Origin of the sequence: Sphingopyxis sp. BE259 (assembly GCF_031457495.1) — a bacterium.
In the GTDB taxonomy this organism is placed as follows: domain Bacteria; phylum Pseudomonadota; class Alphaproteobacteria; order Sphingomonadales; family Sphingomonadaceae; genus Sphingopyxis.
Window position 1 is genome coordinate 3,455,672 of the sequence record NZ_JAVDWM010000001.1, and the last position, 112,097, is coordinate 3,567,768.

General features: G+C 64.6%; 108 protein-coding genes, 1 tRNA gene and 1 pseudogene (2 of these 110 running past the window's edge). 58 read left to right on the forward strand and 52 right to left on the reverse strand.

The genetic code is table 11. The features are described 5' to 3' along the window. Together J2X44_RS16540 and J2X44_RS16545 are read right to left on the reverse strand one after the other, a co-directional pair. A protein-coding gene (locus tag J2X44_RS16540; protein ID WP_310086501.1) for a sodium:solute symporter crosses the window boundary here: on the reverse strand, positions 1–1,223 show its 5' portion. The gene continues 340 nt to the left of window position 1, outside the view; only the first 1,223 of its 1,563 coding nucleotides appear in the window; it begins with the start codon at positions 1,221–1,223; its stop codon lies off the left edge, out of view. 121 nt (positions 1,224–1,344) lie between these two features. Next, positions 1,345–4,071, reverse strand: a complete 2,727-nt coding sequence (locus J2X44_RS16545; RefSeq protein WP_310086503.1) for a TonB-dependent receptor plug domain-containing protein — start codon at positions 4,069–4,071, stop codon at positions 1,345–1,347. Between the two features lie 319 nt (positions 4,072–4,390). On the opposite strand from J2X44_RS16545, the gene J2X44_RS16550 reads away from it, so the two are divergent. The 4 genes from J2X44_RS16550 (at position 4,391) to J2X44_RS16565 (ending at position 10,872) form a co-directional block, all read left to right on the forward strand. Continuing rightward, a complete protein-coding gene (locus J2X44_RS16550; RefSeq protein ID WP_310086505.1) occupies positions 4,391–5,041 on the forward strand; it encodes an ATP-dependent Clp protease proteolytic subunit in 651 nt (216 codons plus the stop codon). 256 nt (positions 5,042–5,297) lie between these two features. Beyond that, the gene (gene clpX, locus J2X44_RS16555) at positions 5,298–6,569 is read left to right on the forward strand and encodes an ATP-dependent Clp protease ATP-binding subunit ClpX (RefSeq protein ID WP_310086508.1); all 1,272 of its coding nucleotides are present in this window, start codon (positions 5,298–5,300) and stop codon (positions 6,567–6,569) included. Beyond that, positions 6,569–7,165 (forward strand): hypothetical protein, encoded by a 597-nt coding sequence (locus tag J2X44_RS16560; RefSeq protein ID WP_310086510.1) that lies wholly within the window; start codon positions 6,569–6,571, stop codon positions 7,163–7,165. Before clpX ends, J2X44_RS16560 begins: the two co-directional genes overlap by 1 nt. Positions 7,166–7,446: 281 nt before the next feature. Further along, positions 7,447–10,872 (forward strand): TonB-dependent receptor, encoded by a 3,426-nt coding sequence (locus J2X44_RS16565; protein ID WP_310086513.1) that lies wholly within the window; start codon positions 7,447–7,449, stop codon positions 10,870–10,872. A 102-nt stretch (positions 10,873–10,974) separates the two neighbouring features. Here J2X44_RS16565 and J2X44_RS16570 read toward each other — a convergent pair whose 3' ends face one another. The 10 genes from J2X44_RS16570 to J2X44_RS16615 all read right to left on the reverse strand — a co-directional run bounded on the left by J2X44_RS16570 (position 10,975) and on the right by J2X44_RS16615 (position 14,663). After that, positions 10,975–11,385: a SufE family protein gene (locus J2X44_RS16570; RefSeq protein WP_310086516.1), complete on the reverse strand. Its 411-nt coding sequence runs from the start codon at positions 11,383–11,385 to the stop codon at positions 10,975–10,977. Between the two features lie 140 nt (positions 11,386–11,525). Next, positions 11,526–11,780 carry a hypothetical protein gene (locus J2X44_RS16575; RefSeq protein ID WP_405053381.1) on the reverse strand — a complete coding sequence of 85 codons (255 nt, stop codon included), beginning with the start codon at positions 11,778–11,780 and terminating at the stop codon, positions 11,526–11,528. 28 nt (positions 11,781–11,808) lie between these two features. After that, complete coding sequence (locus J2X44_RS16580) at positions 11,809–12,075, reverse strand: hypothetical protein (RefSeq protein ID WP_310086519.1); 267 nt, start codon at positions 12,073–12,075, stop codon at positions 11,809–11,811. Positions 12,076–12,108: 33 nt separating this feature from the next. Beyond that, positions 12,109–12,357 (reverse strand): hypothetical protein, encoded by a 249-nt coding sequence (locus J2X44_RS16585; RefSeq protein WP_310086521.1) that lies wholly within the window; start codon positions 12,355–12,357, stop codon positions 12,109–12,111. A gap of 11 nt (positions 12,358–12,368) precedes the next feature. Continuing rightward, positions 12,369–12,692 (reverse strand): hypothetical protein, encoded by a 324-nt coding sequence (locus J2X44_RS16590; protein ID WP_405053382.1) that lies wholly within the window; start codon positions 12,690–12,692, stop codon positions 12,369–12,371. A gap of 5 nt (positions 12,693–12,697) precedes the next feature. Further along, positions 12,698–12,997 carry a hypothetical protein gene (locus tag J2X44_RS16595; RefSeq protein WP_310086526.1) on the reverse strand — a complete coding sequence of 100 codons (300 nt, stop codon included), beginning with the start codon at positions 12,995–12,997 and terminating at the stop codon, positions 12,698–12,700. 67 nt (positions 12,998–13,064) lie between these two features. Beyond that, positions 13,065–13,445 (reverse strand): envelope stress response membrane protein PspC, encoded by a 381-nt coding sequence (gene pspC, locus J2X44_RS16600; protein ID WP_310086527.1) that lies wholly within the window; start codon positions 13,443–13,445, stop codon positions 13,065–13,067. Position 13,446: 1 nt separating this feature from the next. Then, complete coding sequence (pspB, locus tag J2X44_RS16605) at positions 13,447–13,722, reverse strand: envelope stress response membrane protein PspB (protein ID WP_310086529.1); 276 nt, start codon at positions 13,720–13,722, stop codon at positions 13,447–13,449. Between the two features lie 12 nt (positions 13,723–13,734). Next, on the reverse strand, positions 13,735–14,400 hold the full coding sequence (gene pspA / locus J2X44_RS16610) for a phage shock protein PspA (RefSeq protein ID WP_310086531.1): 666 nt from the start codon (positions 14,398–14,400) through the stop codon (positions 13,735–13,737). A 92-nt stretch (positions 14,401–14,492) separates the two neighbouring features. Then, positions 14,493–14,663, reverse strand: a complete 171-nt coding sequence (locus J2X44_RS16615) for a hypothetical protein (protein ID WP_310086533.1) — start codon at positions 14,661–14,663, stop codon at positions 14,493–14,495. Between the two features lie 177 nt (positions 14,664–14,840). Here J2X44_RS16615 and pspF point away from each other — a divergent pair, with 177 nt between their 5' ends. Then, a complete protein-coding gene (gene pspF / locus J2X44_RS16620) occupies positions 14,841–15,875 on the forward strand; it encodes a phage shock protein operon transcriptional activator (RefSeq protein WP_310086536.1) in 1,035 nt (344 codons plus the stop codon). Between the two features lie 124 nt (positions 15,876–15,999). Here pspF and J2X44_RS16625 read toward each other — a convergent pair whose 3' ends face one another. Beyond that, a complete protein-coding gene (locus tag J2X44_RS16625; RefSeq protein ID WP_310086538.1) occupies positions 16,000–16,521 on the reverse strand; it encodes a hypothetical protein in 522 nt (173 codons plus the stop codon). A 230-nt stretch (positions 16,522–16,751) separates the two neighbouring features. Here J2X44_RS16625 and rplU point away from each other — a divergent pair, with 230 nt between their 5' ends. The 3 genes from rplU (at position 16,752) to J2X44_RS16640 (ending at position 18,416) form a co-directional block, all read left to right on the forward strand. Then, complete coding sequence (rplU, locus tag J2X44_RS16630) at positions 16,752–17,261, forward strand: 50S ribosomal protein L21 (protein WP_310086541.1); 510 nt, start codon at positions 16,752–16,754, stop codon at positions 17,259–17,261. 49 nt (positions 17,262–17,310) lie between these two features. Then, a complete protein-coding gene (gene rpmA, locus J2X44_RS16635) occupies positions 17,311–17,580 on the forward strand; it encodes a 50S ribosomal protein L27 (RefSeq protein ID WP_039577112.1) in 270 nt (89 codons plus the stop codon). 239 nt (positions 17,581–17,819) lie between these two features. Next, positions 17,820–18,416, forward strand: coding sequence for a GNAT family N-acetyltransferase (locus tag J2X44_RS16640; protein ID WP_310086548.1), 597 nt, complete (start codon positions 17,820–17,822; stop codon positions 18,414–18,416). 202 nt (positions 18,417–18,618) lie between these two features. On the opposite strand, the gene J2X44_RS16645 is transcribed toward J2X44_RS16640, so the two are convergent. After that, the gene (locus tag J2X44_RS16645; RefSeq protein WP_310086553.1) at positions 18,619–19,212 is read right to left on the reverse strand and encodes a DUF937 domain-containing protein; all 594 of its coding nucleotides are present in this window, start codon (positions 19,210–19,212) and stop codon (positions 18,619–18,621) included. Between the two features lie 175 nt (positions 19,213–19,387). On the opposite strand from J2X44_RS16645, the gene J2X44_RS16650 reads away from it, so the two are divergent. Both J2X44_RS16650 and J2X44_RS16655 read left to right on the forward strand, forming a co-directional pair. Next, on the forward strand, positions 19,388–19,789 hold the full coding sequence (locus J2X44_RS16650; protein WP_310086556.1) for a DUF3597 domain-containing protein: 402 nt from the start codon (positions 19,388–19,390) through the stop codon (positions 19,787–19,789). Between the two features lie 218 nt (positions 19,790–20,007). After that, on the forward strand, positions 20,008–21,882 hold the full coding sequence (locus tag J2X44_RS16655; protein ID WP_310086559.1) for a DUF885 domain-containing protein: 1,875 nt from the start codon (positions 20,008–20,010) through the stop codon (positions 21,880–21,882). Positions 21,883–21,939: 57 nt separating this feature from the next. Here the strand turns inward: J2X44_RS16655 and J2X44_RS16660 are convergent, their stop codons facing one another. Beyond that, positions 21,940–22,386, reverse strand: coding sequence for a hypothetical protein (locus J2X44_RS16660; protein ID WP_310086561.1), 447 nt, complete (start codon positions 22,384–22,386; stop codon positions 21,940–21,942). Positions 22,387–22,435: 49 nt separating this feature from the next. Continuing rightward, on the reverse strand, positions 22,436–24,037 hold the full coding sequence (locus J2X44_RS16665; protein ID WP_310086564.1) for a phosphoenolpyruvate carboxykinase: 1,602 nt from the start codon (positions 24,035–24,037) through the stop codon (positions 22,436–22,438). Between the two features lie 245 nt (positions 24,038–24,282). Between J2X44_RS16665 and J2X44_RS16670 the strand changes: the two genes are divergently transcribed. From J2X44_RS16670 to J2X44_RS16705, 8 genes are all read left to right on the forward strand, one after another. Next, positions 24,283–24,993 (forward strand): response regulator transcription factor, encoded by a 711-nt coding sequence (locus J2X44_RS16670; RefSeq protein ID WP_310086566.1) that lies wholly within the window; start codon positions 24,283–24,285, stop codon positions 24,991–24,993. After that, positions 24,986–26,590 (forward strand): ATP-binding protein, encoded by a 1,605-nt coding sequence (locus J2X44_RS16675; protein WP_310086569.1) that lies wholly within the window; start codon positions 24,986–24,988, stop codon positions 26,588–26,590. Before J2X44_RS16670 ends, J2X44_RS16675 begins: the two co-directional genes overlap by 8 nt. A 53-nt stretch (positions 26,591–26,643) precedes the next feature. Beyond that, positions 26,644–27,090: an HPr kinase/phosphatase C-terminal domain-containing protein gene (locus J2X44_RS16680; RefSeq protein WP_310086571.1), complete on the forward strand. Its 447-nt coding sequence runs from the start codon at positions 26,644–26,646 to the stop codon at positions 27,088–27,090. 10 nt (positions 27,091–27,100) lie between these two features. Continuing rightward, entirely contained in the window at positions 27,101–28,042 is a 942-nt protein-coding gene (gene rapZ, locus J2X44_RS16685) for an RNase adapter RapZ (protein ID WP_310086573.1), read from the forward strand. A 38-nt stretch (positions 28,043–28,080) separates the two neighbouring features. Next, positions 28,081–28,485: a PTS sugar transporter subunit IIA gene (locus J2X44_RS16690; RefSeq protein ID WP_310087104.1), complete on the forward strand. Its 405-nt coding sequence runs from the start codon at positions 28,081–28,083 to the stop codon at positions 28,483–28,485. Next, positions 28,482–28,760 carry an HPr family phosphocarrier protein gene (locus J2X44_RS16695; protein WP_310086576.1) on the forward strand — a complete coding sequence of 93 codons (279 nt, stop codon included), beginning with the start codon at positions 28,482–28,484 and terminating at the stop codon, positions 28,758–28,760. The genes J2X44_RS16690 and J2X44_RS16695 overlap by 4 nt, the downstream gene beginning before the upstream one ends. A gap of 147 nt (positions 28,761–28,907) precedes the next feature. Beyond that, positions 28,908–29,720, forward strand: a complete 813-nt coding sequence (locus J2X44_RS16700) for an RNA methyltransferase (RefSeq protein ID WP_310086578.1) — start codon at positions 28,908–28,910, stop codon at positions 29,718–29,720. Between the two features lie 161 nt (positions 29,721–29,881). Beyond that, complete coding sequence (locus J2X44_RS16705) at positions 29,882–30,589, forward strand: META domain-containing protein (RefSeq protein WP_310086580.1); 708 nt, start codon at positions 29,882–29,884, stop codon at positions 30,587–30,589. 111 nt (positions 30,590–30,700) lie between these two features. Here J2X44_RS16705 and J2X44_RS16710 read toward each other — a convergent pair whose 3' ends face one another. The 4 genes from J2X44_RS16710 to J2X44_RS16725 are packed head-to-tail and all read right to left on the reverse strand — an operon-like array spanning position 30,701 to position 33,695. Then, the gene (locus tag J2X44_RS16710) at positions 30,701–32,059 is read right to left on the reverse strand and encodes a DNA recombination protein RmuC (protein WP_310086582.1); all 1,359 of its coding nucleotides are present in this window, start codon (positions 32,057–32,059) and stop codon (positions 30,701–30,703) included. A 50-nt stretch (positions 32,060–32,109) separates the two neighbouring features. Continuing rightward, positions 32,110–32,682, reverse strand: coding sequence for a hypothetical protein (locus tag J2X44_RS16715; RefSeq protein WP_310086583.1), 573 nt, complete (start codon positions 32,680–32,682; stop codon positions 32,110–32,112). After that, on the reverse strand, positions 32,679–33,155 hold the full coding sequence (locus J2X44_RS16720; protein ID WP_310086585.1) for a vgr related protein: 477 nt from the start codon (positions 33,153–33,155) through the stop codon (positions 32,679–32,681). The genes J2X44_RS16715 and J2X44_RS16720 overlap by 4 nt, the downstream gene beginning before the upstream one ends. A gap of 6 nt (positions 33,156–33,161) precedes the next feature. After that, positions 33,162–33,695, reverse strand: coding sequence for a copper chaperone PCu(A)C (locus tag J2X44_RS16725; RefSeq protein ID WP_310086588.1), 534 nt, complete (start codon positions 33,693–33,695; stop codon positions 33,162–33,164). A 154-nt stretch (positions 33,696–33,849) separates the two neighbouring features. Between J2X44_RS16725 and dnaK the strand changes: the two genes are divergently transcribed. The 3 genes from dnaK to J2X44_RS16740 all read left to right on the forward strand — a co-directional run bounded on the left by dnaK (position 33,850) and on the right by J2X44_RS16740 (position 37,478). Further along, the gene (dnaK, locus tag J2X44_RS16730; protein ID WP_310086590.1) at positions 33,850–35,757 is read left to right on the forward strand and encodes a molecular chaperone DnaK; all 1,908 of its coding nucleotides are present in this window, start codon (positions 33,850–33,852) and stop codon (positions 35,755–35,757) included. A 153-nt stretch (positions 35,758–35,910) separates the two neighbouring features. Beyond that, positions 35,911–37,029, forward strand: a complete 1,119-nt coding sequence (gene dnaJ / locus J2X44_RS16735; RefSeq protein ID WP_310086592.1) for a molecular chaperone DnaJ — start codon at positions 35,911–35,913, stop codon at positions 37,027–37,029. 77 nt (positions 37,030–37,106) lie between these two features. After that, positions 37,107–37,478, forward strand: coding sequence for a VOC family protein (locus tag J2X44_RS16740; RefSeq protein WP_310086594.1), 372 nt, complete (start codon positions 37,107–37,109; stop codon positions 37,476–37,478). Here J2X44_RS16740 and J2X44_RS16745 read toward each other — a convergent pair. Continuing rightward, complete coding sequence (locus J2X44_RS16745) at positions 37,475–39,787, reverse strand: patatin-like protein (RefSeq protein ID WP_310086596.1); 2,313 nt, start codon at positions 39,785–39,787, stop codon at positions 37,475–37,477. The genes J2X44_RS16740 and J2X44_RS16745 overlap by 4 nt on opposite strands. Positions 39,788–40,055: 268 nt before the next feature. On the opposite strand from J2X44_RS16745, the gene J2X44_RS16750 reads away from it, so the two are divergent. The 3 genes from J2X44_RS16750 (at position 40,056) to J2X44_RS16760 (ending at position 45,719) form a co-directional block, all read left to right on the forward strand. Then, positions 40,056–42,245, forward strand: a complete 2,190-nt coding sequence (locus tag J2X44_RS16750; RefSeq protein WP_310086600.1) for a TonB-dependent receptor — start codon at positions 40,056–40,058, stop codon at positions 42,243–42,245. Between the two features lie 2 nt (positions 42,246–42,247). Next, the gene (locus tag J2X44_RS16755; protein WP_310087105.1) at positions 42,248–43,336 is read left to right on the forward strand and encodes a PepSY-associated TM helix domain-containing protein; all 1,089 of its coding nucleotides are present in this window, start codon (positions 42,248–42,250) and stop codon (positions 43,334–43,336) included. Positions 43,337–43,550: 214 nt separating this feature from the next. Then, on the forward strand, positions 43,551–45,719 hold the full coding sequence (locus J2X44_RS16760; protein WP_310086602.1) for a primosomal protein N': 2,169 nt from the start codon (positions 43,551–43,553) through the stop codon (positions 45,717–45,719). Between the two features lie 5 nt (positions 45,720–45,724). On the opposite strand, the gene J2X44_RS16765 is transcribed toward J2X44_RS16760, so the two are convergent. Beyond that, the gene (locus tag J2X44_RS16765; RefSeq protein ID WP_310086604.1) at positions 45,725–46,483 is read right to left on the reverse strand and encodes an isocitrate lyase/phosphoenolpyruvate mutase family protein; all 759 of its coding nucleotides are present in this window, start codon (positions 46,481–46,483) and stop codon (positions 45,725–45,727) included. A gap of 121 nt (positions 46,484–46,604) precedes the next feature. Between J2X44_RS16765 and J2X44_RS16770 the strand changes: the two genes are divergently transcribed. Beyond that, positions 46,605–48,203 carry a tetratricopeptide repeat protein gene (locus J2X44_RS16770; RefSeq protein ID WP_310086606.1) on the forward strand — a complete coding sequence of 533 codons (1,599 nt, stop codon included), beginning with the start codon at positions 46,605–46,607 and terminating at the stop codon, positions 48,201–48,203. A 21-nt stretch (positions 48,204–48,224) separates the two neighbouring features. On the opposite strand, the gene ada is transcribed toward J2X44_RS16770, so the two are convergent. Further along, positions 48,225–49,262 carry a bifunctional DNA-binding transcriptional regulator/O6-methylguanine-DNA methyltransferase Ada gene (ada, locus tag J2X44_RS16775; protein ID WP_310086608.1) on the reverse strand — a complete coding sequence of 346 codons (1,038 nt, stop codon included), beginning with the start codon at positions 49,260–49,262 and terminating at the stop codon, positions 48,225–48,227. Continuing rightward, complete coding sequence (locus J2X44_RS16780) at positions 49,259–49,729, reverse strand: DUF1203 domain-containing protein (protein WP_310086610.1); 471 nt, start codon at positions 49,727–49,729, stop codon at positions 49,259–49,261. Before J2X44_RS16780 ends, ada begins: the two co-directional genes overlap by 4 nt. Before the next feature lie 103 nt (positions 49,730–49,832). Here J2X44_RS16780 and J2X44_RS16785 point away from each other — a divergent pair, with 103 nt between their 5' ends. After that, entirely contained in the window at positions 49,833–51,359 is a 1,527-nt protein-coding gene (locus J2X44_RS16785; protein WP_310086612.1) for a serine protease, read from the forward strand. On the opposite strand, the gene J2X44_RS16790 is transcribed toward J2X44_RS16785, so the two are convergent. Continuing rightward, complete coding sequence (locus J2X44_RS16790; protein WP_310086614.1) at positions 51,356–52,165, reverse strand: alpha/beta hydrolase; 810 nt, start codon at positions 52,163–52,165, stop codon at positions 51,356–51,358. The genes J2X44_RS16785 and J2X44_RS16790 overlap by 4 nt on opposite strands. Next, on the reverse strand, positions 52,162–52,842 hold the full coding sequence (locus tag J2X44_RS16795) for a dienelactone hydrolase family protein (protein WP_310087107.1): 681 nt from the start codon (positions 52,840–52,842) through the stop codon (positions 52,162–52,164). Before J2X44_RS16795 ends, J2X44_RS16790 begins: the two co-directional genes overlap by 4 nt. Before the next feature lie 288 nt (positions 52,843–53,130). On the opposite strand from J2X44_RS16795, the gene J2X44_RS16800 reads away from it, so the two are divergent. From J2X44_RS16800 to J2X44_RS16825, 6 genes are all read left to right on the forward strand, one after another. Further along, positions 53,131–53,697, forward strand: coding sequence for a F0F1 ATP synthase subunit delta (locus tag J2X44_RS16800; protein WP_310086616.1), 567 nt, complete (start codon positions 53,131–53,133; stop codon positions 53,695–53,697). Between the two features lie 39 nt (positions 53,698–53,736). Continuing rightward, positions 53,737–55,266 carry a F0F1 ATP synthase subunit alpha gene (gene atpA / locus J2X44_RS16805; RefSeq protein WP_310086618.1) on the forward strand — a complete coding sequence of 510 codons (1,530 nt, stop codon included), beginning with the start codon at positions 53,737–53,739 and terminating at the stop codon, positions 55,264–55,266. A gap of 70 nt (positions 55,267–55,336) precedes the next feature. Further along, positions 55,337–56,212 carry a F0F1 ATP synthase subunit gamma gene (locus tag J2X44_RS16810; RefSeq protein ID WP_310086620.1) on the forward strand — a complete coding sequence of 292 codons (876 nt, stop codon included), beginning with the start codon at positions 55,337–55,339 and terminating at the stop codon, positions 56,210–56,212. A gap of 24 nt (positions 56,213–56,236) precedes the next feature. Beyond that, positions 56,237–57,772, forward strand: a complete 1,536-nt coding sequence (gene atpD / locus J2X44_RS16815) for a F0F1 ATP synthase subunit beta (protein ID WP_310086622.1) — start codon at positions 56,237–56,239, stop codon at positions 57,770–57,772. 45 nt (positions 57,773–57,817) lie between these two features. Next, positions 57,818–58,075, forward strand: a complete 258-nt coding sequence (locus J2X44_RS16820; RefSeq protein WP_310086624.1) for an ATP synthase F1 subunit epsilon — start codon at positions 57,818–57,820, stop codon at positions 58,073–58,075. Positions 58,076–58,261: 186 nt separating this feature from the next. Then, positions 58,262–59,758, forward strand: a complete 1,497-nt coding sequence (locus J2X44_RS16825; RefSeq protein WP_310086627.1) for a CpaF family protein — start codon at positions 58,262–58,264, stop codon at positions 59,756–59,758. Between the two features lie 213 nt (positions 59,759–59,971). On the opposite strand, the gene J2X44_RS16830 is transcribed toward J2X44_RS16825, so the two are convergent. Continuing rightward, positions 59,972–60,145 carry a hypothetical protein gene (locus tag J2X44_RS16830; RefSeq protein ID WP_310086629.1) on the reverse strand — a complete coding sequence of 58 codons (174 nt, stop codon included), beginning with the start codon at positions 60,143–60,145 and terminating at the stop codon, positions 59,972–59,974. 68 nt (positions 60,146–60,213) lie between these two features. On the opposite strand from J2X44_RS16830, the gene J2X44_RS16835 reads away from it, so the two are divergent. Both J2X44_RS16835 and aat read left to right on the forward strand, forming a co-directional pair. Continuing rightward, complete coding sequence (locus tag J2X44_RS16835) at positions 60,214–61,041, forward strand: methyltransferase domain-containing protein (protein ID WP_310086632.1); 828 nt, start codon at positions 60,214–60,216, stop codon at positions 61,039–61,041. Further along, complete coding sequence (gene aat / locus J2X44_RS16840; protein ID WP_310087110.1) at positions 61,038–61,823, forward strand: leucyl/phenylalanyl-tRNA--protein transferase; 786 nt, start codon at positions 61,038–61,040, stop codon at positions 61,821–61,823. Before J2X44_RS16835 ends, aat begins: the two co-directional genes overlap by 4 nt. Positions 61,824–61,858: 35 nt before the next feature. Here the strand turns inward: aat and J2X44_RS16845 are convergent. From J2X44_RS16845 to J2X44_RS16860, 4 genes and pseudogenes are all read right to left on the reverse strand, one after another. Beyond that, positions 61,859–62,260 (reverse strand): annotated as a pseudogene (locus J2X44_RS16845) (DUF2155 domain-containing protein); the annotation flags it as partial. Beyond that, complete coding sequence (locus J2X44_RS16850; protein WP_310086635.1) at positions 62,260–62,643, reverse strand: NADH:ubiquinone oxidoreductase subunit NDUFA12; 384 nt, start codon at positions 62,641–62,643, stop codon at positions 62,260–62,262. The pseudogene J2X44_RS16845 and the gene J2X44_RS16850, both read right to left, overlap by 1 nt. A gap of 152 nt (positions 62,644–62,795) precedes the next feature. Beyond that, positions 62,796–63,284 carry a DUF192 domain-containing protein gene (locus J2X44_RS16855; RefSeq protein ID WP_310086638.1) on the reverse strand — a complete coding sequence of 163 codons (489 nt, stop codon included), beginning with the start codon at positions 63,282–63,284 and terminating at the stop codon, positions 62,796–62,798. Between the two features lie 34 nt (positions 63,285–63,318). Further along, positions 63,319–63,729, reverse strand: a complete 411-nt coding sequence (locus J2X44_RS16860; protein WP_310249351.1) for a RecX family transcriptional regulator — start codon at positions 63,727–63,729, stop codon at positions 63,319–63,321. Positions 63,730–64,071: 342 nt separating this feature from the next. Between J2X44_RS16860 and J2X44_RS16865 the strand changes: the two genes are divergently transcribed. The 3 genes from J2X44_RS16865 (at position 64,072) to J2X44_RS16875 (ending at position 69,035) form a co-directional block, all read left to right on the forward strand. Next, positions 64,072–65,823, forward strand: a complete 1,752-nt coding sequence (locus J2X44_RS16865) for a fatty acyl-AMP ligase (protein ID WP_310086644.1) — start codon at positions 64,072–64,074, stop codon at positions 65,821–65,823. A 120-nt stretch (positions 65,824–65,943) separates the two neighbouring features. Further along, on the forward strand, positions 65,944–68,295 hold the full coding sequence (locus J2X44_RS16870; RefSeq protein WP_310086647.1) for an EAL domain-containing protein: 2,352 nt from the start codon (positions 65,944–65,946) through the stop codon (positions 68,293–68,295). 164 nt (positions 68,296–68,459) lie between these two features. Then, positions 68,460–69,035 (forward strand): CHAP domain-containing protein, encoded by a 576-nt coding sequence (locus tag J2X44_RS16875; protein ID WP_310086650.1) that lies wholly within the window; start codon positions 68,460–68,462, stop codon positions 69,033–69,035. A 109-nt stretch (positions 69,036–69,144) separates the two neighbouring features. Here J2X44_RS16875 and J2X44_RS16880 read toward each other — a convergent pair whose 3' ends face one another. The 4 genes from J2X44_RS16880 to J2X44_RS16895 form a co-directional block, all read right to left on the reverse strand. Continuing rightward, positions 69,145–69,429, reverse strand: a complete 285-nt coding sequence (locus J2X44_RS16880; protein ID WP_310086653.1) for a DUF3297 family protein — start codon at positions 69,427–69,429, stop codon at positions 69,145–69,147. 73 nt (positions 69,430–69,502) lie between these two features. Beyond that, positions 69,503–71,830 carry a TonB-dependent receptor domain-containing protein gene (locus tag J2X44_RS16885; RefSeq protein WP_310086656.1) on the reverse strand — a complete coding sequence of 776 codons (2,328 nt, stop codon included), beginning with the start codon at positions 71,828–71,830 and terminating at the stop codon, positions 69,503–69,505. A 123-nt stretch (positions 71,831–71,953) separates the two neighbouring features. Then, positions 71,954–72,382, reverse strand: coding sequence for a hemerythrin domain-containing protein (locus tag J2X44_RS16890; protein WP_310086659.1), 429 nt, complete (start codon positions 72,380–72,382; stop codon positions 71,954–71,956). 172 nt (positions 72,383–72,554) lie between these two features. Further along, complete coding sequence (locus J2X44_RS16895; RefSeq protein ID WP_310086662.1) at positions 72,555–73,712, reverse strand: hypothetical protein; 1,158 nt, start codon at positions 73,710–73,712, stop codon at positions 72,555–72,557. A 244-nt stretch (positions 73,713–73,956) separates the two neighbouring features. On the opposite strand from J2X44_RS16895, the gene J2X44_RS16900 reads away from it, so the two are divergent. Further along, complete coding sequence (locus J2X44_RS16900) at positions 73,957–75,816, forward strand: AAA family ATPase (RefSeq protein ID WP_310086665.1); 1,860 nt, start codon at positions 73,957–73,959, stop codon at positions 75,814–75,816. 425 nt (positions 75,817–76,241) lie between these two features. After that, positions 76,242–76,556: a hypothetical protein gene (locus tag J2X44_RS16905; protein WP_310086668.1), complete on the forward strand. Its 315-nt coding sequence runs from the start codon at positions 76,242–76,244 to the stop codon at positions 76,554–76,556. Positions 76,557–76,778: 222 nt separating this feature from the next. Here the strand turns inward: J2X44_RS16905 and typA are convergent, their stop codons facing one another. After that, on the reverse strand, positions 76,779–78,611 hold the full coding sequence (gene typA / locus J2X44_RS16910; RefSeq protein WP_310086671.1) for a translational GTPase TypA: 1,833 nt from the start codon (positions 78,609–78,611) through the stop codon (positions 76,779–76,781). A 184-nt stretch (positions 78,612–78,795) separates the two neighbouring features. On the opposite strand from typA, the gene J2X44_RS16915 reads away from it, so the two are divergent. From J2X44_RS16915 to J2X44_RS16925, 3 genes are read left to right on the forward strand one after another with little or no spacing between them, the layout of a single operon-like run. After that, positions 78,796–79,443 carry a GbsR/MarR family transcriptional regulator gene (locus J2X44_RS16915; protein ID WP_310086674.1) on the forward strand — a complete coding sequence of 216 codons (648 nt, stop codon included), beginning with the start codon at positions 78,796–78,798 and terminating at the stop codon, positions 79,441–79,443. Continuing rightward, a complete protein-coding gene (locus tag J2X44_RS16920; RefSeq protein WP_310086675.1) occupies positions 79,430–80,818 on the forward strand; it encodes a cytochrome ubiquinol oxidase subunit I in 1,389 nt (462 codons plus the stop codon). The genes J2X44_RS16915 and J2X44_RS16920 overlap by 14 nt, the downstream gene beginning before the upstream one ends. Next, positions 80,815–81,822 carry a cytochrome d ubiquinol oxidase subunit II gene (locus tag J2X44_RS16925; RefSeq protein WP_310086678.1) on the forward strand — a complete coding sequence of 336 codons (1,008 nt, stop codon included), beginning with the start codon at positions 80,815–80,817 and terminating at the stop codon, positions 81,820–81,822. Before J2X44_RS16920 ends, J2X44_RS16925 begins: the two co-directional genes overlap by 4 nt. A 168-nt stretch (positions 81,823–81,990) precedes the next feature. On the opposite strand, the gene J2X44_RS16930 is transcribed toward J2X44_RS16925, so the two are convergent. Beyond that, positions 81,991–82,641 (reverse strand): 5'-methylthioadenosine/S-adenosylhomocysteine nucleosidase, encoded by a 651-nt coding sequence (locus tag J2X44_RS16930; RefSeq protein WP_310086681.1) that lies wholly within the window; start codon positions 82,639–82,641, stop codon positions 81,991–81,993. 267 nt (positions 82,642–82,908) lie between these two features. Here J2X44_RS16930 and J2X44_RS16935 point away from each other — a divergent pair, with 267 nt between their 5' ends. The 3 genes from J2X44_RS16935 (at position 82,909) to J2X44_RS16945 (ending at position 85,873) form a co-directional block, all read left to right on the forward strand. Next, positions 82,909–83,868: a bile acid:sodium symporter family protein gene (locus J2X44_RS16935; protein ID WP_310086684.1), complete on the forward strand. Its 960-nt coding sequence runs from the start codon at positions 82,909–82,911 to the stop codon at positions 83,866–83,868. A gap of 64 nt (positions 83,869–83,932) precedes the next feature. Continuing rightward, positions 83,933–85,144: a toxic anion resistance protein gene (locus tag J2X44_RS16940; protein ID WP_310086686.1), complete on the forward strand. Its 1,212-nt coding sequence runs from the start codon at positions 83,933–83,935 to the stop codon at positions 85,142–85,144. 9 nt (positions 85,145–85,153) lie between these two features. Further along, positions 85,154–85,873, forward strand: coding sequence for a hypothetical protein (locus J2X44_RS16945; RefSeq protein ID WP_310086689.1), 720 nt, complete (start codon positions 85,154–85,156; stop codon positions 85,871–85,873). Between the two features lie 27 nt (positions 85,874–85,900). Here the strand turns inward: J2X44_RS16945 and J2X44_RS16950 are convergent, their stop codons facing one another. From J2X44_RS16950 to J2X44_RS16980, 7 genes are all read right to left on the reverse strand, one after another. Beyond that, positions 85,901–86,737 (reverse strand): hypothetical protein, encoded by an 837-nt coding sequence (locus J2X44_RS16950; RefSeq protein WP_310249355.1) that lies wholly within the window; start codon positions 86,735–86,737, stop codon positions 85,901–85,903. Positions 86,738–86,750: 13 nt separating this feature from the next. Continuing rightward, positions 86,751–87,224, reverse strand: coding sequence for a hypothetical protein (locus J2X44_RS16955; RefSeq protein ID WP_310086698.1), 474 nt, complete (start codon positions 87,222–87,224; stop codon positions 86,751–86,753). 173 nt (positions 87,225–87,397) lie between these two features. Continuing rightward, positions 87,398–87,721, reverse strand: coding sequence for a hypothetical protein (locus J2X44_RS16960; protein ID WP_310086702.1), 324 nt, complete (start codon positions 87,719–87,721; stop codon positions 87,398–87,400). Then, positions 87,718–88,359 carry an RNA polymerase sigma factor gene (locus tag J2X44_RS16965; protein WP_310086705.1) on the reverse strand — a complete coding sequence of 214 codons (642 nt, stop codon included), beginning with the start codon at positions 88,357–88,359 and terminating at the stop codon, positions 87,718–87,720. The genes J2X44_RS16960 and J2X44_RS16965 overlap by 4 nt, the downstream gene beginning before the upstream one ends. Further along, complete coding sequence (locus J2X44_RS16970; protein WP_310086706.1) at positions 88,253–88,843, reverse strand: hypothetical protein; 591 nt, start codon at positions 88,841–88,843, stop codon at positions 88,253–88,255. The genes J2X44_RS16965 and J2X44_RS16970 overlap by 107 nt, the downstream gene beginning before the upstream one ends. Before the next feature lie 232 nt (positions 88,844–89,075). Continuing rightward, positions 89,076–89,798: a histidine utilization repressor gene (hutC, locus tag J2X44_RS16975; RefSeq protein ID WP_310086709.1), complete on the reverse strand. Its 723-nt coding sequence runs from the start codon at positions 89,796–89,798 to the stop codon at positions 89,076–89,078. Continuing rightward, positions 89,795–91,171, reverse strand: a complete 1,377-nt coding sequence (locus J2X44_RS16980; protein ID WP_310086711.1) for a formimidoylglutamate deiminase — start codon at positions 91,169–91,171, stop codon at positions 89,795–89,797. Before J2X44_RS16980 ends, hutC begins: the two co-directional genes overlap by 4 nt. An 84-nt stretch (positions 91,172–91,255) precedes the next feature. Here J2X44_RS16980 and hutI point away from each other — a divergent pair, with 84 nt between their 5' ends. The 5 genes from hutI to J2X44_RS17005 are packed head-to-tail and all read left to right on the forward strand — an operon-like array spanning position 91,256 to position 97,029. Continuing rightward, positions 91,256–92,455 carry an imidazolonepropionase gene (hutI, locus tag J2X44_RS16985; RefSeq protein WP_310086713.1) on the forward strand — a complete coding sequence of 400 codons (1,200 nt, stop codon included), beginning with the start codon at positions 91,256–91,258 and terminating at the stop codon, positions 92,453–92,455. After that, the gene (gene hutH, locus J2X44_RS16990; RefSeq protein ID WP_310086716.1) at positions 92,452–93,981 is read left to right on the forward strand and encodes a histidine ammonia-lyase; all 1,530 of its coding nucleotides are present in this window, start codon (positions 92,452–92,454) and stop codon (positions 93,979–93,981) included. The genes hutI and hutH overlap by 4 nt, the downstream gene beginning before the upstream one ends. Then, positions 93,978–94,784, forward strand: coding sequence for an N-formylglutamate deformylase (gene hutG, locus J2X44_RS16995; RefSeq protein WP_310086719.1), 807 nt, complete (start codon positions 93,978–93,980; stop codon positions 94,782–94,784). The genes hutH and hutG overlap by 4 nt, the downstream gene beginning before the upstream one ends. Then, positions 94,781–96,463 carry a urocanate hydratase gene (gene hutU / locus J2X44_RS17000; protein ID WP_310086723.1) on the forward strand — a complete coding sequence of 561 codons (1,683 nt, stop codon included), beginning with the start codon at positions 94,781–94,783 and terminating at the stop codon, positions 96,461–96,463. Before hutG ends, hutU begins: the two co-directional genes overlap by 4 nt. Next, positions 96,460–97,029 (forward strand): HutD family protein, encoded by a 570-nt coding sequence (locus J2X44_RS17005; protein WP_310086726.1) that lies wholly within the window; start codon positions 96,460–96,462, stop codon positions 97,027–97,029. Before hutU ends, J2X44_RS17005 begins: the two co-directional genes overlap by 4 nt. Positions 97,030–97,101: 72 nt before the next feature. On the opposite strand, the gene J2X44_RS17010 is transcribed toward J2X44_RS17005, so the two are convergent. The 3 genes from J2X44_RS17010 to J2X44_RS17020 all read right to left on the reverse strand — a co-directional run bounded on the left by J2X44_RS17010 (position 97,102) and on the right by J2X44_RS17020 (position 100,343). Next, positions 97,102–98,259, reverse strand: coding sequence for a copper resistance protein B (locus tag J2X44_RS17010; RefSeq protein WP_310086729.1), 1,158 nt, complete (start codon positions 98,257–98,259; stop codon positions 97,102–97,104). After that, the gene (locus tag J2X44_RS17015; RefSeq protein WP_310087113.1) at positions 98,256–100,049 is read right to left on the reverse strand and encodes a copper resistance system multicopper oxidase; all 1,794 of its coding nucleotides are present in this window, start codon (positions 100,047–100,049) and stop codon (positions 98,256–98,258) included. The genes J2X44_RS17010 and J2X44_RS17015 overlap by 4 nt, the downstream gene beginning before the upstream one ends. A gap of 220 nt (positions 100,050–100,269) precedes the next feature. Then, positions 100,270–100,343, reverse strand: a tRNA-Gln gene (locus J2X44_RS17020). Between the two features lie 179 nt (positions 100,344–100,522). Here J2X44_RS17020 and J2X44_RS17025 point away from each other — a divergent pair. Both J2X44_RS17025 and J2X44_RS17030 read left to right on the forward strand, forming a co-directional pair. Further along, positions 100,523–101,815: an FAD-dependent oxidoreductase gene (locus J2X44_RS17025; protein WP_310086732.1), complete on the forward strand. Its 1,293-nt coding sequence runs from the start codon at positions 100,523–100,525 to the stop codon at positions 101,813–101,815. Then, a complete protein-coding gene (locus tag J2X44_RS17030) occupies positions 101,812–102,219 on the forward strand; it encodes a DoxX family protein (protein ID WP_310086735.1) in 408 nt (135 codons plus the stop codon). Before J2X44_RS17025 ends, J2X44_RS17030 begins: the two co-directional genes overlap by 4 nt. 102 nt (positions 102,220–102,321) lie before the next feature. Here the strand turns inward: J2X44_RS17030 and J2X44_RS17035 are convergent, their stop codons facing one another. Next, a complete protein-coding gene (locus J2X44_RS17035; protein WP_310086738.1) occupies positions 102,322–103,593 on the reverse strand; it encodes a dipeptidase in 1,272 nt (423 codons plus the stop codon). 104 nt (positions 103,594–103,697) lie between these two features. Here J2X44_RS17035 and J2X44_RS17040 point away from each other — a divergent pair, with 104 nt between their 5' ends. Continuing rightward, positions 103,698–104,873 carry an acyl-CoA dehydrogenase family protein gene (locus J2X44_RS17040; protein WP_310086741.1) on the forward strand — a complete coding sequence of 392 codons (1,176 nt, stop codon included), beginning with the start codon at positions 103,698–103,700 and terminating at the stop codon, positions 104,871–104,873. 121 nt (positions 104,874–104,994) lie between these two features. Here J2X44_RS17040 and J2X44_RS17045 read toward each other — a convergent pair whose 3' ends face one another. After that, positions 104,995–105,591, reverse strand: coding sequence for an HAAS signaling domain-containing protein (locus J2X44_RS17045; RefSeq protein WP_310086744.1), 597 nt, complete (start codon positions 105,589–105,591; stop codon positions 104,995–104,997). Next, positions 105,588–105,914 carry a helix-turn-helix transcriptional regulator gene (locus J2X44_RS17050; RefSeq protein ID WP_310086748.1) on the reverse strand — a complete coding sequence of 109 codons (327 nt, stop codon included), beginning with the start codon at positions 105,912–105,914 and terminating at the stop codon, positions 105,588–105,590. The genes J2X44_RS17045 and J2X44_RS17050 overlap by 4 nt, the downstream gene beginning before the upstream one ends. 75 nt (positions 105,915–105,989) lie before the next feature. Here J2X44_RS17050 and J2X44_RS17055 point away from each other — a divergent pair, with 75 nt between their 5' ends. From J2X44_RS17055 to J2X44_RS17070, 4 genes are read left to right on the forward strand one after another with little or no spacing between them, the layout of a single operon-like run. Further along, complete coding sequence (locus J2X44_RS17055) at positions 105,990–106,616, forward strand: hypothetical protein (RefSeq protein WP_310086750.1); 627 nt, start codon at positions 105,990–105,992, stop codon at positions 106,614–106,616. A 52-nt stretch (positions 106,617–106,668) separates the two neighbouring features. Beyond that, positions 106,669–107,871, forward strand: coding sequence for a M20 family metallopeptidase (locus J2X44_RS17060; protein ID WP_310086752.1), 1,203 nt, complete (start codon positions 106,669–106,671; stop codon positions 107,869–107,871). Next, positions 107,868–108,116: a GlsB/YeaQ/YmgE family stress response membrane protein gene (locus J2X44_RS17065; protein ID WP_310086755.1), complete on the forward strand. Its 249-nt coding sequence runs from the start codon at positions 107,868–107,870 to the stop codon at positions 108,114–108,116. Before J2X44_RS17060 ends, J2X44_RS17065 begins: the two co-directional genes overlap by 4 nt. Before the next feature lie 27 nt (positions 108,117–108,143). Then, positions 108,144–109,010, forward strand: a complete 867-nt coding sequence (locus J2X44_RS17070; protein WP_310086758.1) for an FkbM family methyltransferase — start codon at positions 108,144–108,146, stop codon at positions 109,008–109,010. On the opposite strand, the gene nadB is transcribed toward J2X44_RS17070, so the two are convergent. Beyond that, positions 109,007–110,584 carry an L-aspartate oxidase gene (gene nadB / locus J2X44_RS17075; RefSeq protein WP_310086761.1) on the reverse strand — a complete coding sequence of 526 codons (1,578 nt, stop codon included), beginning with the start codon at positions 110,582–110,584 and terminating at the stop codon, positions 109,007–109,009. The two genes, J2X44_RS17070 and nadB, sit on opposite strands and share 4 nt — an antisense overlap. A 74-nt stretch (positions 110,585–110,658) precedes the next feature. On the opposite strand from nadB, the gene J2X44_RS17080 reads away from it, so the two are divergent. Further along, positions 110,659–111,480 carry an endonuclease/exonuclease/phosphatase family protein gene (locus J2X44_RS17080; RefSeq protein WP_310086764.1) on the forward strand — a complete coding sequence of 274 codons (822 nt, stop codon included), beginning with the start codon at positions 110,659–110,661 and terminating at the stop codon, positions 111,478–111,480. Positions 111,481–111,484: 4 nt separating this feature from the next. On the opposite strand, the gene J2X44_RS17085 is transcribed toward J2X44_RS17080, so the two are convergent. Continuing rightward, positions 111,485–112,097, reverse strand: the 3' portion of a protein-coding gene (locus J2X44_RS17085; RefSeq protein WP_310086767.1) for an ABC transporter ATP-binding protein. The gene runs 308 nt beyond the window's last position; the window shows 613 of its 921 coding nt (coding positions 309–921); its start codon lies off the right edge, out of view — the gene reads right to left on this strand; it ends in the stop codon at positions 111,485–111,487.

Sequence of the window (112,097 nt, forward strand, 5' to 3'; positions counted from 1 at the left end):
ATCGCGAAGAGCGCCAGCCCCAGTAACACGGTGGTCACGCGCCCCGCCAGAATGAAGTGCTTTTCACTGGCCGCGCCGCGCCGTTCTTTCCACGGCCGGTAGAAGTCGTTGATCAGCACGGCCGCCATCGAGATCAAGCCCGAATTTATCGCCGCCGCCGCAATGACGCCCACCGTCACGAGGCCCCGGAGCCCCGGCGGGATCTCGCTGAGTATGAAATGCATGAAGACCGTGATCTTCTCGCCCTGAAATGTCTGCACCACCGCTTTCCCATCGGAGCCCATCAGGTCGGGTCGTTCGTAAAATATGTGCAGCAGCGAGCCGATTACCAGAAACAACAGGATGACCGGAATGGACGCCCACACCGACGCATAAAGCGCGCGGCTGCCATGTTTGGCGTTGTCGCACGCGAGCAGGCGCTGCGTGGTGTCCTGGTCGAGGCCAGAATTGCCGATATTCAGCAGCACGAGCCCGGTCACAGCGGCAAGTATCGAGAAAGGTGCCGTCAAGTTGAATGACCAGTCGATGATCTGCGTTTTGTCTCCCGATGGCGACAGGGTCAGACTGTCCAGTATTTCCGGTAGCGGGACCGGTATTTTCACCAGCAGAAAGACCAGCACCATGATGGCCGCTCCGACATAGAGGACCACCTGCACCAGATCGCTCCAGATCACCGAATTCAGTCCGCCCATGAAGGTGAAGGCGAGGCCGAATATGAGCAGCGTGAATGACGCGATCACGATATGCTGTGGCTCAACATCGAGAAACATGATCATCGAGACAGCGATGGCCGCCAGATAAAGCCTGGCTCCGCTCGCGAAAATGCGTCCCACCAGATACATGGCCCCCGCCGCCCTGCGGGCCGTCACATCGAAACGCTGTTCGAGCAGTTCATAAACGGTTGTGGCGCCGATCGCATAAAATTTGGGAATGAGCACCTTGGCAACGAACCAGGCGGCCAGCAAAGCGCCGATCGTGCTGGTGAGATAGGTGTAGTTGCCCCGAAAACTATTGTCAGGCACGCCAAGAAACGTGGCGGCCGACTGGACGGTCGACAATACCGACACCGCCACCAGCCACGTCGGCGCGTGATGGCTGGCAAGGAAATAATCGTCCGCATTTTGCATGTTGCGCTGGGTGGAAAAATAACCGGCGGCCGCAAGTATGCCGACGTAACCCGCCAATATGCCCCAATCCAGCGCCGTGAACTGCAGTGGCGTCATTCGCCAAATCTCCCCATTCTCGGCAGCCTAAATGCCAGCAAGGCGAATGTCATGATGAATGAAGGTTTCGGCGGCGGACCGGCGGAGGAGCGAAGCGATCATTCGCTCCTCCGCCGACAGCTTATCTGCGGATGGTCAGCGAAAAGCCGAAAGTCCTGCCAAGCACGTCATAGGTATCGGGGAAGGTATTGAATGCACCCGGATTGACCGCAATCGGCGGCTTCTTGGCAAAAATATTGTCGATACCGAATGTGAGCGAAAGACCTTCGACGGGCGGACGAAGCGCGATGTTCAGATCGAAATAATCGAACGCAGCGATCCTGCCCACGCTGCCCGCCGTGCTGTCTTTGACCGATCCGATCCGCTTCCAGCCGAATTGCACGGTCAACGGCTCGCTGTCCCAGGTGAAGGTGGCCCGGTGACGGTAATCGGGCACCACCAGCGTGACGAGATCGGACGAGCATGGCGCACCATAGCGGGCCTTGCAATCGACCGGCGTGAGCACCGCGTTACGCTGGATCGTATAGTCGGTGACGAAGCTGCCCTGATAGCCAAGGCTCCATTTGTCGCCCGGCAAGCCGAACGGGACGTCGAAATCGTATTTGAAATCGACATCGACACCTTCCTGCTTGATCGAGGCAAGATTTCGGTCGTCGACGAAAGCGTCCTTGATGAAGCCGGTCACCGGATCGCGCGTGACCGCGGCGCATAACGGGTTGTCGGCGCGGGGATCTGTAACATAACAACTGGTGATCGCATCGATCGGCTGGATCTGGCCTACCGCATCACGGATATTGATCTTGTACCAATCGACCGACAGGCTGAGGCCGGGGATGAAACGCGGCGTGAATATACCCCCGACGGTATAGGTTTTGCCGCGCTCCGCCGCGATATTCGCATTGCCGCCAAAGAAATATCCGCCGGTAAGATTGGCCGGATTGTTCGCGTCATAGGCCGCACGATATCCTTGCGCCGTGCATTGGGTCACCGTCGCGGCATTCGTCGCGCCGACGCATGGATCACCCGCATAACGCGGGAACAACCGGGGGACCGTCCGCAGATTTGCGAAGGGAATCGAAAATACCGGGTTCGCAAATTCACCGATATTGGCATCGCGGATGACCGTTTGGCGGGTTGCCCGCAAACGCAGATCATCGCTTACCGTCCAGTTGATGCCCAGCTTGTTGGTGTCATAGCTGCGATCAGGACCGACTGATTTTGCATACCAGGATTTCCGATAGGCACCTTCGACGTTCAACTGCTGGATCAGCGGAACGTTGGACAGCAACGGGACGACCAACTCGCCGAACAGTTCGTTGACCTTGACGAACGGCGGGATCGGCGGAGCGGATTCAGCGCCCTGGTTGAACGATGTCCCCAGATCGGTGCCATAGGCGAAGCGCCCGGTTTCCTTGCGGAATTCATAGCCGACCGTAAAGCCGACCGGCCCCGCCCAACCGCTGAAAAAATCGCTCGTATCGCCCGCGATATAGGCCGACGCGACTTGCTGGGTGCGCGTGCGATCGCCGAAATCGAAATCCCGCAGCACACTGGTGAAATCGCCGCCCGGGCCGAAAATATCGGTGGTGTTCACCAGGCCGGCGAAGCTCGCCTTCAGACCGTCCCCTTTGACCGTGATGGATTCCTTGGATCTGCCATATTGATAATAGGCATCCCAGCTGATGGCAGGCGTGATCTCGCCGCGCAAACCGATCTGGGCCTGAATATTGTCCCGCTCGTTCTCGGCAAAGGTCGGTCCCAGCTCGCCAAGCGAGCGGCGGACATTGACGTTGGCAAAGCCGTTCACGAACGTCAGTTGCGCCCGCGCTTGCGGATCGAGGAAGGGATTGGTCTCGGATATCTGGACATTGACGCCTGCGGTGCCGGTTGTCGGTGGATTCTGCCCCGACCGCGTGCCGCCTTGCGTTTCCACCTTGGAATACATGATCCGGCCGTAGGTTTCGACACCGTCAAACAGCTCATATTTGAAAAACGCATCGGCGTTGAAACGGCGGAGCGGCTGCGCAAGCAGAAACAGCGGCGTATAGTCCGTGGATTGCGGTGTCAGCGTGAAGACGCCATTCGCGTCATAAGAAAATGTACGCCCGCTCGCGACATCGGTAAAATTGCCGCCGATCGGCAACGTGGCTGCGCCGTTTCGCGCAAAGCGGCGGTTGCCGGCTAGCAGCGGGTCGCGATCGGTATATTCGACATAACCGACGATGCTGCCCCGATCCCCCAGCTTCATGCCGCCCATCAAATGGCCGCTCTTCTGCGATCCGCCACCGGCGACGGCGCGGTAGTTGATGTTTGCTTGCAGCCCTTCGAAATCGTCGTTGATGATGAAATTGACCACGCCGGCGACCGCATCGGCGCCGTACACCGCGGCGGCACCGCCGGTCAGGACATCGACGCGCTTCAGAAGCGGTGCCGGGATGGAATTGACGTCGACGGCGTTGCGAAAGCTGAACGGCAATGCCCGTGTCCCGTTGATCAGAACCAGCGTTCGGTTTTGCCCGAGATTGCGCAAATCCAGGGTCTGCGCACCAAAGGCGTCGCTGCCGACCGATGTCGAATTTACACCGCCGGCAAGTTGCGGAATCTTGACCGAAATGTCTTCGATGGTGACCGCGCGCTGCAGCTGGATCTGTTCACCCTCCAGCGTACTGATCGGGCTGGTGGAAGAGAGACCCACGCTTTTGATCCGGGATCCGGTAACGATGATCGCATCGCCATCCTCTGCCACGACTGGCGCATCCTGGGCCGACGCACGAGCGGATGTGGTGGCCGCAACCAGCGCAAGAACCGCGCAGCCACCATAGAGTATCTTCGAACGTGTCCCTCTCATGCCCAAACCCCTTCCCATTACGGCTCTCGATCGCGTTGGCCGCCTGTAATGCAGTTGCAGGAAACCTGCAATACCATTTTAATACCAATATCAGTCCATACCCACTTTTCGGCGTCGGCAACAGGGGCCGAAACGTCGACATCTTGTTGCGCATAGCCTCCTCGCGGATCGCGGCGTTTGCCGGGATGACGAGCACGGATGCGGGTCTTGGCGTTTCCCCTCTTGAATCCGTTTCGCCGCGCGCCGATGTAGGGCGATGGAGGGGCCAGCCCGCCAGATTCTCTGGCGCGGCATCCCGAAACATAAGGACGCATTCCCAATGATCGACCCGCTCGCTGCCCTGGTTCCAGTCGTCGTCGAACAGACGAGCCGCGGCGAACGCAGCTTTGACATTTTCTCCCGCCTGCTGCGCGAACGGATCATCTTTGTCACCGGCGAGGTCGAGGACAATATGGCGTCGCTGATCACCGCACAGCTGCTGTTCCTCGAATCAGAAAATCCGAAGAAAGACATCTATATGTACATCAACTCGCCGGGCGGCGTCGTCACGGCGGGCATGGCGATCCACGACACGATGCAATATATCCGCCCGCGCGTCGGCACCGTATGCATCGGTCAGGCCGCATCGATGGGCAGCTTTCTGCTCGCCGCGGGCGAACCGGGGATGCGCGTTGCGCTGACCAATGCGCGCGTCATGGTCCATCAGCCGTCGGGCGGCGCGCGCGGCATGGCGTCGGACATTGAAATTCAGGCCAAGGAAATTTTGCGCATTCGCAAGCGGATGAACGACCTGTATGTGAAATATACCGGCAAGTCGTTGAAAGACATTGAAAAGGCGATGGACCGCGACACGTTCCTCGAGGCCGATGAAGCCAAGGCGTTCGGGCTGGTCGACCATGTCTATGACCGCCGCCCCGGCGCGCTGGAAGGCGACGCGGCCAAGGATCTTAGCGAAGGTCCGACGCCCTGAGTTGTTGAGGTTGCGGCACCGGCCCGCTCCCCCACCGCTCTTAGACGCCACGCATCGTCTTCGAGCGGTGGGGGAGCGGCCGGTGCCGCGCGGTAGCCAAGAAGAAGGTTTAACCGCGTTTGTTGACGCCCGCTTGGCGGCTTGCTGCTAGGCGGGACATTGCCGCGATGTCACCCAATTGCCATATTGTAATTGGGTGACCGCGGACTAGGATAAGGACGGCACCGCCATTTCGGCGCCTGCCAGAGGAAGTTTTATGACGAAATTGAGCGGCTCGGACAGCAAGAGCACCCTATATTGCTCCTTCTGCGGCAAGTCGCAGCACGAAGTCCGCAAACTGATTGCCGGACCGACCGTGTTCATCTGCGACGAATGTGTCGAGCTGTGCAACGACATCATCCGCGAAGAGATCAAGGGTGGGGTCGCGGCGCGCAAGGATGGCGCGGTGCCGACGCCGCTGGAAATCTGTCAGCATCTCGACGCCTATGTCATCGGCCAGAACACCGCCAAGCGCGTGCTGTCGGTCGCGGTACACAATCATTACAAGCGCCTCGCGAACAGTGGCCGCGGCGACGATGTCGAACTGGCGAAATCGAACATTCTGCTCGTCGGCCCGACCGGCAGCGGCAAGACGCTGCTCGCGCAGACGCTCGCCCGCTTCCTCGACGTGCCCTTCACCATGGCCGACGCGACGACGCTGACCGAAGCGGGTTATGTCGGCGAGGATGTCGAGAATATCATCCTGAAATTGCTCCAGTCGTCCGACTACAACGTCGAAAAGGCGCAGCGCGGCATCGTCTATATCGATGAGATCGACAAGATCAGCCGCAAGGCCGAAAATCCGTCGATCACCCGCGACGTGTCGGGCGAAGGTGTGCAGCAGGCGCTGCTCAAGCTGATGGAAGGCACCACCGCGTCGGTGCCGCCGCAGGGCGGGCGCAAGCATCCGCAGCAGGAATTCCTGCAGGTCGACACGACGAACATCCTGTTCATCGCGGGCGGTGCGTTCAGCGGCCTTGAAAAAATCATCGGCGACCGCCTGCAGGGCAAGTCGATCGGTTTCGGTGCGCATGTCGCCGGGCCTGACGAGCGCCGCATGGGCGAAGTGCTGAAGAATATCGAGCCCGAAGATCTGCTGAAATTTGGCCTGATCCCTGAATTCGTCGGCCGCCTGCCGGTGATCGCGACGCTCGAGGATCTCGACATCGACGCGCTTGTAAAGATCCTGGGTGAGCCCAAGAATGCGCTGGTGAAGCAATATCGCAAGCTGTTCGATCTGGAAGAGGTCGTGCTGACCTTTACCGACGATGCGCTGGTTGCGGTCGCCAAGAAAGCGATCGAACGCAAGACCGGCGCGCGCGGGCTGCGCTCGATCGTCGAGGCGATCCTGCTCGACACCATGTTCGACCTGCCCGACCTGACCGACGTCGTTGAAATCGTCGTCGACAAGGATGTCGTCGAGGGCCGCAAGGACCCGGTGCGCGTCTATGCCGACAAGGCGAAAGAAGCGGCGGGCGACGCCGCCTGATGCGCCGGGCGCTGCCGCTCGCCTTTGCTGCCGGTATCGCCCTGTTCATTGCCGCGCCGGTCCACGCCGAACCGGTGACGACCCTGGTGGCTGATGTCGTCGATTCGGCCGATGTCCAGCGCGACGGCGAACGCTTTCGCCACGTCGGATCGAGCTATGTCTTTCCCAGCAGCCTCGGCGACATGCCGGCGCGCAAGGTGACCGTGTTCGGGCCCGGCGACGTGTCGGTCCAATATACCGTGGACGGCGGCGCCGCGGGCGATGCCTGGGTCGATCTCTATGCCTATCCGGCAAACGGCGAGAGTATCGCACAGACCGCCGCCGACGTTGTGGCGGCGATCACCAACACCTTTGCCGCCACCCCGGCGTTGATGCCCGCGGGCATGGCCGTGCGCGCCGACGGCCTGCACAGCGGCTGGTTCGACGGGCGGCTGGGCGAACGTAGCCTGAAAACCGGATATTATGTGGTCAAGCGCGGCGAATGGCTGATCAAGATTCGCGCCACCATGCCCTCGCCGCCGACGCCCGAGACGCTCGCGCGCACCGCCGCCGCGATCGGCGCGGTCCAGCTTGGCGCCCTGCCCGCGGCGCGCTGAATCGCGACAGGAAAACAGCGACTCGACCGACTGCGCCCATGAAAATTGTTGCATTGCAGCAACAGTAGCCGGGAAAAGCGCAGCCGCGCCTGTGGATAAATCCCGGGATCTTACGCAAATTCGCGATTTTTTGACCTTTCGCGCCAGCTTTCGCCCCGCGCCGCTTGCACTGTCACAATAGCTGTCACAATCGTGCCACATGCGGGCTTCAGGGGCGCTCGCAAGACTTGCGCGCCCCGTTTCGCGCGCCTGCCGAACGACACCACACCAAGGGGACATCCATGAAACTTCGTTATTCGATCGCCGCCAGTCTGATGGCGATCAGCGTCGCGACCGTCGTCGCGGCACCCGCCCAGGCGCAGCAGATCACCACCGGCATCGAAGGCCAGGTCAATGACGACAACGGCGCGCCGATCGGCGGCGCGACGGTCGTCATTACCGACACCCGCACCGGCGCCGAGCGCACGATCACGACCGGCGCCGACGGCCGCTTCAACGCGACCGGACTGACCACCGGCGGTCCCTACAGCGTGTCGGCCAACGCCGGCGCCTATGAAGGCCAGTCGCTCGCCGATGTCTACACGACGCTGCAGGGCAACACCTCGTTGACCTTCTCGCTGTCGTCGGGCGGCGGCGAAATCGTCGTCACCGGCAGCCGCGTTCGCGTCACCCAGCTTGCGGTCGGCCCAGGCACCAGCTTTACCAGCGAAGTCCTGGCCAATGCCCCCAGCTTCAACCGCGACGTGCGCGACATCATCCGCATCGACCCGCGCGTCAGCCTCGACCGTGACGATGGCGGTTCGGGCGTCGATCGCATCTCGTGCCTTGGCGGCAACGACCGCGGCAACGCCTTCACCGTCGACGGCATCAGCCAGGGCGACGTTTACGGCCTGAACGACACCGGCTTTTCGTCGCGCAGCTCGACCCCGCTGCCCTATGACGGGATCCGCGAAACGCAGGTCCAGTTCGCCCCGTTCGACGTCGATTATGGCCAGTTCACCGGCTGCGCGATCAACGTCGTCACCAAGTCGGGCACCAACGATTATCGTTTCGGCGGTTTCTTCGAATATTCGGACGCCGACCTGCGCGGTGACAGCGTCAAGGGACGCCCGGTCGCTCCGATCGAACCGGAAAAGCGTTGGGGCGTGTGGGCCGGCGGCCCGATCATCAAGGATCGCCTGTTCATCTTTGGTGCCTATGAGCATCAGGAAGCCGGCCAGTCGCAGGACGACGGCCCGACCGGCGCTGGCTTTGCCAATCCGCAGACCGGTATCAGCGTCGATCAGTTCAACGCCATCTCCGATGTGCTGAGCAGCGTCTATGGCGTCGAAACCGGACCGCTGGTCACCAATCGTCCGTTCAAGAACGATCGCTATTTTGGCCGTCTCGACTGGCAGATCAACGACGATCATCGCTTTGAAGCCACCTATCAGCGCCTCGAAGAATCGGTGATCCGCGCCGACGATCTGTTCACCGGCAACTCGCCGCAGGCCGTCGGCCTCAACACCTTTTACCTCAGCGGCACCAAGTCGAACTATTATTCGGGTCGTCTGTATTCGCAGTGGAGCGATATCTTCTCGACCGAGCTCCGCTATTCGCGCTCGGAAGTGCAGGATCTGCAGGATCCGGTAGGCGGCGGCGAAGCCCAGTCGGGCGATCCGATCCCGCGCATCATTGTCGGCATCGACAATGCGACCGGTATCGACGGCGCGGTCCTGGCAGGCCCGGGCACGTCACGTTCGGCGAACGACCTGAAGACCGAAATCGATCAATATCGTGCGGTCGGCAAGCTCGATTTCGGCAATCACACGCTGAAGATCGGCGCTGAGCTTAACCGCGCCAACCTGTTCAACCTGTTCGTTCAGAACGCGACCGGCACCCTGGTGTTCCGCAACCTCGCCGACCTGCAGGCCGGCCTGCTGTCGCCGGGCACCGGCAACAACCAGACCAGCACGACCCCGGCCAATGTCATCAGCGGTGCAACCGAAGGCGCGTTCGGCAATGTCACCGCCACCGGCGATATCAACAGCGCTGCAGCCCAGTTCACGCGTAACCTCTATTCGGTGTTCGCGCAGGACGAATGGCAGGTTACCGACGCGCTGAGCGCGGTCGCCGGCGTGCGCGTCGATTGGTATTCGGGCGGCCAGCCCGACTATAACCCGGTGTTCCAGCGTCGTTACGGGATCACCAACACGACGGGGTTCAGCAATCTTGCCCCGATCGTGATGCCCCGCCTCGCGCTGACCTATGACATGAACGATTTTGCGGTGTTCAGCCGCGCGCAGCTGCGCGCCGGGGTCGGCATCTTCTCCGGCGGCGATCCGGTTGTGTGGTTCGGCAACGCCTTCCAGAACGACGGCAGCGCCTTTGCGCTGGGTTCGACCCAGGCGGCGGGCTGCCCGACCGGCCAGATCGACGTTGTCGTGAACGGCCAGTTCACCGGCGTTCCCACCTGCTTCCAGCAGGCGGCGTCGGCGACCGCATCGGCCAGCCAAGGCTTTACCCAGTCGATCGATCCGAACATCAAGATCCCGTCGGTGCTGCGCGCCAACATCGGGTTCTCGTCGGAGCTGAATTTTGCTCCGAGCGGCTTCTTCAGCGGCTGGAACCTCAACCTCGACTATATCTACAGCAAATACCGCGACGCCTACACGATCGTCGACCTGACGCAGGTTCCCGACATTCGCCGCGGTCTCGCTGGCTTTGCGATCGACGGTCGCCCGCTCTACACGACGATCGACCCGCTCAACGCAGGCTGTAGCGCGCAGTTGACGGGCATCACGCCGACCCCGATCTACACCGGCGTGACCGCACCCTGCTTTACCACGGCGCGCGAAGACGAACTGATGCTGACCAACGGCGGCAGCTTCCGCAGCCATTCGGCATCGTTCCTGCTGTCGAAGAATTTCGACGGCGGCATCATCACCGAAGGTGGCTCGGCTTACTTCAGCTTCGGCTATTCCTATTCGGACTCGCAGGACCGCCGGAACATGTACAATTCGACCGCCGGGTCGAACTACGATCTGACGTCGGCATTCGACCGCCAGAATCCGGCGGCATCGCGTGGCTTCTACAACAGCAAGCACAATTTCTCGGTGTCGTCGTCGTTCGAAGAAACCTTCTTCGAAGATCTGGGCACGCGCCTGGGGATCACTTTCGTCGCGCGTTCGGGCCGTCCGTACAGCCTGACCTTCAGCGGCGGTTCGGTGTTCAACGACAATGCGTCGGGGACCGAAAACGCGCTGCTCTATATCCCGACCGGCGCCAACGATCCCAACGTCTCGCCGTCGTCGACCGCCGGGGTTGCCCAGACGGTCGCCGATTTCGCGAGCAGCCTGGGTTGCGCCAAGAAATATCTGGGTCAGACGATCGAGCGCAACACGTGCTCGAACGACTGGTATTTCGACGTCGATCTGTCGCTGTCGCAGGAACTGCCGGGACCGGGCCACCTGTTCGGCCGCAAGGACAAGATCAAGCTGTATGCGACGATGGATAACTTCCTGAACTTCCTGGATCAGGACTGGAACGTCCAGCGCCGCCGTGACTTTGCCGGTCGTCAGGACATTGCCACCGTCAGCGGTGTCGATGCCCAGGGCCGCTACATCTTCACCAACGCCAATGGCCTGGCGAGCTTTGATACCGACAACGGCATCAACGTGTCGTCGTCGGTGTGGCGCCTGAAGGTCGGTGTGTCTTACGAATTCTGATCACCGGTCAGACCGTCAAGAAAAAGGGCGCGGGAGGCAACTCCCGCGCCCTTTTTCGTGTGCGTCGAACCATGCTGCGCGGCGAACGCGGCGCGCGGCGGCTCAGCCCACAGCGAGGCGGCGGGCGGTATCCTGGACCAGCGCGATCATGTTGGGGACGCCCTGGGTGCGGTTCGACGACAGTTGGCGGGTGAGGTCAAAGGGGGCGAGCGCCGCGGCGACATCCATGTCCGCGACGTCCGCGGCGGACTTGTCCTGCACTGCGGCAAGGACGAGCGCGACGATACCCTTGGTGATCGCGGCGTTGCTGTCGGCGAGGAAATGCAGGCGACCGCCGGGCTGGGGCACCGGATAGACCCAGACACTGGCACTGCACCCGCGAACCAGTGTCGCATCGGTCTTCAGCGCGTCGGGCATTGGCTCAAGCTCGCGGCCCAGCTCGATCAGCAGGCGGTAGCGATCGTCGCCGTCGAGAAAGTCATATTCGTCGTGGATGTCGGTCAGGCTGCGCATGGCGGCGGCACTGGCAGATTTGGCGGGGCGTGGAAAGTGCCTTGCCGTCGCCCCAGCGAAAGCTGGGGCGGCAGTCGACCTGTTCCTTCCTCGCCGCGCAAACCGCTGGCGGCCCCAGCTTTCGCTGGGGCGACGAAATCTTACAAATCCACTCCCGCGGCAATCGCTTCCAGCTTGCGCAGCCGTTCTTTCAGGTCGGCAATTTCGATGCGCGATCCGGCGTGCGGGACCGCGGCGTCGTGGCCGATGCTGTGTCCCGCGGCGAGTTCTTCGCGCTTGAGCTGGATCCAGTCGCGCCAGCCGCGCAACGCCGCCAAGCTCATGATCGTCAGCGCGGTGAGCGCGACGGCGCTGACCATCAGGTTGGAGGCAAGATCGGACGTGATGGTGGCCATCGTTCGGCTCCTTTCTTCGTCGGGGTCGTCAGGAGTGCGACCGGTCGCGCAGCTTCTCGATTTCCTCATCGAGTGTTACGGCGCGGTTGTGGTCGGTGGCGATGCGTTCGAGCACCTGGATGCGATCTTTGAGTGCGCGGATTTCGGCGAGCAGCGCCTTGGTCTCACCGGTGTCGGCCGGGGGGGCGAAAAATTCATTGCCCTTGTTGTCGCGGCGCACGCCATATTTGGCGCGGACGACGCTGCCGATGGTGACGATCAGGACAATGCCGATTACCATTTCAAACGGGTTCATGGGGGGATCCTTCCGTATTATTTTATAGTTGCTTCAGTTCAGCGGGGCGTCGCGCAGCTTTTCGATTTCGTCGGCGACGTCGATTCCCTTGTCGGTAACGATCCGCTCAAGAACGCGCACTCGCTGCTCCAGTCGTTCGGTCGCCGCCGCATATTGCGCGGCCTTTTCGGCGGTCATTTCGGACTGCTTCTCGATCATCTTTTGCTGGTGCTTCGACCAGAAGATGAAACCGGCGAGCAGGAAGGGAGCGAGGGGGATCAGTATCCAGATGGCGTCGCCCATGACGGGTCTCCTCAGTTCGCCGGGCGCCGCAGCGCCTCGATCTCGTGGCTCAGCCGGCTGCCTTCGTCGGTGACGATGCGTTCGACCACCGCAAGGCGGTCCTTCACCGAACCCAGTTCGGCGCGCAGCTGGGCGTTTTCCTGGCTGAGCAGCTTGACGCGCTCCATCGCCTCGTCACTGGTCTTGGGATAGACCGCCTGACCCCAGGCACCGTCGAGCGGGTAGCCGTTCTTGACGCGGAGCCAAGTGGTAAAGACCCAGCCAGCGACCGTCAGCACGCCGATGATGGCGGCGGCGGGGGCAATGGCGTTTAGTAATTCAGCGTTCATCGTCATTCCCCTCAGCGCAGGCGGTCGATCTGGTCGGCGAGCTGCGCCGCCTGACCATTGGTTTCTGTCGCGATGCGTTCGAGCACCGAAATCCGCTCTTCCAATCGGCTGACCTGGCCTGCCAGCTTGGCATTGTCATCGGTCAGCAGCGCGATTTTTCGATCAGCGTCGGGGGCGGTTCGATGAACCGTGCCGCCCCACTCATTCTCGATCGGATAGCCGTGCTTGGCGCGGATCCACGTGGTGAACATCCAGCCGCCGATCGACAATGCGATAATGGCGAGGACGAAACCGGTACCACCGAAATTCATCTGTCTTCTCCCTGTTGCTTCCAGCCCGCCCGGCGTCGCTGCATGTCGCCCGGTTCAACGCCCCGGATTACCGGAGGGCGTCGATTTCGTCGGCGAGACGGCGGTTGTGGCTGGTGTAATATTGTTCGATGTCGGCCAGACGGCGGTCGATGTCGCGGAAGCGTGACTTGATGTCGCGGGTCGATGCGGTCGGATTGCTGCGCACCCCCTGCCAGAACTTCGCTTCCTCACGCGAGCCATAGAGCGCGAAAGGCTTGGGCGTGCCCATCCAGGCGATCATCCAGTAAGCGATCAGCGTCCAGGGAAAGCCGCCCATCAAGGTGAGCAGCACCGCGCCAACGCGGACCCAGAGGACGTCGACGCCGCTGTAGTCAGCGATCCCGGCGCACACGCCGCTCCATTTGGCGTTCTGCTTGTCGAGGTAGAATTTCGTGCGGCTGGCAGACATCTCAATTCCTCCGGCTGGTATTTTCGAGTTGCGCCAGTTCTTCATCGCTACGCACCGCGGGGCGGAAGTCGGGATGGTCGGCGCTGATGATGCGTTCGACGGTGTGCAGGCGGCTTTCGAGCCTTCGCGCGGTGTCGTACAATTCGTCGAGCAGTTGCTCGTCCTCTCCGGTCAGCGTCTTGGCCTGTTTCCACTTGGTGATGTAGTGGAGGATCAGCCAGGGCAGACCGAGGAAGAGCGTTCCGATGACGATCGGGATAACGATGATTTCTTCCATCGGTCTGGTTCCTTATTGCTTGCTTGCTTGCGCGGCCTTCAGCGCGGCGAGTTCGTCGGCGACCTTGTCGGCGGCCTGCAACTCGGCAATCTCCTCGTCGAGCGACTTTTTGTAACCCAGGTTCAGCGCATCGGCGCGGCCTTCGGCTTCGTCGACGCGGCGTTCGAGGATGTCGAAACGCGAGAAGGCATCTTCGACGCGGTCGCCGTTGGTCATTTCGCGCAGCTTATACTTGTTCTCGGCGCTTTCGAGGCGGGTCGAGACGTTCGACTGGCGGGCGCGCGCTTCGCTGAGTTTTTTCTGCAGCTTGGCAATGTCGTCCTCATAGCCCTTGAGCGCGTCGTCGAGGACGGCGATCTCGCTCTTCAGACGTTCGGCCATGTCGCCAGCCTTCTGCTTTTCGACCAGCGCGGCGGTGGCCAGGTCTTCGCGGTCCTTCGACAGCGCGAGTTCGGCCTTTTCCTTCCAGCTGTCCTGGAGGCTTTCCAGCTTGGCGATGTGGCGGCGCATTTCCTTTTGGTCGGCGATCGTGCGCGCGGCAGAGGCGCGCACTTCGACCAGCGTCTCGTTCATCTCGAATATGATCTGGCGAATCATCTTTTCCGGATCCTCGGCACGGTCGAGCAGATCGGTGACGTTGGCAGCGATGATGTCGCGGGTTCGTGAAAAAATACCCATTGGACTAAACTCCTAATCGAAATTTTTGAGACTTGAAAAAGGCTGGTGCCGGGGCGGGGCAAGGGGGGAGAGTGCCCCGGCACCAGTGCCGGTCAGGCCAAAGCACTGACCGCCGGGGACATGACAGCGGCAACCAGCGGGCCGGCGGGGGTGCCGGTAACGCTGGCGGCGACCTGCGGCTGGTCGATCACACCGACGAGGATGGCCAACGCTCCGGCCGTGCTCAGCACGAAAGTGGCGGCTTGGGCAAACATCGACTTCATGGGTCAACCTTCCTTGGTTTTCGCTGCACCGGAACAATTCGTCCCGGTTCGTTTCCAACAATGCAGACACCGTGCCAATTACGCCAAGGTTCACAAAACTGCGGTTTTTGGTACGCAAACGACGCCGCGCTGCGATTTGCCTTGCCAACCAGCGGGAAATTTTGCCAATGATTGGGAATGGAGCGCGAGACCCAATTCATCGGCCAGTCGGCGGCGTTTCAGGATGCCGTCGAACGCGCCAGCCTGGCCGCCTCGCTCGATCGCCCGGTGCTGGTGATCGGCGAGCGCGGGACCGGCAAGGAACTGATCGCCGAGCGGCTCCACCGCCTGTCGACGCGCTGGGACCGGCCCTATGTCATCCTGAACTGCGCCGCGATGCCCGAGACGCTGATCGAGAGCGAATTGTTCGGGCACGAGGCCGGCGCGTTTACCGGCGCGACGCGCACCCGCGCGGGGCGGTTCGAGGAAGCCGACGGCGGCACCTTGTTTCTCGACGAACTGGCGACGATGTCGATGGGGGCGCAGGAACGGTTGCTGCGCGCGGTCGAATATGGCGAGGTCACCCGCGTCGGATCGTCGCGCCCGATCCGCGTCGATGTCCGCATCGTCGCGGCGACCAACGAGCATCTGCCGGCGCTGGTCGAAGAAAATCGGTTCCGGGCCGATTTGCTCGACCGGCTGTCGTTCGAGGTCATCACCCTGCCCCCGCTGCGCGCCCGCGAAGGCGATATCGAGGTGCTCGCGACCTATTTTGGCCAGCGTATGGCGGCGGTGCTCGGCTGGGAAGAATGGCCGGGCTTTGGCCCGCGCGCGCTCGCGGCGATGGAGGGGCATGACTGGCCGGGCAATGTCCGCGAACTGCGCAACGTCATCGAACGCGCCATCTATCGCTGGGCCGATCCCGAGAAGCCCGTCGATGCGGTGAATTTCGATCCGTTTGCTAGCCCGTGGCAGCCGGTCGCGCGCCAGGGGCCAGCGCCCGCGGATAGTGCCGGTGCACCCGCGGCGCCCTCCAGCCCCGCGCCTGCGGCAACCGCGATGCCCACCGGCGCGGTCAGCGACATGCGCGCCGCGGTCGATGCCTACGAACGCCAGATCCTATCGGATACGATGGCACGCTGCCGCTTTAACCAGAAGGTCGCCGCCGAAGCATTGGGACTGAGTTATGACCAGATCCGCCATGCGTTGAAGAAGCATGGGCTGAATCAATAGATGCACTTGTCGCTATCCATCGTCATGCCGGACCCTCCGGCAGGCTCAGGACAGGCTTGATCCGGCATCCACTGCGGCGCTGAAGTCATGGACCCCGAACCAAGTCCGGGGTGACGAAAGTGAGTTACTGCCCCGGCAACTGGCTGTTCAGCGCTTCCAGCACCGCGTCCTGCCCCGACACCATGTCCGCCAGCCGCTCGCGCAGCGCGTAGATGTCGGGCAGCCCGTCGATCGCTTCGTCGGCGCTGCGTTCCAGATAGAGCCTGTCGATGTCGGCGAGCGCCCCGGTCAGCGGGGCGCGGGTGGCAACCAGACGCGAGATCGCCTGCTGCGCCACCACCCAGCGTTCGCTGGCGACCGGCGCCCCGGCGGCGGCCGACACCAGCGAAGCAGCGCCGCTCCGTTCGGCGGCAAAGGCTTGCTGCGCCCCGGCGGCATCCGATTCCCAACGTGCGAGCCTGCCGCCCAGATCGGCGGGCAGCGGCCCCGGCGGAGTGACGACCACCGCGGGCGGCGCCACGTCGAATCGGCCCTCGACCGACCGTTTGGCCAGCGAGGGGGCGCCGCTGTTCTGCGCCGCGGCACAGGCCGACAGCGATAGCGAGGTAGCAAGAGCCAGCGGTAAGGTAACAAGGATGCGCTTCATCGCCGACCCTGATATGGGGGCATAGGCGGCGCAGCAAGTGCCGAATCGGCGCGGCACCTGTGCAATCGGCTTCCGACCCGCTTTTCACGCGAAAAGCACGGGATTTGGCGGTTGACAGCGCGGGCCTGGCTCGCTAGTGGCGCTGACTTTCCCGCATGTCGGAAAAATCGCCTGCTTTGGTGGGTGGTCGGTAGCGCGGGTGATTTAGTTTTTTGATTGGATGGAAGACCATGTTCGCAATCGTGCGCACGGGCGGCAAGCAGTATCGCGTCGCCGCCGGAGACAAGATCGCCGTTGAAAAGATCGACGGCGAAGCTGGCGACACCGTGTCGCTCGGCGACGTCCTGCTGGCCGGTGACGGCGGCGAAGTGAAGAGCGCCGATGGCCTCGTCGTTTCGGCCGAAATCATCGCCCAGACGCGCGGCGAAAAGGTCATCGTGTTCAAGAAGCGCCGTCGGCATAACTACCGCCGTCGCAACGGTCACCGCCAGTCGCTGACGCTGCTGCGTATCCTGGCCGTCGGCGAAGCCAAGAAGGCAGCGCCGAAAAAGGAAGCCGCTCCCAAGGCCGAAGCCGCTCCTGCGACCGAAGCCAAGGCTGCCGCACCCGCCAAGGAAGCTGCACCGAAGAAGGAAGCTGCGCCCAAGAAGGCTGCTGCTCCCAAGGCCGAAGCTGCCGAAAAGGCTGCCCCCGCCAAGAAGCCCGCTGCCAAGAAGGCAGCCCCCAAGAAGGACGCCTGAGCGCGGCAACGCGGCTCGGCCCCTCCAAACGAATTAAGGAGCATCAGTCATGGCACATAAGAAAGCAGGCGGTTCATCGCGCAACGGTCGCGACTCAGCCGGCCGCCGCCTTGGCGTGAAGAAGTTCGGTGGTCAGGAAGTGATCGGCGGCAACATCATCGTGCGTCAGCGCGGCACCAAGGTCTATCCGGGTGTCAACGTCGGCATGGGCAAGGACCACACGCTGTTCGCAACCGCGGAAGGCCATGTCCGATTCCACGACGGCAAGCTCGGCCGCAAATATGTATCGGTCGATGCCATGGCGGAAGCCGCCGAATAACGGACGACTTTGTACGGGTCGCCCACCAAGGGATGACCCGGAACGGTCCTTTCCGCTTGCCGCGGAAACAAAGTTCGAAAAGAGGGAGACGGGTCACCCCCGGACTCCCTTTTTTCTTGCCTGTTGTCGGCGACTTGGCCGACAGGCGTGAAAATCGGGCCATCCATCTCCCTCTGCAACGACTGTCGTCAAAGCGTCACCATCGGACGTCAGGGCGGCGGCAATTGGGAGTTAAAAGCATGTTCGCGCGTACCGAAAGATTGTTGCTGCGGCCCGGCTGGCTTGAAGACGCCCCTGCGCTCGCCCGCGCGATCGGCGAAGAGGCCGTGGTCCGTAACCTGGCCACCGCGCCGTGGCCCTACGGCGAAAGCGAAGCGCAGGCGTTTCTGCGCCAGCCGATCGACCCCATGCAGCCGCGATTCCTGATCTTTGCCCGCACCGGCGGCGCTCCGCGGCTGGTCGGCGGCTGCGGCATCAAGCCCGACGAGACCGGCACTCCCGAACTGGGGTATTGGATTGCGCGGCCCTATTGGGGTCTGGGCTTTGCGACCGAAGCCGGGCGCCAATTGATGGGCATTGCCCGCGCAATGCACCTGCCCAAGCTGACCGCAGGGCATTTCCTCGACAATCCGGCGTCGGGCGCGGTGCTGCGCAAGCTGGGCTTTCGTCCGACCGGCAAGGTCGCGCCGCGCTACAGTCTGGCGCGCGGCGGCGAAGCAGCCTGCGCGCTGTTTGAAGAGGGCGAAGCCGATGCCGATGGTCTTGTCACCCCGATGCGAAGCCGCATCGGGGTGGACGAGGATTTCCGTGAGGAATTGCGGCTGATGGCGGCATAGGCCGACTTATCCGACAAGTTGACCCGATCACATTGTGGGTGGGGAGCCGCCCTCAAGTCTTCGTCACCCCGGACTTGATCCGGGCTCCCTGACCGCTTGCACCGCCATAAGCGGCAATGGCAGATGGATCCCGGATCAAGTCCGGGATGACGACGGTTTAGGTGCACAATCGGCCGTTAACCGACGATCCGCTTGACAGGCGTTACCCCCGCATCTTGTTCACCATCCCCATGATGTCGTCGAGCGGGTTGCCGTCGCCGTCCATGTCGAGCATCTTGCCAAGGCCGCCGAAACCGCCAGCGGACGGCGCTGTGCCGCCGCCCATCGCGCCGCCCAGCACATTGCCAAGCATACCGCCCAAACCGCCCGAAAGCCCGCCGCCGCTCTCACCGGGCTGGCCGCCCTGCTTGGCCATATAGCCCGCGACCATCATCGCCAGGATCGGCAGCATTTTCTTGAGCAGTCCCGCATCGAGCCCGGTCTGGCTCGCCGCCTGCCCCGCGACGGTGCGGCTGACATCCTTCGATCCGAAAATCTCGCCCAGCACGTCGTTGCCTTGGCTGACCGGCGTCGGCTGCGACCCCAGCACCGAATCGAGCAGACCGCCGCCGCCGAGCTGGCCAAGCAAGCCGCCCAGTCCTTCGATGCCGCCCGACTGCGCCTGTTTCTTGAACCCGCCCAAGATCGCCGGAAGCAGCGCATCGGCGCCCTGCTTTGCTATCGCGGGCGGCACGCCCAGCTCTTTCGCCATCGATTCGATGCCGCCGGCTTGCGCCAAAATGTCGGTCAGGTTCATCTGTCTTGCTCCCACTCCGGCGCCGATCACATGGCGCCCGCACCGATCACTATAACAGGAGCGGCGCGTGCGACGAGTCGTTCATTTGGCTGTCATTTTCAAATGCATAGTCCTAGCCTGCGGCCAACCGACTCGCCCGTTCCGGGCTGGGCCGCGCTTTAGTGGGAGTGAAATCATGGGCATTTTCAGCAGCATCAAGGACGCGATTTTCGGCAAGAAGGCGGTCGCCGCCGAGCCCGCAGCCCCCGCCGCGCCGAACCCGGTAGGCAGCGCACTCGACGCCGCGACCAGCGCAATGGCCGCCGCCGCCGCGGCCCCACCCGCCGAGGTCGATGTCGATGCGATCCTGACCGCCGAGGCGGCGGGCAAAAACCTCAACTGGCGCACCTCGATCGTCGACCTGATGAAACTGCTCGGCATCGATTCGAGCCTCGCCAACCGCAAGGAACTGGCGACCGAGCTGGGTTACACGGGTGAACTCGACGGCAGCGCCGAAATGAACATCTGGCTGCACAAGGCGGTGATGCGCGAACTCGCGGCGAACGGTGGCAAGGTGCCTGCCGATCTGACCGACTGATCCCGTTTCGCCCCCCCCTTCAGGGGAGGGCAGCGAGACTTGCCAGCTTGCTGGCTTTAGTCGCAGCGGGTGGGGGCCATCGGCCTTGTGCAACCTCGACAGCCCCCACCCCAACCCCTCCCCTGAAGGGGAGGGGCTTTTTATGTCGGCCCATTGACCGCCCCGCCGCGCCGCCTAGACAGGTTTCAGAAGAAACAAAGTCGCAAGGGAGCCGCCGCGTGCACGACAGCCTTTCCACTCCGCTCAGCCGCCGTCAGACGCTTGCCTCGCTTGGCGCGGGCGCCGCCACGCTCGCCCTGTCGGGCTGCGCGGGGCAGAGCGCCAGCGTCGCGGCTCCCGCTAGCCCCGCGCCTCCGACCGTGGGATACCCCGAGGTCAGCTTGCTCGACGATATTGCCGAAAGGCTGCTGGCCCATTCCCCGGAAGGCGCGACCGCGCTGGGCATCGATACCGGCGCGCGCGCCGCAATGCGCGGCAAGTTGAGCGATCGTTCGGCCGCCGGACAGCAAGCGCTTGCCGACACGCTGAAATATGACCTCGAACGCGTTCGCCTGGTCGGACGCTCCGGCCTGGATCACAAGACCCGCACCAGCCTGGCGGTCGTCGAAAGCGCCTATGGCGTCGCGCTCGACGGCTTTGCCCTGCCCTATGGCGACGTCGCGGTCGGTGGCTGGCGCAACACCCCCTATGTCGTGATCCAGAATGTCGGCGCCTATATCGATGTGCCGCGCCTGCTGACCAGCGACCAACCGATCAAGACGAGTGCCGATGCCGAAGCCTATCTCGCCCGCCTCGGCGCTTTTGCTGGCGTTCTTGATGGCGAGACCGAACGGCTGAAGGCGGCGGGCGGACAGGGTATGGTCGCGCCCGCCTTCCTGATCGACAAGGCGCTGCCGCAGATCGAGGCGACGCTGGCCGATGCCAGCCGCGGCGGCAGCCTGTCCGACACGTTGGCGACGAAAGCGCGCGCGGCGGGATTGGCGGGCGACTGGGGCGCTCGCGCGGCGGCCATTGCCCGCGGTCCGGTGCGTGCGGCGCTCGAACGCCAGATCGCCGAACTCAAAGCCCAGCGTCCGCGCGCGACGATGGATGCCGGGATGTGGGCGCGGCCCGGCGGCGACGCCTGGTATGCGTGGGGGCTGCGCGCCAGCACCACGACGCGGATGACCCCCGACGAGGTTCATGCGATGGGCCGCGAGGAGCTTGCCGACCTTCACGGCCAGATGGACCCGATTCTGAAGAAGCTCGGCTATACCAAGGGATCGGTCGGCGAACGGATGAACGCGCTCGCCAGTGATCCGCGCTACAAATTCCCCGACAATGACGCCGGGCGCGCCGAAATTACCGCTTATATCCAGACCTGGCTGGGCAAGATCCGCGCCGAATTGCCGCGCGCCTTTCGCACTTTGGTCAAGGGCAATGTCGAGGTAAAGCGATTGCCGTTGGCCGAGGAACCGGGTGCGCCCGCCGCTTATGGCGGCGCCGGTTCGATCGACGGCAGCATCCCGGGCAAATTCTGGATCAACCTGCGAACCACCGAATTGCACAGCAAATATTCGCTGCCCGACCTCACGATGCACGAGGCAATTCCGGGGCATGTGTGGCAGGGCGAATATGCCAACCAGATGCCGCTGATCCGCACGATGCTGGCGTTCAATGCCTATAGCGAAGGCTGGGCGCTCTATGCCGAGCAGCTCGCCGACGAATTGGGGCTTTATGACGATTTCGAGGTCGGCCGCTTGGGCTATCTCCAGTCGCTGGCGTTCCGCGCTTGCCGCCTCGTCGTCGATACCGGGCTGCATGCCAAGCGCTGGACGCGCGAGCAGGGGGTCGAGTTTTTCGTCCAGGAAAACGGCTCGAACCCCCTCGAAGTCGCAAGCGAGGTCGATCGCTATTGCAGTTGGGCCGGACAGGCCTGCGGTTACAAGGTCGGGCACAGCGAGATCGTCCGCCAACGCGGGCTGGCGCAGGCGACGCTGGGGCCGAAATACGACCTGCGCGACTTCAACAATGTCGTGGTCGAGGGCGGCAATGTGCCGCTCGACGTGCTGGCGCAGAATGTCGACGCTTATGTGGCGGGGGCGAAGGGGTAAGGCTTGCCCCCGTTCATCGTCACCCCGGGGCTGACCCGGGGCCCGCCTTTTTCATCGCTAGGGCAAAGGCGCCAGATCGGGCTCGACAAACCCTCGCCGCGCTTCCACCGAAAACAGCCGTTCGCGGCTGTAGAAGCGCAGCGGCCAGTCGCGGCGGCCGACGTCGGATAGCAGCATCGCATTGACGCGTGCCGCCAGACCCGTTTCCGCCGTCTCCGACAGGAACCATCGCACTCCCGCGACATAGGCGCGGGTGATGCTGTCGTGATAGCCCTGCGTGTCGTCGTTCACCCCGCCGACGCTTTCGTTGAAGCGGCGGATGATCCCCGCGATTTCGGCATCGACATCGATGTCGGGGCGTTCGCTGAGCAGCCACAGGCAGGCGCCCAGATGCGCCTCGTGCGTCCAGGCCTCGCGCGGCAGCGTGCAGGCGAGCAGCCCTTTGCCGATCGCGCGGATGTCGGAATCGCGCTCGAACAGGCGGGGTTTATAGTCGGTAGTCATCGGTCCGGTCCTTCCGGGTGAATGAACACCCGGAAGTTGTCCGGGCTATTTACGCTGCGACGGCGGCCTGCGGCGCTGCTTGACGGACGCCTTCGTCGACATGGCTTTCAAATTGCGCGAAATTGTCGATGAATTGGCCGACCAGCGTTTGCGCGGTGCGGTCGTACGCCGCCTTGTCGGCCCAGGCTTCACGCGGGTCGAGCAGACTGGCATCGACGCCCGGCACCGCCACCGGCACCATGAAACCGAAATTCGGATCCTTGCGGAATTCGGCGTCGTTCAGGCTGCCGTCGAGCGCGGCGTTGAGCAGCGCGCGGGTCGCCTTGATCGGCATCCGCTTGATGCCGTCCATCGTCGCCATGCCGCCGGTCCAGCCGGTGTTGACCAGCCAGCACTGCACGCCGCCCTTGGCGATGCGTTCTTTCAGCAGGTTGCCGTACACCGACGGATGGCGCGGCATGAAGGGCGCGCCGAAGCAGGTCGAAAAGGTCGCCTCGGGCTCAGTCACGCCAATTTCGGTCCCGGCGACGCGCGCGGTGTAACCCGACAGGAAGTGATACATCGCCTGATCGGGGGTCAGCTTCGCGATCGGGGGCAGCACGCCATAGGCGTCGGCGGTGAGCATGATGATATTTTGCGGTACCGGACCCATGTTCTGTTCCGACGTGTTCGGAATGAAATCGATCGGGTACGAACCGCGGCTGTTTTCCGCTAGGCTCGCGTCGTCGAAATCGAGCTCGCGCGTGGCGGGGTCCATCACGACGTTTTCCAGCACGGTGCCGAACCGCTTCGTCGTCGCGAAAATCTCGGGCTCGGCTTCGGGCGACAGGCGGATCATTTTGGCATAGCAGCCGCCCTCAAAATTAAAGACCGCGGTGTCCGACCAGCCATGCTCGTCATCACCGATCAGCGTGCGCGACGCATCGGCCGACAGCGTTGTCTTGCCGGTGCCGCTGAGCCCGAAGAAAACCGCGGTGTCGCCGTTCGGTCCCATGTTCGCCGAGCAGTGCATCGGCATGACACCCTTCACCGGCAGCAGATAGTTCAAAATGCCGAACACCGATTTCTTCATCTCGCCGGCGTACTGTGTGCCGCCGATCAGGATCAGCTTTTCGGCGAAGTTGACCGCGACGACGGTTTCGGTGCGCGTGCCATGTTTCGCGGGATCGGCGCGGAAGCTCGGCAGATCGATGATCGTATATTCGGCCGCGAACGCCGCCAGCTCGGCCGCGGTCGGGCGGCAGAGCAGCGTGCGGATGAACTGGCTGTGCCAGGCGAATTCGGTGACGACCTGCACCGCGACGCGATGCTCCGCCTGCGATCCGCCGAACAGCTGCTGGCGATAGAGGCGCGGGCGATCGGCGAGGTGCGCGAAGAAGTCGGCCTTCAGTGCCGCGAAATGATCGGGCGTCATCGGGACATTGGTCTTGCCCCACCAGATGGTGCCCGCCGTCTCGGCGTCCTGGACGATGAACTTGTCCTTCGCGCTGCGCCCGGTGTGCTTGCCGGTTTCGACGACCAGCGGACCGTCCTTGGCCAGCAACCCTTCGCCGTGGCGGATGGCATCCTCGATCAGCGCCGACGTGCCCCAGTTTTCGGCCACTGTCGCTGCCGTTTTGACGGTCTCGCTGCCGATCGCTACCTTGGTCATCTCTCTCGCCTTTCCTTCGCCCGCGGCCGCCTCGCATAGGTATGCAATGCATGTCATGCGAAAGCGAATGGGCCCGCATGAACATGGGGTGCCGACAGGTCGTCGATTCTGAAATCCCGGTCGCGTTAGCGAGGATGGACGGCGAGGTCAAAAGATTAAAGGGTGAATGACCGGCGAGCGGTGCGCGGTTGTCGCTTGGCGACGGATCGGCTAGTCCGTCGGCGGCCCCGCCCAACGGAAAGAGCATGACGGCAACCATCGCGCTGGTCGACGACGACCGCAACATCCTGCAATCGCTCTCGATCGCGCTCCAGGCAGAGGGGTTTGTGACGCGCGTCTATTCGGATGGCGAGGCGGCGCTGAAACCGCTGATCGACAATCCGCCCGACCTCGCCGTGTTCGACATCAAGATGCCGCGCATGGACGGGCTGGAACTGCTGCGCCGGTTGCGCGAAAAAAGCCAGCTGCCTGTCATTTTCCTGACCAGCAAGGACGACGAGATCGACGAGGCGCTGGGCCTCGCGATGGGCGCCGACGATTATATCGCCAAACCCTTTTCGCAGCGCCTGGTCATCGCGCGCATCCGCGCCATCCTGCGCCGCGTCGAACTCAACCAGAATGCCCCCGCCGCCGATGACGAGCCGGTGGCCGAACCGATCAACCGCGGACGGCTGACCATGGACCCGGCGCGCCACAAGGTCGCATGGGACGGCAAGGACGTGACCCTGACCGTCACCGAATTCCTGATCCTCGAGACGCTCGCGGCGCGCCCCGGCATCGTGCGCAGCCGCAACCAGTTGATGGACGCCGCCTATCAGGACGATGTCTATATCGACGACCGCACGATCGACAGCCATATCAAGCGCCTGCGCCGCAAGTTCCGCGAGGTCGATCCCGAATTTGACGGCATCGCGACGCTGTACGGCGCGGGTTACCGGTTTGCCGACGATGGCTGAGCCGCTGAAACCTGACGCGAGCATCGCCGAACAAGAGGAATCGCCGCTGGTCTGGTCGGCGCGCTGGTCGCTGACGACGCGGATTCTGGCGGTCAATATCCTGGCGGTCGCGCTGCTAGCGGGCGGGTTCTATTATCTCGACACCTATCGTAGCCGCCTGGTCGACACGCGGATCGAGGTGATGAAGGACCAGCTGGCGATGCTCGACCGCGCGCTGGAGGCGGCGCGGCCCGACCAGCGCGCGACGCTGATCGACGAATTTGCCGCAGCGACCGAATCGCGGCTGCGCTTCTACGATGCCGACGGACGACGGATTTCGGATAGCTTTGCCACCGGCCCTGCCACCTACACGCTGCGCGACCCCAATTTGCAGGCGTGGCAGCGCGATGCGGCGCGCGCGATGGACCGCGGCATCGACTGGATCGTCGGCGCGCCTTCCTACCCCGATTTTCAGGAACCGGCGGTCGACCGCGCCGCGGCATGGCCCGAGGTGATCGAGGCGCAGCGCAGCGGGCTGGCCGCCAGCCGCTTCCGCTACGCCCCCGAACGCACGCCCCTGCTCAGCGCCGCGAGCGTCGTCGATCTGGAAGCGCCGCAGACAGTGCTGATGACGCTGAACGCGCGCGACATCACCCGCACCGTGCGCGCCGAACGCTTCCGCCTGGCGGTGGTCGTCGCGGTGGTGCTGATGACCTCGATCCTGCTGTCGCTGTTCCTTGCCCGCACCATCGTCCGTCCGCTCCGGCGGCTGGCGCGCGCCGCGGTTCGCGTCAAGCTGGGCCGGGCGCGCGAGGTGGTGGTGCCGCGCCTGCCCAGCCGCCGCGACGAGATCGGGACGCTGGCGCGCGCCTTGAGCGACATGACCCAGGCGCTGCGCGAGCGCATCGACGCCGGCGAACATTTCGCCGCCGACGTCACCCACGAGCTGAAGAACCCGATCGCATCGGTGCGCTCGGCGATCGAGGGTCTCGGGCGGGTCCAAAACGACGCCCAGCGCGCGCAGCTCTTGAGCATCGCCGACGAGGATGTCCGGCGGCTCGACCGGCTGGTCAACGACATCAGCGAAGCGAGCCGCGTCGACGCGCAATTGTCGCGCACGTTGTTCGAACCGATCGACGTCGGAATGATGATCGAATCGATGCTGGCGGCGCGCGCGGCGCGCATCGACGCCGATGCGCCGCACCCGCGCATCGCCTTTGCCCGCCCGCGCAAGGGCACAACCTTGGTGATGGGCGACGGCCACCGACTCGAACGTGCCATCGACAATGTCATCGACAATGCGATCAGCTTTTCGCCGCCGACCGGCCTCGTCTGCATCGCCGCGACGCGACTGGGCGACGAAGTGCATGTGCGCGTCGATGACGACGGCCCCGGCATCGATCCCGCGCAGCGCGAGGCCATTTTCCGTCGCTTTCACAGCGAACGCCCCGCCGGTGAAGCCTTTGGCCGCCACAGCGGCCTCGGCCTGGCGATTGCGCGGACGATCGTCGAGGGGCATAGCGGGACGATCAATGCCAAGGACCGCGACGACGCCAAATCCGGTGGCAGCCTGCTGATCACCCTGCCCGCATGCGACGGCGGAACCGGCGCGAGCTGAAGTCTTCCGCCTATCGCCTTGCCGCATCGCTTCGTCGCCGGTAAGTCTGCGCCATGTTTCCAACCCGGACCCACACCGAAATCGTCAACATTCATGGCAGCTGCGTCGCGGCGGGCAATGGCGGCGTGCTGATCCTCGGCAACAGCGGCCAGGGCAAATCGGACCTTGCGCTGCGGCTGATCGATCGCGGCGCCAAGCTGGTCGCCGACGATCGCTGCGACATCTGGTTCGAACGTGATCGCCTGTGGTGCCGCCCGCCCGAGGCGCTGGCGGGGAAGCTCGAGGTGCGCGGGATCGGGATCGTCGAACGGGCATGGACCGCGCCGGTGCCGCTGGCGCTCGCGGTGCGGCTGACCGATCGTTACGACCGGATGCCCGCGATGAACCAGACGGAGATGGTTGCGGGCCACCGCTTGCCCGCGCTGCTGCTATCCGCGTTCGAGGCGTCGGCGCCGATCAAGATTCTCCTCGCCCTCGAACGGCTGGCGCCCGCCGCATGACCGGCCCGCGATGAGCCTTGCCGCCGCCGAACCGCGCCTGCTGTTGGTCACCGGGCTGTCGGGCGCGGGCAAATCGACCGTGCTCAAGGTGCTCGAGGATCTGGGCTGGGAGGTGGTGGACAATCTACCGCTGGCGCTGCTCGAAACGCTGATCGATGCGCCGGTCAAGCGCAGCGAGGCGGGACGGCCGCTGGCGGTGGGGATCGACAGCCGCAGCCGCGGGTTTCGCCCTGCGTTGCTCGTGCAGCGGATCAAGGCGCTGCGCGAAGCGGGCGGGCGCGACATCCAGACGCTGTTCCTCGACTGTGCCGGTGCCGAGCTGGAACGCCGCTTTTCCGAAACGCGGCGGCGCCACCCGATGGCCGAGGATCGCCCCGCCGCCGACGGCATCGCGCGCGAGCGCGAAATGATGGAATCGCTGCGCCGCTGGGCCGAGCATGTCGTCGATACGACCAATTACAGCAGCAACGACCTGCAACAAGAGGTTCGCCAGCGGTTCAGCGAGACCGGCCACGACGAACCGGTGCTCAATATCCTGAGCTTCGGCTTTGCCCGAGGGCTGCCGCGCAACGCCGACCTGGTGTTCGACATGCGCTACCTGCGCAACCCGCATTGGGATCCCGCACTGAAGCCGGGAACCGGGCTCGACGCCGATGTCGCCGCATATGTAATGGCCGATCCCGCCTATGCCGACAGCGTGGCGCAGATCGAAAAGCTGATCCTCACGCTGCTGCCGCGTTACCGGGCGGAGGGCAAAAGCTATGTCACTATCGCCTTTGGCTGCACTGGCGGTCGTCACCGTTCGGTCCATGTCGCGGCGCGTGTTGCCGAAACGCTACGCACGTCCGGATATGAGCCAACCCTGACCCACCGCAACCTTGACTCTGCCCCGCAAGATGGGCTTGAGGGCAAGCCCCCGCCCGCATCTGCTGCGGCCGGTGGCAAAACATAAGGGTCTCGCATTTCATGGCCACCGATAAAGCCTTGCCGTTGCTGGGAATGGTCCTGGTCACCCACGGCCGTCTGGCCGAGGAAATGGTACGCGCCATGGAGCACGTCGTCGGGCCGCAGCGCGCGATCGCCACCGTGTGCATTGGCCCCAACGACAATATGGAAATGCGCCGCCGCGAAATCGCCGATGCCATCCGGGCGGTCGATGAAGGGCGCGGCGTCGTCATGCTGACCGATCTGTTCGGCGGCACCCCGTCGAACCTCGCAATCAGCCTGCTCGAAACGGGCCGCACCGAAGTGATCGCCGGGGTCAATCTGCCGATGCTGATCCGCCTGGAAAGCGCGCGCAAGTCGATGGAGCTGCGCGCCGCGGTGATCGCGGCCAAGGAAGCCGGGCAGAAATATATCTCGGTCGCCTCTGAAATGCTGGGGGTGGGACTATGAGCGAAATTTCCGAAACGGTCGAAATCACCAACCAGCGCGGACTCCATGCGCGCGCCAGCGCCAAATTCGTCACTTTCGTTAGCCGCCTGCCCGAAACCGTGTCGGTCGAGGTCGAAAAGGGCGGATCGCGCGTCAACGGCACCTCGATCATGGGATTGATGATGCTCGGCGCCGCGAAGGGCGACACGATCACGATCCACACCAGGGGCGACGGCGCCGACGCGGCGCTGCTGAAACTGGTCGGGCTGGTCAAGGACAGCTTCGGCGAGGATTGACCGGAAGCGCAATTCGCCCTCACCCGCCGCGCCCCTGCGAAGGCAGGGGTCCATCACCCGAGGTCGAGATGGCCAACGGGCGTAGCGGGCAAACGAGAGCTTAGGTGATGGGCCCCTGCCTTCGCAGGGGCGCAGGAACGAGAAGAGATGACCGGTCGCCGCAGCGTTATCGAAAGCCTGTCCAATCCGCTGATCAAGCGGATGCGGCTCTTGCGCGAGAAACGCCACCGGCGCGCCGAGGGTCTGTTCCTGGCCGAAGGACTGCGGATCGCGACCGAGGCGCGCGAGGCCGGGGTGCTGCCCCTGTGGCTGTTCATCGGCCCCGAGGGCGACACGCACCCGCTCGCCGCCGCGCTGGTGGCCGATACGCTCGCGGCGGGCGGCGAGGTGATCGATGCAACCCCCGCGATCCTGTCGAAGCTGTCGGGCAAGGACAACGCCCAAACCGTCGTCGGCATCTACGCCGAACCCCAAACAACGCTCGCCGATCTCGACCGCGATGCCGCGCCGATCTGGCTGGTCGCCGAACGGCTGCGCGATCCGGGCAACCTCGGCACGATGCTGCGCACCGGCGATGCGGTCGGCGCGGGCGGGCTGATCCTGCTCGACGAAAGCACCGACCCCTATGCGGTCGAGGCGGTGCGCGCGAGCATGGGGGCGATCTTCACCCAAAAGCTGGTGCAGGCGCGCTGGGACGAGTTCCTGCCGTGGCTGCGACAGGGGCCGGGGCAGCTCGTCGCGACCTGGCTGGGGGACGATACGCAGGATTATCAGGCAGTGCGCTATGCGGCGCCGACCTTCATCCTGACCGGCAATGAATCGCAGGGGATGCCGCCCGCTTATGCCGACGCCGCCGACGTGAGGGTGAAGATGCCGATGCTGGGCAAGGCCGACAGCCTGAACGCCGCGGTCGCGACGGCGGTGATGGCATATGAGGTGTTGAACCAGCGGCGGGGCTGAACGAGGGGCGGCATTTTGGTTCAGCCGCCCGCCAACATCATGCTACTACCACATCCTCTCTTCCCGTTCGCATCGAGCGAAGTCGAGATGCCTCTCGACCTTGCGCAACGCCGACGGGTGTCTCGACTTCGCTCGACACGAACGGAGTAAAGGAGCTTGTGATGATCCGCTTGTTGCCCCTGCTCACCCTTCCCGCGCTCGCCGCCTGCGCACCCGCGACCGAATCGCCGCCGCAGAGCCGCGGCGATCAGCCCACCACCTATCTGGCGCTCGGCACCGAGCCCGGCTGGACGCTCGAAATTACCCCCGACCGCCTCAACTATGATGGCGACTATGGCGCGACCAAGATCATGGTGCCGAACCCCGGCGCCAAGCCGTCGCTGAACGGCCGGATTTACGCCACCGACCGGCTGTCGGTCGTGATCAAACAGGCGCCGTGCAGCGACGGGATGAGCGACCGCCGCTTTGCCGATACGGTGCGCGTGATCGCCGACGGCAAGACGCTGAACGGCTGCGGCGGCACAATCCTGCCGCCCGACACGCTGGCGGGATCGAGCTGGACCTTTGTGTCGATCGGCGGGGTCGCGGTAGCAAAGGATCGCCCGACCGCGTTGCAATTCGACGGCGCGCGGCTGAGCGGCAGCGCAGGGTGCAACCGCTTTTCGGGCGGCTATACGGCCGCGGACGGAACCCTGACCGCCGGGCCATTGATGGCGACCGAAATGGCGTGTCCGGGTCCGGGCATGACGCAGGAGGCGGCGTTCTTCAAACTGATGGCAGCACCGGTCAGCCTGACCTTTGCCGACGACGGGACGTTGATTTTGACCGGGAGCGGCGGGCAGACGGCGGTGCTGCGGCGGGCGATCTAACGGCCACGTCCTAGTTCCGTTCGTGTGGAGCGAAGTCGAGACACCGGGAAGGCGCGCGCTACCGATGGGTGTCTCGACTTCGCTCGACACGAACGGCTTTATGGGTTTTGCTCATTCCCCCGCATCATTCACCGCCGCCGGGGCCACCGCTGCCAGCTTCGCCAGCGGCCGCGCAGATTGCTCGACCACCGGCAGCGCCGCTATCTCCTTGTCGCCGGTTTCGATGTCGAGCGCCTCGAACCGCTTCGCCTGCGTCAGCACCTGCGATTCGAAACTGCCGACGAACGCGTTATACGCCCCGGTCGCCTGATCGAGATTGCGCCCGACCTTGGCGATATGCGCGCCCATCACCGACATGCGCGCATACAGCTCCTTGCCCAGCGCCGCGATTTCGCGCGCCTGATTGGCGAGCTTTTCCTGCCGCCACACCGCGGCGACGGTGCGCGCGATCGCGATCAAATTGGTCGGGGTCGCGAGCAGCACCTTGCGCTCGAACGCATAGTCCCAGAGGCCCGCATCTTGATCGAGCGCAGCGGCGAGGAAATGTTCGCCGGGGACGAACATCACGACAAAATCGGGGGTATCGTCGAACTGGTTCCAATAGGCCTTGGCCCCCAGCGTGTTGACATGCGCCTTCATCGCCGCGGCGTGCGCGGCCAGATGCAGTGCTTTTTCGCCCTCCTCGACAGCGCCGAACGCATCCTGATACGCGTTGAGCGAGACCTTGGCGTCGATCACCAGACTTTGTCCGCCCGGCACCTTGACGACGACATCGGGGCGCAGCCGTCCGCCGTCGCCGTCGGTCACGCTGACCTCGGTCTGGAAATCGGCATGTTCGGACAGGCCGCAGCTTTCGAGGACGTTCTTGAGCTGCTGCTCGCCCCAGCGCCCGCGCGCCTTGGGGGCATTGCGCAGCGCGTTGACGAGCTTCGCTGCCTCGCTCGACACCCGTTCATTCTGGGTACGCATCGTTTCGATCTGACCCTGCAACATGCCGAACGCGCTCTGCCGCTCCGTCTCGACCTTCTTCACTTCGGTCTCGTATTTCTCCAGCCGCTCATGAACGGGTTGCAGCAGCGCCTTCAAATTCTGCCCCGCGGTCGCTTCGCTTTCCTTGAACCGCGCTTCGGCGCGTTCGAGGAACGCCTTTTGCGCGCCGTCGAGCACCACCTGCCCGACCTCGCGAAATTGCGCCGTCAGCGCCGCCTGCGCGTCCTTCAATTGCGCGATCTGCGCGTCATGCGCGGCGTCGCGCGCGCGCTGTTCGCTGAGCAGCGAGGCGAGCTGGATGTCGGCGGCCTTGCGCGCCTCGGCCTCGGCGGCAAGGTCGGTGACCGCAATTTTGAACCGCTCCGCCAGCCCGTCGCGCTCGGCCTTGAGCGCGCCCGACTGACGACCGGCGAACAGCCAGCCGATCAGACCGCCAATGGCGAGGGCAACAAGGGCGACGAGCAGCGATAGTCCATCCATCAGCGGAACATAGGACGAACGCTGCCTATCTGGCTAGTCGGTATTTCTGATCACAGCAGATAGATGACAACGTAGCGCAGGATCAGCGCCGCGAGGATCGTGATGCTCCAGCGGCGATCCTTGACGATCATTGCCGCGGCCATCAGCGCGACGAGGACGATCGTCATGATCCACGCGATCGGGCGCGCCAGACTGTCCGCGAGGTCGGGCTGCGCCAGGTAAAAGCCGAGCTGGGCGCCGAGCAGCACCAGCAGCAGGCCCAGCACGATGCACCGGACGCGGAAATAATGGACGTCGAGATTGGCGAAGCCCTCGGGATGCGAGGGAAAGACCAGCCGCGCCGCGAGGAAATAAACCGCGGCAAAGCCCGCAACCGCCATCAACACTGTGTTCGACACCGTCAGGCTGCCGCGCGCGGTCCATGCCGCGCTCCAGAAGGACAGGAGGTCGAGCATGACGAAGATCGCGAGCAGCGGGGTGAGCCAGCCGATCGAAAAGTTTTCGCGCTCCGCCTGTGCGGCAAAGCGCACTTCGATCGCGCGGCCGAGCCCGCCAAGCAGCTCGACCATCGAAAGACCGAGCAGAAGACTGTACAGCGCAAAGATAAATTCGAAATCGCTCATGCCGCATTCCATTCGGGCGGCAGGATAGCGCGATAGGCTTCGATCCCCGGCGCGCCGCCGACGACCATGCCTTGGGTCAGCAGCCAGTAATGGCGGACGATCTCGGCCTGTTGTTCCAGCCCGTAACGATCGAGCAGCCAGCCGGGTTTCAGGCTGTAGCTATAGATCGCGAACGGGTGGCGCATCAGCACCAGATACCAGCGCCCGCGCGTCTGCGCCTGCCACACATGGACCATTTCGTGGATGAACAATCCCTGCAATCGTTGCGACGCGGCGCTGAAATCGTCGCAATAGAGATCGCCGTGCGGATTGAAATGCAGGCTGCCCATCGGCGCCATGACGACACCGCGCGGCTGGAAAAATATCCATTTGTGGTTGTTTACGCGCACCCGGTCATAAGCGATCGCGTCGCCGAACACCGTTCGGGCGATCGCAATTTCGCCGCTGGTCAGGGAGCGCGAGGGTCGCGGCACCCGCGCTTATTTCTTCGCCGCGTCCGGTGCCGCCTCGCCGCCGCCATGCCCCATCGCGCTATGGTCCATCGCCGTCTCGCCGCCCGCCGCGGCATCCTCCGCAGGTTTGATCACCATGTCGAACAGGATGCGTTCATTGTTGTTGTTGGTGAACACGAACGCCATCGGCAGTTTTCCGGCGCGCACCGCGGCGCCGTTGATGCCCCAGATCATCAGATGCTTGCCGCCCTGCTTGAACACCAGTTCGCCCTTGGCCGGAACGTCGGCGCGCGCCAGCGGCTTCATCGTCACCATGCCGTTTTCGCGCACGCTTTCGTGCATTTCGACGCGCTGGGCGAGGTCGGCGGTCACCGCGACCAGCTGCACCGGCTGCGGCCCGCCTTCGACCTTGAAATAGCCGACCGCGGGGCGATCATCGGTGACGCCCATCACGATATGGCCGCTGACGACATTGAGCGGCTGCCCCTTGCCCAGATTTTCGCCGCATCCGGACAGGGTGAATGCCGTGGCGGCAAGGGCGGCGAGAGCAAGAGGTTTCATTTTGGGAGGACTCCGTGATGGCGTGTCATTTCCTGTCCCCGATAAGCCCTCAAAGCCCTTGTGCCAAGGATTAGCGCACCTATATCGCGCCCAGAACATCCATATCAGGCGCGCCTTTTCAGGGCGCCGCAGAAGCAACAAGGACGAGTAACAAATGGCAAAAGTGATCGGGATCGACCTCGGCACCACCAACAGCTGTGTCGCGGTGATGGAAGGCGGCAAGCCCAAGGTTATCGAAAATGTCGAAGGCACGCGGACGACCCCGTCGATCGTCGCCTTTGCCAAGGACGGCGAGCGCCTGATCGGCCAGCCGGCCAAGCGCCAGGCGGTGACCAATCCCGAAAACACCGTGTTCGCGGTAAAGCGCCTGATCGGCCGCCGTTTCGACGATCCGATCACCAAGAAGGACACCGAACTGGTCCCCTACACCATCGTCAAGGGCACCAACGGCGACGCATGGGTCAAGGCGGGCGGCGAGGATTATTCGCCGTCGCAGATTTCGGCGTTCATCCTGCAGAAGATGAAGGAAACCGCCGAAGCCTATCTGGGTGAAAAGGTCGAGCAGGCGGTGATCACCGTTCCCGCTTATTTCAACGACGCGCAGCGCCAGGCGACCAAGGACGCCGGCCGCATCGCCGGCTTGGAAGTGCTGCGCATCATCAACGAGCCGACCGCGGCGGCGCTGGCCTATGGCCTCGACAAGACCGAGAACAAGACGATCGCGGTCTATGACCTTGGCGGCGGCACCTTCGACATCTCGATCCTTGAGGTGGGCGACGGCGTGTTCGAAGTGAAATCGACCAACGGCGACACATTCCTGGGCGGCGAAGATTTCGACAGCAAGATTGTCGAATTCCTTGCTGACACCTTCAAGAAGGACGAAGGCATCGACCTGCGCGGTGACAAGCTCGCGCTCCAGCGCCTGAAGGAAGCCGCCGAAAAGGCGAAGATCGAGCTGTCGTCGGCGGCGACGACCGAGGTCAACCTGCCCTTCATCACCGCCGACGCCAACGGGCCGAAGCATCTGGTCAAGACGATCACCCGCTCGGACCTCGAAAAGCTGGTCGAAGAGCTGGTCAAGCGTACCCTCGAACCGTGCAAGAAGGCGATCAAGGACGCCGGCATTTCGGCGAGCGCGATCGACGAAGTCGTGCTGGTCGGCGGCATGACCCGCATGCCGCGGGTGCGCGAAGTCGTGAAGGATTTCTTTGGCAAGGAACCGCACACCGGCGTGAACCCCGACGAAGTCGTCGCGATCGGCGCCGCGATCCAGGCCGGCGTGCTGCAGGGCGACGTCAAGGACGTGCTGCTGCTCGACGTGACCCCGCTGTCTCTGGGTATCGAAACGCTGGGCGGCATCATGACCAAGATGATCGACCGCAACACCACGATCCCGACCAAGAAGTCGCAGGTATATTCGACCGCCGACGACAATCAGTCGGCGGTGACGATCCGCGTGTTTCAGGGCGAGCGCGAAATGGCGCAGGACAACAAGATGCTCGGCCAGTTCGACCTGGTCGGCATTCCCCCTGCGCCGCGCGGCGTGCCGCAGATCGAGGTGACCTTCGACATCGACGCCAACGGCATCGTGTCGGTCCATGCGAAGGACAAGGGCACCGGCAAGGAACAGCAGATCAAGATCCAGGCTTCGGGCGGCCTGTCGGATTCGGACATCGACCAGATGGTCAAGGACGCCGAGCAGTTCGCCGAAGAGGACAAGGTGCGCCGCGAGGCGGCTGAGGCGAAGAACAACGCCGAAAGCCTGATCCACTCGACCGAGCGTCAGCTGGTCGAGCATGGCGACAAGGTTGACGCGGCGCTGAAGGCCGAGATCGAAGCGGCGGTGGCCGAAGCCAAGACCGCGGTCGAAGGCGGCGACAGCGCGGCGATGACCGAAAAGTCGCAGGCGCTGGCACAGGTCGCGATGAAGTTGGGCCAGGCGATCTACGAAAAGGAACAGCAGGCGGCCGCAGCCCCCGGCGGTGACGATGCGGGCGAGGCCAAGGCCGACGAAGATGTCGTCGACGCCGAATTCTCCGAAGTCGAAGACGACAAGAAATAAGCGTTAGGGGCATGTCCTTCGAGACGCCATTTCGACAAGCTCAATGGCTCCTCAGGGCGAACAGCGGTTTTTTCGCCGTTCGCCCTGAGGAGGGACTGAGCGAAGTCGAAGGCCCGTCTCGAAGGGCTGCCCCCTCAGGGGCATAAGCGGACCATGAGTCTCGACATCGATTATTACGAACTGCTCGAATGCGAGCGCACCGCCGACGAGGCGACGCTGAAGTCCAGTTACCGCAAGCTCGCGATGAAATTTCACCCCGACAAAAATCCGGGGTGCAAGGACAGCGAAGCGCGGTTCAAGGCGATCAGCGAGGCCTATGATTGCCTGCGCGATCCGCAAAAACGATCGGCCTATGACCGCTTCGGCAAGGACGGCGTGCGCGGCGGCGGCGCGGGCGCAGGGGCCGATTTCGGCGACATCGGCGATATTTTCGAATCGATCTTTGGTTCGGCGTTCGGCGGCGGACGCCAGCAACGCGGTCCGGCGCGCGGCGCCGACCTGCGTTACGACATGGAAATCCGGTTCGAGGACGCCTTCACCGGTTGCAGCCGCGAGATTCAGGTCGATGTCGCTGCGCGCTGCGACAGCTGCGACGGATCGGGCGCCAAGCCCGGCACCCAGACCAGCCGCTGTTCGACCTGCGCCGGGCATGGCAAGGTGCGCGCGCAGCAGGGCTTTTTCATGGTCGAGCGCACCTGCCCGGCCTGTCAGGGCGCGGGCGAGGTCATCGCCGACCCGTGCAATAGCTGCCATGGCGAGGGCCGCGTCGATCGGCGCAAGACGCTGACCGTCAACATTCCCGCCGGGGTCGACGAAGGCACCCGCATCCGCCTGTCGGGCGAGGGCGAGAGCGGCGCGCGCGGCGCGGCGCCGGGCGACCTCTACATCTTCCTCCACATGGCGCGGCACAAGGTGTTCGAACGCGAAGGAACGACGCTGTTCACCCGCGCCCCGATCAGCTTCACGACCGCGGCGCTCGGCGGCGAGATCAGCATTCCCGGTCTCGACGGCGCCAAGCACGACATCAATATTCCCGCGGGCATCCAGTCGGGCAAACAACTGCGCCAGCGCGGCGCCGGGATGCCGGTGCTCAACGGCCGCGGCCATGGCGATCTGGTGATCCAGGTCGACGTCGAAACCCCGACCAAATTGAGCGCCCGGCAAAAGGAACTGCTCGCCGAATTTCGCGAAACCGAGACCGGCGACGAATGTCCCGCAAGCCAGGGCTTTTTCGGGCGCATCAAGGATATGTGGGACGATCTGACCGATTGACCGGCGGCGGGCGGACTTTCTTTTGACCGCTGTCTTGGTTAGCCTTGGCTGCACGCAGCAGCAGAAGGGGTACACCCATGCAACTCGGCGTTTTCTCGCTCAGCCTCGCGGTGAAGGATCTGGCCGCCTCGCACGCCTTTTATCAAAAGCTCGGTTTCGAGGATCTCGGCGGCAATGCCGAGCATGGCTATCTGATCCTGAAGAACGGCGCGACCGTCATCGGCCTGTTTCAGGGGATGTTCGAAAAGAATATCCTGACCTTCAACCCCGGCTGGGACGAAAAGGCGCAGAATGTCGATCCCTTCACCGACGTCCGCGAACTCCAGAAACGGCTCAAGGCGGCGGGGGTCGAACTGACCTCGGAGGCCGACGAGGACGGCAGCGGCCCGGCGAGCATCACGCTGGTTGACCCCGACGGCAACGCAATCCTCATCGACCAGCACCGCTAGCGGGCAGCCCCGATCTCGCCGCGCAGCTCGGCGATCAACGCCGCGACCTTCGGCAACCGCCCCTCCTCCTCATCCAATATCGCGTGGAATGCCCGGCGCTTCAACGCCTTCAGCTCGTCAGTCGACAGTCCCTTCTCCCCGCCGACGCTGCTCGCCACAATATCGATCAGCCGGTCGGCGCCGTGCAGGCGGCCCCAAAGATAATCATTCTCGCGGTACGCGCGGCTGAAAAAGGCGCCGAAGCTGTTGAACTCGATCCCCTTCAGCATCGCCGCCGCACCCCCGGTGCGGATCGCGGTGGCGTCGGAGGGCGAGATGCGGTCGATCTTGATCGGGTCGAACTCGTCGAACCCCTCCCCTTGCAGCAGCGGCAAGGTCGCGATGTCGTAAAAGGGATAGCCGAGATAGGCGAGCAGCAGCGTCCGCCGGTCGTCCTTGGGCATCGCGCCCAGCGCGGCGGCGATCAGCGCGTCGGCTTCGCCGTCGATGGCGGTCAGATCGCGCCGCACCGCGACCGCGTCGATCCAGTCGCCCGGTCCGGCATCGGTGGGCAGGTCGAGACCCGCGAGCGACGCATCGCCCTGCCGGTCGAGATAGAGGCCGAGCGCGGTAAAGATCGCCGTGCGCATCTCCTCACACACCGGATCGCGGCCGTCGCGCGTCGCCTCGACCGCGGTGTCGAGTTCGCGCGCCAGAAAGCGCAGGCGGCGGATACGAAAGCCCAGGTCGTGGGTGCGGAAAAAGGCGATCGCATCGCCGCTCGCCCCGGCGCCCTTGCGGCCCGAAATCCGGTCGAGCCCGCGCGCCCGCGCTTCATCCCACAGCGCCCGCCGCCGGTTCGTCTGATGCACCTCGCCCTCGGGCGGCAGCAGCCGGTCGATCAGCGACGCCAGTTCCTCGATCACCGCCGACAGCTTGAGATGACCGTAGGGCGCATAGGCAAAGCCAGCGCGCGCCGCGGCCTGATCCTGCGCCTTGGCGCGCCATTTTTCGAGCCGCGCCACCGTCGGCGTATCGAGAAAGAAGGTGCTGCCGAACAGCGCCGCGACCTGTTCCTCGACCTCGACCTTCATCGCGTCGACGATATGCTGCATCCGCCGGATGCGCCGCGACATGCCCTCGATCGCCTCGACATTTTCGCGGATCGGTTGTTCGCGGGGGATTTCGGACAGCGCCCCGAGGATCGTCGGCAGAAAGCCGGGCAGCTGTGCCTCGCCTGCGGCGGCGGGTTTGCCGAAACTGATCGCGCGATAATCCGGCTTGGGGTCGATATAGACGAAGCGTCGGTCGATCTCGCGCCGCGCCGGGCGCTGCTTGAGCGCCGCGATGGCGGGGCGGAACGGCGCGTTGGCGAGCACCGAGCCGTCGATCAGCACGCGGTCGGCGGGATCGAGCTCGGCGGTCGCGGGCAATTGGGTGCGGATGAAGCTGTCGCGGCCCGGCCAGTCAATCCGGCGCTTGTCCAGCACCCGGTCGAGTTCGCGCAAGGTAAAGGGCGGGAACGCGCCCGGAAAGCTGGCGGTCGCGCGCGCCGCGGCGGTCAGTCCCGGCACATCGTCGAGCCGTGCGCCGGTGCGGCTGTCTTCGCGGAAATGCAGCATCAGCCGATGCTCGTCCTCGGTCACCCGCGCCGGGCTGTTGAGCGCCAGCGGGACACTGTGTCCGGCAAAATCGGTGACCGACACGAACAGGTCGACCGGCTGGCCACCGGGAACCAGCACCGGCCCACGCGGCCCCTGCTCCATCGCGTCGAAGGCATCGAGCAGCAGGTTCACGAACGTCTCGCCGCCGAACGGCGGTTCGAACCAGCGCGCGCGCACGAAGCGCGACAGCTTGGCGCGCACCTCGTCCTGTGCGCCATGCCCAACGGTGCGGTCGATGACATTGCCGCGCTTTTTCATCATCCACCCGGCGATCGGCACCGCCCAGAATTTGGTCGCCGCCGACAAAGGCCGCGCGTCGGGGTCGATGAGCCGGTCGACGTCGGCGCTGTCAAGCCACAGGTCGGTCAGCGGGTCGAGCGACTGCCCGGTCGCGAGCGCGCGCGCGAGGAAAATTCCGTTGATCCCGCCCGCGCTGGCACCCGCGACGATGTCGGCAAGGACGCGCAGGCGGACGTTGCTGCGCGCGGCGATCTGCGACAGCAACTCGCCGTAAATCGCGCCCGACCCTTGTTGGGGGGCGCCGTCATGAAAGGCGCGCGACGCCGCGGCGAGGCGCCAGACTTCCTTGGTGATGCCGTGCATATAGACGGCAAGGCTGATGCCGCCGTAGCAAATCAGGGCGAAGCGCAGTTCCTTTTCCCGCATGCGAAAGGGTGTAGCGCGGTTTAGGGTGCGACGTCACCCTCTCCGCCAGAGGTCTGGCTGGAAGTTAAAGCGTCACCCTCAATTTCCGTTCGTGTCGAGCGAAGTCGAGACACCCATCGTTGGCGCGCGCCTTCGACGTGTCTCGACTTCGCTCGACACGAACGGGGCTGGGAAGCTCCCTCAACAGGCATCGCCAGCCAAAAGCCCCTCGAAAGCCCTTGCATCTGCAAATCCTTCGCATTAGCGGCGCTCCGAACAGGAGTTAAGAATGATTCGCAAATTGATCGTCGCCGCGCTGGCCTCCACCGCGCTGTCCGCCCCCGCTTTGGCGCAGGAGACGGACGACACCGCCACCGGCGAAGACACGATCATCGTCACCGCCGCGCGCACCATCCTGCCGCCGAGCGCGCTGCCGCTGACCATCGACGTCATCGGCAAGGACATGCTTGACCAGCAGCTCGCGATGGCAGGCTCGGTCACCGACGCGGTCGCCAATCTGACCCCCAGTTTTTCGCCGACGCGGCAGAAATTGTCGGGCGCGGGCGAAACGCTGCGCGGGCGTTCGCCGCTCTATGCGATCAACGGCATCCCGCAATCGACCCCGCTGCGCGACGGCAGCCGCGACGGCTTCACCATCGACGGCTTTTTCGTCGACCGCGTCGAGCTGATCTATGGCTCGAACGCCTTGCAGGGGATCGGCGGCACCGGCGGCATCGTCAACCAGGTCACCGTCGGCGCGCCGACCGACGACGGCATCAGCGGCCGCACGCTGGTGCAAGGCACCGCCGACAATGATTTTTCCAAGGCCGGGATGGGCGGCAAGCTCGCGGGACTGATCCAGTACAAGGCCGGGGCGTTCGACGCGACCGTCGGCGCCGCCTATGAAATCCGCGGCGTGTTTTCGGACGCCAAGGGCCGTCCGGTCGGGCTCAACCTGACGCAGGGCGAGACGCAGGATTCCAAGACGCTCTCGCTGTTCGGACGCTTTGGCTATGAATTGTCGCCCAGCGCCCGCATCGACCTGATCGCCAGCCGCTTCGAGCTGAAGGGCGACGGCGATTATGTCGCGATCGCGGGCAACCGCACGCTTGGCACCCCGACCAGCGCGGTGCGCGGCAACCCGCCGGGCAAGTCGGCGCAGAACCGCACCGAAAGCATCGCTCTGTCCTTGACTGATACCGACCTTGGCGGCGGCAATCTGGTCAGCCAGATTTTCTTCAACCGCAGCCGCGACACCTTTGGCGGCGAAATCCTGACCCAAGCGGCGTTCCAGGACGTCCGCATCGCGCCGATCGGCACCTTGTTCGACCAGTCGCAGAACCGCAGCCGCAAATTCGGCGGCAAGCTCAGCTACGAACGCGGCGTCCCCGGCTTCGACGACCTGACCCTGACCTTAGGCTTCGACGCCTTGTGGGACACCACCGAACAGCGATTGATCGCCACCGGCCGCACCTGGGTGCCGCCGACCGATTTCCGCAGTCTCGCGCCTTTTGCGCAAGCGAACCTCAAGCTCTTCGACGGGCTGATCCGTGTCGCGGGCGGCGCGCGCTATGAAAATGTGAAGATCACGATCGACGATTATACGACGCTGGCGACGACCACGACGCCGCGCGGCGGGGTGTCGGTCGCGGGCGGCTCGCCGACCTTTGACGATGTGCTGATCAACGGCGGCGTCATCATCGAGCCGATCGACGGCATCCGCGCTTACGCCAGCTATGCCGAGGGCTTCACCGTCCCCGACGTCGGCCGCATCACCCGCGCCATCGGCACCCCCGGGGTCGATATCGATACGTTCCTCGACATCTCGCCGATCGTGTCGAACAACCGCGAGATCGGGTTCGAGGTCAAGCGCGGCCCGCTCGACGCCAGCGCCTCTTACTTCTGGTCGTCGAGCGACAAGGGCCAGTTGCTGATCGCCCGCCCCGACCGCACCTTCGACGTCCAGCGCCTGCGCGTCGAAATTCAGGGGCTCGAACTCAACCTCGGCATCCAGACCCCGATCGACGGGCTGAAGCTCAACGTCGGCTACGCGCATCTGATCGGCCGCTTCGACAGCGACGCGGTGCCCGATGGCAGGGTCGATAGCGACCTCGACGGCACCAACATCTCGCCCGATCGCCTGAACCTGGCGGCGAACTACAACAGCGGGCCGTTCTCGGCGCGCGTCCAGACGCAGGTGTATTTCAAGCGCCGCTTCGACAGTAAGGCGCGCGCCGCCGACGACGCCAACCCGCTGCGCCCGCTGAAACTCGCCGACAATGATTTCGGCGGCTACACGCTGACCGATGCCAATGTCCGCTACCAGACCGCGATCGGCGGGATCAGCCTGTCGGTGCAAAATCTGTTCAACAAACAATATATCGATTATTCGAGCGACACGCGGCTGCCGACCGACCAGCTGTCCTATTTCGCGGGGCGCGGGCGCACCTTCACCTTGGGGTGGGATTACCGCTTCTGATGATGAAGCTGCTCGACACGCTGCACCGGTGGACGGGAGGGCTGATCGGCCTTATCCTCGCGCTGCTCGGCCTGTCGGGCGCGATCCTGGTCCACAAGGAAGAGTGGATCGGCCTGCCGCACGCGGGCGACGCGCAGGTCACCGACCTCGCCACCGTCGCGGCGACGACCGAAAAGCTGATGGCGATGTCCGGCGATCCGCAGGGGATCATCTACGCCAGCCAGCGCCTCGGGCTGCACCAGATGCGGTTTGACGAGGGCGCGGGGCTTTACGCGAACCAGTCGGGCGAGGTTGTCGCGCGCTGGACGAGCCAGTGGGAGCGCCCCGAAATCTGGCTGTTCGATTTCCACCATCATCTGTTCACCGGCGATGCGGGCGAATGGGTGATCGGGATCGCCGGCCTTGCCGGATTGTTTTTCGTCATCTCAGGCGTCATCCTGTGGTGGCGCACCCGCAAGACTTTCAAGCTGCGCCTGTGGCCGAAACGCATGAGCCGCCCCGCGATCGTCACCCAGCACCGCGACCTGGGCGTCGTGGTCGCGCCGCTGTTGCTGCTGTCGGTCGTCACCGGCACTATGATGATCTTCCGCCCCTTTGCCGCGATCGTCGTCGCACCGTTCGGACCTGTTTCCGAAACCGCCAAGGCGCTTGAGCCGCCAAAGTATAAAAGCGGACCGCTCGCCGCCGACCCCGATTGGACCGCGATGCTGACCACCGCGCGGGCGCGTTTCCCCGATGCCGAATTCCGCATCCTGAGCAAACCGCGCCAGCCCGGCGACCCGATCAGCCTGCGGATGAAACAGCCCGGCGAATGGCTGCCCAACGGCCGCTCGACCCTGTGGTTCGATGCGGCGACGGGCGAATTGCTCGGATCGCGCGACGCGCTGGCCATGCCCGCCGGGGCGCAGGCGTTCAACATGGCCTACCCCCTCCACGCGGCCAAGGTCGGCGGGCTGCCCTATCGCCTGCTGATGACCGCATCGGGACTCGTGCTGGCGCTGCTGGGGAGCCTGACGGTGTGGACCTTCTGGTTTCGTCGGCCGAAGCCGACGAAGCGGGCGGTGAAAAAAGTGGCATTGGCCTCGGCGTAGCGACGAATTGGGGTGGGGAGCTGTCGTCCCCCACCCTCGTCATTCCCGCGAAAGCGGGAACCCAGGGCTGGGTCAGTCGACGCGCGCGCTGGGTTCCCGCTTTCGGGGGAATGACGAAGTAAAAAACGCGTGACGTCGTTTATCGGTCGCTAGCGGCCATCGCCAACCTCCGCGCTTTCCTATTTCACCGCGCAACCTATATCCTCCCCCACCCATGACCCGCGCCCGCGTTCTCCTGCTCACTGCCGCCCTCGGCCCGCTCGACTATCGTGTCCCGCAGGGCAGCGAGGCACCGCTCGGCAGCGTCGTCATCGCCCCGCTCGGCCCGCGGCGGATGGGCGGCGTGGTGTGGGAGGATGCGAGTTTTGGCGCGCCCGAGGCGGTCGGCGACAACCGGCTGCGCAGTCTTTACGAAGTCGTCGCCGTCCCGCCGATCGCGGCACCGCTGCGCCGCTTGGTCGAATGGACCAGCGACTATTATCTCGCGCCGCCGGGGTCGGTGCTGCGCATGGTGCTGCCGGGGGTTGCCTTTGCCGACGCCAAGCGCCCGATCGTCGAATATCGCGCCACCGGCGAACTCCCCGCGCGGATGACGCCGCAGCGCATTGTCGCGCTGGAAAAGATCGGCGACCGGCAAGGCATGGTGCGCGAACTCGCCGCGCTCGCCGAGGTCAGCGAGGCGGTGATCCGCGGTCTGGTGAACACCGGCGCGCTCGAACCGGTAACGGTATCGGCTGACCAGCCCTACCCCGAACCCAACCCTGCGTTCGCGCCGCCCGACCTGTCCGCCGAACAGACCGCCGCTGCCGCGCAGCTAACCGACGCGGTTGCCGCCGAGAAGTTCGAAACGCTGCTGCTCGACGGCGTCACCGGTTCGGGCAAGACCGAAGTCTATATGGAAGCGATCGCCGCCGCGATCGACGCGGGCAAGCAGGCGCTCGTCCTGCTCCCAGAAATCGCGCTCACCGAACCGATGCTAACCCGCTTTGCGGCGCGTTTCGGTTGCGAGCCGGTCGCGTGGCACAGCGGTTTGCGCTCGACCGAACGACGCCGCGCCTGGCACGCCATCGCGGCGGGCGAAGCCAAGATCGTCGTCGGCGCACGCTCGGCCTTGTTCCTGCCCTACGCCAGCCTCGGCGTGATCGTCGTCGATGAGGCGCATGAGACGAGCTTCAAGCAGGAGGACGGCGTCCATTATCACGCGCGCGACGTCGCGGTGATGCGCGGGCATTTCGAAGGGTTGCCGGTGGTGCTCGCCAGCGCCACACCGGCGCTCGAAAGCCTCGCGATGGTCGAGGCCGGGCGCTACCGCCATATCCAGCTGCCCGCACGTTTCGGCGGCGCGACGCTGCCTGATCTTGCCGCGATCGACATGCGCAGCGATCCGCCCGACCGCGGCCGCTGGCTCGCGCCGCTGCTGGTCGATGCGCTCGCCGACCGCTTGGCGAAGGGCGAGCAGAGCCTGCTGTTCCTCAACCGCCGTGGTTTTGCGCCGCTGACCCTCTGCCGCACCTGCGGCCACCGCATCCAATGCCCGAACTGCACCGCGTGGATGGTCGAGCACCGCCTCGTCCACCGCCTCGCCTGCCATCATTGCGGCCATGTCATGCCGCCGCCGCGGCTCTGCCCCGAATGCGGCGACGAGGACAGCCTGGTCGCCTGCGGGCCGGGGGTCGAGCGGGTTGCCGACGAGATTGCGCTGCGTTTTCCGGCGGCGCGCGTCGCGATCGTCACCAGTGACACCTTGTGGTCGCCCGCCAAGGCCGCCGAGTTCGTCGACAATGTCGAGGGCGGGCTGGTCGACATCATCATCGGGACGCAACTGGTCACCAAGGGCTATCATTTCCCCAACCTCACCCTCGTCGGGGTCGTCGATGCCGACCTCGGGCTCGACGGCGGCGATCTGCGCGCATCGGAACGCACCTTTCAGCAGATCGCGCAGGTCGCGGGGCGCGCCGGTCGCGGGGTCAAGCCCGGCGAGGTGTTGATCCAGACGCGCGTGCCCGACGCGCCGGTGATGGCGGCGCTCGTCGCCAACGACCGCGACGGTTTTTACGCCGCCGAGGCCGCATCGCGCAAACAGGCGGGCGCCCCGCCCTATGGCCGCTTTGCCGCGCTCGTCATCTCGTCCGAAGACATCGAAGTCGCGCGCAGCGTCGCGCAGCGGCTGGGCGCCAGGGCGCCCGTCGCCGAAGGGCTCGCGGTCTATGGCCCCGCCCCCGCCCCGCTGGCGATGCTGCGCGGCCGCCACCGTTTCCGCCTGCTTCTCCACGCCCCGCGCAGCTTCGACCTGCAAGGGACCATCCGCGACTGGGTCGCCAGCATCGACTGGCCCAGCAAGGCACGGCTGGCGATCGACATCGATCCGTACAGCTTCGTCTGACCCCTTCAATAATCGGGTTCGGCGCCGCCCAGAACCTGCGCCGCCTGCGCCATCAACCACGCCATCGCTGCCGCCCACGGCTGATGCCCGTGGCTGATCCGCGCGACCCCCAACGCGGCAAGTTCCTGGTGCGTCGGCCCGCCCTGGCCGCGCAGGATGTTCACCGGCAGCGGCGAGCCGTTACAGATCGCGCCGATATGTTTCGGATCAAGCAGGAACGGCACGAACAACGATCCGGCACCGGCGTCGGCATAGGCGCGGGCGCGTTCGAGCGTCGCGGCAACCAGCGCGTCACCATCCAGTGCCACGTCGCGGCCGCGGAAGGTGTCGCAGCGGGCGTTGACGAAAATGCCGGTGGCGGTCGCGGCGCGGTAACGCGCGGCGGCTTCGGCGATCGGCAACAGGTCCGATTGGCCGGGCAGCCGGTCCTCCATATTGATCCCCGCCGCGCCCGCCGCCTTGGCGCGGCCGACCGACGCCCCGACCGCCGCCGGATCGGCGCCATAGCCCGATTCCATGTCGATGGTGACCGGCAGGTCGGTCACCGCCAGGATACGCGCCAGATTTTCGAAGACATCGCCCAGCGGGAAGTCCTCGCCATCGGCACGGCCCTGCGCGCCCGCGACGCCGAAACTGCCGGTCGCGATCGCCTTTGCGCCCGCCGCGGCCACCGCTTTCGCACTGCCCGCATCCCAGATGTTGACGAGGATCAGCGGATCGCCGGGAATATGCAGCGCTTTGAAGTCAGCGATTTTATCGGTCATGTCTTTGGGCTTCCTCGGTAAAAAAGAGTCAGGTCGGCGGTTCGATTGATCGAACATCCATTGCTGCCGCCATTTGCTGCGCTATGGTGGTGTGGGACAAGAATAACCGGGGAACAATGGGATGTTGGCATATGTGAGATTCGCCGTGCTGGGCATGGCGGCGCTGGGTCTGTTCACGGCCGCGACCGCGGCACGCGCCGAATGGTGGCAGGCGGAAACGAGCCATTTCATCATCATCTCCGAGAGCGACAAGGCCGACGTTGAGAACTTCGCGACGCGGCTCGAACGGTTTGACAACGCCCTGCGCCATTTGCAGCGGCTCCCCATCCCCGGCCCCGACGTCGGCCCGACCAACAAGGTTCGCGTCTATCGCTTTGGCGACCCGTTCGAAATCGGCGAGTTGGCGACGAGCGGCGGTGGCCGCGGCGGCATCGCCGGATTCTATGTGCCCCGCGCCGGTGCGTCGGTGGCATTTGTGCCGACCAAATCGGATGATCGCATGCGGTTCGACCGGAACCTCGACCGGCGACAGCTGATCCAGCGCACCGCGCTGTCGCCCGAGGGGACGTTGTTCCACGAATATGTCCATCATTTCATGCTGCAACGCTTCAACACCACCTATCCGCACTGGTATGTCGAAGGGTTTGCCGAACTTTACGCCACGATCGAACTGCTCGACGGCGGCGCGTTCAAGGTCGGCGTCGTGCCGCAGCACCGTGGCCCCGATCTGGAACGGCTTGGCGACGTCAAGCTGACGAAATTGCTCGATCACAGCAAAAAATTGAGCGGGCAGGAAACCTATCAATCCTATTCCTTTGGCTGGATGCTCGCCCATTATCTGAACTTCAACAAGGAGCGGCAGGGTCAGCTGGCGCAATATCTGAAGGCGCTCAATGCAGGCGAGGACAGCCTGACCGCCGCGACGCGCGTGTTCGGCGATCTCGACAAGCTGCAGAGCGAGCTGCAGAAATATAAGGACGGCCCCTTTCCGGGTTACGAAGTCATCCCGGCCAAATATGTCGCGCCGGTGGTGACGATGCGCCGGTTGACGCCCGGCGAAGAGGCGGTGATCAAAGCCCATATCCGCAGCGAGCGCGGGGTCAGCCGAAGCCAGGCGCGCAGCGTCGTGAGCAGCATCGAGGGCAAAGAGCTGGCTTATCCCGACGATCTTGCCGTGCAACTGATCGCCGCCGAAGCCTATGCCGACGCCCGCGATTTCGACAAGGCCGAAGCGACGCTGAAACGCGCGCTGGCGATCAATCCCGACTCGCAAAAGGCACATGTCCTGATGGGCGCGGCGATTTCCGCGCGGGCCGAAGAAGAGAAGAACCCGGCGCTGTATGCGACGGCGCGCACCTGGTTCCAGGATGCAGTCCGGCTCGACCCAAAGGATCCGCGCGCCGCGATCGGGCTGTACATGACTTATTACGAGGCACGCGAGGCGATTCCCGAATCGGCGCTGCTCACCCTGGAGGGCGTGTTCGATTCGTCGTCGCACGACGCCGGGTACCGGATGATATTGGCGCGCCAGTTGCTCGACGAGAACCGCGGCAAGGTTGCCCGCTCGATCCTGGCGCCGCTGGCCTTCTCGGCCCACAAACAGGAGGAGGCGAACAAGGTCGCCAAGATCGTCGAAGAGATCGACGCCGAAAAAATCCCTGAAGCGCGCACGACGATGGCGGCCGTATTCGCCGAAGGGAAAAAAGACGCCGAGAAGTGATCGGGCGCGGCGGGGCGGCGATCAGCATCCTTCGCGCTTGAGCAATTCTTCCTTGATCGGCAAGCCGTAGGCATAGCCGCCGAGCGTCCCGTCGCTGCGCACGACCCGGTGGCACGGGATCAGCACCGCAACATTATTGGCGCCATTGGCGCTGCCCGCGGCGCGCACCGCCTTGGGCTTGCCGACCGCGGCGGCGATGTCGGCATAGCTGCGCGTCTCGCCCGCCGGAATCTTGCGCAATTCGCGCCACACGGCTTCCTGAAAGGCGGTGCCCTTCACATCGATGGGAATATGATCGAAGCCGTCGGTGGGCGCTTCGACCGCCGCGACCACCTGTTGCAGCAGCGCCGCGAAATCGGCGCCGCCCTCAACCAGATCGGCGGCCGGGAAACGATGTTCCAATGCCTCGCGGCCTTCCGCAAAGCTCAAGCGGCACACCCCCTTGTCCGTCGCGGCGACGAGCATGTCGCCGAGACTCGTCGGCACGACCGCCCAATGAATCTCGACGCCTTGGCCGCCATTGACCCATGCCGAAGCCGTCATCCCCATCCGTCCCTCCATATTGCCGTAGAAACGCGACGGCCCCGAAAAGCCCGCGTCGTAAATCGCGTCGGTCACCCGGGCGCCGTCGCTCAGCGCCTGCCGCGCCCGTTCGTCACGCAGCGCGCGGGCATAAGCGGCGGGCGACAAGCCGGTGTGGCGGGTGAAGACGCGCTGGAAGTGCGTCGGCGAATAGCCGGTGCGACGCGCCAGATCGGCAAGCGCCAACGGCTCCTCGCTCGCCTTGATCGCCTGGATCGCCGCCAGCACCGCGCCTTCATCGCGCGCGACATCGTCGGGCAGGCAGCGTTTGCAGGCGCGCAGCCCGGTCGCGCGCGCCGCCGCACCGTCGGCAAAGAAGCGGACGTTATCGCGCAGCGGGTGCCGCGCGGCGCAGCTTGGCCGACAATAGATGCCGGTGGTCAGCACCCCGGTGACGAAGCGCCCGTCAAGCGCGCGGTCGCGGCGCAGCACCGCCGCCCAGCGCCCATCGTCGGTCATCGTATCGGCGGCGCTCATACCCCTTCCCTTTCGATCCGCGCCGCGAAACAGCCATGCGCGGCATTGTGAGCATCGATATAGGATATGCCCGGGTCGGCAAACAGATCGCGGATCGCCGCATCCGCCTCGCCCGGACCCGCGAGCCGTGCGGTTTGCAGCATCCCCGCTGTATCGAAAGCGCGCAGCGCGATCGGCCGCCCCGCAAACACCGGCGGCACTTGATTGTGGTAACTGGCCGCATCGACGTCCGGCCGCACATAGATGGCATAGGCACTGCGATAAGGCGTTTCGACATCATGGCTGACATGATGCAGCAGGATCAGCTGTTCACCCGCCTGTGCATCCTGAAGGCTGATCCGGCAGGGGAAGCCTTTGTCGGACGTGGCCGTGACGCGGCGCGCGTTGATCGCGGTGAGCTCGGCGTCGCCGAGTGCGAACAGCGGGGCAAAACGGTCGGGGCTGAGCCCGTGGATCTGGTAGGTCATGCGCATCGTTCCTTCTGATTGCGTGGCAGAACTCTTGCCATGCCGGGCCAACTGGTGCGTCCCGATGCTTGCGTTCAAACTTGGCTCGGCTAGGTTCCGCGCCATGACCCGCATCTTGCCCCTGCTGTTCGCCCTCTTCGCTCTCATTCTGCCCGCGCACGCCGCCGACGACATCAGCGCCGCGTCGCGCAGCGTAGTGCGCGTCGTCACCGTCGCGATGGTCGACGGCGAGGTCGTCGGCTTCGGCCATGGCAGCGGCATCGCGATTTCGCCGACGCGAATCATCACCAACGCGCATGTCGTCGAATCGGCGGTCCAATATCCGAACAATGTCGCGCTGGGCGTCGTGCCGTCGGAGGGGCAGAAAAGCTATGCCGCGAAACTGATCGCGATCGACACCGCGCGCGATCTGGCGCTGATCGAGATCACCGAGGCGCGGCTGCCCGCCGCCGCAGTCTATACCGGTCCGCTCGAATCGGGCGCCGACATCGTCGCGCTGGGCTATCCCGGCAATGTCGATCTGGCCACGGCCCGCAGCGCCAATGATTACATCACCCCGCGCACCCCGACGCGCAGCGAAGGCAATCTGTCGAACACCCAAAGCGTCGACGGCGTCGCGATGCTGATCCACACCGCCAAGATCTCGCGCGGCAATTCGGGTGGGCCGCTCGTCGACGCCTGCGGCCGCATCACCGGGATCAACACCGCGATCACCCGCGCCGACGACGGCGATTCGCCCTTTGCCTTTGCGATTTCGGCGCGCGAGCTTACCCGCTTTCTGACCGACGCCGACCAATCCTACGCCAGTGTCGGCACCCCCTGTTTGTCGCTCGCCGAAGCCGACGCCCGCGACCGCGCCGCGATGGATGCCGAGGCGCGCGCCAGCGCCGAGGCGAATGCCGCGAAAAACGCCGCGGCGCAGCTCGACCGCGATCTGAAACAGGCCCGCGCCGAAGAAGATGCGCTGGCATCGCGCGAAAACCGCATCGCGCTGGCTGGGGTGCTGTTCGTGATCGGTGCGCTCGCGGGGGGCGCCGGGCTGATGTTCTATGGTCAGAAGAATATGCGTAACGCCAAGATCGCCGGCGGCGTCGGCGCGGTGCTGGTGATCGGCGCCGCGATCCTGTTCGTCACCCGCCCCGACGCACGCGCCGAAATCGACGCCGAAACGACCGCCCCGGACACCGCCACGGCGCCGAAACTGGCCGAGGGGAATTTTGTCTGCACGATCCGCCCCGACCGCAGCCGCATCACCGTGTCGGCGACGACAGACGTGCCGGTGACGATCGGCGCGGCGGGCTGCGTCAACGATCGCACCCAATATACGATGGGCGCCGACGACCGCTGGCAACGCATCCTCGTCCCCAATGACGAGGCAACGGTCACCGTCGCGTCGATCGATTCGACCGGCCGCGATTATCGTGTCGAACGCTATCTGCTCGATGCAGAGGCGATGACCAAGGCCCGCGAAACCCGCGCCGCGGTGACCCTGAAAAGCTGCACCGCCGACCCCGACGCGCTCGCGGGCCTCGCCGCACAGCAGGACGCCATCCGCAGCAGCCTGCCCGCCAGCCCGAATGAGCGGCTGGTCTATCGTTGTCAGCCCGCAGCGGGCGGCGGCGGCAACTAGCTTTCCGATTGTAGCGGCGGGTCCGCCAGCCCATTGACCCAATCGACCAGAATCGCCTGCGCCGCGGCGGTATAGGCCAGTTCATGCCCCGCCCCTGCGACCAGCGCCACGGTCGCGTCGGGCCGTGCGCGCCGCAGTCGTGTCAGGTTCGCGGGCGTCACCAGCGTGTCCGCGTCGCCGTGCATCAGAAATACCGGCGCCTTGACCCGCGCCAGCTTGTCGGCGTTGTCGAAGCGGTCGCGGACCAGCGCGCGCGGGACGAAGGGCATCGCTTCGCCGACCACGTCGGGCAGGCTGGAAAAGCCCGACACCAGCATCAGCGCCGCGACATCGTGGCGCAATGCCATTTCGGTCGCTGGCCCCGATCCGATCGAATTGCCGACGACGATGACGTCGCGCGCCGCAACCCCGGCATCGTTCAGCCAGCGCATCGCCGCCTCGCCATCGCGGTACAGCCCCGCCTCCCCCGGCGAACCGGGGTTACCGCCATAGCCGCGATATTCGACGAGCAGCAGCCCGTTGCCATTCGCGGCAGGGCCGCGCGTCGCCTCGATCGCCCCGAGCAGATTGTCGCCATTGCCGTGGAAGAAGAGGATGGTGCGCTGACCCGGCTGGGCGGCGCGGTAGAAGGCGGACAACCGCAGGCCGTCGTCGGTCTGCGTGGAAACCAGCCGTAACCCTGACGGCGCCGCCTGCGGATATTGCGCGGGAGCCGGAAAGATCAGCCGCCGTTGCTGCGCGTAAAGCAGCGCCGTCGCCGCCACGAAAAGAACCAGGACGAACAGGCCAAGCCTGGCAAGGCTCACCCGCCGCACGCCTTGAACAGCATCAACGTCCGCTCGCGCGCCAGATCGGCGCTGGCCTCGTGATAATCCTTGCGGCGATCGCTGTTGAACCCGTGGTTCGCATCATAGACGAATATCTGCGCGGTCGGATGGTCCTTCGCGATCAGCGCCTCGACACCCTCCATCGGGATGCCCGCATCATAGCGTCCGAAATGCGCGATCGTGGCGCAGGCGGGCGCTTCATCCTTGAACATCGTCGGCACCAGACTGCCATAATAGGCGCTCGCCGCGGTAAGGTCGGGGCTGATCTGCGCCATCCGCCACGCGACCGAGCCGCCATAGCAATAGCCGGTGATGAAGACCGGCCTCCCAGAACCGTTGACGCCTTTGAGCGCATCAATGCACGTCTGCGCGTCCTTCAGGCTCTGCTCGAACGGGTGCAGCTCGCGCGCCAGCTGCACCGCGCGCTCGAACTGCGGCCCCGAATAGTCGCTCTCGAACCCCGGATGCTCGCGGTCGAACAGCGCGGGCGACAGCACTTCATAGCCATCAGCGGCATATTCGTCGCACAACTCGCGGATATGGTCGGTGACCCCGAAGATTTCCTGGATCAGGACCAGCCCGCCCCGGCGTTCACCGGTCGGCCGGGTGTGATAGACGGCAATTTCGGCGCCATCGTCCATCGTCATCCGGATCATCCCGCCCACGCGCCTACCCCTCTTCCGTTCGTGCCGAGCTTGTCGAAGCACTGCTCTTCCTTGATCCGACTTTGAAGAAAGAACAGCCCTTCGACAAGCTCAGAGCCTGCCCTCGCGAAGGCGGGGGGCGAATGGGGTTGGGAGGGGCGTAGGATTCATCCGACCCCGCCTTGCATTGCAGCAAAATCGTTGCTAGGCGCGCCGCGACTTCGCGCGGGGCATATTCGACGAATCTCCCGGTAAAGCGCGACCCATCCCCCACGGGATAGCAACAAAGGACTTTCACGCGTGGAGAATTCCGGCGGCATTCAGGGCAACATCACGGCGGGCCTCGCGGGCCGTTATGCAGTCGCTTTGTTCGATCTGGCCCGCGAATCGAACGCGATCGACGCGGTCGCCAAAAGCCTGAGCGACTTGCGCGCGGGCCTCGCCGAATCGGCCGACCTGTCGGCGCTGATCGCCAGCCCGGTTGTCGGCCGCGGCGATGCCGCGAACGCGGTGGGCGCGGTCGCGCAAGCGATGAAGCTCGATTCGCTGACCGCCAAGTTCCTCGGCGTGCTCGCCGACAACCGCCGTCTTGCCGATCTTCCCAAGATGATCGACGCGTTCGACGCAATTGTCGCGAACCACCGCGGCGAAGTGACCGCCAAGGTCACCAGCGCCCACCCGCTCACCGCCGAGCAGCTCAAAGAGCTGACCGCCAACCTCAAATCCCGTGTCGGGCGCGACGTGACCGTCGCCACGACCGTCGATCCCGCCATTCTCGGCGGCCTCGTCGTCCAGCTGGGCAGCCAGCTGATCGACGGCAGCATCCGTACCCGTCTCAACAGTTTCGCCCAGGCGATGAAGGGCTGAAAAGCCCTACGCCCAATTTGCCCGATGAAAGGCTAAACCATGGAAATCCGCGCCGCTGAAATCAGCAAGGTCATCAAGGACCAGATCGCCAATTTCGGCACCGACGCAACGGTCAGCGAAATCGGTCAGGTGCTGTCGGTCGGCGACGGCATCGCCCGCGTCCACGGCCTCGACAATGTCCAGGCCGGTGAAATGGTCGAATTCGCCAACGGCGTGCAGGGCATGGCCCTCAACCTCGAAGCCGACAACGTCGGCATCGTGATCTTCGGCAGCGACGCCGAGATCAAGGAAGGCGACACCGTCAAGCGCACCGGCACGATCGTCGACGTCCCCGTCGGCAAGGGCCTGCTCGGCCGCGTCGTCGATGGCCTCGGCAATCCGATCGACGGCAAGGGCCCGATCAAGGCCGACAAGCGCATGCGCGTCGAAGTGAAGGCGCCGGGCATCATCCCGCGCACCTCGGTCCACGAACCCGTCCAGACCGGCCTCAAGGCGCTCGACGCGCTCGTCCCCGTCGGCCGCGGCCAGCGCGAACTGATCATCGGCGATCGCCAGACCGGCAAGACCGCCGTCGCAATCGACACCTTCATCAACCAGAAGGCCGCCAACGCGGGCGATGACGAGTCGAAGAAGCTCTATTGCATCTATGTCGCGGTCGGCCAGAAGCGTTCGACCGTGGCGCAGATCGTCCGCCAGCTCGAAGAAAATGGCGCGATGGAATATTCGATCGTCGTCGCTGCGACCGCGTCGGAGCCCGCTCCGCTGCAGTTCCTCGCCCCCTACACCGGCTGCACGATGGGCGAGTTTTTCCGCGACAACGGCATGCACGCCGTCATCGTCTATGACGATCTGTCGAAGCAGGCCGTCGCTTACCGCCAGATGTCGCTGCTGCTGCGCCGCCCGCCGGGCCGCGAAGCCTATCCCGGCGACGTTTTCTATCTGCACAGCCGCCTGCTCGAGCGCGCCGCCAAGATGAACAGCGACAATGGTTCGGGTTCGCTCACCGCGCTGCCGATCATCGAAACCCAGGCCGGCGACGTGTCGGCCTATATTCCCACCAACGTGATTTCGATCACCGACGGCCAGATCTTCCTTGAAACCGGCCTGTTCAACGCCGGTATCCGCCCGGCGATCAACGTCGGCCTGTCGGTGAGCCGCGTCGGTTCGGCCGCGCAGACCAAGGCGATGAAAAAGGTGTCGGGCTCGATCAAGCTCGAGCTGGCGCAGTATCGCGAAATGGAAGCTTTCGCCCAGTTCGGTTCGGACCTTGATGCGTCGACGCAAAAGCTGCTCAACCGCGGCGCGCGCCTGACCCAGCTGCTCAAGCAGGCGCAGTTCCAGCCGATGCCGTTCGAAGAGCAGACCGCGTCGATCTTTGCCGGCACCAACGGCTATCTCGACAATGTCGCGACGACTGATGTGTCGCGTTACGAACAGGCGATGCTCGCCTATCTGCGCAGCGACCATGCCGATGTGCTGAAGACGATCCGCGACACCAAGGATCTGGGCGACGATGCCAAAAAGGGTCTGGTCGCGGCGCTCGACGCCTTCGGCAAGATTTTCGCGTAATTCTGTTCCCCGGCTGAGGCCGGGGCCCACAGCGATCCCGGTTTTCGCCGGGACACAAGGATAGGGCTTAATGGCCAGTCTGAAGGAACTCAAAGGGCGGATCGTCTCGGTCAAATCGACCCAGAAGATCACCAAGGCCAAGAAAATGGTCGCCGCCGCCAAGCTGCGCAAGGCACAGGCAGCGGCCGAAGCCGCGCGTCCTTACGCCGAGCGGCTTGAGCGTGTCGTCGCCAGCCTGGCGTCGAAGGTCGGCGGGTCGGACAGCGCACCGCAGCTTTTGTCGGGCACCGGCAAGAGCGACACGCACCTGCTCGTCGTGCTCAACAGCGACCGCGGCCTCGCCGGTGCGTTCAACTCGAACATCGTCAAGGCGGCGCGCGACAAGGCACTCGAACTGCAGGCGCAGGGCAAGAAGGTCATCTTTTACCTGATCGGCCGCAAGGGCCGCCCGGTGATCGCGCGCCTGTTCGCCGGCCAGATCGTCGAGCAGTACGAGACGACCGGTATCCGCGACATCGGTTTCGAACAGGCGCACGACATCTCGGCCAAGGTGATGGAGCTTTACGAAGCCGGGGCGTTCGACGTGGCGCACCTCTTCTATTCGAAGTTCCGCTCGGCGCTGCTGCAGGAAGCAACCGGCCAGCAGCTGATCCCGGTTCCCGCCCCGGTCGACGTTCCGGTATCGAGCGGTGCGGCGGTCGAATATGAGCCCGACGAGGAAGCGATCCTCGCCGACCTGTTGCCGCGCAACATCACGATCCAGATCTTCAAGGGTCTGCTGGAAAACGCCGCGTCCGAACAGGGCGCATCGATGACCGCGATGGACAATGCGACGCGCAACGCAGGCGATCTGATCAACAAGCTAACCATCATTTACAACCGCACGCGTCAGGCGGCGATTACCACTGAACTGATTGAAATCATCGCGGGCGCCGAAGCGCTCTAATCGATCAACCCAAGGAAGAAGACCATGGCTACCGCTCCCGCTGAAAAGAAGGCTCCCGCCAAAAAGGCCGCCACGCCCAAAGCTGCTGCGCCGAAGAAGGCCGCCGCGCCCAAGGCGGCAAGCACCGCCACCGCCACGGGCCGCATCGCGCAGGTCATCGGCGCCGTTGTCGACGTCCAGTTCACCGGGACCCTGCCCGCGATTTTGAACGCACTGGAAACCGAGAACAACGGCAACCGCCTCGTCCTCGAAGTCGCGCAGCACCTCGGCGAAAGCACCGTTCGCACCATCGCGATGGACGCGACCGAGGGCTTGACCCGCGGCCAGCCGGTCACCGACACCGGCGCACAGATCACTGTGCCGGTCGGCCCGCAGACGCTCGGCCGCATCCTCAATGTCATCGGCGAGCCGATCGACGAACGCGGCCCGGTGAACGCCGCCAGCCGCGCGCCGATCCATGCCAAGGCGCCGGAATTCGTCGACCAGTCGACCGAATCGAGCATCCTGGTCACCGGCATCAAGGTCATCGACCTGATCGCGCCTTACGCGAAGGGCGGCAAGATCGGCCTGTTCGGCGGCGCCGGCGTCGGCAAGACCGTGCTGATCCAGGAACTGATCAACAACATCGCCAAGGGCCATGGTGGCACCTCGGTGTTCGCGGGCGTCGGTGAACGCACCCGCGAAGGCAACGATCTCTATCACGAATTCCTCGACGCCGGGGTTATCGCCAAGGACGCCGACGGCAACCCGACCCCCGAGGGATCGAAGGTGGCGCTGGTGTTCGGCCAGATGAACGAACCCCCGGGTGCCCGCGCTCGGGTCGCGCTGTCGGGTCTGACGATCGCCGAATATTTTCGCGATCAGGAAGGCCAGGACGTGCTGTTCTTCGTCGACAACATCTTCCGCTTCACCCAGGCGGGTTCGGAAGTGTCGGCACTGCTCGGCCGCATCCCGTCGGCGGTGGGTTACCAGCCGACGCTGTCGACCGACATGGGCGCGCTGCAGGAACGCATCACCTCGACGAACAAGGGCTCGATCACCTCGGTGCAGGCCATTTACGTTCCCGCGGATGACCTTACCGACCCGGCGCCTGCTACGTCGTTCGCCCACTTGGACGCAACCACCACGCTGAACCGCGCGATTTCGGAACTCGGCATCTATCCGGCGGTCGATCCGCTCGATTCGACCAGCCGCGTGCTGACCGCCGCGATCGTCGGCCAGGAGCATTATGAAACCGCCCGCCGCGTTCAGGAAACGCTGCAGAAGTACAAGTCGCTCCAGGACATCATCGCCATTCTCGGCATGGACGAGCTGTCGGAAGAAGATAAGCTGGTCGTCGCCCGCGCGCGCAAGATCCAGCGCTTCCTGTCGCAGCCCTTCCACGTCGCCGAAGTCTTCACCAACATCCCCGGCAAGTTCGTGGCGATCGAAGACACGGTGAAGTCGTTCAAGGCGGTCGTCGACGGCGAATATGACCATCTGCCCGAAGCGGCCTTCTACATGGTCGGCGGCATCGACGAAGCGGTCGCCAAGGCCGCGAAGCTCGCCGAAGACGCGTAACAAACCTACACCCCTCCCCATGCGGGAGGGGTTTAAGGACATATCATGGCTCTGAAATTCGAACTCGTCACCCCGGCCCGCCTTGAGCGGTCGATCGATGTGTACATGGTCACCGTACCCGGCAGCGAAGGCGATTTTTCGGTGCTCGAAGGCCACGCGCCGTTCATGGCGACGCTCCGCAACGCGCCGCTGACCATCTATGCCGCCCAAGGCGCCACGCCCGAAGTGATCGAAGTCGAAGGCGGCTTTGCAGAGGTTAACGAGTCGGGCCTGACTGTCCTTGCCGAGCATATCGCCCGCTGATTTTTCGCCCGTCCACGGCGATCAAAAGCCCGCATCCCGCCGGATGCGGGCTTTTTTGTGTCCGCGCGGCAATCGCCCCGCGCATTAGGACAATGTCAAAGTTTCCACTTTATTCACCGTATCCGATGGGGGTGAGGCAGCCAGTAGCGCCAATCCTCCGACAGACATGAAAGCAGGACAAAGCGAATGAGTGCATTCGGACGCCGACCCGGAACCGCTGGCCGCCCCGCCTTTGGCGTGGCAAAGCCGATGCAGGGTGGATCCGGCATGGGTGGCGGCGCGCAATTCCCCGCGATCGACACACCGCCCGCGATCGACATTCCGCAAATGCCGTCGAACCTGTCGCCCGAAGAAGAGGCGATGGAGCGGCTGAATCAGCGTTCCACGTCGGACATGGCCGAGCCCGAAAAGGCCCAAGGATTCGAAGCCAGCGTCCACAAGATCAAGGAACAGGTGCTGCCGCGCCTGCTCGAACGCGTCGATCCCGAAGCCGCGGCGACGCTGTCAAAGGACGAACTGACCGAGGAATTCCGCCCGATCATCCTCGAGGTGCTGGCCGAACTTCGCATCACGCTCAATCGCCGCGAACAATTTGCGCTCGAAAAGGTGCTGGTCGACGAACTGCTCGGCTTCGGCCCGCTCGAAGAATTGCTCGCCGACCCCGATATTTCGGACATCATGGTCAACGGCCCGTACCAGACCTACATCGAAAAAAAGGGCCAGCTGGTCATCGCGCCGATCCAGTTCCGCGACGAACAGCATCTGTTCCAGATCGCCCAGCGCATCTGCAATCTCGTCGGCCGCCGCGTCGATCAGACCACGCCGCTCGCCGACGCCCGCCTCAAGGACGGCTCTCGTGTGAACGTGATCGTCCCGCCGCTCAGCTTGCGCGGTACCGCGATCTCGATTCGTAAATTCTCGGCCAAGCCGATCACGCTCGACATGCTGTGCCAATGGGGCGCGATGAGCCAGAAGATGTGTACCGCGCTGAAAATCGCGGGCGCCAGCCGCTTCAACATCGTCATCTCGGGCGGCACCGGCTCGGGCAAGACCACCATGCTGAACGCGTTGTCGAAGATGATCGACCCCGGCGAGCGCGTGCTGACCATCGAGGATGCCGCCGAACTTCGTTTGCAACAGCCGCACTGGCTGCCGCTTGAAACGCGCCCCGCGAACCTCGAAGGCAATGGCGCGATCCACATGGGCGACCTCGTCAAGAACGCGCTGCGTATGCGTCCCGACCGCATCATCATGGGTGAGGTCCGCGGCGCCGAATGTTTCGATCTGCTCGCCGCGATGAACACCGGTCACGACGGGTCGATGTGTACGCTGCACAGCAACAGCCCGCGCGAATGCCTCGGCCGTATGGAAAATATGGTGCTGATGGGCGACGTGAAGATCCCGAAGGAAGCGATCTCGAAACAGATCGCCGATTCGGTCGACATGGTCATCCAGATCAAGCGTCTGCGCGACGGGTCGCGCCGCGTCACCAACGTGACCGAGGTGATCGGCATGGAAGGCGACGTCATCGTCACCCAGGAATTGTTCAAGTTCGAATATCTCGACGAGGACAAGGACGGCAAGATCGTCGGCGAATATCGCGCGATGGGCCTGCGTCCCTACACGCTGGAAAAAGCGCGGCAGTACGGGTTCGATCAGCCGTATCTCGAGGCGTGCCTGTAAAGGCAGGTGATTGCCGAAAGCTAGGTCGGCGTTGGGGTGGAGAGCGGACCTCTAATCTCGTCATGCTGAACTTGTTTCAGCATCCATGGCCCGGACTCGAAGCTGGCGCTGCGCCGCAGGAAACGGCAGGCTATGGATCCTGAAACAAGTTCAGGATGACGATGCCGTAAACGTCACGTTCGGGTCGCTAGCCACCGTGACACCTGCCATGGCTCAAGGCTTCAACGCCAGCGCCGCCGCCAATATCGCCACCGCCACCCCTACCAGCGCAATCCCCCGCCACGGCATAAACCCCACCGCATCGACGTCGCGCCGGTTGCGGCGGCGATAGTCGGCGACTTCCGCCGCGACCGCGACGGCGGCGCCCGCAGCGCTGACAATCAGCATCGACCCTTGCATTGACGCGCGCACCTTCGCAAACAGGGGACAGTCCCCCCAAGAGAGAGGTTGCCCATATGCGTTCGTTGATCCTGGTTGCAAGTACCGCCCTTGCCCTCGCCGTCCCCGCGGCGGTTCTCGCCGACCATCATGGCGGCGGCCATGCCGCCAAAACCGGCGATGCCATCGCCGCCGCGGTCGCCGCGCCGACCCGCACCCCCGCTAACCTCGCGCGCGATGCCTATCGCCACCCCGCCGAAACGCTCGCCTTTTTTGGCGTCAAGCCCGGCGACACGGTGGTCGAGCTGTGGCCCGGCGGCGGCTGGTACAGCGAAATCCTCGCCCCGCTGGCCAAGGCTGGCGGCGGCACGCTGTACGTCGCGGCGCCGTGGGAGCGCGGGCTCAATCGTTTCAAGACCAAACAAGCTGAAAACGCCGATGTCTATGGCGCAGTGAAACTCGCCGAATTTCCGAATGCCGGGACCAATCCCAAAGTGCCCGATGGCAGCGCCGACGTTGTGCTGACGTTCCGCAACGTCCACAACTGGCGCTTCGACGGCGCCGACAACACCACCAATGCCTTCAAACAGATTTTCGCGATGTTGAAACCCGGCGGCACATTGGGCGTCGTCGAGCACCGGCTGAACGAGAGCGATGATGCCGCGAAGGAAGAAAAATCGGGCTATATGAAGGAAAGCTCGATCATCGCCTTTGCCGAAGCGGCCGGGTTCAAGCTGGCGGGCCGCAGCGAGATCAACGCCAATCCCAAGGATAGCAAGGATTATCCGAAGGGCGTCTGGACGCTGCCGCCCAATCTGGCCGAAGGCGACACCGACCGCGCCAAATATGTCGCGATCGGCGAATCGGATCGCATGACCCTGAAATTCGTGAAGCCCGCGAGCTGAAACATTTCGAATCCATCGACCCTGCGCTGCTGCTGAGTGCTTATGCGCAGGGGATTTTCCCGATGGCCGACGGGGCGGACGACCCGTCGGTCCATTGGGTTGAACCGCGGCTGCGCGCGATTCTGCCGCTGGACGGGTTCCGGCTCTCGCACAGCCTGAAAAAGACGCTCGTCGCCGACCGCTTTCGTGTGACCACCGACGCTGCCTTTGCCGACATGGTGGCGCTGTGCGCCGATCCGGCGGACGACCGGCCGACGACGTGGATCAACCCGGTGATCAAGGCGAGTTACGATCGGCTGTTCCAGATCGGCCATGCCCACAGCATCGAATGCTGGCAGGGTGATAAGCTGGTCGGCGGTCTCTACGGCGTCTCGCTCGGCCGCGCCTTTTTCGGTGAATCGATGGTCAGCCGCGCGCGCGATGCGTCGAAGGTCGCGCTCGCGCATCTGATCGCGCGGCTGCGCGCGGGCGGGTGGAAATTGCTCGATTGCCAGTTCATCACCCCGCACCTCGCCAGCCTGGGCGCGATCGAAATCCGCCAGGCCGACTATTTGGCACGGCTCTATTCGGTGTTGGCGGGCGGCGACGCGGGCGGCGCCTTGGGGACGGCCGTCGGAGCGGGCGCGGCAGGCGTTTCGGTGCCTTCGCCGCCGTTCGTCGCGGGCGACTGGGGCGCACTCGACGCCTTTGGCGCTGCCGCGGCGCCCGATTTCGTCGCCGCGGGTGCCACCGGCTCGCCGCCGGGATATGTCATCGCACAGCTTTTGACGAACACATCATAGATCGGATGCTGGATGATGTTGCGGTCTGGCCGCTCGCGGAAAATCCAGCCCGAAAAGACGCGGCGCCATGTGTCGTCGCGCTGATCCTGCACGGTCAGCTGAACGAACGCGCCGGTTTCGGGCGGGTCTTCCCACGGCGCGGTCGCCTCGCATGCCCGCAGGCGCACGATCGCGCGCCCAACCCGCGCCGATTCGCCAGGCTTCATCTCGAGGTCGCGGACCAACCCGTTGCGTTTGTTGAGCAGGCCGACGACCGCGACCCGCTCGGCCATCGGAGTCGCGCCTTCGATCCCGCCGACCTCTTGCGGCACCCGTTCCGATTTGGCGACCGTCGACACCGTCGCGCTGCCATTGCCCTTGGACGGGGTCCGATCGCAGCCCGTCAGCGCGGTTGCCGCGAGCAGCGCGATCAGCGCGGTCGAAATCCGGCGCGACATTATTCGCCGGGCCGCCAGGCCTCATAATCGCCGGTCGCTGCGGCGCGCTGGCCGCCGCGCTCGAGCGCCCCGGCGGGGCGATAGGCGCCGGTGCTGCCGGTCAGGTTCGCGGTCGCTTCCTTTTCCCACGCGCGCGGCGCGGGCAGCATGTCGGTCGGCAATTCGTCAAAGGTGCGGTGCAGCCAGCCGTGCCATTCGGGCGGCACCCGGCTCGCGTCGTTCGATCCGTTATAGATCACCCAGCGCCGATCGCCCTTTTTGGCGCGGAAATAGCGATTGCCGAGGCTGTCCTCGCCGACCTTTTCGCCGGTGCTCCAGCTGTTCAGCAGCGTGCCGACGGTCGCGCCGTCCCACCAGGTGAAAATCTTGCCCAGGATGCTCATGGCGTGGCGTTTACAGGCAAGGGTGCGGGCTTCGCAAGCCATTTACTCGTCGCCCCCGCGAAGGCGGGGGCCGCTGGAGTCTTTATGCAGCGAGGATGGATGAGGACGTTGGCGGCCCCCGCCTTCGCGGGGGCGATGGGAGAGCTTTCGCCCTATTTCTTCCACGTCACCTTCGCGGTCTCATCGATGTTCAGCCGCGCCGCGGTGCCGCCCGCGAGTTCGAGCACGGCCGACACCTCGCCCCCGCTGACCACCGGCTCCAGCGATTCGGGGATCGTGTTCTCCGCAATCCGGTCGATGCTGCCGTCAGCGCGGATGAAGATGATGTCGAGCGGGATCAGCGTGTTCTTCATCCAGAAACTGCCGATCCGCGGCTTGGCGAACGGGAACAGCATGCCGCCATCGGCGGGCAGGCTGGTGCGGAACATCAATCCCTTGTCCTGCTCGGCATCGGTGCGCGCAACTTCGACATTGAACCGGTGCGTCTGGTCCTTGGCGGTAATCGTCACCGGAACCGTCGCCACGCTTTCTGCCGGTTCGTCCCCATCCGCGGCGGTTTCGGAAGGCGGGTTCGAAGCCGTGTTGCACCCCGCAATCGGCAGCGCGAGCGTCAGAGCGAGGGCAGTCAAAATGGCGCGCATCGGCAAATCCTTGTCCCGGCGAAGTCGGCCAGCCCTAATCGACCCCCGCTGCATCGTCCAGCGCCGCCAGCGCGGCCTCGTCGCCGGGCTCGATCGCCAATATGCGCCGCGCGGTCGTCATGCTGTGGCCCGCGCGCAGAAACGCGGCCACCTGACGCTCGCGCAGTTTGGGATCGGTGACCGCCGTCGCCCCGAACGGCCCGAACCGCCGCCGCCGCGCAAAGCCGAGCGCCGCCGTCAGCGCGGCACCCTCCGCAGTCTCGATCGCCTCGCCGCTGTCCGCGGCGGCGATGCCATCGACGTAAAGCTGTGCCTTGACCCGCCGCACCCCCAATCCGCGCCGCGTCATCGCCCCGGCGCGCATCGCGGCATATTGGCGGTCGTCGAGGAACTGCAGCCGCTCCATTCGGTCAGCCACCGCCTCGCACGCCGTCATGGCGTCCATGTCGTCTATCCATTCGGATTCGCGGACTTTTCGCGACAAATAGCGCGTCAGCTTCGCCCGGCTCGTCGCGAATCGCGCGACATAGGCAAGCGCCAGCTCATCGAGTTTTGCTGCGCCCAAAGGCCTTTTGGATCGGTCGGACGGGGCGCGGCGATTGGCCATATGCCATGTTTGTGCCACAGTCGGGCCTGATTGAGAACGATCAACACCGCCATATCGGGTCATAAAGCCCGGAAACGGGCGATTGTTCAAACAACATAGGGCTCGCGCACGGACACCATGGCTCAGAAAGATGACATGCTTGTTGCCGCGCGGCCCGGATCGCGGGATGTCGCACCCCTTATGACCGATACCATCGCACTTGCGGCGGACGAGCTTCAGCCGACGCCGACCCTTTGCGCCCAGCCGCGCCGCTTTTCGGATTTCGCCACCGTCGGCGAAGCGCTCGATTACGCCGCTAACGGCACCCGCGGGCTCAATTTCCACGACCCGCGCGGCAAGCTGGTGCGCCCTTACCCCTATCGCGAACTGCGCGACGATTCGTTGCTGACCGCGTATCGGCTGATCGCCGCAGGGGTAAAGCCCGGCGACCGCATCGCGCTGATCGCCGAGACGGGCGCCGAATTCGCCGCGCTGTTCTTTGGCACCATCTATGCCGGAGCGTGGCCGGTGCCGTTGCCCCTGCCGACCAGCTTTGGCGGCCGCGACTCCTATGTCGGCCAGCTCGTCGTCCAGCTCACCAGCTGCGACCCGACGATGCTGTTCTTCCCGCCCGAAATCGCGGCGATGGCGGTCGAAGCCGCCGAGGCGCAGAATGTGCTGCCGGTCGACTGGAGCGAATTCGCCGCCCAGCCCGCCCCGGTAACCGACCTGCCGCCCCAGCAATCGGACGAAACCTGCTATCTGCAATATAGCAGCGGCTCGACGCGCTTCCCGCACGGCGTCGCGGTCACCCACGCCGCCTTGCTCAACAACCTCGCAGCGCACTCGCACGGCATGGAAGTGCGCGACAGCGATCGCTGCATCTCGTGGCTGCCCTGGTATCATGACATGGGCCTCGTCGGTTGCCTGCTGTCGCCGGTCGCCAACCAGGTGTCGGTCGATTATCTGAAGACCGAAGATTTTGCCCGCCGTCCGCTCGCCTGGCTCGACCTGATCAGCCGCAACGAGGGGACGACGCTCAGCTATTCGCCGACCTTTGGCTACGACATCTGCGCGCGCCGCGTGTCGAGCCAGACGCATGTCGCCGACCGTTTCGACCTGTCGCGCTGGCGCGTTGCGGGCAACGGCGCCGACATGATCCGCCCCGATGTGATGCAGAGCTTTGTCGATGCCTTTGCCGACGCGGGGTTCAGCGCCAGCGCCTTCCTGCCCAGCTATGGCCTCGCAGAGGCGACGCTGGCGGTCAGCATCATGCCGCCGGGCGAGGGCATCGTCGTCGAACTGGTCGAGGAAACCGAGCTGTCGGGCGCCGCCAATGATGTCGGCCGCCCGACCCGCTATCGCGCCATCGTCAACTGCGGCCGCGCCGCGCGCGACATGGTGATCGAGGTCCGCGATGAACTTGGCGGCGTCCTGCCCGACCGGGCGGTCGGCAAGGTGTGGTGCACCGGCCCGTCGCTGATGACCGGCTATTATCGTGACCCCGAATCGACCGCCGCCTGCCTGGTCGATGGCTGGCTCGACACCGGAGATATGGGTTATCTGTCAGACGGTTACATCTATATCGTCGGCCGCGCCAAAGACATGATCATCATCAACGGCAAAAACCATTGGCCGCAGGACATCGAATGGGCGGTCGAACAATTGCCGGGGTTCAAATCAGGCGATATCGCAGCCTTTGCGATCACCGCACCGGGGGGTGAGGAAACCCCCGCCGTGCTCGTCCAGTGCCGCACCAGCGACGAGGCCGAGCGGGTCGCGCTGCGCGAGACGATTCGCGACCGCGTCCGCGCGATCACCGGCATGAATTGCCTGATCGAACTGATCCCGCCGCGCACCTTGCCGCGCACCAGTTCGGGCAAACTCAGCCGGTCGAAAGCGCGCGCCCAATATCTGGCCGGAGAAATCCAGCCCTTTGCGATGGCCGCCTAGGTTCAGGACACCCAAGTCGCTGACCTGGCGTCCAAATTCCTGTCCCGCTACTGGACAAAAAAGGCGTCAAATGAGGTCGCTGGTTACCTTCGGGTAACACCCCCGCGCTAAACAGGCCGGGTGACGAGCTTGTTGGACCAGATAGCTGCCGAAGAGATTCCTGCGCGGACCCTGTTGGGGCTGGGGCCGCGTGATGCGGACATCGGCAACCTCCGCCAGCTTCAGCTTGCGCCATTGCGCGGCCGCGGCGCACTGCGGCTGTTCATGGGGCTGGGCATGGCGCTGGTCGCCGCCTTCACGATGATCCACAGTGTGCCGCTGCCGGTCGCCGGCGGGTGGCTGGGCTGCGCCATCTTGTTCAGTCTGTGGTCGTATAGCCGGTTTCGCAACCTGCCGCTGGGCGACCCAAAATTGTCGGGAGTCGCCGAATATCGGCTCTGTAACCGCCACGGTCTCTATTCGGCGTTACTATGGGGGGCGCCCTTCTGGCTCCACGGCCTGACCCCGCCGCTCGACCACGTCCTGTCGATGTGGACGATCGCGGTGCTGATGATGGTCACGCTGGCCATCGTCGCACACAGCGTGCCAATGGCGTGCATCCTGTTCATCGCCCCGGTCAGCCTGTCAGCGGCCGCGGCGCTGGTCCGCGCCGGGGCGCCGCATCTGGCCGCTGTTGCGCTGGTTGCCGGATTGCTGCTCTGCCTGTTCTGCGTCCGCTTTGCCCAAAGTCATATCCGCTATCGCCGCGCCGAAGAAACGCTGCACGAAAAGACCGAAACGGTCAGCCTGCTGCTGCGCGAATTCGAAGAAACCTCGGCCGACTGGTTGTGGCAGACTGACAACAGCCGCCGCCTCGTTCATGTCTCGCCGCGCCTCGCCTATGCACTGGGCGCGACCGCCGAAACGCTCGAAGGTGTGCCGTTGTTGCAGGCGCTGTCGGGCGATGCCTGGGACACCGGACTGTTTCCCAAAAGCCTGCACGAAATGGCCGAACGGATGAAGCGGCGCGAGAGCTTTTCGAACCTGATCGTCCCGGTCACGATCGGCGGCGCACCGCGCTGGTGGGAGCTGTCGGCGTCGCCGCGCCTCGATGAAGCGGGCAAGTTTCTCGGTTTCCGCGGCGTCGGGTCGGACGTCACCGAACAGCGCGCGACCGCCGAACAGATCGCCAAGATGGCGCGTTTCGACAATCTGACCGGCCTGCCCAATCGCCTCAGCCTCAACGAAGATCTGGCGCGCGCGCTGACCAATGCGATCGACGCCAAGTCGCGCTGCGCGATGCTGATGATCGATCTCGACCGGTTCAAGGCGGTCAACGACACGCTGGGCCACCCGGTCGGTGACAAGCTGCTGGCGCAGGTCGCGGCGCGGCTGAAAGGATTGATGGAACGCGGCATGACCTGCGGGCGGCTGGGCGGCGACGAATTCGCCGTGGTGCTCCACAATGTCCCGTCGGCCGATGCCGCAGAAGAACTGGCGCAGCGCCTGATCACGACGATCAGCCGTCCCTATGTCGTCGACAATCACCAGTTGTTCGTCGGCGCCAGCATCGGCTTTGCGATCGGGCCGCAGGACGGCGCAACCGTCGAAACGCTGACCCGCAACGCCGATCTTGCGCTCTACAAGTCCAAGGATCGCGGCGGCAACGTCGTCGCCGGATACGTCGCCTCTCTCCACGCCCAGGCCGAGGAACGGCGGGTGATGGAACAGGAATTGCGCGGCGCGCTCGAACGCCGCGAATTCGAACTTTATTACCAGCCGGTGGTGATCGCAGCCGACGGCACGCTGAACGGCTTCGAAGCCCTGATCCGGTGGAACAACCAGAAACTGGGCAATGTGTCGCCGGGCCGTTTCATCCCGCTGGCCGAAGACGCACGGCTGATCTCGCCGATCGGCGAATGGGTGCTGCGCACCGCGTGCCACGAAGCGATGAAATGGCCGTCGAACCTGAAGGTCGCGATCAACGTGTCGGCGGACCAGCTCACCGATCCCAATTTTGCCTCGGTCGTCGTGTCGGCGTTGGCGCAAAGCGGGCTGCCCCCGCAAAGGCTGGAGATCGAAGTCACCGAAAGCGTGTTCCTGCGCGACGGCGGTGGTGCGGCCCAGCTGCTCGATCAGCTGATCGGCCTCGGCATCCGGCTGTCGCTCGACGATTTCGGCACCGGCTATTCGTCGCTCGGTTATCTACGCAAGACGCAATTTTCGACGATCAAGGTCGATCGCAGCTTTGTCGTCGGTGCCGCCAAGGGCAGTATCGAATCGATCGCGATCATCCGCGCCGTCGTCGCGCTTGCCGACAGCCTGGGCATGTCGACGACCGCCGAGGGCGCCGAAACCGAGCTGGAGGTCGAAACGATCCGGGCGATGGGGTGCAGCAATATCCAGGGCTATTATTACGGCCGCCCGATGCCCGCGACCGACGTGCTCGCACTATTCCGTTCGACCGAATCCGCGTCGAGCGCCGCAGCCTGACGGCGACCAAGCGAAGCTGCCGCGCGACGAATTGACCAGCTTAACAAAAGGTTCCGCCGCTCACCGCACCCGCGGCGCGGCTCGTCGCGTGGTGGGTGGTGGCGCGGGCAAAGCATGGCAAGGACGATCCAACGCTTGAACACAAGCATCGGGGGTCGCATTTCATGCCGCATCGTAACTTTCTGGCTGCCGCCATTGCGTCCGTGATGACGCTTGCCAGCCTGCTCGTCAGCGCCCCGGCGGCGGCGCGCGATTACCTGCAATGCGTCCCCTTTGCCCGCGCCGAATCGGGCGTCGACATTCGCGGCGATGCCAAGACCTGGTGGGCGCAAGCCGCCAGCGACTATGCCCGCGGCGACGAACCGCGCGAGGGCGCGGTGATGGCGTTCGCCGGGACCCGCGGTATGCCGCTGGGCCATGTCGCGGTGGTCAAGAAAATCGTCAGCGACCGCGAAATCCGCATCGACCATGCCAATTGGTCGCCGATCAACGGCCGCCGCGGCCAGATCGAGCGCAATGTCCGCGTCGTCGATGTCAGCGATGCCGGCGACTGGAGCATGGTCCGCGTGTGGTATGCGCCGATCGGCGACTTGGGCCTGCGCGCCAATCCGGTGCAGGGTTTCATCTACGCGGGCGGCACGCCGAACAAAGCACCGAGCTTCAAGGCACCGGTGTGGGCGCAGAACGACTGGAAGCCCGGCAACGGCCTGGAAGTCGTCGTCGCCTCACTCGGCCAGTAAGGGCCGAACAACCTCCTCAAATTAGCGTCATTGCGAGCGCAGCGAAGCAATCCAGGGCGGTGTACGCCACTCTGGATTGCTTCGCTGCGCTCGCAATGACGAATGAAAGTTAGGCTTCCTCGCCCGCATCCTTGGCCGCGTCGCCGTCGCTCGCCGCCGCATCCTCGAACCACGCTTCGACCTCGCCCGACAGCTTGATCGTCATCGGCTGGCCAAAACGGTCCTTCGACTTGCCCGCGGCGACGCGGATCCACCCTTCCGAGATCGAATATTCCTCGACGTCAGTGCGTTCCTTGCCCTTGAAACGGATGCCGATGCCGCGCTGCAGCACCTCCATGTCGAAATGGGGCGAGCGCGGGTTGGTCGACATATGGTCGGGGGGGGTATCGGTCATGGTGCTACTTCCAGAAAAAATGATGGCGCGGCCCTAGCGGGACCGCGCCACCATCGTCAATGGAAAGGGGTTTTCAGAACCCGGCTTTCAGCGTCACAAAAAACTGCTGTGGCGCTCCGGCGAGCAGGGTCTGGTTGTCGCCGCGGTTGGCAAAACCATTGGTGCCGATCGTCGACACATATTCCTTGTCGAACAAATTGGTCGCATTGACCTGCACCGAAATCCGCTCGTTCAGCCGGTAACCGATGCTGGCGTCAACGATCACAAAGCCGCCGACCTCGGCATCATTCTCGAACGAATAGTATCGCTTGCCGGTGTAATTGGCGCCGAGCCGCGCGAAGAACGTGCCAGTGTCCCACGTAATTTCACCCTTGGCGAGGTGACGCGGTGAATTGACCACTGTCTTGCCGGCGGTTGCCGCGACGGTCGTCCCCGCGGCGTTGACGACATCGTCCTGATATTCGGAGTTGTTATAAGCATAAGAGGCGAACAGCGACAGGTCCGGGGTGACCCGGAACGTCCCCGCCGCCTCGACGCCCCACGAGCGCACATCGCCGACATTCTGCAGGATCGCCGGATTGCCCTGAATCCCCGACCCATTGGCAAAGGCGATGATGCAATCCTTGAAATCGACATAATAGCCCGCGATCACGCCCTGAAAGCGCGACGCCTTGGTGCGGAAGCCGAGTTCATAAGTCGTCGAGGTTTCGGGTTTCAGGTCAAGCGCGTCGAACCCCGCCTGCGTCGTCGCGAACGGCCCGCCGGTCGCCGAGCTTTCGAAGGCGCGCATATTTTCGGTGTAGCTGGCGAACACCTCATTATCATCGTTCAGGCGGAACAGCACCCCGGCCTGCGGCAGGAACCAGTCCTTCGCCTCGGTGCGCCCCGCGGCGAGACCGCCGCGGACGACCGGGGTCGCCAGATTGGTGACGCGCAGCCCCTTCCACCCCGCGTTGATCTGGACCTGCCCCAGATCGAGCGTGTCCTGCACATGATATTGCAGCGTCTGGGTGTTGAAATCGAACTCCCACTGGGTCGCCAGCGGATCCTTCGGGAAGGTCAGGCTGCCGCGACTCGGCGCCCCGGCGGTGTCGGCCAGGCCATAGAAACGGCGCGCCTGATTGAAGTCATTATCCTCATACCACATGCCGAGCTCGATCTGGTTGTCGCCAAGCGTAAACAGGCTGCTCGCGACGATGCCATAGCGCTCGATCTCATATTCGGTCGTGCGGATCGTGATCGGCGCGCCGCCGGGGGTGGTGACATAGGGGGTGAACCACAGCCCGCGGCCCTTGTTGCCATGGTAATAACCCATCGCGTTCAGCGTCCAATATTCGTTCAGCGGCGCCTCGACCCCGACCCCCGCAAGCCAGTCCTTGCGGAGCCCCGACGCGTCATAATAGGCATCATCGGCCGTCGTGATCGGCGCCGGAAAGGCTTCGCCCACCCCGGCAAAAGGCGCGGTGAACACGGCACCCAGCGGCAGCGAGCCGTTGGCGACGCCGGTGTTGAACGCAGCGCGCGCGACCTGGTTCTGATAGATTTTGGCGACCCGCACCGCGGTGTCCCAATCCTTGGCGAAATTGTCCCACTGGTAACCCAATCGCCCGATCATCCCGGCGCTCAGATCCTGATAGTCGTTTTCGGCGCGGTCCGAATAGTTGACGAAGCCGAAGAACTGGCCGTCGCCAACCGGCTGGGCGATCCGTGCGTTCACCTGATGCTGGCGCTGGACGCCGTCGCCCTTCCATTTGTCGGCATCCTGCCATGCATAGCTCAGCGCCAGACGCGGGCCGTTCGCGCCGATCGCGCCGCTGTCGATCCGCACGAACGCGCGCTTGGTGTCTTCGCTGCCATAGGTACCCGACGCCTCGACGCTGAACGTTTCGGCGGGTTCGCGCGAGAAAAATTCGATCGTGCCGCCCAGATTGCTGCTCGACGCCGCCGCCAGCGAGCCCGCGCCCTGCGCGACTTCGACCCGGCCGACATTTTCGCTGATGATCGCGCGGCTGATGTGCAGCCCGTTGTGATTGCCATAGCTCATGTCGCCGAGCGGCACCCCGTCGAGGGTGAAGCCCAGTTGCTGCTGCGCGAAACCGCGGATCGAGATGCGCGACGACCATTCATAGGCGCCGAACGGATCGGCGGCCTGAAAATTCACCCCCGGCAGCTTGTCGATGGCTTTCAGCGGGCTGATCCCCGCCACTTCCAGCGCGATGTCGGCGGCGCCAATCTCTTGCACCTGCCGCGCTTGCCCCTGGCCGAGCACGACGATCTCTTCGACCTCGCCGCCCGCATCGACGGCCTCGCCCGCGGTTTCGGCCGCCAGCCCCGGCGTCGCCGCCAGCGCCAAGATCAATGCGGCGCCGCCCCGCAGGCGGTTCCTGAACTCCATCGTCATCGACAAATCCCCCTTGTCCCGCCGCCACAATGGCGCGGTGGTCGCGGGGGCTTTAGGGAGGCGATATTGCGGCGCTGCGGCGAAGGCGTGACGCGGCGATGACGGTAATAAGAAGTTTCGGCGTCACCCCATGTCGAGCTGCTCGGCGACCGGATAGAGATCGCAATTCTCGCGCTCGATCCGTATGCCCAGCACGTTGAGCACGACCTCGGTTTCGCTACAAAAGCCCGGCCAGTCGTCGGCGATCCGCGCCGCGGTCCATCGCGCGTCATACGCCGCAAAATCCTGCGCGATATGCCCCATTTCGCGCACAAACTCACCCGCCAGCGCGACGACCTCGGCATTGCCGCTCGCCTTCAACCGCGGATAGAGAATCCAGTCCTCGCACTTCAAATGGCGCAGCAGCGTATCGCGCAGCATCCCGCGCACCGATTCGAGTTCGGTCGGACGCGGCGCTTCGGGGCCGCGGATCAGGTCCATCAACAATTTTGAGAGCGTGGCAAGCGCGGCATGCTCGGCGCGCAGCCGCCGCATTTCGGGACCAATAGGCATGGATCGCCTCTCTAAACTTCGGTCCCTTCATCGCTGTCCTATGGGACCGGAATGAAAAGACGGTAAACGCGCATTAGCCTTGATCGGCCCGGGCCGCACCGCTCGGCGGCGGCTTAGGCCATTATCCGTGCGCCGTCCGGCAATCCTCCCTGTGGCGAAGCCATGGGGAGGATCACACCGCCTCTCCCTCGCCCTCGGTCTCCTCAGTCTCCGCCGCCCCCGCCGCCTTCGCCTTGCGCGCCAACCGCCGCGAAGGCGCCTTGCGCACCGCCGCGATCCCGTCATCCGCCGGCATCGTCAGCGGCATCGTCAGCGGCATCGTCAGCGGGATCGTCAGCGGGACCGCCGGGACCGGCCGTCCCTCCGCCTCGGCCGCCGCGATCCATTCGTGGTACGCCTCCGGAATGTCGCCCCCCGCCGCCACCCAGCTCGCCTCGCCGCCGATGCGCTGCACCGGGTCGTCGTCGATCGGGCCCGGGTACATTTGCAGCGGCCCGTAATAGGGCGAATCATGCTCGCCCAGCGACACCAGCGGCACCGCGGGATCGCCCAACTGCATCGCGACCGCGCCGAAATCATCCTCCGCGACCGCCGCATCCATCGCGCGCTGCCGCTCGGCCAGCGCGAGCAGCGCCGCGCCGATCTCGGCCTCCGCCTGCGCATCGAGCGCCGCCCCCTCGAACCCTTCGATCACCCCCGCCGCCGCATCTTGTCCGCCGTGCACGTCGCCGCCCGTCGCGGACCCGGCCAAGGGACCATGGATCACCGTCCGCACCGTCGTCGTCGAAGCCTCGGCGACCGCCCCGGCGGCTCCGGCGCTGGCGCCCTCTCCCACTTCCGCATGTCCTGAGGAGCCGCGCAGCGGCGTCTCGAAGGACCCCGCCGTCGCCCGCGTCGAAAAATAGTTGATCGTCGTCCGCTTGCCCCCCGCATCCTGCCCGTAATGGCGCAGGCAGAACATCAGCAGCGCATCATTGTGCCGCCGCCGAAAGCCCATCAGCTTGCCCGCCACGAACACCGGCACCAGATAGCCGTCGATCGCGCGTTCGAACGCAATGTCCTTCAACCGCGCGACCCCGAAATCCAGCGCCGCCTCCCACGCCCGCCGAAAGCTCTCCGCACCGGGCGCGCGCCGCAGCGTATAGCAGTTCACCTGCGCCATATTCACCATCGCCGCCGCGCGGGTGACCGACCCGGTATCGGCCAGCGCCGATATGAACGCCTTCTGCCGCTCGGGCGTCCACCCGTCGTGCCGATATTTGCGCGGCACCGGCGTAAAGTCAGGCAGCGGCGGCCGCGCCTCCTTCGCGATCGGGGTGCGGTTCTGCATGTCTTTCCTCCTGCTTGGCCCGAGTGAAGTCGAGCAATCAAACCGAACAGGATATGTCAGACGGAAATTTTGTAGGAAAGCATTTTTGTTCTATTTATGTTCCCACTTGCCCTTTGACAATTCTTCGCCTCCCTTGTGAGTGCAGATTCATGCCAATCAAACCCGCTTATTGGCAAACTGCGGATAACGTCCGTTGGCATATATTTAATGTGCATAACAACGAACCATATGGGGTAGTTTCTGGATGCGCATTTCCTCAATCAAGGTTGAAAATCAGCCGCCGATTCAGCATTTTGATGTCAGCGACCTGTCCGACCTAGTCGTAATTGCTGGACCCAATGGGGTCGGCAAGACACGGCTGATTACCAGCCTTCTTAACGCGTTTAGAGGGTCCCCTACTGGGGTAGAGCTGATAATCGAGGCAACTTCCAAAGACGAGGAAAGCAAGTTTGGAAGTAAAACTTTGTCCACCTCGGGGAACGGAATTCAGCGATTGATGCAGGTAATGCAAGCAAATAAGCTCCGGCGAAACTATCAAAGCGGCGTTCTATATTTTGAAAGTGGACGTTCAATTCAACAGGTTAAAGCGCTATCGTTCGCCTTTGATTTTGCTGATCCCTATATTGAAAACGTATCCTGGGATTTACCTATGCAGGGGCTTGCTGGTAGGTGGCAAGACACGCAACATGCAATATTTAAAAAGATACAGAACCAAAAAACATCTATCGCTAACCGAGCAATAGAGCTTCGTGGTCAAGGCTACGATAGCATGAATCTCCAGTTCTCTGATCCTCTTGCTCCTTTTAAAGACGCATTCTTTAAAATGCTCGGTCCTAAGAGACTAACACGCGCGGATCTAAGCTCACAAAATTTGATGTACGAAGAAGATGGAGAAGAAAGATCGATATCTACACTAAGTAGTGGAGAACGAGAGGTATTGAACGTTACATTTGATTTCATATTGCGGAATCCGAACGATTGCATAATATTTTTTGACGAACCTGAGGTGCATCTTCATCCAGAATTATTGATTCGAATGGTCGCAACCTTACGTTCTATAGGAAACAATAATCAGTTTTTCTTTCTTTCTCATTCGCCAGATCTCGTTAGTAGCTCATTGGAAGACAGCGTGGTATTTTTGACCCCACGGAAAAATGATGGCTCAAACCAAGCGATAATTGTAAAACCGGGGGATGCAACGACCGAAGCGATGCATCAATTGGGACATTCGGTCGGAGTGCTCTCACTAGGTCGAAAAATTGTGGTGATCGAAGGCACCGATGCAAGCCTCGACAAGCGAACCTACTCTCAAATTTTGGCAAACAGATTCCCAGATCTAGTCCTCGTTGCAGGCGGCGGGAAACAGACAATAGAAAATTTCAGTCACTTGGTAACAACTGTACTCGATAAGGCCGTTTGGGGTGTCGATTTTTTCATGCTAGCCGACAGAGATTCCGGTCAGGTAATTTCTTCTTCAGGTAAAATGGAGCAACTACCTAGATACCATTTGGAGAACTATTTTCTTGATAGTAAAATACTTGCAGCATGTTTTGAGACAATTGAAGATGATGAATCTTGGTTACGAGACCCTGCAGCGATTGAAAATTGCCTCGAGAACCTAGCTCTCGAGAAGATCGGATATGCTGTAGCTCTTCGTGTATCGCACAAATTCCGTCAGCTATGCGGCAATGTAACTCTCATGCCGAGCGGCGTCCATGATTTGGATAGAGCGGCTTTGATCGCGTCAATTTCGGAAAGGGCAGAAACGGAGCAGCTCCGCAATGCAGCAGCTCTAGACTTAACAGCCATCCGCGATGCGACAGAAAGCACTTACGACGAATTTCTAACATATATCACGGGCGGAACAGGTAGATGGAAGATCGACGTGCCCGGAAAGCCGATATTTAAGACGTTCTGCGGTCGGGCGAATATCCAAGTTGGCCGACTCAAAAATCTCTATCTCAAAGCTGTCGACGCGCGGGAGGCCGATACCTTTGACGAGCTAAACTCGATTTTTTCAAGGTTTTCGGCTGTTTCTTCAGCATCGACGCAAGAGTGCGTTGGGTCTCCCGATCCACTGAATGAGCCCAGTTTGGGAGACTAGCGCACAACCGCTATTGCGCGGTTATTGATACCAAGAGGAGATTTGGCTCGAATTGGCGCCATGTTAATCGGTGAGCCTACTAGCCATTGCCCGACGGCGATTCGCTAGTGCCCCCCCCCTCGACCTGCCGCCTGACCAACCGCAATTTCGGGTCGCTGACCTCAGCGGGCATGCGGCGGGCCTGGCGACCCAAGGCCTTCGGTGATCGTCAGTTGATGCAGCTGTCGGGCACGCTCTTGCGGTATCGCACCGGTGGGTTGCTGACGTTCACGATGACCTCCCACTTCGTTGTAGGCATCAGCCATGCAAATTAGTCGGGCGGCATTACCCACAATCCATCCCCCTCATCACCCACCGACGATGCCGCTCAGCTACTGGTCGATCGCCATAGCATCGCCCGATACTGGTCGGCGGGCTGCGCGCGGATGTTCGGCTATTCGGATGCGGTGATGATCAGGGCGACGCTGGACCGCATCATCCCGCCGACACTGCGCGCGGGACACCGCAACGGACTGGCGGCGGCGATGGCGACGCAGACGCTCGACCGCGAATCGCCGGTCGGCAATATCCCCGCGCTCCACGCCGACGGTGCCGTGCGGCGGCACCCGTTCCGGCAGGTTCAACTGTGCGACGCCTTTGGCGTCGGCACCGGGGCGGTCGTCACCTTTCTGCCCGCTACCCCACCCGGCGGCGGCAGCGGGCTGCGCGATGTGTTCGATCTGCCTGACGGGGCGGGGTGATGCGCTGTCGCGAAAGGACGTCGTCCTCGGATACCGGTCACCACCTGTAACCGTTCGTGTCGAGCGAAGTCGAGACACGCTTGGCGCGCGCATGCCTTCGCGTGTCTCGACTTCGCTCGACACGAACGGAAAGGGAGGCGCGAACGGATAGGGAGGTGCGAGCGGGAAAGCGGGCCGCACCCAACGCAAAACCGGCGGCCTTTGGGGCCGCCGGTCTGTATCTTATGCCGCTTCTTTCTTGCGCGATGCTTTCTTGCGCTCGTGCGGGTCGAGCAGGCCCTTGCGGATACGGATGTTTTTCGGGGTCACTTCGACCATTTCGTCATCGTCGATGTACGCGATCGCCTGTTCCAGCGTCATCCGCTTCGGCGGGGTCAGGCGGATCGCGTCGTCCTTGCCGGTCGAACGGAAGTTCGTCAGCTGCTTCGACTTCATCGGGTTGACTTCCAGGTCATCGGGCTTGGCATTTTCGCCGATGATCATGCCTTCGTACAGCGCCTCGCCGGGCGACACGAACAGGATGCCGCGCTCTTCGAGCGGGCCCAGGGCGTAAGCCACCGCTTCGCCATTGCCGTTCGAGATCAGCACGCCGTTCTTGCGGCCTTCGATCGGACCCTTGTGCGGGCCATATTTTTCGAACAGGCGGTTCATGATCCCGGTGCCGCGCGTGTCGGACAGGAATTCGCCGTGATAGCCGATCAGGCCGCGCGACGGGCCGCTGAAGGTGATGCGCGTCTTGCCGCCGCCCGACGGACGCATGTCGGTCAGGTCGGCCTTGCGGATCTGCATCTTCTCGACGACCGTGCCGCTATGTTCGTCGTCGACGTCGATGACGACGGTTTCATAAGGTTCGGTGCGCTTGCCATTTTCGTCTTCGCCGAACAGCACGCGCGGGCGGCTGATGCCGAGTTCGAAGCCTTCGCGGCGCATCGTTTCGATCAGCACGCCCAGCTGAAGCTCGCCGCGGCCGGCGACTTCAAAGCTGTCCTTGTCGGCACTTTCGGTGATGCGGATCGCAACATTGGTTTCGGCTTCGCGGAACAGACGGTCGCGGATCATCCGGCTCGTGACCTTGCTGCCCTCGCGGCCCGCCATCGGCGAATCATTGACCGCAAAGCGCATCGACAGCGTCGGCGGATCGATCGGCTGCGCGGCGATCGGCTCGCTCACGCTGGTGTCGGCGATGGTGTTGGCGACGGTCGCCAGCGCCAGGCCGGCGATCGCGACGATGTCGCCCGCGCGCGCTTCCTCGACGGGAACGCGCTCGAGCCCGCGGAACGCCAGCAGCTTCGACGCGCGGCCGGTCTCGATCACCTTGCCGTCCATGTCGATCGCGTGGATCGGCTGGTTGACCTTGATCGTCCCCGACTGGACGCGCCCGGTCAGGATGCGGCCAATGAAGTTATCGCGGTCGAGCAGGGTGGCGAGGAAGGTGAACGGACCGTCTTCGGGCAGGCCGGGGGTGGGCACGTGGCTGACGATCGTCTTGAACAGCGGTTCGAGCGTGCCTTCACGCGCGTCGGGGCTTTCCGAGGCATAGCCGCCGCGGCCCGAGGCGTAGAGGATCGGGAAGTCGAGCTGTTCGTCATTCGCTTCGAGCGCCAGGAACAGCTCGAATACTTCGTCGAGCACTTCGGCGGCGCGCGCGTCGCTGCGGTCGATCTTGTTGACGACAACGATCGGCTTCAGGCCGAGCGCGAGCGCCTTGCCGGTGACGAACTTGGTCTGCGGCATCGGGCCTTCGGCGGCATCGACGAGCAGGATGACGCCGTCGACCATGCTCAGGATCCGCTCGACCTCACCGCCGAAATCGGCGTGTCCGGGGGTGTCGACGATGTTGATGCGGGTCAGGTCGGCGCCTTCACCCCACTCGACGCTGGTGCATTTCGCGAGGATCGTGATCCCGCGTTCCTTTTCGAGGTCGTTCGAATCCATCGCGCGTTCTTCGACGCGCTGGTTGTCGCGGAAGGTGCCCGACTGGCGGAAAAGCTGATCGACGAGGGTGGTTTTTCCATGATCGACGTGAGCGATTATGGCAATATTGCGCAGAGACATGCGGGAACGGGCCTTGATGGGAGGGGGCAGCGCCCGGAGCGCCGCGAAACGCCGCGCCCTTAACAGAATGGGTGCTGCGGCGCAACATGATTGCCGAAGTTGGCAAAGTTGTCACTGGGTCAACCCGCCAACAAAAGGTTCAATAATTATTGAAACTTTAGAAATTACCGGATATAGCGCCGGCATGGATTTGTCCCCCGCCCCCGATTCGCGCCCGGTTTCCCCAGCGGCCTCCCCGTCATCACCATTCCGGCTCTCCCCGCTCGCGCAGGCCTTTGTCCTGCATTTCGGCGAGATGGGGAGCCGCTGGGGGATCAACCGCACCGTCGGCCAGATTTATGCGATGCTGTTCCTGGCCGACGCCCCGCGTCATGCCGAAGAGATCGCCGACGCGCTGACCCTGTCGCGCGGCAGCGTGTCGATGGGACTGAAGGAACTGGCGAGCTGGAATTTGGTCCAGCTCCGCCACGTCCCCGGCGACCGCCGCGACTATTATGAAACGCCGCGCGACGTGTGGGCGATTTTCCGCACCCTGGTCGAGGAACGCAAGAAGCGCGAGATCGACCCCACACTGACGACTCTGCGCACTTTGCTGATGGAACCCGCGACCGATGCGTCCGATCGCTTCGCGCAGGAACGCATCGCGGCGATGCACGAACAGATCGAACTGCTGACCGACTGGTATGCCGAGATGCGGCGGCTCGACAACGAACGGTTGCTCCAGCTGCTGCGGCTGGGCGAACGGGTCGTGAAGGCGCTCGAATTCAAGGACCGCATGCTCGGCCGCAGCAAAGCCGCGCCCGCGACGGAGACCGACGATGGACAATCTTGACCCGCTGATCCTCGCGCGCATCCAGTTCGCGGCGAACATCAGCTTCCACATCCTGTTCCCGACGATAACCATCGCGCTCGGCTGGGCGCTGCTTGGCTTCAAGCTCGCCTATAACCGCACCAAAGACGGTGCGTGGATGGACGCTTACCGACTGTGGGTGAAGGTGTTCGCGCTCAGCTTCGCGATGGGGGTCGTGTCGGGGATCACGATGAGTTTCCAGTTCGGGACCAACTGGCCGGGCTATATGGAAAAGGTCGGCAACGTCGCCGGGCCGCTGCTCGCCTATGAGGTGTTGACCGCCTTTTTCCTCGAGGCGGTGTTCCTTGGCATCATGCTGTTCGGGTTCAGCCGGGTGCCGAACTGGGTCCACACCATGGCGACGCTGCTGGTCGCAGGCGGCACGACATTGTCGGCGTTCTGGATCATTGTCCTGAACAGCTGGATGCAGACGCCGGTGGGATACGAGATTCGCGATGGTGTCGTCCATGCGACCGACTGGTGGGCGATCATCTTTAACCCGTCGATGCCGTACCGGCTGACCCATATGCTGATCGCCTCGGCGCTGACGGTCGCCTTCATGATCGCCGGGATGTCGGCGTGGCGCTGGCTGAAGGACGGCGGCGGCGAGGGCGTGCGGCGGACATTGAAAGCCGCCGTCTATGCCGCGGCGGTGCTGATCCCGGTGCAGATTTTCGTTGGCGACATGCATGGCTTGAACACGCTGGAGCATCAGCCGCAAAAAATCGCGGCGATGGAGGCGAATTGGGAAACGCGCAGCCATGTGCCGCTGGTGCTGTTCGCGATCCCCGACGAGGCGGCGCGGACCAACCATCTGGAAATAGCGGTGCCGTCGGGCGCCAGTCTGATCCTGAAGCATGAAGCGGCGGGCGTTGTCCCCGGGCTCAACGATTACGCGGGCAACCATCCTCCAGTCGGGCCGCTGTTCTGGGGGTTCCGGGTCATGGTTGGGATCGGCATGCTGATGCTGGCGCTGTCGTGGCTCGCCGCTTGGACGATCCGCCGCCGCGGGGTCGATGCGATGCCGCGCTGGCTGGTGCGGGCGCTCGTCGCGATGACCTTCAGCGGCTGGATTGCGACGCTGGCGGGCTGGTACGTCACCGAAATCGGGCGCCAGCCGTGGCTGGTCACCGGGGTGCTCAGGACCGCCGATGCGGTCGGCCCGGTCGGCAGCGCGATGGTCGCGAGTTCGCTGACGCTGTATCTGGCGGTCTATGCGGTGCTGCTGACCGCCTATATCGCGGTGCTCTATCGCCTCGCGCGACTGGGCAAGGCGGCGCCGGCGGGCAAGCCGATGTTCCCGCTGCCGGGAGTCGCCGAAGGTCCGGCCGAACCGCAATCGGAGGCGCCCGCATGACCCCGTTCATCGATCCCTGGTGGCTTCCCGTCATCTTTGCCGGGCTGATGGGGCTGTCGATCCTGCTCTATGTCATCCTCGACGGCTATGACCTTGGCGTCGGCATGCTGACGCGGCTCGAGCAGGACGAGAACCGCGACCTGATGATCGCGTCGATCGGGCCGTTCTGGGACGCCAACGAGACCTGGCTGGTGCTCGGGATCGGGTTGCTGCTGGTGGCGTTTCCAGTCGCGCACGGGCTGATCCTGACCCAGCTGTATTTGCCGGTGGTGCTGATGCTGATCGCGCTGATCCTGCGCGGGGTCAGTTTCGAGTTCCGCGCCAAGGCGGCGCCCGAACACAAGCAGCGCTGGGACCATGCGTTTTTCGCCGGGTCGCTGCTCACCGCGCTGTGTCAGGGCTATATGCTCGGCGCCTATGTGCTGGGGTTCGACCAGAGCCTGGCGGCGGTGCTGTTCTGCCTGCTTGCCGCCTTGGGGCTGGTCGCGGGCTATGTCTTCGTCGGCGCGTGCTGGCTGATCTACAAGGTCGAAGGCGAGTTGCAGAAGCGCGCGGTGCGCTGGGCCGAGATCAGCCTGTGGGCGACAGCTCTCGCGATGGCGATCATCTCGATCGCGACGCCGCTGCTGTCGGAGCGCATCTTCGACCGCTGGTTCCGCCTGCCCGAGATTATCGCGCTGCTGCCAATCCCGATCGCCGCCGCAACCTTGTTCATCGGCCTCGCGATTTTCCTGCGTCGGCCGCTGCGGGCGAAGGACGAACTGTCATGGGTGCCGCTGGCGGTGGCGGGCATCCTGTTCGCGCTGGGCTTCGTCGGCATCGCCTACAGCTTTTATCCCTATCTGATCGCCGACCGGCTCGACATCTGGCAGGCAGCCGCGAGTCCCGAGGCGCTGAGCATCATCCTGATCGGCGCACTGGTCGTGCTGCCGGTGATCCTCGGCTATTCGATCCTGTCGCACTGGATCTTTCGCGGCAAGGCGACGCATTTGAGTTATGAGTGAGGGACGATCGCTCTGGGGTGGGGAGCGGACATTCGCTACTCTCGTCATTCCCGCCAAAGCGGGAACCCAGGGACAGGCCCGCCGACGCACGCTTTGGGCCCCAGTTTCGCGGGGATGACGAAGTCGAGAAATGCGGAACGTCCGCAACCGGTCAACACCCGCCTTTGACTACAGCATCGCCACCAGCCGCTCGATCTCCGCCGCCGCCAGCCGCGCCGCGCGGCGCAAATTCGTCTGGAAATCGCCGCCGCTCGCGTCATTGGCGTCGTCGGTCACCGCCTTGATTGCGGCCCAGGGCTTGCCCAGACGCGCCGCCGCCTGCGCGACCGCGCCGACCTCCATATCGACCAGCGTCGCGCCGAGCGCTTGCAGGTCGGCCGCGGCAGCGGGGCAGGCGATAAAGCTGTCGCCGCTGGCGATGCGCGCGTGCGGCAGGCCGAGGTCGGGATCGGGTAACGCGGTAAAATGCGCCTCACCCGGCTCGCCCAGCGGCCAGTCACCCGCGCGGTAGCGGCGGAACAAGCCGGGCTGGCTCGCGCCATAGTCATGCTGGACCGCCTCGGCGATCCAGTACGCGCCTGGTGCAGCGCCAAGCGCGCCGCAGGTGCCGGTCATCAGCAATATGTCTACTTCGGTTCCGAGCAGGCCGACGGCGAGCGCGGCGTTGACCTTGCCGAGCCCGCAGGTGGCGATGGCGAGGTAGTGGTTGTGAGCGGTCAGGCGGCGGACGGCGATCGGGTCGTCTTGGCGGGTGCCGACGCCCGGGAACAGCGCGTTGGCTTCTTCAGGGAGCGCGGCGAGAATCAGGATTATGGCCATCGCGTCGGTCTATCCAACTCTCCGTTCGTGTCGAGCGAAGTCGAGACACCGTGAAGGCGGGTGCGAGTGATGGACATCTCGAATTCGCTCGATGCGAGCGGATTTGAGTTCGTCGCCCCCGCGAAGGGCGTTTCAGAGTCACGTGCCTCTGAACGCGGCCGCCGTCGGTTCACGCAGCCGCGCAGAATAAGGCCGCCTCGGCCCCCGCCTTCGCGGGGGCGACGATGATCTTGCCAAACCACCCTCACCCCGCCATCGCTCCCCGTCATGCTCGCCCGCGTCTTTCCCGACCGCTTTGTCCCGATCCTGCTCGCGACGATCCTGCTCGCCAGCCTGCTGCCGGTGCGCGGCGCCGCGGTGCCGTTGGCGCAGGGGGTGTCGACCGCGGCGATCGTCTTGCTGTTTTTCCTGAACGGTGTGCGGTTGCCCCGCGACGAAGTGCTGCACGGCGTCCGCAACTGGAAACTACAGGGCAGCGCGCTGCTTTTCTGCTTCGGCATTATGGCACTGCTAGGGCTCGGCGCGCAGCAAGCGACCGCGGCCTTCCTGCCCGGGGCGCTCGCGCTGGGGTTCCTGTTCCTCGGCATCCTGCCCTCGACCGTCCAGTCGGCGACCGCGGCGAGCAGCATGGCGGGGGGCAATGTCGCGGCCAGCGTCGTCGCGGCGGCGCTGCTCAACCTGATCGGGGTCATCGCCGCGCCGCTATTGTTCGCGGCGCTCGCGGGCAGCGCGGGCGAGATCAGCGGCGCGGCGGCGTTGCGGATCGTCGCGATCCTATTGCTGCCCTTCATCGCGGGGCAGTTCGCGCAGCGCTGGCTGCGTCCATGGGTGCTGGCGCACAAGGGGCTGACGACGGTGATGGATCGCACCGCGATCGCGGTGGCGGTCTATGTTGCCTTTTCCGCGGCGGTGGTCGCGGGCATCTGGGACCAGCTCGACGGCCGCGAGATCGGCATCGTCTTTGGCGCTGTCGCCATCCTGCTCGCGCTGTCCTTCGGCGGCGCGTGGGGCCTGGGCGCGCTGCTGCGGCTCGCGCGGCCCGATCGCATCACCCTGCTGTTTTCGGGCGCGCAAAAAAGCATCGCGGTCGGTGCGCCGCTCGCCGCGACGCTGTTTCCGCCCGCGATCGCCGGCATGGTGCTGGTCCCGATCCTCGTCTATCATATGGCACAGCTGATCCTGTCGGCGTGGATCGCGCCGGGGCTGAACCGCGCAGATCAAGTGTAATGCTTGAACAATACAGTGCTGCATGCCATATAGGCCGGGCAGCAAGGGGCTGGAAGGAAGACGAATGAGCGAGCAGACGGCAACCGCGACGGCGACCGACGAACTGAAACTGACCCCGCCCGACCCGGTGCCCGTCGTGTCGCCCGAAAAAGCCGCAGGCCTCGTCCCCTTGTCGGGCGAACAGAAATCGCAACTCGAAGAACGCGTCGACGGCTTTATCGACGATCTGATCGCGCAGGACGTCAACTCGCCCGCTTTTGGGCAAAAGGTCGACCAGATCACCAACATGGGCCGCAAGGAAATGCTGGAGGCGGCGAACCAGTCGAACCGCTTTCTCGACCGCCCGATCAAGGCAATGGACCGCGACAGCGACATCGGCATGAACCTGATCGAGCTGCGCAACACCGTTGAGCGGCTCGACCCGTCGTCGAACGGCAAGCTGATGTCGAAACGCGGCATCCTCGACAAATTGTTCGGCAGCAGCGTCACCAATTATTTCGCCAAATATCGCAGCGCCCAGTCGCACATCTCGGGCGTGCTGGGGGCGCTGGCCAACGGCAAGGACGAGCTGTTGATGGACAATGCCGCCATCGACGTCGAACGCCGCAAATTGTGGGAAGCGATGGGCAAGCTGGAACAGATGGTCCACATCGCCCAGACGCTCGACGCCAAACTCGAAGCGAAAGCCGACGAACTCGACAGCAGCGACCCTGCCAAGGCCAAGGTGCTGCGCGAAAATGCGCTGTTTTACGCGCGCCAGCGGACGCAGGATCTGCTGACCCAAATGGCGGTGACGGTGCAGGGCTATCTCGCGCTCGACCTGGTGAAAAAGAACAATGTCGAGCTCGTCAAAGGCGTCGATCGCGCCAGCACGACCACCGTCGGCGCGCTGAAAACCGCGATCACCGTCGCGCAGGCGATGACCAACCAGAAGCTGGTGCTCGAACAGATTACCGCGCTCAACACCACCACCGCGAACATCATCGACGGCACGTCAAAGATGCTGAAGGACAACACCGCGCGCATCCACGAACAGGCGGCGTCGAGCACGATCCCGATGGAAACGCTGCAACGCGCGTTCCAGAACATCTATGACACGATGGACGCGATCGACACCTTCAAGCTCAAAGCCCTCGACAGCATGAAGACGACGGTGACGACGCTGGAGGGCGAAGTCGCCAAGTCAAAGGGCTATATCGCGCGCGCCGAGGGTGCGAGCCAGGCGCAGGCGAGCGTCGGCGGCGCGGATAGCCCGCTCGCATCGCTCGAAGGCTAAGGTCTGGGCATGAGCATCAGCGAAGTTGACAAGGTCCGGATGTCCGCGGCATCGGCGATCGAACGATCGCGTGAACGCCGTCGTCCGATCGGGACCAAAAGCGTCGCGCTGCGCCGCCAGCATCTCTACAAAAAGCTGGGCCGGGTGCTCGTCGCCGCGGGTATCGTGCTGATCGGCGCGGCATTGTTCGGCGCGCTGATCCAGCCGCTGGGCTTCATCGGCCTCCTGGCATTGTTCGTGCTGCTGATCGGGGTCGCGGTGCTGTTCGGCCGCTCGCCCTTTCCCGAACCGCGCCAGGCCGATTTGCCGAAGACCGACCTCAAGCAACTCGCGGGGCGCACCGAAATCTGGCTGGAGGCGCAGCGCCCGATGCTGCCCGCCCCGGCGCGCACGCTGGTCGACGGTATCGGCGTTCAGCTCGACCTGCTGGCGCCGCAGCTCCAGACGCTCGACCCGCAAGAACCCGCGGCGGCGAACATCCGCAAACTGGTCGGCGAAGATCTGCCCGAACTGGTGGCGGGCTATCAGCGCATCCCGGCGGGGCTGCGCACCGAAGCCCACGCCGGGCGCACGCCCGACGAGACGCTGGTCGGCGGGCTGAAGATGCTGGAAGCCGAAATCGGCAGCGCCGCGCGCAGCCTGGCCGCGGGCGAACTCGACAAGCTGGCGACGCGCGAACGTTACCTTCAGCTCAAATATCAGGGCATCGACGGCGACGATTCGCCGTGATTGCGCGGCAGGGCCCGACGAAAACCTTCATCTGAACTTGCATATATATTCGATGTCGGTTGTCGACATCATTCCCGGTACGGGATCGCAGTCATCAAGCTTGAGAATTCGGTTGCCTAGGCTGATCCGGGCACGCGCCAGAGCATCCATCGAAGCACGCATTACTGTCGTCGTGCGCCGCTGCCAGTTGTCGATGGCCACAAGAGCGCCGTCGGGATCGGATCTTATGGTAACGACCAATCGGCGGGCTGGGCCATAGACGCGTTCCAGCGACACCTTTAATTTCTGATCTTTGACATCCGGAATACAGTAGATGATTCCCTCAAAGTTCACGAGCTCGGGATCAATCAGGGGGCGGCCTGAGCGTCTCGGCGCAGCGTCCGGCATCGTCGGCACGATATAGATCGGCAAATACGACTGTTGAAATCCATCATCCAAGATAACACTGGCCTGAATGACGGACATATATACGCCATTTATATCGCGAACTTCGGTTGCTGGTCTACTAAGACACAATCCCTTACCTTCCGATGCCGAAACACCTTGAACTACGACAGTGCGGGAGCGAACGTCCTTTTCCCATTCTTCGAGGGTGAACAATGACACCTCGTCGTTCCCCGTTAACGCCGCTTTCGCGTCTGCGATCAAACGGCTCCAAGTCCCATCCAGATCGGCAGTCTGTTCGTCGGTCAGCACTTCCGGCTGCTCGATCCCTGGCTTCTCCGAAATCTTAAAAGGCAAATTGCGAAGGTTGATACGGAGCATTGGATCGGCACTTTCTGCTGCCGTCGTGGTCTGCGCGAGACCGTCCGGAATCAGCAAGAGCGAAGCGAGCGCTACTTGCCACAGGGCCACCCACCGCATTCCATCCTCCCGTTCAACATTTGTCGCGATAAAATAAAACAGCAATGATTGTGAACGACAGGGACAGGCTCCAAACCATATATATCCCCTGTCTGGATATGCGATCGGACAAAGCTTCGATCCGAATATTGGATTCGCTCAGCTGACTCGCAAGATCAATCCCGAACCGATAAAAGCAATATATAGACAATATGCCGATCACAATCGATCCAGCGTACAAAATAACCTCTAGCGCCTTAACGGATGACCTCGCGTTCAGAAATATAGTAATTCCTGCAATGCAAGCCACCTGTATAGACGCCATAAACTGCAACGTCGCGATCAATGCGTCCGCCGAAGATGATTGATTAGCGAGAGTTATTGCATCGCTTGCAATAGGAAGCTCTGGCATCCATGTTGCCGATCTTGCGAACAGCCATATGACGATCGGTATACTGGGGCCGACGGCAGCGGCAACTATCCACTCGCTTACAGCTTTTGCCGGCATGCTAAACCTGACCCTTGGCAGTCTCCACCACACCTGCGCACAATCCCCACCAGCCCAATGTCATTCATATTGTCATCGGGGGGCGGTGCAAGCAATGGGAAGTGCTAGGCCATCGCGAGGCTACCGACAGGCGTATCAAGATGAAAGGCTTTCGCCTCTGCGTCGCGCGCGAGCTAGGCACTCCGCCAGCGCTGGGTTCCGAACCACAGCAGCAGAATGAGCAACAGCGGCGGGGCGAGGCCCCAATGCGTCGATGCGGCCAGCGGGGCAAAGATCGGCGCCGATGACAGCAACCACAGCGCCGCGAGCAGCGCGCCGATCGCCAGCGCCTCGAACCCAAAGCTCCGCCAGAAGCGCGCGCGGGCGCGGGCGTAGGCGGCCTGGGCATCGATCGCGCGTTCGACCTGGATAGTAAAAGCACGGTCGCCGGGACGCGTCGGCGGCGCCAGCATTGCCGCCAGCATCGCGTCCATGTCGGTATCGTTCGGGACCGTCATCCGTCCGCTCCTTCACCAATCATCTTCTGCGCCTTGGCCCGCCCGCGCAAGACTAGGGATTTGAGCGTGCCGAGCGGCACCCCCATGATCTCGGCCGCCTCACCGTGCGACCAGCCATGGCCGAAGCACAATGTAAGCGCGGCGCGTTCCTGTGGCGACAGCGCGGCGAGCAAGCGGTCGGCGTCGATCGCTGCATCGCTGGCGCCGCGCGGATCGGTCGCGGTCGGCGCCTCGTCGCCGCCCGCTGCCAGCCCCTCACGTCGCCGCGCGGTGCGCCGCTGGTCAAGAAACAGCCGCCAGCCAATCCCCATGACCCATGCTGCATAACTCCCCTGCCCCCGATAATCGTCCGCGCGTTGCCACGCGCGAACAAAGGCTTCCTGCGCCAGATCGTCGGCATCGCATCCCGCGGCGCGAGCGAGAAATGCGCGCAATCGTCCCTCGTGCCGCAGCACGAGCAGTTGGAACGCGGCGCGATCCCCCCCGGCAACCCGCTGGTTGAGAGCCCAATCTTCATCGGCGCTTCCCCCATCACGCAGCGGCACGCTCCTCGGCAGACGCGGCGCGCGCGAGGCGGCGGCGGACGAGCAAGGCGATGCCGACAAAGGTGGGGAACAGCGCGGCGCCCGCCGCGGCACGGATCAGTTGCTCATGCCCCTGAATCAGCCCGAAGCCCGCCATCGCCAGGCCGATCGCGATCAGCACCAGCGCGTTGCGGTCGTCGCCCGGGACATCGGGGCTCTGGCCGCCGATATGTTCATAGGGCTTGTTGAGCTTCTCGATCAGCGGGCTGACCGCATCGGACTTTGCCTCCAGCGCGCGGCGGATCGAGCGGTGGAGCATCCATGCATGGAGCAGCCGCGCGAGCAGGAAAAAGCCGACGACGAACAAGGCGACCATCGTGACATTTTCGAGCAGGCCAAAGAAGCTGTCGCTGATCGCGACCAGTTCGGTGGTCGGCGGCGGCGCGGGCAACAGCGCCGCGATGTCGCGCGGGTCGATATACGCCGCCACATCGGCGGGATTGATCACCTGCTGCGGCAACGTCACGGGTGCCACCGCAGCGGCGGGCGCCGCGGCGGCGGGGGTGGTAGCGGCCGCGGCGGCCATCAGAAAATTCATCCTCATTCTCCTGCATGCCGCATCGGCATGGTGAAACACAGGCGGCGACTTACGGCAAGGCGGGGATAATCTGCACCGGGGAGCACAAATCAACCGCCGCGCAAAGCCGCCGCCCGGACCGGCGCGCTGTCCGGTCGTGGATTAGACGGCACGGCGGCGGGCGGTGGATGCACGGCGGCGAAAGATTTCCGGCGACGGCAAATGTCGGCGCGCCCAGCCTGCGCTGGCGAGGTCAACCAGCCGCCATATTGCGCGCCGATCCGAAGCGGGCGATCAGATCATAGGCCGCGCCGACGAAATGCTGCCGCACCAGCGTGATTCCCTCATCAGCGCGCCAGGTTCGCCGTTCGATGAACAGACAGGCTGATCCCGGCGGCAGGTGCAACCGCGCGGCGATGTCGCGATCGGCGGGCACCGCCGCGATGCGCGTTTCGGCTTCTGTCCAAGGCACGTGACGCAGCAGCCACGCGCCGGGCGACGCGCCGTCGAACGCCTGCGCCGCGATCTCCGGCACCGCGGTCAGGCTGATCAGTCGGGCCTCAAAGGCCAGCGGCGCATCGTCGGCGAAATGCACCCCCTCGATCAGCAGCAGGTCGCCGCTCCCGGCGAGCTGAACTTCCTCCACATGGTCAATGTCCGGCCGTTTCACGACCCGCTTCACCAGATCGAAGCGGTAGCGTTGGCCGCGCTGGATCACCTCCTGCTCCAGGTCAGGAACGTCCAGCACCATCGAATGCACCTTGGGCCGCGCGACGAACGAACCGGCGCGCTTGCGCCGGTCGATCAAGCCGGCCGCCGCGAGCGACGACAAGGCCTTGTTCACCGTCATCCGCGCACAGCCATAGTCGCGCTGCAATTCCTGTTCGGTCGGCAGACGATCCCCAGGGCGCAAGGATCCCGACAGGATCGCTGCCTCGATCGCGCTGCGGATGCGCTCGTGCAGCGGCAGGGTCATGCGACAAGCGTCGCCAACGCCTGGCGATAGCGCGCGGCGATCCGGTCGCGCGCGACGTGACGGCCGCCCTCGACCACGACCTCGCCGCGGCGCCAGACCCTGTCGATCGCCCCGCGTCCCGCCGCGAACAACAGGCCGTCGAGCAGTGATCCGACCGGCCGGTCGGCGAGCGTCGGATGATCGGCATCCAGGCTGACCATGTCGGCGGGATGACCGACCGCCAGCCCGCTTGGCACCCCCAGGGCCTGCGCCCCGCCGCGGACCGCGGCCTCGAACAGATCCTGCCCGGTTGAACGACCCGGCGCGGCGGCCAGGACATTGCGCGAGCGCGCGAACAGGCGCTGACCATATTCCAGCAACCGCAGCTCCTCCGTCATGTCAATCAGGACGTTGGAATCGGACCCGATCCCGAACCGCCCGCCCGCCGCCTGAAAGTCCGCGGCGGGAAACAGCCCGTCGCCCAGATTGGCTTCGGTCATCGGACAAAGCCCGGCCACCGCCCCGCTACGCGCCAGGGCGCGAGTTTCGGCGCCGGTCATGTGGGTGGCGTGGACCAGGCACCAGCGCCCATCGACCGCGGCGTGATCGAGCAGCCATTCGACCGGGCGTTGACCGCTCCACGCCAGGCAATCGTCGACTTCCTTCACCTGTTCGGCGATGTGGATATGGATCGGCCCGGTTCCGGCCAGCGGGTGCAGCTGCGCCAGTTCATCGGCGGTCACTGCCCGCAGGCTGTGCGGCGCGATGCCGACCACCGCATCGGGCAGCGCCGCTGCACCGGCGCGCGCCGCATCGAGCAGCCCGGCAAAGCCATCGATGTCGTGGACAAAACGCCGCTGCGCCGCGGTCGGCCCCGCGCCGCCAAACCCGGCATGGGCATAGAACACCGGCAAGTGCGTGAGGGCGATGCCGCTATCGCTGGCCGCAGCGAAGATCGCGTGGCTCAGTTCGCCCGGATCGGCGTAGACGGCGCCCGCCGGATCGTGATGCAGATAGTGAAACTCACCAACGCGGGTGAAGCCGGTCTCGAGCATCTCGACATAGGCCAGCGCCGCGACCGCCCGCAACTGGTCGGCGTCGATGCGATCGACGAAGCGATACATGATCTCGCGCCAGGTCCAGAAACTGTCATCGCCCGGTCCGCGCCGTTCGGCCAGACCCGCCATACCGCGCTGAAAGGCGTGACTGTGAAGGTTCGGCATCCCGGCCACCCCGATCGCGTGGCGCAAATCGCGGGGCTGGGGCGCTGCGCCAAGGGTGACCGACGTTATGATGCCGTCGGTGACGTCAATGCGGACTTGCTGCGCCCAGCCATCGGGCAATAGCGCCTGCCCGAAATGAAAGGTCCGCCGGGCATTTCCATCAACGATCATCGCACACCCTCCGCTCTGTCCAATTATGTCTATACATTATTGCTGATCAATGCAATATTTCACCGCGGAAGGGAGATTCGATCGATGCGATGCGACCGGATTTGGCGCGGCGCGCGGCTGGCCACGATGGTCGGCGACGGCCTGGGCGTGATCGAACAGGGCCTGGTCGCGGCGACCGACGGCGTCATCGTCTACGCCGGTCCAGAGGCCGAAGCGCCTGCGCTCGACGCTGCCGAAACCACCCGCTGCGACGGGCGCTGGATGACGCCGGGGCTGATCGATTGCCACACCCATCTGATCCACGCCGGCGACCGCGCCCGCGAGTTTGAAATGCGGCTCGACGGCGCATCCTATGAAGCTATCGCGCGCGCCGGGGGCGGGATCGTGTCGACGATGCGCGCGACCCGCGCGGCGAGCGAGGGCGAACTCGTCGCGGGCGCCTTGCCCCGGCTCGATGCGCTGATCGCCGAGGGGGTCACGACGGTCGAGATCAAATCGGGCTATGGTCTCGATACTGCCAGCGAAATCCGCATGCTGCGCGCCGCGCGCCGACTCGGCAGCGAGCGCCGCGTCCAGATCGCCACCACCTTCCTCGGCGCCCACGCCCTGCCGCCCGAATATGCCGACGACACCGACGGCTATATCGCGATGCTGATCGACGAGATGCTCCCCGAGGTCGCGCGGCTGGGCCTCGCCGACGCGGTGGATGCCTTTTGCGAAGGCATCGGTTTCAGCGCGGCGCAGACCGCGCGGGTGTTCAATGCCGCCAAGCAAGCCGGACTGCCGGTCAAACTCCACGCCGAACAGCTGTCGAACCAGCATGGCGCGGCGCTCGCCGCCCGATATGGCGCGCTGTCGGCCGACCATCTCGAGCATCTCGACGAAGCGGGCATCGTCGCGATGGCCGCGTCGGGCACCGTCGCAACGCTGCTGCCCGGCGCTTATTATTTCATGCGCGAAACGCAGCTGCCGCCGGTCGAAGCCTTGCGCCGCGCCGGGGTGCCGATGGCGATCGCGACCGATTGCAACCCCGGCACCTCGCCGCTGACGTCTTTGCTGCTGGCGATGAACATGGGCGCGACGATATTCCGTCTGACCGTCGCCGAATGTCTGGCCGGGGTGACGCGCAATGCCGCGCGGGCACTGGGGCTGGCCGATCGCGTCGGGACGCTGGAGGCCGGCAAGCGCTGCGACCTCGCGATCTGGGACGTCGAACGCCCCGCCGAGCTTGTCTATCGCATGGGGTACAACCCGCTCCACGCCCGTATCTGGAGTGGCCTGTGACCGAAATCTTGCTTGTTCCCGGGGCCGCCTCGCTCGCCGACTGGCGCGCCATCTATCGCGGCGCCGTGCCACGGCTCGACCCGGCATCGGCGCCGCGCATCGCCGCTAGCGCCGCCGCCGTCGGCCGCATCCTCGCGCATGGCGAGCCCGTCTACGGCATCAACACCGGCTTTGGAAAGCTGGCGAGCGTCCGCATCGACGACGCCGACCTGGCGACGCTCCAGTGCAACATTGTGCTCAGCCACGCTGCGGGAGTGGGCGATCCGTCGCCGGTGCCGATCATCCGGCTGATGATGGCGCTCAAGCTCGCCAGCCTGGCACAGGGCGCGTCGGGGGTGCGCCCCGAAACCGTCGCGTTGCTCGAAGCGATGCTGACGCGCGGGCTGACCCCGGTGATCCCGGCGCAGGGATCTGTCGGCGCGAGCGGCGATCTCGCGCCGCTGTCGCATATGGCGGTGACGATGATCGGCATGGGCGAAATTTCCGTCGGTGACGAACGCCTGCCCGCTGCCGATGCGCTGGCGCGCGCCGGACTGACGCCGATCGAACTCGCCGCCAAGGAAGGCCTCGCGCTGCTCAATGGCACGCAATTTTCCGCTGCTAATGCGCTCGCGGGATTGTTCGAGAGTGAATTGCTGTTCCAGTCGGCGCTGGTCACCGGCGCGCTGTCGACCGAGGCCGCCAAGGGATCGGACACCCCGTTCGACCCACGCATCCACGAACTGCGCCGCCATCGCGGCCAGATGGAGGTCGCGGGCGCGCTGCGCGGTCTGATGGCGGGATCGCCGATCCGCGCCAGCCATCTGGAAAACGACACGCGGGTCCAAGACCCCTATTGCCTGCGCTGCCAGCCGCAGGTGATGGGCGCAGTGCTCGACCTGCTGCGGCAGGCCGCGACGACATTGGCGATCGAGGCGAATGGCGTATCGGACAACCCGCTGATTTTCCCCGACACCGACGAGGCTTTGTCGGGCGGCAATTTTCACGCCGAGCCCGTCGCCTTCGCCGCCGACATGATCGCGCTGGCGATCTGTGAGATCGGGTCGATTTCCGAGCGCCGCATCGCGATGCTCGTCGATCCTGCGCTGTCGGGCCTACCCGCCTTCCTGACCCCGAAGCCGGGGCTCAATTCGGGCTTCATGATCCCGCAGGTCACCGCCGCGGCGCTGGTCAGCGAAAACAAGCAATGCGCCTACCCCGCCAGCGTCGATTCGATCCCGACGTCGGCCAATCAGGAGGACCATGTGTCGATGGCGGCGCATGGCGCGCGGCGCTTGCATGGCATGGCGGCCAACGCCGCCGCGGTGATCGCGATCGAATGGCTGGCGGCAGCGCAGGGCGTCGATTTCCACGCTCCGCTGCAATCGAGCGCGGCGCTCGCACGGGCACATCGCCTGCTGCGCGATGCCGTCCCGACGCTGGCCGACGATCGGCACTTTCATCCCGATATCGCGGCAGCGAACGCGCTCGTGCGGTCGGGCGCGCTGGCGGCGACGGCAGGCGACCTGCTTCCCGGCGTCGCATGACCGACTGGCTCGCCATCCGGCGCGGCGAGGCGCCGCTGGTGATCGCCTTTCCGCACGGCGGCACCGACCTCGCCGGGTTGGACGAGCAGTTCGTTTCGCCCTGGCGCGCGCGGCTCGACACCGACTGGTGGATCGCCGAACTCTATACCTTCGCCGCCGATCGTGGCGCGACCTTGGTCGCAACGGGCATTTCGCGCGCCGTCATCGACATGAACCGCGATCCATCGGGCGCTTCGCTCTATCCCGGGCAAGCGACGACCGAATTATGTCCGACGACGACGTTCGATGGCGAACCGCTCTATCGCTTCGGCACGCCCGACGAGGCGGAGATCATGCAGCGTCTTCACCTCTACCATCGTCCCTATCACGACGCGCTGGCTGGCGAACTCGCCCGGTTGCGCACGCAGCACGGCCGCGTCGTGCTTTACGACGCGCACTCGATCCGCAGCCGGGTGCCGCGGCTGTTCGACGGCGAACTGCCACAATATAATATCGGCACCAACGGCGGCGCCACCTGTTCGCCCGATCTCGAAGCAATGGTCGCTGCGATCTGCGCGACCAGCGGCCGCAGTCATGTCGTCAACGGCCGCTTCAAGGGCGGCTGGACGACGCGCCATTATGGTCGCCCCGACGACGGCATCCACGCGATCCAGATGGAACTCGCGCAGCGCGGCTACATGGCCGAGCCTTCCACGCCGACCGAAGCCAACTGGCCGTCGGCCCTGGATCCCCGCCCCGCGATCCGCCCCGTTCTCGAACAGGTGATCGCCGCGACCCTCGATTTTGCGAAAGGACAGACATGACGCGCCCTCTCAATCCGAGATTGGACAACAGCCGCATCATCAAGGCGCCCACCGGGACTGAACTGTCGGCGAAAAGCTGGCTGACCGAAGCGCCGCTGCGTATGCTGATGAACAACCTGCATCCCGACGTCGCCGAGCGACCCGAGGAGCTGGTCGTCTATGGCGGCATCGGCCGCGCCGCGCGCGACTGGGAAAGTTACGACAAGATCGTCGAAACGCTGCGGCGGCTGGAGGCCGACGAAACCTTGCTCGTCCAGTCGGGCAAACCGGTCGGGGTGTTCCGCACCCATGAACACGCGCCGCGCGTGCTGATCGCCAACAGCAACCTGGTACCGCACTGGGCGAATTGGGACCATTTCAACGAACTCGATAAGCGCGGGCTGGCGATGTACGGCCAGATGACGGCCGGATCGTGGATCTATATTGGTACCCAGGGCATCGTGCAGGGCACCTATGAAACCTTTGTCGAGATGGGCCGCCAGCATCACGGCGGCAGCCTGGCGGGCAAATGGCTGCTGACCGCCGGGCTTGGCGGCATGGGCGGCGCGCAGCCGCTTGCCGCGGTGATGGCCGGCGCGTCGTGTCTGGCGATCGAGTGCCAGCCGAGCCGCATCGATATGCGGCTCCGCACCGGCTATCTCGATGCGGCGGCTTCGACAATCGAGGAAGCGATGGCGATCATCAAACAGAGCTGCGCCGATAAAAAGCCGGTTTCGGTGGGCTTGCTTGGCAACGCCGCCGAAATCCTGCCTGAAATCTATCATCGCGGCATCCGCCCCGACCTGCTCACCGACCAGACCAGCGCGCACGACCCGGTGAACGGCTATCTCCCCGCTGGCTGGAGCGTCGCCGAGTGGATCGACAAGCGTCAAAGCGCCCCCGAAACCGTCGCCAAAGCCGCCAAGGCATCAATGGCGGCGCATGTCCGCGCGATGCTCGATTTCCAGGCGGCCGGGGTGCCGACCACCGATTATGGCAACAATATCCGTCAGGTCGCGAAGGATGCGGGGGTCGAGAATGCGTTTGATTTTCCGGGCTTCGTCCCCGCCTACATCCGCCCGCTGTTCTGCCGCGGCATCGGGCCGTTCCGCTGGGCCGCGCTGTCGGGCGATCCCGAAGATATCTACAAGACCGATGCCAAGGTGAAAGAGCTGCTCCCCGACAACAAGGATCTCCACCGCTGGCTCGACATGGCACGCGAGAAAATCCAGTTTCAGGGGCTGCCGGCGCGCATTTGCTGGGTCGGGCTGGGCGACCGCCACCGGCTCGGCCTCGCCTTCAACGACATGGTTGCCAGCGGCGAGCTGAAAGCACCCGTCGTCATCGGCCGCGACCATCTGGATTCGGGTTCGGTCGCCAGCCCCAATCGCGAAACCGAAGCGATGCGCGACGGCAGCGATGCGGTGTCGGACTGGCCGCTGCTCAACGCACTGCTCAACACCGCGAGCGGCGCAACCTGGGTGTCGCTCCACCATGGCGGCGGCGTCGGCATGGGCTTTTCGCAGCATAGCGGCATGGTCATCGTCGCCGACGGCACCCCTGAAGCGTCGGCGCGGCTCGAACGGGTGCTGTGGAACGATCCGGCGACGGGGGTGATGCGCCACGCCGACGCGGGATATGACATCGCGCTCGATTGCGCGCGCGACAAAGGCCTCGACCTGCCCGCCATCACCAGGTGAGCGGCGTCCGACACCTTGCCAGCCACGCCTATGCCGCCCGGCCGTGGCGGAACGGCGGCGGGGTCACCCACGACATCGTCACCGTTCCGGCGGGCGCAGGCGACGATGATTTTCTATGGCGCGCCAGCATCGCGACGATCGCCGCCGCCGGGCCGTTTTCGGTCTGGCCCGGGATCGATCGCGCGTTCCTGCTGCTGCGCGGCGAACTGTTGCTAACGATCGGCGGTGCCGGTGAACGGCGGATCGCCCCCGGCGCGGCGCCCATCCTGTTCGCCGGCGAAGCGGCGGTCGCGGCCCGGCCCATCGACGACCCCTGCACGGTGCTCAACCTGATGGCGCGGCGCGGGCGCAGGCGGATCGCGGCGGACCGCTGGACGACGGCGCGGCCCAGCGCGGCGGCGCAAATCCTGTTGTTGGCCGAACAGCCGACAAACGTTCGCGTCCACGGCGACGCATTGGCGCTGGCACAGGACGATACGCTGCTTCTGAACGGCGGCGTTCCCACCGGGCTGACATTCGATCGCCCGCTCATCGCCGCCGAAATCTTCTCTCAAATTGCACCTTAGCCCTGAGACTGTCGAAGGGCGCGTCTCAGGATAGGCGCCGTTCGACAGGGGTGAAGAAAGGCACGGCAGGCCTTAAAACCAGCCCTTGACCCCCATCACCAAACTGACGCTGTCGGCATCCTCGCCCGCTGCGCGCGCGAAGCGGGCAGTATCGCCGACCTTGCGCGCCCATTCGACCCCGACATAGGGCGCGAATTCCTTGACGATTTCATAGCGCAGCCGCAGCCCGAGCTCGACGTCCGACAGCCCCGATCCAGTCCCCGTTTCGGGGACGTCCTGCACCGCGAAATTGATCTCGGCCATCGGCTGGAGGATCAGTTTCTGGGTGATGCGCTGGTCGTAATGGCCTTCGAGGCGGGCGAGCAGATCGCCCTTGTTCGACAGGAACCACGCCCCCTCGACCTCGAACCAATAGGGTGCCAGTCCTTCAAAACCGATCGTGGCATAGGTCCGGTCCGGCCCCGGGCCAAAGTCCTGCCGAATCCCGGCCTGGGCGTTGAAATAAGGTCCGACGGCGCGGCTATAGAGCAGCTGGGTCTCGACGTTTTCGATGCCCTCGCGAAAAACCCCCTCACCTTCGCTTTTCACGGTCAACCGGTCAATGTCGCCGCCATACCAGGCCTCGGCATCCCAGCGGTATCCGTCATGCCCCTTGCGCGCCTGCACTTCGGCCAGATTGAAACTGAGAAAAGCGATCTTTTGCGCGCCATTTTCGGCCATCATCGCGTGGCGCGAATGTTCCATTTCGGCCTTGGGGAACAGGCGGTCGGCATACCAGTCAGCAGGAGGCGCGGGCGCGATGCCGTCGCCCGGTGGCAGGTCGGTGCCACTGGCGCCGTCGGTTCCCGCCGCCGTGGCCGCAGCCCTTGGGGTGCAATGGCCCATGGCGGCATGTTCGGGCGGACAGCCGGGATCAGACGGCGGCGGTGCCGCGTCCTCCATCGCGCCATGATCCATGGTGCCATGGTCCATGGTGCCATGGTCCATGGTGCCATGGTCCATGGTGCCATGGTCCGGAGCCTCTTGATGCGCCGCCGCGTCGGGGGTGCAATGGCCCATCGCCGCATGCTCGGGCGGACAGCTTGGCGGTTCGGGCGCGGGCGACGTCTGCGGCGCAGGCGGGGGCGCAGGCGCCGCGCCATGCATCGCATGATCCATCGATTGCGCCGCAGCGGGCGCCGCGACGGCCAGCGGCGCGATGCCCGAAAGCAGAAGCGCGAGCCGGGTCATGCGGCGGCTCCTTTCGGACGGACGCTGACGACGCGCATCATCCCGGCGTGCATATGATAGAGCATGTGACAGTGGAACGCCCAGTCGCCGAGCGCATCGGCGGTGAAATCGAAACTGGCGGTGCCGCCGGGCTGGACGAGGACCGTATGCTTGCGCGGCGAGCGATCGCCTTTGCCCGTGACCAGTTCGAAAAAATGGCCATGGAGGTGGATGGGGTGACTCATCATCGAATCGTTGATCAGGTTGATCCGCACCCGCTCGCCCTCGATGAACGGGATCGGTTCGTGATGGTCGGACATCTTGACGCCGTCGAACGACCACATGAAGCGTTCCATGTTGCCGGTCAGATGGATGTCGAGCGATCGCTCCGCAGCGCGCCCGTCGGGATTGCGCTCGAGCGCGACCAGATCATGGTAGGTCAGCACCTTGTGCCCGGTATCCTCCAGCCCCTGACCCGGTTCGTTCATGCGGTCGACCGGCATGGGCGAGATCGTCTGGACGCTCGGGTCGCGTTTCACTTGGGGCGCCACGTCGAAATCGCGCATACTATGTTGCATGCCGCCGTCGCCATGCCCCATCGCGGCATGATCCGTCGGCGCGGCATCGGCGGACGGGGTGCAATGACCCATCGCGGCATGTTCGGGGGTGCAAGAGGCGTCGCCAGCCGTGCCGCCTGACATCGCGCCCATGCCCATGTCCTTCATGGTCGCCAGCGGCCGCTCGCGCAGTGGCGGCACTTCGGCAGCCATGCCGGGGCGCGGGGCGAGCGTAGCGCGCCCCATCCCGGACCGGTCATTCGCTTCGGCGACCAGCGTATAGGCGCGGTCCTCGACCGGAGTCACGATAACGTCGTAGGTCTCCGCGACGGCGATCTGGAACTCGTCGATCTCGGTCGGCACGACGTTGAGGCCGTCGGCCTGGACCACCGTCATCCTGAGGCCCGGTATGCGGACGTTGAAGATCGTCATGGCAGAAGCGTTGATGATGCGCAGCCGGACGCGCTCGCCGGGATTGAAAAGCGCCGTCCAATTGTCGCGCGGGCCATGGCCGTTGACCAGAAACTGATAAATCGATCCGTTGACGTCGGCAACGTCGGTGGGGTCCATCCGCATCGCGCCCCATTCGAGCCGCTCGTTCAGCGGCTGGTCCTTGCCCGCGAGCAGACCGGACAGCGTTTGGCGCTGCATGTTGAAGTGGCCGGGGTTGACCTTCAGCTTGCGAAAAATCGCCTCGGGCGACAAATGGCTGTGGTCGGACAGCACTACGACATGCTCGCGATCAAACCCGATCGGGTCAGCGCCCGCAGGATCGATGACGATCGGGCCATAATGACCCAGCTGTTCCTGCAGGCCCGAATGGCTGTGATACCAATAGGTCCCCGACTGCCGCACCGGAAATTCATAGACAAAGGTGGAACGCGGCTTGATGCCGGGAAAGCTGACGCCGGGTACGCCATCCATATGAAACGGCAGGATCAGTCCGTGCCAGTGGATCGAACTGTCCTCGTCCAGGTCGTTGACGACCGTCAGCCGCGCCGTCTGCCCTTCTTTCAGGCGCACGAGCGGGCCGGGCACGGTGCCATTGATGCCGATCGCCCGGCTGATCTTGCCGTCGATCCGCATCGTCTGGCGCGCGATCCGCAGGGTGATGTCGTTGCCCGACACGGTCGGCAGCGACGATGCGATGCCCGCCGAAACCGGCTGTGCCCAGGCCGGAAACCACGCCGCAAGCGCCGCGGCGGTCCCGCCGCCCAAGGTGAGGTTGACGAAACGGCGGCGCTCGATCTGCATGTTGTTCCTGAGTGTTGTTGCTGTCACGCGCCCTATACGCGGCAAGGGCCAGCGGCCCTCATCGCGACGACAAAGTCTTTCTGCACTGCGCCCAGCGGCAGTCAGCGGCCTGTTTGCTCCGCTAATTCTCTAAATAGCCTCGGTATTTGTGGGCCGCCCCGATAGCTGCGGTGACCCCGCACTTTCCGCTTTGTGCGTTTGCACCAAAATACCAGAAATTTGGATGCCCCGCGAGGATTCGAACCTCGATAGGCGGTATCAGAAACCGCAGTCTTACCATTAGACGACAGGGCAATCGTGAGGCGGGCGCAATATGATTGCACGGGCGCGCTGTCAAGGCCGCTGTGGCCGCCCGCCCGTCAGGCTGTCGTGCCTGCGCACAAGGCCGCTTGCCCTGCCGCATTTCGCCGCTAGCATCGCATCATAACACAAAGGGGCCGCGCGCCCGCGCGGACACCCGAAGGAGTGGGTTGATGCGTCATATCGCGATCGTCGGGTCCGGCCCTGCGGGCTATTACACCGCCGAAACACTTCAGAAAGCAGAGGATATTGCGGTCGATGTCATCGACCGGCTGCCCGTTCCTTATGGTTTGATCCGAACCGGCGTCGCGCCCGATCATCAGTCGATCAAGGCGGTGTCGCGGCGGTATGAGGGGACCGCGCTGGCCGACAATGTCCGCTTCGTCGGCCATGTGTCGGTCGGCACCGATGTGACGATCGACGAACTCGTGGGACTCTACGATGCTGTGGTGCTGGCGACCGGGGCGCCCAACGACCGGCCGCTGGACATCCCCGGTGCCGACCTGCCCGGGGTGATCGGCAGCGCCGCCTTTGTCGGCTGGTATAACGGCCATCCCGATTTCGCCGCGCTGAACCCGCCGCTGGGCGCCGCCGGGGTCGCAGTGATCGGTAATGGCAATGTCGCGCTTGATGTGGCGCGGATCCTGGCCAAGACCGCCGATGAGTTCGCGGGCAGCGACATCGTCGCGCATGCGCGCGCACAACTGGCGCAAAGTGCGGTCCGCCATATCCACATTCTGGGTCGCCGCGGCCCGCACCAAATCGCGATGACGCCGAAGGAGCTGGGCGAGCTTGGTCATCTCGAACGCGCCAGCCCGCGCGTAGACCCCGCCGACCTGCCCCCCGAGGGCGACGACGCGCTGCTCGAACCCGGGATGCGCAAGTCGGTGACCCATTTGCGCAGCTTTGCCGCCAACCCGGTCGCTAAGCCGGTGACGATCGATTTCGATTTTTTCGCGATGCCGGTGGCGATCGAGGGAGAGGGGCACGCGCAGCGGGTGATCGTCGAGCGCACGACTTTGGGCGCCGACCTCAGCAGCCATGGCACCAGCCAGACCTATGCGATCGAGGCAGGACTGATCATCAGCTGTATCGGCTATCAGACCCCGCCGATCCCCGGCGTCCCTTATGAACATGGCCGCGGGCGCTTTGCCAATGATGACGGGCGGATATTGCCCGGCCTCTATTGCGTCGGCTGGGCGCGGCGCGGGCCGTCGGGGACGATCGGCACCAACAAGCCCGACGGCGCGCGCGTGGCCGAGATGGTGCTGGAGGATGTCGGGCGCGGCACGGGCAAGGCCGGGCGCCCGGGGCTCGATGCGTTGCTGGCGAGTCGCGGGGTCACGCCGGTGACCTTCGCCGATTGGCGGCGGATCGAAGCCGCCGAGGTCGCCGCGGCGCTCGACGGCAATCCGCGCGAGAAATTCGTCAGCGTCGAGGCGATGCTGGAGGCGATCGGACGTTGAAAGACCGCGTCCGCGCCGCGCTGCGCTGGTTACTCACGCTCGCTTATGGCTATGCGGGCTGGGCGCATCTGGCGCGCCCGGCGCCGTTTCTGGCAATCACCCCGCCGTGGGTGCCGCGGCCCGAGCTGATCGTCGCCGCCACCGGCGTGGCCGAGATAGTGGGCGCGGTCGGCCTGTTGATCCCGGCGACGCGCAAGGCCGCGGGCTGGGGGCTGGCGCTTTATGCGCTGTGCGTGTGGCCGGCGAATTTCCACCACGCGCTCGCCAACATCGCGATCGGCGGCGAGACTTTGAGCTGGTGGTACCACGGCCCGCGACTGGCGCTGCAACCGGTGATCATTTGGTGGGCGCTGTGGGCGAGCGGGGCGGTAGAGTGGCCGTTTGGGAAGAACCGCAGACTATAACCCGTCATCGCGACCCCGGCGAAAGCAGGGGGAAGCAATCCAGAGCGGTTTACGCAAACTCTGGATTGCCGCGTCGCCTGCGGCTCCTCGCAATGACGGAGGCTATTTCACCACCGGCGTTTCAACCGGCGGCTGCCCCTTCTGGCTCGCGGCATAGGCTTCGACCGCCTTCAGCACGCGGATCATGTTGCCGCTCGCGATCTTTTCCAGATCGGCCTGTGAATAGCCGCGCCGCGCCAGCTCGGTGAACAGCGCCGGATAACCCGCGACATCTTCCATCCCGACGGGTGCCGAATCCATCCCGTCATAATCGCCGCCAAGCCCGATATGATCGACCCCGATGCTTTGCTTTAGGTGATCGATATGCGCGGCGACCTGGGCGATCTGGGTCTTGGGCGCCGGGTTCGCGGCGTCCCACGTCTTGAGCGCCGCGGTGACCGCGGCCGGGTCGCCCGAATATTGCGCTTTCAGCCGGGCCTCGAGCGCGGTGCGGTCGAGGCCGTGGGCGCGGACTACGGGATCGAGGAAGCCGGGCAGGAACACGATCATCACAATGCCGCCATTCGCCTTGACCGCGGGCAGCACCGAATCGGGAACGTTACGCGGATGGTCGTTGACCGCGCGCACCCCCGAATGGCTGAACATTACCGGTACCTTTGACGTTTCGAGCGCGTCCTTCATCGTTGCTTCGCTGACGTGGCTCAAATCGACGATCATCCCGATCCGGTTCATCTCGCGCACCACCTGGCGCCCGAAATCGGTCAGTCCGTCATATTTGGGCGCGTCGGTCGCGCTGTCGGCCCATGGGACATTCTTGCTGTGGGTCAGCGTCATGTAACGCACCCCCATGCCGAACATCTCGCGCAAGACCGCCAGCGACGAACCGATCGACTGACCGCCCTCGATCCCCAGCATCCCGGCGACCTTGCCCGCCTTCATCTGCGCCTGCAGTTCACCGCTATTGGCCGCGAGCGACAGGTCATTCGGGTAACGCGCGATCAGCCGCTTCATCACGTCGATCTGCTCGATCGTCTGCTGGATCGCCTGCGGCTCGTTGCTGTTCGACGGCACATATACCGACCAGAATTGCGCTCCGACATGGCCTTTCCGCAGGCGATTGAGGTCGGTGTGCATGGCGATGCGCGGCGGGGTCGCGTCGGGCTTGGCGGTGTCGGTGGTATCGACGAAATCAAACCCGTTGATCACATTGTCGACATGCGCGCGCAGCGCCCAGGGCACGTCGTTGTGACCGTCGAACACCGGCGCGCGCTTGAGCGCGGCTTCGGCAACGGCCTCGGGCGATTTCTGCGCTGCGGCGGGGGTGGTGACGAGGGCGATTGCGGCAAGGCCGGCGAGCAGGGTTGGTTTGTGCATGGAGCGCGACCTTAAGTCCTTGAGCGGATGACGCAACCCCGCGGCGCACAGCGCGACCGAAACGGCTGCTTGACGTTTACGTCAACCGCGCGCAGCATCGCATCATGACAGCTTTCGACGACTGGCGCGCCCGTTCGCCCTATTATGACGAAACCCATGAGGCGCTGGCGCAAAGCGTCCGCCGCTTCGTCGAACGCGAGATCGCGCCGCACATCGACCGTTGGGAAGCCGAGGGCGAATTGCCGCGCGAACTTCACAAAAAGGCGGCTGAAGCGGGCATTCTCGGGCTGCGCTATCCCGAGCAATATGGCGGTCATTCGGAAGGTTTCGACAATTTCCACGGCCTGGTGCTGACCGAGGAACTGGCCGCGGTTGGCGCAGGCGGCCTTGGCGCATCGCTGATGACGCATGGTATCGGCCTGCCGCCGATCCTCGCGCTCGGCTCCGACGAGCTGAAGCAGCGCGTCGCGCCGCCCGTGCTGAGCGGCGACAAGATCATCGCGCTCGGCATCACTGAAGCGAGTGGGGGCAGCGATGTCGCTAACCTCAAGACTACCGCAGTCAGGGACGGCGACAGCTACATCGTCAACGGCGGCAAGATGTTCATCACGTCGGGCATGCGCGCCGACTGGCTGACCTGCGCCGTGCGCACCGGCGGCCCTGGCGCGGCGGGCATCTCGCTGCTGCTGATCGACATGGACAGTCCCGGCGTCGAGCGCACGCGGCTCGACAAGATGGGCTGGCGGTGCAGCGATACCGCCGCAATCCACTTCTCCGACGTCCGCGTCCCCACCGCCAACCTGATCGGCCCAGAAAATGGCGGCTTCATCGGCATCATGCGGAACTTCAATTCAGAGCGGCTCGGCATGGCGATGGGCTGCTGTGCCTACGCCCGCGTCGCGATGGCCGAAGCCGCCGAGTGGGCGCAGCAACGCGAGACGTTCGGCAAACCGCTGATCGGTCACCAGTCGATCCGCATCAAGCTTGCCGATATGGAACGCCAAATCGAGGCGACGCAGGCGTGGGTTGACCTAGCCGCCTGGCAAGTCCGCGAGGGCAAAGACCGCCCTGCCGACTTTGCGATGCTCAAGGTGCAGGCGACGCGAATGCTGGAGTCGGTGGCGCGCGAAGCGGCGCAGGTGCTGGGCGGCGTATCCTATATCACCGGCAGCAAGGTCGAGCGCATCTACCGCGAAGTGCGCGTCAACGCGATCGGCGGCGGCAGCGAGGAAATCATGCTGGATCTGGCGGGTCGGCAGTTGTTCGGGGGAAAGCGCTAGGGCGTAGCCTGTTCCGATTGGACCGTAGCTCTGAGCTTGTCGTAGGGCGCTTCACGGCGATAGTCGCCCTTCGACAAGCTCAGAGCTACGGTGATGATTGAGGCGCCGCAACAGGACGGCTCTAGGCCGCCAGCCGCCGCGCGTAGCGGTCGAGCCGCGCCAGCTGCGCCATCAGCGCGGCGAGTAGTAACAGCTCGACCAGCGCCGTCCCGACGATCAGCGCATGCGCCGAATCGCCGCTCGCACCTTGAAACGCGCGCACCAGGCTGGCCCCGACCGACAGCGCCAAACTCCCCGCCGCAAAATGCAGCCAGCGCCGCACCAACGCGATCCGGCTGCGCGACGCCATCCACCACGCCGCGCCGATGCACGCCAGCGCCGCGAGCATCCCGCCACGATCGAACCAGGTCAGCGGATCGGCGCCGCCGGGAAGGTCGAGAATGACCGTCCGCAGCCGCATCAGCAGCAAGGTCGCGCCGCCGAGCAGCGCCGCGGCAACGCACGATCTCCGCAACCGGTCGGGCAGCGCCGCCTCGGCATAAGCACGCGCAATGTCGGCGGGGCGCCCGAACCGGCGCACCGCATCCGCCTCTCCCACCTCGTCGGCGGTGTCGCACAGATGCGATTCGATCTCGTCGCGCACCCGCCGCGACAGGCGCGGGTCAAACGCGAGGACGTGATCGAGCTCGTCCAGATAGGTGGCGATCGGCCCACTCATGCGCGCGCGCCAAGCACCAGATCGATCCCGCTGGCAAAACTTTGCCAGCCCGCGCGCCGCTCGATCAGCGACTGGCGGCCGCTGTCGGTCAGCGCATAGACGCGGCGTTTGCGTCCGCCGTCGGACTGGACCCAGCGGCTGGCCAGCAGCCCCGCGAGTTCGAGCCGGTGCAGCGCCGGATATATCGTCCCTTCGGGAAGATCGAAATGGCCGCCGCTGCGCGCCCGAATCGCCTCGATGATCGCATAGCCGTGCAACGCATCGTCGCCGATCGTGGCGAGCAGCACGGCATCGAGGTGCCCCTTGAGCATTTCCGCAGACATGGCCGCCGATTTAGCTTTGCAACGCTAGGTATGCAAGTTATACCTAGCAACACTAGGCTTAAAACGGAGGATGTGATGACGGCGACAACGACCGCGACGGAAAAAGGCTGGGCCGAGGGCTGGGGGCTGTTCTGGACGCTGACTTGGGTATTGGCCGCAATGTCGCTCGGCTTCCTGTTCGTCATCGGCTGGGACACCGACGGCTATCGCATGGTGATCCGCGCCACCGCCCGCACCTCGCTCGTCCTGTTCCTCGCCGCCTTTGCCGCATCCGCCGCCTTCAAACTGTGGCCCGGCCCCTTCACGCGCTGGCTGCGCCGCAATAGGCGCCAGCTCGGGCTCGGCTTTGCGATCTCGCACTTCATCCATGCGCTCGTGATCATCGCGCTGTGGCAGACCGATCCCGCCACCTTCTGGGTGCTGACCAACCCGAAATCAATCGTTACCGGCGGCACCGCCTATCTGTTCATCGCGCTGCTCGCGGCGACCTCGTTCGACCGCATGGTCAAGGCGCTCGGCCCCAAAGCATGGGGCCGCCTCCACTGGTGGGGCGTGTGGATCGTCGCGCTCAGCTTCATCTTCACCAACGGCAAACGCATCCCGGTGAGTGGCTGGTATGCACTTCCGGTGGTGCTGGTCGTCGCGGTGATCGTGCTGCGGGTGGTCGCGGGACGGAAGCAGCGGCGCGCGGCGCTAGCCTGAACTGTTGCCCCGCCCCCTCGACTTCACAGCGGATCGACGGCACACTCGGCATATGGACACACTTCATAGCTGGCCCGCCGAGGCTGAACCCCTACTCGACGACCTTGTCGACCTGCGCCGCGCGATTCATCGCGAGCCGGAGCTGGGCCTCCAGAACCCCAAGACGCTCGCCAAGATCAAGGACGCGCTGGCCGGCCTACCGCTCGAATTTCGCGAGGGGCCTTCGACGACTGGGCTGGTCGCGATCCTGCGCGGACCGGCCAATGGCCGCACCGTGCTGCTACGCGGCGACATGGATGCGCTGCCGCTGGTCGAGGACACCGGGCTCGACTTCACCTCCGAAACCAGCGGCGCAATGCATGCGTGCGGGCATGACACGCATGTCGCGATGCTCGTCGGCGCGGCGAAGCTGCTCTGTGCCGCGCGCGACCGCCTGCCCGGCACGGTGATGTTCATGTTCCAGCCGGGCGAGGAAGGCCATCATGGCGCGCGCTTCATGCTCGACGACGGGATCATCGACCCGCTGCCTGACGCGGCGTTCGCGCTCCACATCATGCCCAATGCGCCGCACGGGATTTTCGCGTCGCGCGCCGGGCCGCTGCTCGCCTCGTCCGATGTCCTGTCGATCACCGTCAAGGGTGCGGGCGGCCATGCGTCGATGCCGCACGATGCGGTCGATCCCATCCCCGTCGCCTGCGCGATCGTCACCGCGATCCAGACGATGGTGACGCGCCGCGTGTCGGTGTTCGACCCGGCGGTGGTGACGATCGCAAAGATCAGCGCCGGGACAACGAACAATATCATCCCCGAAACCGCCGAGATGCTTGGCACGATCCGCACCCTGTCCCCCGAGCGCCGCGCCATGGTCGCGCGCGAGTTGAAGCGCCTCGTCCCCGCGATCGCCGAGGCGCATGGCTGCACCGCAGAAATCGTGATCGATGAGGGCTTTCCGGTCACCATCTGCGACAGCCGCGCGGTCGCGTTCGGCCAGTCAGTCGTCGAGGCGACCTTTGGCGAAGCGGCGTGGCTGACGATGGACCACCCGGTGATGGGCGCCGAGGATTTCTCTTATGTGCTCGAAAAGGTGCCCGGCGCGATGTTCTGGCTCGGTGCCAGCGCCGAAGGCAGCGACTGGCGCGCCTGCTGCGGCCTCCACAGCAACCGCATGGTCCTCGACGAAAAAGTGATGGCGCGCGGCGCGGCGCTGCACGCCGCGCTGGCGGAGCGGTTTTTGAACGAAGGATTTGGCACATGATCAACATTATCGGCGCGATTATCTCGGGCCTGATCATCGGCGCGCTGGCGCGGTTCTTTTATCCCGGCGCGGTCGAAATGGGGTGGATCGCGACGATCCTGCTCGGCATCGGCGGCTCGTTGCTGGCGGGGCTCGCGACGACACGCGGCGTTCGCGGTGAATTTCACCGCGCCGGGTGCTTCGCATCGGTGATCGGCGCTATCCTGCTGATTCTTGTCGGCCGGTTGCTTGGGGTCGGCGGCTAGCCGCCGGGACCCGGCGGGACCAGCGCCATGGCGAACAGCAGCGGACATCTCGCGGCGTGGGTCAGCCGCAACTATCCGTTCGAAAAGGGGCAATGGCGGCTCGGCAGCCTCGCCTATCGCCTGCTGCCCGAAGCCGCGGTGCGGGGGCAGATCCGCACCGTCCGAACGCGGCACGGCTTTGCCATGCGGCTCGACCTTGGCCAGTTCATCGACCGCACCATCTATTGCACCGGCGGCTGGGAGCCCCTGGAGACGCGGGTCATCACCGCCGCGCTGAAACCCAGCGATATCTTTGTCGATGTCGGCGCGAACATCGGTTTCTTTTCATTGCTCGCTCACCGGCTGGTCGGTCCGAACGGCCGCGTCCACGCGGTCGAGGCGACGCCAACGACCGCCGACCTGCTCGACGCCAATATTGCGCTGAACGGCGCCGACACCATTTATGTCCACCGCTGCGCCGCGGGCGACCGCAACGGCGTGGTCACCATGGTCGTCCACGACACCGGCAATATCGGCAGCAATCACCTGTCGTTCGGCGGGGCAGGTTCCGAAATTGCGCTGCGCCGCTTGGACGATCTGGTCGCGGGACCGGCGATCCGCCTGATCAAGCTCGACATCGAGGGGGCCGAGGCGATGGCGCTGCGCGGCGCCGGGGCACTGCTCGACGGGGACACGGCGCCTGCGCTGTTGTTCGAATTTTCGCCCGCCATGCTGCGCGGGATGGGCGATGACCCCGCGACGCTGCTCCACCATCTGGAAGCCAAGGGCTACACGATCCACGAAATCCACCCCGACCGACTGACCCCGCGCGACGACACGGTCCTGGACCGCGCCCAGACCTATCTGCTCGCGCTCAAGCCCGGCGACCCGCTGCACGCCGCGCTGGGTGGCTAGGGCACCAGCACCGTGTCGACCGCTTGCGGCAGCATCGCCGGGTAATCGAGCGTGTAGTGCAGCCCGCGGCTTTCCTTGCGGTGGAGCGCGCTCTTCACGATCAGCTCGGCGCATTGCAGCAGGTTGCGCAGTTCGATGAGGTCGGTGGTGACGCGGAAGTGGCCGTAATAATCCTCGACCTCGCCGGTCATCATGTTGATGCGATGCTGGGCGCGCTCCAGCCGCTTCGTCGTCCGCACGATGCCGACATAATTCCACATGAAACGGCGGATTTCGGTCCAGTTCTGTTTGATGATCACCTCTTCGTCGGAGTCGGTGACGCGGCTTTCATCCCAGGCACGGATCGCCGGGGGGGCCTCCAGCTGGTCCCAGCGCGCGATGATGTCCTTCGCTGCCGCCTCGCCGAACACGAAACATTCCAGCAGGCTGTTCGACGCGAGGCGATTGGCGCCGTGCAATCCGCTTTCGGTGCATTCGCCCGCGGCATAAAGCCCGGGCAGGTCGGTGCGCCCGGCCAGGTCGATCAGGATGCCGCCGCAGGTATAGTGCTGCGCCGGGACCACCGGGATCGGCTGCCGGGTCATGTCGATCCCCAGCGTCAGCAGCTTGTCATAGATGTTCGGGAAATGCCCCGCGACGAAATCGGGATCGAGATGGCTGATGTCGAGATGGACATAATCGAGCCCCGACCGCTTGATCTGGTCATCGTTGGCGCGCGCCACAACATCGCGCGGCGCGAGTTCGGCGCGGGCGTCATAATCGGGCATGTAACGATGCCCGGTGACTGGGTGCTTCAGGATGCCGCCTTCGCCACGCACCGCCTCGGTAATCAGGAAATTCTTGACGTCGAGGTTGTAGAGGCAGGTCGGGTGAAACTGCATCATTTCCATGTTCGACACGCGGCACCCGGCGCGCCACGCCATCGCGATGCCGTCGCCAGTCGCGCCCCGCGGGGCTGTAGAGAATTGATAGACACGCCCTGCCCCGCCGCTCGCCAGGATGGTCGCGCGGCCGACATGCGCGTGAACCTTACCGCTCTTTTCGTCGAGCGCATAGACGCCCCACACTCGACCCGACCCCGAATAACGCTCCTCGTGCCGCCCGGTAATCAGATCGACGCACGCCTGCCCCGGTAGCAGGGTGATGTTCGGATGCGCCTCCGCGGTCTTGAGCAAAGCCGCCTGCACCGCCCAGCCCGTCGCGTCATCGACATGGACGATGCGGCGGTGCGAATGGCCCCCCTCGCGCGTCAGGTGCAGCGCCTCGGCATCCTTGTTGAACGGGACGCCCATCAGGGCGAGCCGCTCGATCGAGGCGGGCGCATTTTCGACGACGAATTCGACCGTCTCGCGCCGGTTCAATCCGCCGCCTGCGACCATCGTGTCTTCGATGTGATTTTCGAACGTGTCGCCCGCGTCGAGCACCGCGGCGATGCCGCCCTGCGCCCAGGCGGTCGAGCCGCCGGTCAGCTCGCCCTTGGCGAGCACCAGCACCTTGCAATGATCGGCCAGCGCGATCGCCGCGGTCAGTCCGGCGGCGCCCGAACCGATGATGATGACATCGTATTCACTCATGCACGCCTCTGTTGCACAGCGAGGCGGCCTGCGACAGGGGGGATCGATGGTCGCCAGCAAGGGGAATAGTCGTGATGCCTAAAGCCGAGCTTCAGCGGCGCATGGTGCTCGCCGGGCTGGCGGCACTGCCGATCGCCGGCTGTGCGACGATGATGCCGGGTGCGGCGTCCGCTCTCTCGGTCGCAACGTTCAACATCTGGCACGATGCGGGCGGACAGTGGCCGGTGCGGCTGCAACTGCTGACCGCCGCGCTGCGCGCCGTCGATGCCGACGTCATCGCGTTGCAGGAAGTGCTCGAAGATGCGCGCAAGGGGCTGCCCAACCAGGCCGATACGATCGCGCAGGCGCTGGGCTACCCCTACGTCCATTTCGTCGCGGTCGAGCCCGAAGGCGCGCCGAAACGGTATGGCAATGCCATCCTGACCCGCCTGCCGGTGATCGAGGTCGCCCGGCGCAAGCTGGCGCCGCTCGCCGATTCACGCACCGCGATCCGCGTCCGGGTGCGGACCACTGCCGGGCCGGTCGACATCGTCGGCACCCATCTGGCGTGGCAGCCCGAGGCGGGGGCGGTGCGTGCCGAGCAGCTTGCCGACCTCATCGGCTGGCTACCGACCGACGGGGTGCCGCTGATCGTCATGGGCGATTTCAACGCGCCGCTCGATGACCCGGGACTGCGCGCAATGGGGCCGCCGCGTTTCGTGTCGGCGCTGCCGCCGGGCGCTACGGCAACGACGCTCAATCCCGCGCGTGGCCACGCACCGCGGGTGATCGATCATATCTTCGTCGAACCCGCCGCCTTCGCGGTGGCCGGCGCCCGCGTCATCGGCGAGCAGCCGGTGGGCGGCGAATATGCGTCCGATCATTTCGGGGTCGCAGCGCGCCTGACGCGGCGTTGAATGGTCAGGCGGCGCTGCGCGTCAAATTCAGGAACACATCTTCCAGATCGGCCTCGCGTGTCGACACATCGACGATGCCGTGCCCCATCGCATTCACTGCGGCGAGCACTTCGCCCGCGTTCATGCGATCCTTGTTGTAACTGATCGCCAGCCCGCGCGTCCCTTCGCGCTCGATCTTGTCGAACGCCGGGTGCGTCGGCAAGTCGGTGATGTCTTCGTCCAGCGTCACCACAACGATCTTCTCGCGCGCCATATCGACCAGCTCGCGCGTCGGCTTGTTGGCGATCAGTCGGCCATGATTGATGATCGCAATCCGGTCGCACAGCTCTTCGGCTTCTTCGAGATAATGCGTCGTCAATACCACCGTCACGCCGCGGTCGTTGAGCGACTGGACATAGGACCACAGCTGCTGACGCAGTTCGATGTCGACCCCCGCGGTCGGTTCGTCGAGCACGATGATCGGCGGCGAATGGACCATCGCCTTGGCCACCAGCAGCCGGCGCTTCATGCCGCCAGACAGGGTACGGGCGTAGGCGTCGCGCTTGTCGGTGAGATGCACCGCAGCAAGCAGGTCGTCCGAAATGCGCTTGCCCTTCGGCACGCCGTACAGCCCAGCC

Excerpts from the sequence above, each read along its gene's own strand:
- J2X44_RS16670 (WP_310086566.1), top strand. The coding sequence starts at position 24,283 with ATGACGGCAACCATCGCGCTGGTCGACGACGACCGCAACATCCTGCAA.
- rapZ (WP_310086573.1), top strand. The coding sequence starts at position 27,101 with ATGAGCCTTGCCGCCGCCGAACCGCGCCTGCTGTTGGTCACCGGGCTG.
- J2X44_RS16970 (WP_310086706.1), bottom strand. The coding sequence starts at position 88,843 with ATGAATTTTCTGATGGCCGCCGCGGCCGCTACCACCCCCGCCGCCGCG.
- J2X44_RS16570 (WP_310086516.1), bottom strand. The coding sequence starts at position 11,385 with ATGCGCAGCCTGACCGACATCCACGACGAATATGACTTTCTCGACGGC.
- atpD (WP_310086622.1), top strand. The coding sequence starts at position 56,237 with ATGGCTACCGCTCCCGCTGAAAAGAAGGCTCCCGCCAAAAAGGCCGCC.
- J2X44_RS16885 (WP_310086656.1), bottom strand. The coding sequence starts at position 71,830 with ATGACGATGGAGTTCAGGAACCGCCTGCGGGGCGGCGCCGCATTGATC.
- J2X44_RS16625 (WP_310086538.1), bottom strand. The coding sequence starts at position 16,521 with ATGAAGCGCATCCTTGTTACCTTACCGCTGGCTCTTGCTACCTCGCTA.
- J2X44_RS16560 (WP_310086510.1), top strand. The coding sequence starts at position 6,569 with ATGCGCCGGGCGCTGCCGCTCGCCTTTGCTGCCGGTATCGCCCTGTTC.
- J2X44_RS17080 (WP_310086764.1), top strand. The coding sequence starts at position 110,659 with ATGCCTAAAGCCGAGCTTCAGCGGCGCATGGTGCTCGCCGGGCTGGCG.
- J2X44_RS16780 (WP_310086610.1), bottom strand. The coding sequence starts at position 49,729 with ATGACCTACCAGATCCACGGGCTCAGCCCCGACCGTTTTGCCCCGCTG.
- rpmA (WP_039577112.1), top strand. The coding sequence starts at position 17,311 with ATGGCACATAAGAAAGCAGGCGGTTCATCGCGCAACGGTCGCGACTCA.
- J2X44_RS16770 (WP_310086606.1), top strand. The coding sequence starts at position 46,605 with ATGTTGGCATATGTGAGATTCGCCGTGCTGGGCATGGCGGCGCTGGGT.
- J2X44_RS16890 (WP_310086659.1), bottom strand. The coding sequence starts at position 72,382 with ATGCCTATTGGTCCCGAAATGCGGCGGCTGCGCGCCGAGCATGCCGCG.
- J2X44_RS17040 (WP_310086741.1), top strand. The coding sequence starts at position 103,698 with ATGACAGCTTTCGACGACTGGCGCGCCCGTTCGCCCTATTATGACGAA.
- J2X44_RS16615 (WP_310086533.1), bottom strand. The coding sequence starts at position 14,663 with ATGAAGTCGATGTTTGCCCAAGCCGCCACTTTCGTGCTGAGCACGGCC.
- J2X44_RS16715 (WP_310086583.1), bottom strand. The coding sequence starts at position 32,682 with ATGAGCGATTTCGAATTTATCTTTGCGCTGTACAGTCTTCTGCTCGGT.
- J2X44_RS16710 (WP_310086582.1), bottom strand. The coding sequence starts at position 32,059 with ATGGATGGACTATCGCTGCTCGTCGCCCTTGTTGCCCTCGCCATTGGC.
- J2X44_RS16640 (WP_310086548.1), top strand. The coding sequence starts at position 17,820 with ATGTTCGCGCGTACCGAAAGATTGTTGCTGCGGCCCGGCTGGCTTGAA.
- J2X44_RS16745 (WP_310086596.1), bottom strand. The coding sequence starts at position 39,787 with ATGCGGGAAAAGGAACTGCGCTTCGCCCTGATTTGCTACGGCGGCATC.
- J2X44_RS17065 (WP_310086755.1), top strand. The coding sequence starts at position 107,868 with ATGATCAACATTATCGGCGCGATTATCTCGGGCCTGATCATCGGCGCG.
- atpA (WP_310086618.1), top strand. The coding sequence starts at position 53,737 with ATGGAAATCCGCGCCGCTGAAATCAGCAAGGTCATCAAGGACCAGATC.
- nadB (WP_310086761.1), bottom strand. The coding sequence starts at position 110,584 with ATGAGTGAATACGATGTCATCATCATCGGTTCGGGCGCCGCCGGACTG.
- J2X44_RS16680 (WP_310086571.1), top strand. The coding sequence starts at position 26,644 with ATGTTTCCAACCCGGACCCACACCGAAATCGTCAACATTCATGGCAGC.
- J2X44_RS16950 (WP_310249355.1), bottom strand. The coding sequence starts at position 86,737 with ATGCGGTGGGTGGCCCTGTGGCAAGTAGCGCTCGCTTCGCTCTTGCTG.
- J2X44_RS16740 (WP_310086594.1), top strand. The coding sequence starts at position 37,107 with ATGCAACTCGGCGTTTTCTCGCTCAGCCTCGCGGTGAAGGATCTGGCC.
- J2X44_RS16935 (WP_310086684.1), top strand. The coding sequence starts at position 82,909 with ATGCTCGCCCGCGTCTTTCCCGACCGCTTTGTCCCGATCCTGCTCGCG.
- J2X44_RS17010 (WP_310086729.1), bottom strand. The coding sequence starts at position 98,259 with ATGACCCGGCTCGCGCTTCTGCTTTCGGGCATCGCGCCGCTGGCCGTC.
- J2X44_RS16785 (WP_310086612.1), top strand. The coding sequence starts at position 49,833 with ATGACCCGCATCTTGCCCCTGCTGTTCGCCCTCTTCGCTCTCATTCTG.
- J2X44_RS16830 (WP_310086629.1), bottom strand. The coding sequence starts at position 60,145 with ATGCTGATTGTCAGCGCTGCGGGCGCCGCCGTCGCGGTCGCGGCGGAA.
- J2X44_RS16565 (WP_310086513.1), top strand. The coding sequence starts at position 7,447 with ATGAAACTTCGTTATTCGATCGCCGCCAGTCTGATGGCGATCAGCGTC.
- ada (WP_310086608.1), bottom strand. The coding sequence starts at position 49,262 with ATGAGCGCCGCCGATACGATGACCGACGATGGGCGCTGGGCGGCGGTG.
- J2X44_RS16825 (WP_310086627.1), top strand. The coding sequence starts at position 58,262 with ATGAGTGCATTCGGACGCCGACCCGGAACCGCTGGCCGCCCCGCCTTT.
- J2X44_RS16980 (WP_310086711.1), bottom strand. The coding sequence starts at position 91,171 with ATGATCGTTGATGGAAATGCCCGGCGGACCTTTCATTTCGGGCAGGCG.
- J2X44_RS16835 (WP_310086632.1), top strand. The coding sequence starts at position 60,214 with ATGCGTTCGTTGATCCTGGTTGCAAGTACCGCCCTTGCCCTCGCCGTC.
- hutG (WP_310086719.1), top strand. The coding sequence starts at position 93,978 with ATGACCGACTGGCTCGCCATCCGGCGCGGCGAGGCGCCGCTGGTGATC.
- J2X44_RS16545 (WP_310086503.1), bottom strand. The coding sequence starts at position 4,071 with ATGAGAGGGACACGTTCGAAGATACTCTATGGTGGCTGCGCGGTTCTT.
- J2X44_RS16865 (WP_310086644.1), top strand. The coding sequence starts at position 64,072 with ATGACCGATACCATCGCACTTGCGGCGGACGAGCTTCAGCCGACGCCG.
- J2X44_RS16550 (WP_310086505.1), top strand. The coding sequence starts at position 4,391 with ATGATCGACCCGCTCGCTGCCCTGGTTCCAGTCGTCGTCGAACAGACG.
- J2X44_RS16920 (WP_310086675.1), top strand. The coding sequence starts at position 79,430 with ATGGACAATCTTGACCCGCTGATCCTCGCGCGCATCCAGTTCGCGGCG.
- J2X44_RS16875 (WP_310086650.1), top strand. The coding sequence starts at position 68,460 with ATGCCGCATCGTAACTTTCTGGCTGCCGCCATTGCGTCCGTGATGACG.
- J2X44_RS16895 (WP_310086662.1), bottom strand. The coding sequence starts at position 73,712 with ATGCAGAACCGCACCCCGATCGCGAAGGAGGCGCGGCCGCCGCTGCCT.
- J2X44_RS16960 (WP_310086702.1), bottom strand. The coding sequence starts at position 87,721 with ATGACGGTCCCGAACGATACCGACATGGACGCGATGCTGGCGGCAATG.
- J2X44_RS16880 (WP_310086653.1), bottom strand. The coding sequence starts at position 69,429 with ATGACCGATACCCCCCCCGACCATATGTCGACCAACCCGCGCTCGCCC.
- J2X44_RS17055 (WP_310086750.1), top strand. The coding sequence starts at position 105,990 with ATGACGGCGACAACGACCGCGACGGAAAAAGGCTGGGCCGAGGGCTGG.
- J2X44_RS16660 (WP_310086561.1), bottom strand. The coding sequence starts at position 22,386 with ATGACTACCGACTATAAACCCCGCCTGTTCGAGCGCGATTCCGACATC.
- J2X44_RS16850 (WP_310086635.1), bottom strand. The coding sequence starts at position 62,643 with ATGAGCATCCTGGGCAAGATTTTCACCTGGTGGGACGGCGCGACCGTC.
- J2X44_RS17060 (WP_310086752.1), top strand. The coding sequence starts at position 106,669 with ATGGACACACTTCATAGCTGGCCCGCCGAGGCTGAACCCCTACTCGAC.
- hutC (WP_310086709.1), bottom strand. The coding sequence starts at position 89,798 with ATGACCCTGCCGCTGCACGAGCGCATCCGCAGCGCGATCGAGGCAGCG.
- J2X44_RS16575 (WP_405053381.1), bottom strand. The coding sequence starts at position 11,780 with ATGGCCACCATCACGTCCGATCTTGCCTCCAACCTGATGGTCAGCGCC.
- J2X44_RS16940 (WP_310086686.1), top strand. The coding sequence starts at position 83,933 with ATGAGCGAGCAGACGGCAACCGCGACGGCGACCGACGAACTGAAACTG.
- J2X44_RS16700 (WP_310086578.1), top strand. The coding sequence starts at position 28,908 with ATGACCGGTCGCCGCAGCGTTATCGAAAGCCTGTCCAATCCGCTGATC.
- J2X44_RS17025 (WP_310086732.1), top strand. The coding sequence starts at position 100,523 with ATGCGTCATATCGCGATCGTCGGGTCCGGCCCTGCGGGCTATTACACC.
- pspB (WP_310086529.1), bottom strand. The coding sequence starts at position 13,722 with ATGGAAGAAATCATCGTTATCCCGATCGTCATCGGAACGCTCTTCCTC.
- rplU (WP_310086541.1), top strand. The coding sequence starts at position 16,752 with ATGTTCGCAATCGTGCGCACGGGCGGCAAGCAGTATCGCGTCGCCGCC.
- J2X44_RS16930 (WP_310086681.1), bottom strand. The coding sequence starts at position 82,641 with ATGGCCATAATCCTGATTCTCGCCGCGCTCCCTGAAGAAGCCAACGCG.
- typA (WP_310086671.1), bottom strand. The coding sequence starts at position 78,611 with ATGTCTCTGCGCAATATTGCCATAATCGCTCACGTCGATCATGGAAAA.
- J2X44_RS16925 (WP_310086678.1), top strand. The coding sequence starts at position 80,815 with ATGACCCCGTTCATCGATCCCTGGTGGCTTCCCGTCATCTTTGCCGGG.
- J2X44_RS16795 (WP_310087107.1), bottom strand. The coding sequence starts at position 52,842 with ATGATCCGGATGACGATGGACGATGGCGCCGAAATTGCCGTCTATCAC.
- J2X44_RS16900 (WP_310086665.1), top strand. The coding sequence starts at position 73,957 with ATGCGCATTTCCTCAATCAAGGTTGAAAATCAGCCGCCGATTCAGCAT.
- J2X44_RS16595 (WP_310086526.1), bottom strand. The coding sequence starts at position 12,997 with ATGAATTTCGGTGGTACCGGTTTCGTCCTCGCCATTATCGCATTGTCG.
- dnaK (WP_310086590.1), top strand. The coding sequence starts at position 33,850 with ATGGCAAAAGTGATCGGGATCGACCTCGGCACCACCAACAGCTGTGTC.
- J2X44_RS16585 (WP_310086521.1), bottom strand. The coding sequence starts at position 12,357 with ATGGGCGACGCCATCTGGATACTGATCCCCCTCGCTCCCTTCCTGCTC.
- J2X44_RS16955 (WP_310086698.1), bottom strand. The coding sequence starts at position 87,224 with ATGCCGGCAAAAGCTGTAAGCGAGTGGATAGTTGCCGCTGCCGTCGGC.
- J2X44_RS16860 (WP_310249351.1), bottom strand. The coding sequence starts at position 63,729 with ATGGACGCCATGACGGCGTGCGAGGCGGTGGCTGACCGAATGGAGCGG.
- J2X44_RS17050 (WP_310086748.1), bottom strand. The coding sequence starts at position 105,914 with ATGTCTGCGGAAATGCTCAAGGGGCACCTCGATGCCGTGCTGCTCGCC.
- J2X44_RS16760 (WP_310086602.1), top strand. The coding sequence starts at position 43,551 with ATGACCCGCGCCCGCGTTCTCCTGCTCACTGCCGCCCTCGGCCCGCTC.
- clpX (WP_310086508.1), top strand. The coding sequence starts at position 5,298 with ATGACGAAATTGAGCGGCTCGGACAGCAAGAGCACCCTATATTGCTCC.
- J2X44_RS16725 (WP_310086588.1), bottom strand. The coding sequence starts at position 33,695 with ATGAAACCTCTTGCTCTCGCCGCCCTTGCCGCCACGGCATTCACCCTG.
- J2X44_RS17045 (WP_310086744.1), bottom strand. The coding sequence starts at position 105,591 with ATGAGTGGGCCGATCGCCACCTATCTGGACGAGCTCGATCACGTCCTC.
- J2X44_RS16820 (WP_310086624.1), top strand. The coding sequence starts at position 57,818 with ATGGCTCTGAAATTCGAACTCGTCACCCCGGCCCGCCTTGAGCGGTCG.
- J2X44_RS16855 (WP_310086638.1), bottom strand. The coding sequence starts at position 63,284 with ATGCGCGCCATTTTGACTGCCCTCGCTCTGACGCTCGCGCTGCCGATT.
- J2X44_RS17035 (WP_310086738.1), bottom strand. The coding sequence starts at position 103,593 with ATGCACAAACCAACCCTGCTCGCCGGCCTTGCCGCAATCGCCCTCGTC.
- hutU (WP_310086723.1), top strand. The coding sequence starts at position 94,781 with ATGACGCGCCCTCTCAATCCGAGATTGGACAACAGCCGCATCATCAAG.
- J2X44_RS16590 (WP_405053382.1), bottom strand. The coding sequence starts at position 12,692 with ATGACGATGAACGCTGAATTACTAAACGCCATTGCCCCCGCCGCCGCC.
- J2X44_RS16705 (WP_310086580.1), top strand. The coding sequence starts at position 29,882 with ATGATCCGCTTGTTGCCCCTGCTCACCCTTCCCGCGCTCGCCGCCTGC.
- J2X44_RS16810 (WP_310086620.1), top strand. The coding sequence starts at position 55,337 with ATGGCCAGTCTGAAGGAACTCAAAGGGCGGATCGTCTCGGTCAAATCG.
- J2X44_RS17015 (WP_310087113.1), bottom strand. The coding sequence starts at position 100,049 with ATGCAGATCGAGCGCCGCCGTTTCGTCAACCTCACCTTGGGCGGCGGG.
- pspA (WP_310086531.1), bottom strand. The coding sequence starts at position 14,400 with ATGGGTATTTTTTCACGAACCCGCGACATCATCGCTGCCAACGTCACC.
- J2X44_RS16650 (WP_310086556.1), top strand. The coding sequence starts at position 19,388 with ATGGGCATTTTCAGCAGCATCAAGGACGCGATTTTCGGCAAGAAGGCG.
- J2X44_RS16750 (WP_310086600.1), top strand. The coding sequence starts at position 40,056 with ATGATTCGCAAATTGATCGTCGCCGCGCTGGCCTCCACCGCGCTGTCC.
- pspC (WP_310086527.1), bottom strand. The coding sequence starts at position 13,445 with ATGTCTGCCAGCCGCACGAAATTCTACCTCGACAAGCAGAACGCCAAA.
- J2X44_RS16765 (WP_310086604.1), bottom strand. The coding sequence starts at position 46,483 with ATGACCGATAAAATCGCTGACTTCAAAGCGCTGCATATTCCCGGCGAT.
- J2X44_RS17070 (WP_310086758.1), top strand. The coding sequence starts at position 108,144 with ATGGCGAACAGCAGCGGACATCTCGCGGCGTGGGTCAGCCGCAACTAT.
- hutI (WP_310086713.1), top strand. The coding sequence starts at position 91,256 with ATGCGATGCGACCGGATTTGGCGCGGCGCGCGGCTGGCCACGATGGTC.
- J2X44_RS16905 (WP_310086668.1), top strand. The coding sequence starts at position 76,242 with ATGTTCGGCTATTCGGATGCGGTGATGATCAGGGCGACGCTGGACCGC.
- J2X44_RS16695 (WP_310086576.1), top strand. The coding sequence starts at position 28,482 with ATGAGCGAAATTTCCGAAACGGTCGAAATCACCAACCAGCGCGGACTC.
- dnaJ (WP_310086592.1), top strand. The coding sequence starts at position 35,911 with ATGAGTCTCGACATCGATTATTACGAACTGCTCGAATGCGAGCGCACC.
- J2X44_RS16645 (WP_310086553.1), bottom strand. The coding sequence starts at position 19,212 with ATGAACCTGACCGACATTTTGGCGCAAGCCGGCGGCATCGAATCGATG.
- J2X44_RS16945 (WP_310086689.1), top strand. The coding sequence starts at position 85,154 with ATGAGCATCAGCGAAGTTGACAAGGTCCGGATGTCCGCGGCATCGGCG.
- pspF (WP_310086536.1), top strand. The coding sequence starts at position 14,841 with ATGGAGCGCGAGACCCAATTCATCGGCCAGTCGGCGGCGTTTCAGGAT.
- J2X44_RS16665 (WP_310086564.1), bottom strand. The coding sequence starts at position 24,037 with ATGACCAAGGTAGCGATCGGCAGCGAGACCGTCAAAACGGCAGCGACA.
- J2X44_RS16580 (WP_310086519.1), bottom strand. The coding sequence starts at position 12,075 with ATGAACCCGTTTGAAATGGTAATCGGCATTGTCCTGATCGTCACCATC.
- J2X44_RS16915 (WP_310086674.1), top strand. The coding sequence starts at position 78,796 with ATGGATTTGTCCCCCGCCCCCGATTCGCGCCCGGTTTCCCCAGCGGCC.
- J2X44_RS16675 (WP_310086569.1), top strand. The coding sequence starts at position 24,986 with ATGGCTGAGCCGCTGAAACCTGACGCGAGCATCGCCGAACAAGAGGAA.
- J2X44_RS16755 (WP_310087105.1), top strand. The coding sequence starts at position 42,248 with ATGAAGCTGCTCGACACGCTGCACCGGTGGACGGGAGGGCTGATCGGC.